Source organism: Streptomyces sp. NPDC046900, assembly GCF_040644975.1.
GTDB lineage: Bacteria > Actinomycetota > Actinomycetes > Streptomycetales > Streptomycetaceae > Streptomyces.
Window position 1 is genome coordinate 1 of sequence record NZ_JBEYXD010000018.1, and the last position, 114449, is coordinate 114449.

A 114449-nucleotide genomic window follows, 5' to 3' on the forward strand; every position below is an offset into this window, starting at 1 on the left:
GGCGACGTGGGCCGCGCCGGCGACGACGCCGCCGTCCATGCCGGCGACGACATGCCCACCGTGCACGCGGGCGGCGAGAACGTCCCGACCGTGCATGCGGGCGGCGACCTCCCCGGAAACGGTCTGGGCGACCACCTCCCCGGCGGTCACGCACCCGACAACCTGCCGACCAACAGCCTCGACACCCACGCCCCCGCGCACACCCCGGACAACGCGATACCCACCACCGCGGACGACCACCTGCCGGGCGGGCACGGCCACGAGCACGGTGCCGGCGGCACCGGACACGACCTGCCGGGCGGCGGCACCGACACCCTGCCGGGTCACACCCCAGAAGTGTGGGGTGGCGGCCCCCACGAGCCTCCGTCAACGCACGGCGCCCACCCGGGAGCTGACGACGCGACGCATCGAGCGGAGTACGAGTCCGCCCGCGAGAAGCCCGCCGATGAGCGGACTCCGGCCGAGCGGGCGGCCATCACCCATGAGCACGTCCGGCTCGCGAACGAGGACCCGGCCTGGCGCGCCGAGCACTACGACAAGTGGGGGCCGGGCAAGCGCAACAACGCCGAAGAACTGGTCGACGGCCAACTCCTGCCCAGGCTCGTCGAGAAGCCGGGCGGAGGGTGGATGGCCGCCCACGATCTGCCGTACGCGAACCCTGAGAAGTTTCACCTCGACCCCTTGGAGAGGGGCAGGGACACGGTCGCTCCGCACGACCTCCATCACCTCGACGACGTCTCGGCCAAGCGAGCGGCGGGCATGGATCTGTCCAATGCCGAGAAGGCCTTTCACGCCAACCCGACCGACGAGGCCGCGCATACGCTTGCCCAGGCGCAGGAGCACTTCGACCATACGGTCGGCGAGGGCGTGTCCAACAACAGCAAGCTCGGCGAGGCCCTCGGCGAGGAGTCCGCTCGTCGCCACATGCTCCTGCAGCAGGAGTTCGAGGGGGCACACGAGGTAACCGACCTTCCCGAGACGCCCAACGGTTCGAAGAGGTTCGACCAGCTCTGGCGTGACAAGGACGGCCACCTCATCATCGTCGAGGCGAAGGGCCCCAACGCGCGACTCGACTGGCGCCAGGGCAACGGTGCACAGGACAGCGGCACCATGGTGAAACAGGGAACCATCGAATACGTCCGCACGATCCTGGCCGACATGGACGAGCGAGCCGCCTTCTCACCGAACGACGCCAAGTACGCCAAGGAAATACGAACGGCCATCAAGAACAAGACGCTGCAGTACGTCCTCGTCCAGGCGACGGAGAACACCGGTAACTATGCTGGGGCCGAGCTCAAGCATTTCAAGATCTTCTAAGGAGAAGCGCGTTGGTCTCGATCATCAACCGCCCCCCCCTGCCCACGGGGAACGCGGAAGAAGGCCTCGCAGTGCTCCAGGAGAACGCACAGGAGCTGATCGACGGTCTGGAGGAGGACTCCACCGATCTGGGTGACGCCCAGCGCATCACGCTCACCCTGGCGCAGTCGCGCTGCCTGGTGGATCCGCGGGCGGCGAACTACCCCACCTGGGATGCCTGGGTCAACGCGATGCAGGTCGGCTCCGCCGTGTTCGCCGCCGCGACCACGACCGAGGATCATGTGCAGTGCCGTATCGCGCACAAGGACCGCAACCTTCGAGCCACCGGCCCGCAGTGGTACGTGAACCCGGGCTCCTGGCTCACGGCCTTCTATCTGGCCGTGGTGTGCCGGGAACGGGGTCGGATCACTGCTCTGTGCAATGTGCCCGTCTCCCTGCTGCGGGAGAACGGTTCGCGCTTCCAGGACTACCACTACGCGTGGATCGACACCCTCCAGACCTACTGGCTCGGCGGTCCCGACCTCGGCCCGAAGCTGGTGGCCGCGATCGACGGCACCGACCCGGAAGCCGTCGCCGATCCGGAGACGGTGGGCAAGCTGCTGTACCCGCCGATGGAGATGTTCCACCGTTTCATCCGCAAGGACCACGCGGGGTTCAACCGGGCCCTCGCCAACGCCCTCCAGTGGCACAAGGAGTACTGGAGCGAGGAGAGCCGAGCCCTCCAGGCCTCGGGTCTCGTCGCGCTCGCGCCGCTCGCCATCGTCTGCTTCGCCCACGACGCGGGCGTCCCCATCGAGGTCGAGTCCGAGTACCTGCCCGCCGTCCTCATCGGACGCAACTGGTGCGGCGAGTTCCCCACGTAAGGCATACGTGACACCTCTCGTCCGTCGGCCCGACGCGTAGCGACTGCACGGCGTACGACGTCGGCATGCCCGTCGAGGTCAGGTCCACGTACCTGTTCCGCGATCGCTCCCAGGGCACCCGCCCCGCGGCAGTTGCCGAGGCCCCGTACCGCAACGGTGGCGCGGAGGGAGGTAGGGTGCCCTCCCACGACCGGACCGGTACCGCGCGCCGCGACAGACCCGCTCAGAACAGGCTCAGCAACGCCTCCGCGGGGTCCGTGAGGCCGTTCTCGCCGTCGGGCAGCGGGAGTTCGAACCACACCGTCTTGCCACGCGGCGTGCGGCGAGAGCCCCAGGCCGCGGAGAGCAGGCCGACCAGCTGCAGCCCGCGGCCCCCCTCGTCGGTGTCCCGGGCGCGGCGGCGGCGCGGCTGGACCAGGCCCGAGTCCCACACCTCGCACACCAGCGTCCGGTCGAGCAGCAGCCGCAGTCTGATCTCGCCCTCGCCGTACCGCAGGGCGTTCGTGACCAGCTCGCTGACCAGCAGCTCGGTCGTGTCCACCAGCGGCTCAAGGTCCCATGCGAGCAGCTGGCCGCGTGCGTACTCCCGGGCCCGCCCCACACTGCGCGGCTCGCGCGGCAGCGTCCAGTCGCCGACGGACTCGGCCGGCAGCCCCTGTACACGTGCCATCAGCAACGCGATGTCGTCCTCGCCGTGATGGGTGTCCAGAGTGTTGAGGATCTGGTCGCAGACGTCCTCCAGCGGCTGCGTGGGGTCGGTGAGCGCACCCACGAACGCCTGCAGCCCCTCGTCCAGCGGATGGTCGCGGGATTCGACCAGGCCGTCCGTGTAGAGCGCGAGGAGCGCCCCCTCCGGCAGTTCGACCTCCACCTCCTCGAACGGCTCGCCGCCCACCCCCAGCGGCATCCCGGGCGGGACGTCCAGCATCAGCGCGGGCTCACCCGGCTCGACGAGCACCGGCGGCAGATGGCCCGCGTTGGCGAAGGTGCAGCGTCGTGTGACCGAGTCGTAGACCGCGTACACACAGGTCGCGAGGTAGACCTCGGACAGGTCCGCCTCCCGGGGCCTGCGGGCCGCGCGGGTGGCCTGCTGGACGCCTCCGGGGGCGCCGAGGCCGCGCGCGATCTCGTCCAGCTGGGCGAGTACCTCGGCCGGTTCGAGGTCCAGCTGCGCCAAGGTCCTCACGGCGGTGCGGAGTTCGCCCATGGCGACGGCGGCGCGCAGTCCCCTGCCCATGACATCGCCGACGACCAGCGCCGTACGGTGGCCGGGCAGTTCGATGACGTCGAACCAGTCGCCGCCGACCTCGCTCGGCCGCCCCGTGGCCGCGTTGCCCGGCAGATAGCGGCACGCGATGTCGAGACCTGAGGCCTCCGGGTCGCCCGGCGGCAGCAGCGACCTCTGCAGTATCAGCGCGCGTTCGTGCTCACGGCGGTACAGGCGCGCGTTGTCGATGCAGACCGCGGCGCGCGCGGCCAGCTCCACGGCGAGGGCGCGGTCGCGCTCGCCGAACGGCTCGCTGCCCTTGGTACGGGAGAACTGGGCGAGCCCGACCACGGTGTCGTGGGCGACCATCGGGACGGCGAGCGTGGACTGGATCAGGCCGCCGTCGTCGGCGGGGATGTGCCGGGGGCGGGCGGTGCGCAGGGCGTCCGCGCAGGGCGAGTTGAACGCGTAGTGGTGCACGGCGCCGACGTCCACGGGTTCGGGCCCGCCGACGAAGGGCGCGTCCGAGACGGCGCTGGCGAACGCCACGCGGCGCAACTCCGCACTGCCGTCGGCCAGTCCCGGCGGGGTCTCGTCGCCGACCAGGAGCCCCTGGTAGAGGTCGACCGTGGCGAGGTCGCAGAAGCCGGGGACGACCACGTCGAGGAGTTCGCGCGCGGTGGTCTCCAGGTCGAGGGAGTTGCCGATGCGGGCGCCCGCCTCGTTCAGCAGGGCGAGGTTGCGGCGGGCGGCGGCGGCCTCGCGGGCCGCGGCACGGCGGGAGGTGATGTCGGTCCCGAGCCAAGCGATGCCGATGGGACGGCCGCTGCCGCTGTGCACGCGGTAGAGGTTGACGGACCAGTGCTTGCGTTCGTCGGAGCCCGGGACGAAGCCCGTGATGTGCATGTCGGTGATCGACTCGCCGGTCTCCAGGACGCGCTGCAGCGTCGCGAAGACGCGTTCGGCCTCGGGCGACTGCAGATAGTCGTGGACCGAGTGACCGCGGTGGTCGTTCGGGGTGCCGCCGAACGTGGACGCGAACCGCTCGTTGGCGCGGCGTACCCGCAGGTCGGAGTCGATGAGCAGGAAACCGAAAGGAGATTGACCGAAAATCGCCTGCGAGGCGGCGAGGTCCGTCTCGATGCTGCGCAGGGTGCGGACGTCGACGATGATGCAGACGGCGCCGCGCTCGCCTTCCTGCGTCGTGGTGGGCATCACATAGACCTCGGCGAGCCCCTCGGTCCCCTGCCCGCCGGGCATCCGGAAGGGGACGACCCCGGTCCACTCGCGGCCGTCGAGGATCTCCGCCATCTTGCGCTGGCCGCGCTCGCGCAACGGAGGGCTGATGAACGCCTCGATGGGGTCCAAGCCGACGACTCGCTCGGCGGGGATGCCGAAGAGGTGCTCGGCCCGCAGGCTCCACTGCTCGACGAGCCCGTCAGGGCCGATGGAGAACGAGGCGACCTTGATGTAGTCGTAGATGGAGCCGGGCGGGCTGCTCTGCCACATCGCCCCGCTCGTCGTGTCGCGGCCCTCGGCGGCCAAAGCGGAATCGACCGCGGCCCCCTCCCCGGTGCCGCCCGACGGGTCGTCGGACTCCGTGGCCCTCGCTGGTATCTCGCTCACGCGAACCGTCCCCTCCAGCTCACCGCGTCCGGCACCGGTCACCGGGGGCGGCTGCCCGCAGTATCCAGCACTACGGTGCCGCACAACACGGTGTTCACGATCACAGCCCGGTCCCGATGGTTTTTGGACCGGCCCGGCAATACTCCCAGTCTTCTAACCAGGTGGTGCCTCCTCGAATCAAAGACTTCGGACTTCTGCCGTGGCCGGATTCCATCGGTCCATGCCCCGGGGCGCCCGCCACCCCTCTCTCGGGGCTCCGCCACGGGCTCCGCACGGTACCGAGGGCTCGAGGTCAGCCGGGCAGCGCGAGTTCGAACCAGACCGTCTTGCCGGGGTCGGCCGGCCGGGTGCCCCAGCGGCGCGAGGAGTGCGCGACCAACTGAAGTCCGCGGCCGTCCTCGTCCTCATGGCCGGCGGCGCGCTTGCGGGGCGGCTCGGGCAGCGGGTCGGACACCTCGACGAGCAGAGCGGGGTCGCCTTCGTCGGTACGGGCCAGCCGCACACCGATGGGGCCCTTGGCGTGCCGCAGCGCATTGGTGACCAGCTCGCTGACCAGCAACGCGGTCACGTCCCCCAGCACGTCGAGCCCCCAGGTGCGCAGCTGCCCCCGGACTACGGCGCGAGCGGTCCGTACCGCACCGGGGTCAGCGGGAAAAGTCCACTCGGCGCTTTCGCCATGAGTGTCGAGCACGCCGACCACTTCCCAGGCCCAAATTCCCATCCCTGTCCGGTTTCGGGGGGTTAATTGGCACATACCCGATATCGCGAGTGCCTTACCGCGCACCGGGGCGCGCTGTGGCACGAACGGCGCATGGGGCGCCGGCCCCTGGAGCACCACAAGCCCCGCCAGACCCAGGCCCATAGCTGCCCCGCATCCGGCCGCTCCAGGGCTCCGATCGCGCCCCCAGGCAGGCCGGAAGCGCGAATTCAGGCCTGTCGGCCGCGGGACCCCTCTCACGGCAACGCCACAGGCTTTACCGACTCCATACACAGGTGACGGGCCGCCGCCGCGCCCCGGCCGAGCCCAAAGGAGTCAGTACCGCTTCCAAACGGTCAGCACCGCCTTGACCGCCGCCACGTCCTGGTCGAGCCAGTCCACGTCCCAGACCTCGTCCGGCGTCAGCCAGCGCAGCTCGTCGTGGTCCTCCAGGGGCTCGGGCGCACCGGTCAGAAGGCGGGCGGTCCAGACCCGCAGGACGTATCCCGGCTTCAGGGGCCACTCCCCCGGTACGTGCTCGACGGGCTCCGCCGTGACGCCCAGTTCCTCGCGCAGTTCGCGGATCAAGGCCTGCTCGGGGGTCTCTCCGGGCTCGACCTTGCCGCCGGGCAGCTCCCAGCGTCCGGCGAGCTCGGCGGGCGCGCTGCGGCGGGCGGCGAGGAGGCGGCCGCCGTCGACCAGGGCGGCTCCCACCACCACGAGGGGTTGCGTCATGCGCCGGAGCCTACGGGAGCGCGCGACCGATCACACATCTGCGGCCGGCGCCCTCACTTGCCCCCCTTCTGCCCGATGCGCTCGACCCAGTAGAGCTGCTTGTGCCCGCGGGCGTCGAGGCTGTCCACGATCTTCTGCGCCTCGGCCCGGGTCGCGTACCTGCCCACGCGGTAGCGGTTGCCGTTGTCGTCCTGCCGTATGACGAGCCAGGGGAGAGTGACCGTGCCGTCGTTCATCGCACCCCTTCACTTCCCGTCCCCGGCTCTCGCCGTGCCCCGCCCACCAAGGAAACCGCACTGCGCATATGCCCGAGCCTACGCCTTACCTTTACGCAGCGAACACGGCTTTTCACAAAGAGGTATGCAACCAGCCATGTCGGATGGGGCGCGCGCCGTTGAATGCGCCGCCCAGCACGCCCCCGGTACGCCCGAAACGGCGTGCGGGCGCCAGGTAAGGCGCCGGGAGAAAAGCCGGATTGCAACCGCTGCCGAGGTCACGCCCGTTGAGGGGCAGCGCGGACCGACTCGGGGCAGGGAAGGGGAAGCTGAGGGCCCGGCGGATGCGCCGCGGCGGGCAGGGGTCCAGAGGGAGAGCGGGCGGGCGCCCGTCCCGCTACTTCACCGGCAGGTGGTACGCCACCCGGTAGCGGTCCGCCGGCACCACCACGTCCGCCGTCTCCACCGGGCGGCCCGACGCGTAGTAGGTGCGCTGGATGACCACCACGACGTGCCCGGGGACTCCGCCCAGGGCGAGCAGCTCCTCCGCGAGGCCGGGGCGGGCGCCGACCTCCTCGATGACGTTGTCCACGATCACGTCGATGGCCGCCATGCGCTCGACGACGCCCATGCCACCGAGCGGTCCTTCCTCGGGGAGCATGACGGGGGTGCGGCCGGTCAGGGTGAGCGGCTCCCACGAGGTGGAGAGCATCATCGCGTCACCCGCGTCCCGGAACACGTACTTCGTGCACATCACGCGGTCGCCCGGCGCAATGGCGAGCCGCTCCGCGATGGCGCCGCTCGCGTCCGTCTGCTCGCTGCGCGACTCCCAGGTGCCGCGCGCGGAGGCCTCCGCCTGCTCCTGGCGGAACGGGGTGGCACCGCTCTGCGGCCGGTACCCGGACCGGGCCACGCGGCGCGGCACCGGCCGCTCCCTGACATAGGTGCCCGAACCGGAACGGCCCTCCACCAGGCCCTCGGCCATCAGGACCTTGCGCGCCTCGAGGGCGACCGTGTCCGAGACCCCGTACTCCTCGCGGATCCGGGCCTGTGAGGGCAGGCGGGTGTGGGGTGGGAGCAGACCATCGACGATCTTCTTGCGGAGATCACCCGCAACACGCAGATACGCCGGCTGCTCACCGAAAGTCACTGGCCGCTCCCATCAGTTTGTACAGACAGCAACAGCCTGGCAACCGAGGGTTGTTCTATGCAAGCGCGGGCCAGAGAATCACCCGATGTGATTACCCGGCTCGGCCGAGGGCGCTACGCAGGCATTTTCTCCCCGCTCTGGCCGCCGTCACACCTGCTTTCCGCTGTCCGTGCCTCCGCCCCCGCTGCCGCCACCGTCCGCATCGTGCGACGGCGGCGTCACGGCGAGGCCCAGAGCCTTGCGGGCGGTCACTGCCGCACGGCCCTCGATCAGTGCGCTGCCCCGGTCGTAGTGGACGTAGAAGGTGTCGGCGTCGGACGCCGCCGCGGCCTTCCGCCATTCCTCACGGGCCCGATCCAGGGCGTCGGCCTGGCCGGCGACGGGCCGCCCCGCACCGTCCTGCCAGGTGCGGGCGCGCAGCTGACCGGTCTGGTCGGACAGCGCCGCGGCCACCCGGCCCGCCCACTGCTTGTGGCCGGGCAGGTCGTCCTCGACGTACTCGGCGTCGGGAGCGGTGTCCAGAGCCGCGTACAGGACGCGGTCGGCACGCAGATAGGCCATCTGGTCGCCGGTGAGGGTGGTGGCGTCGCGGCGCAGGCTGCCGGTGAGGGTGGCGTGCTCGTCGGTGTTGCCGAACATGCAGGTGACCTCGCGGTCGCCGAAGGCCCAGCTCTCACGGGTGGGCGTGAAGTAGTACACGTCGACGTCGTCCGGGATCGCCCAGACGTCCATGGCGTACGTGTCCTGGAGCGCGTAGCACCGGGAGTCGGCCTTCCTGCCGACCGCGGAGTCGCCGGGATAACCACCGTCCGGCAGCATGAAGTTCGCGAAGACCTCGGCCTGGTGCTCACCGGAGCAGGGCACCTTGTCGACGTCGTAGGCCTCGCCCTCCAGGGAACCGCCCGGCGCGTCGAAGCACTCGCCCTTCTTCACGGAGAAGGTCACACCGTTGCCGGGCGCGTTGCGCGCCCCGTCCTTGAAGCCGTCCCAGAAGTCGTGCACCCCGCCCGTCGCGAAGGCGAGGACGACGAGGACGAGCCCGATCGAGGACATCACGATGCCGCCGATCGCGAGCCCCCGGCCGCGCTCACCGCGCCGCTTGATCTGCGACAGCGCGATCAGCCCGAGAAGCAGCCCGACGCCGGGCAGGCAGCACAGGATGCCGAGCACGAGCGCCGTGACCGCGAGCGCGTTGATCGGCGCCGGACGGTTGTACGGGCTGTAGCCCTGCCCCCAGGGCTGGTACGGGAACCCGCCCCCGTACGGCTGCTGATGGGGACCCTGCGGGTAGGGGCTCCCGGGCTGCTGGGGCTCGCGGGGCGGGGGTATGGACACGGGACCGTGCTCCTCGTCCGGAGTGCGCAGAACTGATGTACGACGCGCATCGTAGGGGCGGAGGAGGCGGCGGCGGAACGCATGGTGTGCGCCGCACGAGCGCGGTCGTGCGGCACCCGGGGGCTGAGGGCTTGCGGGCGCAGCGCCACACGGGCGTCATGCACGGGTCACGGCGGATGCCGACCGGAAGGGCACCTACCCTGCAGGTATGACACCTTTGCCGGACCGTTACTGCCCAGTGGACGGCACGCGCGTCGCCGCAGAGTCGCTCGCCTGGTGCTGCCCCGTCTGTCACGGTCCGCTCGATCTGGACTTCGCGCCGACCCCCGCTCCGCTCAAGTCCCTCGGCGGACGGGTGAACTCACTGTGGCGGTACGCGGAGACGCTGCCGCTGTCCACCCCCTCGATCAGCCTGGGAGAGGGCCGTACTCCGCTGGTGGAGCTGACGGACGGGGTCTCCGCCAAGCTCGACTTCCTCATGCCGACGCTGTCCTTCAAGGACCGGGGCGCGGTGCTGCTGGCCGAGCTGGCCCTGCGGCTGCGGCCGGGGCGGGTGGTCGCGGACAGCAGCGGCAACGCGGGCACGTCGATCGCCGCGTACTGTGCCCGGGCCGCACTGCCCTGCACGGTGTACGTCCCCGCGGCCACCTCACCCAAGAAGCTGGAGCAGATCGGGGCGCACGGGGCGCGGGTGCATGTGGTCGACGGCGACCGGGAGGCCGCGGCGCAGGCGGCACGCGAGGCGGCGGACGAACCGGAGACGTTCTACGCGTCGCACGTCTTCAATCCGTACTTCCTGCACGGCACCAAGACCTACGTCCACGAACTGTGGGAGGACCTCGGCGGACGGCTCCCGGACGTACTCGTCCTGCCCGTCGGCAACGGCACCCTGCTGCTGGGCGCGGCCCTGGCCGTCGCCGAGCTGTACGGGGCGGGCCTGATCGGGCGCCGTCCTGCGCTGTACGCCGTACAGGCGGCCGCGGTCGCGCCGCTGGCGCACGCGTGGGAGGAGGGTGCCGACGACCTGACGGACGCCACACCCACGGCTCCCACGTCCGCCGAGGGCATCGCGATCCCCCGGCCGCCGCGGGCCCGGCAGATCCTGCGCGCGGTCCGCGACTCGGGTGGGCGGTTCCTCACCGTGACCGAGGATCAGATCCGGCACGCCCAGGCGGACCTTGCCACCCGGGGGCTCTATGTGGAGTCGACAGGGGTGGTGTGCTGGGCGGCGGTGCGGGAGGGGGTGCTGGGTGACCGCAGTGCGGCGGTACCGCTGTGCGGGGCCGGCCTGAAGACGGGGCTGGCGGTCGGCGGACCGCCCCCCGCCTGAGGAGCGGCCGGCTTCCGGGGAGCCGGGCCTGCGTACGCTGACCCGGAGAGCGGGCGCTATCCCTTGACGACACCGAGCGGCACCAGGCGGGCGACCCGCCGCGCCAGGCCCGCCCCTTCCGCGGCACGGACGACCGCGTCGACGTCCTTGTACGCGCCGGGGGCCTCTTCGGCGAGCCCGCGCCACGAGGACGGCCGGACGGAGACGCCCTGTGCCTCCAGTTCGTCGCGCAGCTCCTCGCCGCGGACCCGGCGCAGCGCCTGGTGGCGGCTCCACACCCGCCCGGCGCCGTGGGCGGCGGACGCGAACGCGTCGTTGTCGGGGGTGCCGACCAGGACGTAGGACGCTGTGCCCATCGTGCCGGGAACGAGCACGGGGTGTCCGAAGGCGGCGAGGTCCTCGGGCAGATCGGGGTGGCCCGGCGGAAGGGCGAGGGTGGCGCCCTTGCGGTGGACGCACAGCCGGCGGGGTACACCGTCCACGTCGTGGGTCTCGAGCTTGGCGGTGTTGTGGGAGACGTCGTAGACGAGGTCGAGCCCCGCCTGCGCGGCGGTGGCGAAGGCCCGGCGCGCGGCCTGGGTCAGCAACTGCCGGTTGGCCCTGCCGTAGTTGGCTGCGGCCGCCATCGCCCCCAGATAGGCGCGGCCCGGTGCCGAGACGACGGGTGCGCAGGCCAGCTGCCGGTCCGGGAGACTGAGGCCGAACGCGCGCAGGGACTGGTCCATGACGCGGACGTGGTCGCTGCACACCTGGTGGCCGAGACCGCGCGAGCCGCAGTGGATCATGACGCAGACCTGGCCGTCGTGCAGCCCGAAGGCGTCCGCGGTCGGGGCGTCGTACACCCGGTCCACCGCCTGGACCTCCAGGAAGTGGTTGCCCGAGCCCAGACTCCCCACCTGCTGGAGTCCGCGGTCCACGGCCCGCTGCCCCACCTGCGACGGATCGGCTCCGGTCAGCGCTCCTCGGTCCTCGCAGCGGTCCAGGTCGCGCGGCACCCCGTGGCCCTGTTCGACCGCGTATCCGGCGCCGGCGACCAGGAGCTTCTCCATCTGCGCCCGGCCAGACAGCTTCCACAGCCCGCCGCGCCCCGTGCCGCGCGGCACCGTGTCGCCGAGGATGTCCATCAGGCTGCGCATCCTCGGCGCCAGGGGCTCACGGTCGATGTCGGCGGCGAGCAGCCGGACACCGCAGGAGATGTCGAATCCCACACCGCCGGGCGAGACGACCCCGCCGGCGTCGATGTCCGTGGCGGCCACGCCGCCGATCGGGAAGCCGTACCCCCAGTGCACATCGGGCATGGCGAACGAGGCCCGCACGATGCCGGGCAGCGTGGCCACGTTCGCCACCTGCTCTAGCGCCTTGTCCCCGGCGGCCTGCGGCAGCAGCTCCCGCGTCGCGAAGACCACTCCGGGCACCCGCATCGGGTCGCACCGGTCCATGCGGAACCGGAACGGGCCCTCGGGCACCAGCGTGATGTCCATTCCGGATCACCGTCCGAAGAAGGGGCCGCCCCGGCACCGGGCAACGCCTGGCCGCGCCCCGGCCCCGGCGCCGTCAGGAGGCCGGCTGAAGGAGGAGACCCCGGATGTCGTGCGGCATCTGCTCCAGCGCCGACTCCAGGGTTCCCGGTGATACGTGGTCGCGTACGGCCACGGTGACCGCGGCGGTGATCCGGGGGACTTCCTCGGCGCTGACCTTGGCCTCGTGCGAGAAGCGGTTCAGATAGCCCTCGCGGTCGTACTTGATCGGCACGATGCTGGGGTCCCAGCCGTCGTAGTAGGCCCCTCGCATCAACTCGGGGAGCTGGGCGGCGAAGTGGGCGGCCACATCCACGGTGAGCCGGTCCCGGAGTGTGTGCATCCAGGTGCGCAGCACCCGGTGGGCGAGGTGGCGGTCCTCGGTCCCCAGCGCCTCGCACACCGATTTGAGCCAGATGTTCGCCGTATGGATCGTGCGCTCGAAGTCGGGTGGGTGGGTGACGGACATGAATCTTCCCTTCCGGTCTGCCGGTGGCGTCCCTGTGCTTCATGGAATGGAGCGCCTTGGCGCGGGCGGTGTGCGACACCGCGACGACCAGGTGAGGAGAAGTCGACGGGCAGGCGGAGCGCCTGCCGGTGACGGCCGGCGGGCCGTGCCGCGGGAGCGGAGGCGCCGCGCGCGGCTGCTTCTCTTCGTCCCTGTCCTCTGACGTCCATGGTATGGCGGGGGAAACCGGTCGGCAGCCGCGCCACGGGACCGGGCGGGCCCGGGCAGGTCGGGGCGGGCTCGCGCGGGATTCCGGGCCGGTGGAGGGGACATGGTCCGGTCCGGGACCCAGGCCGCTCAGACGTCGAGCGTCACCGAACACCTCCAGCCCCGCGGCCCACCCGCGATGTCCAGCTCGTGCAGCGTGACGGCCTTCGGGACCGCGCCCGTCCCCGGGAGCGACTCGGCGTCGGCCATGCGCAGGCCGGCGCGCAGGCCGTCGCCGTGCGGGGTCAGTTCCACGTCCAGCGGGATCTCGCCGTCGGTGTCGAGCCGGTACACGACCTCTTCCAGCAGGGCCACGAGCAGGTCCTCGTCGGTGCCGGCCCGCACCACCACGTCCCGGGTACGAAGAGCCACGGCTCCCGCCAGGTCGAGGAACGACTCGCACATACCGCGGACCGCCTGCGCCAGGCACTCCTCACGGGTGGGGCCCCAGGCCTCGACCCGCAGATCCGCGGTATGCGGAACACTGCGGTGACCGGCGCGCCCCGGGGGACCCTCCCGCGGCATCACACACCTGCCGCGGCCACACCGGAGCCGGCCCGGCGGCCTTCGGCGCTCAGGGCCGCCGCTCCTGACTGTGCTCCTGCGGAACGGTGGCGCCACCGCCGGCCCGCACGGCCTCCACCACCTCCTGGTGCAGATGCCGGCTGTCCTCCTCGGAAAGGCAGGGCACCGGACTTCCGGCGAGGGTGAACCACTGCGAGCCACCGCTGTACTGCACCGCCACATCGACCTGGCTGCCGTCCCAGGTGGTGTGCACGGTCAGGTCGCCGGTCATGATCCCTGCCTCGTCGGTACGGGCGCCTCCCCGTCCGGCGAACACCCCCGTCGTCGTCCATGATGCCCAGAGCATGACCATCACCCTTTCCCCATGAACGCGGGCGCTCGTTCCGGCGGCGCCGCATTGCCTGCTACTGGGTATGGTCCGCCCGCCGCGCCCGGAACGACAGCGGGCGCGATCCCCCGAACCGGGACAAAGGCACACTTGTTGTGGATTTCCGGTGCAAGGCGCAGGGTGGGTGACAACGCAGCACACCCGACTCGTCCCGGTTCGCGGGCAGCCATCACGGTAGGAGGGACCGCGCATGCCCGAACGCATGGTCGCACCTGCCGGGCCCGGGGCGCTGGGGCGGGCACAGGGACGGGCTGCCTTCGCTTTGCCCGGAGTCCGGGATGCCACGCCCGGTCCGCGCGCACAGGGCTCGCCGCCCACCGCGGAGTCGGGTGGCGGCCGGCTCCCCGGCCTTCCCGTGCTGTTGCGGACGGGCGCGGGCCGGAGTTGGAATCAGGCGTGAGGCTCTTCGGCAGTACCGTGTCCCCCAGCCGTCCCGCTCCGGGCTCGGGATCCGGCTGCAAGGGGCTCAAGAGCGGCGCCCTGGGGATGTTCTCCTCGGTCGTCATCGGCCTGGCCTCCACCGCCCCGGCCTACAGCCTCGCCGCCACACTGGGTCTCATCGTGGTCGCGGTCGGACTGCAGGCCCCGATCGTCACCATGCTGGCCTTCATCCCGATGCTGCTGATCGCGTACGCCTACCGGGAGCTCAACGCGAGCAACGCCGACTGCGGGACCACCTTCACCTGGGCGACCCGTGCCTTCGGACCGCGCACCGGCTGGATGGGCGGCTGGGGCATCATCGTCGCCGACATCCTCGTCCTGACGAACGTCGCCGAGATCGCCGGTATCTACAGCTTCCGGCTGCTGGGCTTCGACGGTCTTGCCGCGAACCGGATGTGGACCACCGTGGCCGGCATCGGCTGGATCACCGTGATGACCACGATCTGCTACATCGGCATCGAACTCTCGGCCGCCGTACAGCGCTGGCTGCTGTGCACCGAGGTCGCGGTGCTCTTCCTGCTGGCCGTCACGGCACTGGTCAGGGTCTACACCGACCCGCCCGCGACGGCGACGCATGTGTCCGCTTCCTGGTTCAACCCCTTCGAGATCCCCTCCGTCGGGGCGCTGGCCTCCGGGGTCCTCACCGCGGTCTTCATCTACTGGGGCTGGGACACCGCCGTGTCGGTCAACGAGGAAACGGCCGACAGCACGCGCATCCCGGGGCGCGCCGCGGTCCTGTCGACCGTGTTTCTCCTGGTCACCTACGGACTGGTGGCCACCTCGGCGCAGGCCTTCGCCGGTGTGAAGGGTTCGGGCATCGGGCTGGGCAACCCCGGCAACGTCGGCGATGTGCTCTCCGTCCTGGGCAGCGCCGTCTTCGGCAGCGGCGCCACGGGGCTGTTCCTGTCCAGGCTGCTGATCCTGATGGTGCTGACCTCCGCGTTGGCCTCCACGCAGACCACCATCCTGCCCCTGGCCCGGACCGTCTTCTCCATGGCGGTGCACAAGGCCGTACCCGCCCAGTTCGCCCGGGTCCACCGCAGGTTCCTCACCCCGACCTGGTCGACCATCGGCATGGGGGCGCTCTCGATCGTCGTGCTGATCCTGCTGAGCGTGTTCAGCCGGAACATCCTGTTCACGTCGGTCAACTCGGTCGGCCTCGCGGTCACGTTCTACTACGGGCTGACCGGCTTCGCCTGCGTCTGGTACCACCGCAAGGTCCTCACCCGCAGCAACAAGGACCTGGTGTTCAAGGGCGTGCTGCCGGGACTCGGCGGGCTCGGGATGCTCTCCCTGTTCCTCTACGGCACCTTCGACGTCTACGCGGTCCCCCGGTACGGCGCGACCATCGTCGACCTGCCGCTGATCGGGCCGACGAGCGGCGTGATGATCGTGGGTCTGGGCTCCCTGCTGATCGGCTTCGTGCTCATGCTGGTGATCACCCGTGGGCACACCGCGGCCCTCAAACTCCAGCGGAGCCTGCTTCCCCGCAGGCTGCCACCGCTGACCGGGCTCGAGTCCGCGAGCCGCTACCTCCCGGCCGACAGCGGGTCCGGGGTGGGCGGGGACTGGTTCGACGTCATCCCGCTGTCGGGTACCCGGGTCGGCCTGGTCGTCGGGGACGTGCTCGGCCACGGACTGCGCGCCGCCGCCACCATGGGCCGCCTGCGCACGGGCGTACGGGTCCTGGCCCGGCTGGACCTGGCTCCGGACGAGCTCCTGTCCCGTCTGGACGACCTGGTCGAGCAGACCCAGCACGAGGGAGAGGCGGGCCACGCCTCCGGCCACTCGAGAGCGCACGCGGACGAGGCCCTCGGAGTGAGATGCGTGTACGCGATCTACGACCCCGTCTCGGGCCAGTGCAGTCTGGCGCGGGCGGGAGAGGCGCTGCTGGCCGTCGTCGCCCCGCACGCGCGCGTCGTCGACTATCCGCAGTTGCCGCCCGGACCGCCGCTGGGCGTGGTCGGTCCGCCCTACGAGAGCACCGAGGTGCAGCTCCCGCCGGGCAGTCTCCTGGCCTTCTTCACGGGCGGCCTTCTGCAGGTGAACGAAAGCCGTGACGAGGGGCTCGCCCGGCTCGCCCAGGTCCTCGCCGACCACACCCGGCCCCTGAAGAACCTGTGCGACCAGGCGGTGGCGACCCTGCTGCCCGGGCCGGTGGACGAGGACGCCACGCTGCTCCTGGCCCGCACACGCATGCTCGACCGCGACAGGCTGGCCCAGTGGGAAACCGCCGCGGACCCCGCGGCGGTCGCCTCCCTGCGCACCAGCGTCAGCAAGCAACTCAGCGACTGGGGCCTCGACGACCTGGTCTTCACCACCGAACTCATCGTCAGCGAACTCGTCACCAACGCCATCCGCTACGTCGGCGGCCCCATCCAGGTACGGCTGATCCGCGACCGTAACCTGATCTGCGAGGTCTCCGACACCGGCCACACCACCCCCAACCTGCGCCACGCCGCGAGCGACGACGAAGGAGGCCGGGGCCTGTTCATCATCGCCCAGATGACCGCGCACTGGGGGACGCGCTACACCCCCACCGGCAAGACCATCTGGGCCGAACAGGCCATGCCGCCCGGGGACTCCGCGTAGGAGGAACGCGGCACGACCTACGGGACCCCGCGCCGGGCCGCCCGGCTAGACTCGCGGCCCGGATGCGGGAGGAGCGCAGACGTGGACGCAGCACCCGTACGTTTCGGCATCGTGGGCAGTGGCTGGCGGGCCGGGTTCTTCGCCCGGCTGGCGAGGGCTCTGCCCGGGCGGCTGACGGTGGCCGGCGTGGTGACGCGCTCGGCGGCACGCGCCGCCCAGGTGCGGGAGGAGTGGGGGGTGCCCGCCTTCCTGACCGTCGACGAACTGTGCGGCACCGCTCCGGAGTTCGTGATCGTCTCGGTGCCCTGGGAGGTCACGCCCCAGGCCGTACGGGACCTCGTCGACCGCGGGATCCCGGTTCTCGCGGAGACACCGCCGGCCCCCGATGTGCGCGGGCTGCGGGAGCTGTGGGCCGCCGTGGGCGGCGCGACGCGCGCCGACGGCGGCGGACTCGTCCAGGTCGCGGAGCAGTACACGCTGATGCCCGGCCACGCCGCTCGGATCGCGCTCGTCCGGGAGGGCGTGATCGGCGAGGCCACCTCGGTGCAGGTGTCCTCGACGCACATGTATCACGCGATGTCGCTGATCCGGCACACGCTGGGCGTCGGCTTCGGGCCCGCGACGGTGACGGCCCGCGCCTTCACCGCCCCGCTCGCCGACCCGCTGTCCCCCGGCGGCTGGTCCGACGACCTCACCCCCAAGGACGCCGTCACCACCCTCGCCCTCCTGGACTTCGGCGGGGCCCGTACGGCCCTGTACGACTTCACGGACAACCAGTGGTGGAACCCGCTGCGCGCCCGCCGGATGGTGGTGCGCGGCTCGCTCGGCGAGATCGTGGACGACACCGTGGTGCGGATGGCCGATCCGCGTACGCCCCTGGAGTCCCCGTTGGTGCGGCGCCGCACCGGAACCGACCTCAATCTGGAGGGGGCGGAGGTGCACCACATCTCCTTCGACGGACGGGTGGTGTGGCGCAACGACCACGTCGGGGCGAGCCTGTCCGAGGACGACCTCGCCGTGGTGGACCTGCTGTGCCGTACCGGCGCATGGGTGCGGGGCGCAGGGCCGGAACCGTATCCGCTGGCCGACGGCTGTCAGGACCATCTGCTGGCGCTGGCGGTCGAGGAGTCGGCGCGTACGGGGACACCGGTGACGACCGCGGTGGAGGCGTGGGCGGACCACTGATCCCGCCGGTCCCCGTCACGCCCCCCGTGATCCCGTCTCAGCCGCTCACCACCGCGAGCAGAAGCCCTACCGCCTCCGCGATCGCCTCCCGGCCGCGGGCCAGATACGGGCGGGGTCGGTCAGATCGGGCTGGGCCGCGAGCGCGTCGCGGATCGCTCGGGTGAAGGCGATGCCGAGTGCGGTGCCTAGGTTGACCTTCGCGATGCCGGCCCGGACGGCGCGCCGCAGTTCGTCGTCGCCGACGCCCGACGAGCCGTGCAGCACCAACGGTACGGGCACGGCCTCCCGGAGTCGCTCGATCAGTGCGTGGTCCAGCGACGCCGAGCGCTCGGTCATCGCGTGGCTGCTCCCGACGGCGACGGCCAGGGCGTCCACACCGGTCTCCGCGACATAGCGCGCCGCTTCCCCCGGGTCGGTGCGCTCCCCGGCCGCGTGGGCGCTCGCGGGGGCGCCGGGTTTGCCGCCCACACAGCCGAGTTCGGCCTCCAGCCACAGCCCCGCGCCGTGCGCCAACTGCGCCGCGGCGCGGGTCGCTTCGACATTCTCGGCGTACGGCTGTGCCCCGGGGCTCCGGCCCGCGGGCTCACCTCAGCCCGGTCAGGCTCTGCCCGACCACCGCGATCGCCCTGTTCGTCTCCCTCTCGTGATCGCTTTCCTTGGGCGGGTGGCACCTGCGCTCAGTCGCAGGCCGTCGTGGAGCGAGGTGTACGGAGCGGGACGGGCGCCGCGACATCGTGGGTGAGGTGGCCGGCCGGACCCGTCGAACCCTGGGTGGTGCCGGTGACCGGGACCGGCTGCGCGACCGAGGGGCTGGAACCGAGGGGCCGGGGCAGCGGGGCGGCGGGCCGCGTGGCGGAATCCGCCCGGTGCTCCGCGGTGACCCGGACGCGCCCTTCACGAGTGGCCGCCGAAGAACGGCGGTTGATCAGCACCACACCGCCGATGATCACGAGTCCGCCCACCGCCTCGAGCAGTCGTGGAACCTCGGACAGCCACACGAACGAGACGACGAGGGCGACCGGCGGCACCAGGTACAGGGCGGCCGTGGAGACGGCGAGCGGCAGCCGGGCCACGGCATGGCCCCAGAGGACGAACCCCACGGCGGAGGGCAGCAGACCGAGATACGCCACCGACACCAGCGACCCCTGCGGGGCACCGGATACGGCGCGCACAGTCGCCGGGAGCAACGGCAGCGCGAGAACGGTCCCCGCCACCATCGCGTACGTCGCGACCTCCAGGCCGCTGTAGTGGCGCAGGAGGGGCTTGGAGACGAAGTGGTAGACACCCTGCACGACAGCGGCCGCGAGCACTACGAGCGCACCGGTGGAGAACCCCGTGGATCCGCCAGCGAGCGCGACGATCACGGAGCCGCCGACGGCGACGGTACTGCCTGCCATGACATGGCGCGTCAGCGGCTCGGACAGGAACGCCCTGCCGAGCAGAACACTGAAGACGGGGGCAATGGCGATCAGCATGCTCGCGGTGCCCGCCGCGACATGCACCTCACCCCAGTTGAGCAGGACCTGATAGGCGGTCATGCCGGTCGCGCCGGCGAGCGCGATCAACGGCAGGTCGCGGGGCCGGGGGAGCCGCACCCCGAGGAACGGTGCGACCACGGCCAGGGCGACGGCGCCGACCGCCAGCCGCAGAAAGGACAGCGCCGCCACACCCAGGCCGTCGACCCCGACGCGGATGGCCGGAAATGCCGAGGCCCAGAGCACCACGACGCCTGCAAGGGCGAGGAAGCTGCGGGAGCCTGTGCGTGCGTTCACATCTCTTACGGTGCGCCGGGGCAAAGCAAAAGGTCCAGTTAGTTGTTATGCATCAAAGATAAAGGTTCACTGAATCAATGGGTGCGACCAGCGGACAACTAGGCTTGACGATCCAGGGACGATGCGTAAGGAAGTCTTCATGCTCGACGTGAGGCGGCTCCAGATCCTGCAGTACCTGGCCACCTACGGCACGGTCGCGGCGGCGGCGCAGGCGCTGCATCTGACGGCCCCCGCCGTCTCCCAGCAACTCGCCACGCTGGAACGGGAAGTGGGGCTGCCCGTCGTGGAGAAGCACGGGCGCACCCTGCGTCTGACCCCTGTCGGTGAGCTGCTGGTGTCCCACGCCGAGATCGTGCTCAGTGATCTGGCGTCCGCCGAGTCCGATCTGGAGGCCATCCGGGGCGGCGGCCGCGGCATCGTCCGCATCGCCGCCTTCGCCTCCGCCGCCCGGACCTTGATCGCTCCGGTGTGGAATCGCGTCCTCGGCGCGGGCGAAGAGGCCGAGGTCTCGTTGATGCTGGAACTCGTCGAGCAGGAGCCCGACGCGGCCTTGGAGTCGTTGCGCCGCCGGGACGTCGATCTGGCCGTCGTCCACGCGTACACGGTCCTGCCGCGGGACGTACCCCCCGGATGCGAGCAGACCAAGCTCCTCGAGGAACCCGTCCTCCTCGCGCTCCACCCCGATCACGCCACCCGCCTGGGAATCGGTCCGGGCGAGACCGTGGACCTGGGGCGCCTTTCCGGCAGTCCCTGGCTCACGCCGGGCCCGGAGACGTCCTGTTACGAGATGATCCAGCGTGCCTGCGGTGCCGCCGGATTCGTTCCGGCCGTCCGGTCCCGCAGCAGCGACTTCTCCGTACTGACGGCGCTGGTCGCCGCCGGGGCGGGAGCCGCCCTCCTGCCCCGGCTGACCCTCCCGGACGCGATACCGGGACCGATCAGCCTGCACCCCCTTCTGCACCCGGTGACCCGCACCGTCTACACGGTCAGCCGGAGCGGCACGTCCCGGCGCCCCGACATCCGCCACCTCGGCAAGCTCCTTCAGCAGGCGGCGACGGAATGCGCGGAGATTCTGCGGGAGGAGAACGGCTGAGGGTGCCGTCGCGGCGGTTGTGCGGAGGAACGGACGGCTCCCTGCCCGCGCAGCACGACCGTTGCCACCATGTCCGCGTGGACTTACGGGTGGACATTGCGGGCGAGCACGCCGCGGACGAGCTGCGTTCGCTGCGCGAGTGGCTGGTGGCCGAGGAACCACTGCGGGGACGGGTCCGGCTGGCGGCCGGGGCACCCGAGAAGGGCACGCTGGGCAGCGGGATGGACGCCCTGGCGGTCGCCCTCGGGAACGGCGGGGCCTTCACGGTGTTCCCGACGGTCGCCGTGACGTGGCTGAAGCGGTGGACGGGCCGGATGGCTGTGAAGATCACCCGGCCGGACGGCTCGACGGTGGAAATCAGTTCGGACCTGGTGCGCCCTCAGAACGCGGAGGAACTGCGGGAGACGGCCGAACGCCTGGTGCGCGCCCTCGCCCCCTCCCACGGGGAGACACAGGACGGATGACCTCCCCTGCTGCCTCACCGAACCGGCTGTGAAGCGCTGGGACCAGGCGGTGGGCAGCATCCACGCCTACCAACAAGCCGTGCGGCGGCTGACGAACGACGCGGCGCCGCACGCGAGTTGTCCACCGTGGCAACAAGCGGAGCGCGTCTCGCGAGCGGCCGACCGGCCCCCGAGTCGCCCTAGGTCTGACCGACCATGGCGGCCGGTTCGACGATGCGGTCGAAGTCATCGGCGCTGATGTAGCCCGACGCCAGTGCGGCCTCGCGCAGAGTCGTGTCCTCGTCGTCGGCCCGGTGGGCGATCGCGGACGCCTTGTCGTAGCCGATGACCGGTGAGAGGGCGGTGACCAGCATGAGGGACCGGTCGACGTAGCTGTCGATCTGGTCCCGGTTGAGCTCGATGCCCTCGATGCAGTACTCGCGCATCTTGGTGGCGGCATCGGCGAGGATGGTCGCCGCGTGCAGGAAGTTGTTGATGATGACCGGGCGCATGGCGTTGAGCTCGAAGTTGCCCTGGGAGCCGGCGAACGCGATGGCGGTGTCCTCGGACAGCACCTGGATGCAGACCATGACCATGGCCTCGCACTGCGTCGGGTTGACCTTGCCCGGCATGATCGACGAGCCGGGCTCGTTGGCCGGCAGGATGAGTTCGTCGAGGCCGCAGCGGGGTCCTGAGGCCAGCCAGCGGATGTCGTTGGCGATCTTCATCAGCGGCACGGCCAGGGCGCGCAGACCGGCCGAGGCGCCGACCATGGCGTCCAGGCCGCCCTGCGCGGCGAACTTGTTCTGCGCGGTGGTGAACGGATAGCCGGTCGCGGTGGCGATCTCGGCGGCGACCTGTTCGCCGAATCCCGGTGGCGCGTTGAGCCCGGTGCCGACCGCCGTGCCGCCCATCGCGAGCTCGTACAGGCCCTCGGAGGACCGGGTGACCCGGCCGACGGCCTGCTGCAGCTGATGGGCGTAGCCCGACCATTCCTGGCCCACGGTCAGCGGGACCGCGTCCTCCAGGTGGGTGCGGCCGATCTTGACCACGTCGTGCCACTGCCGTGCCTTCGCCTCGATGGCCTGCTGCAGCGCCTTCACGCTGGGCAGCAGGTGCTCATGGATCTCCTTGACCGCGGCGATGTGCATGGCGGTCGGGAAGGTGTCGTTGGAGGACTGCCCCATGTTGACGTGGTCGTTGGGGTGGACGGGCGTCTTGCTGCCCAGTTCTCCGCCGACCAGCTGGACGGCGCGGTTGCTGATCACCTCGTTGGTGTTCATGTTGGACTGGGTCCCGGACCCCGTCTGCCACACGTACAGCGGGAAGTGGTCGTCCAGCTCGCCCGCGATGACTTCGTCGGCCACCTGCTGGATCAGGCCGGACTTCCAGCCCGGCAGTCGTCCCGCGCGCCCGTTGACGAGAGCGGCGGCCTTCTTGACGTAGCCGTAGGCGTGGTAGACCGCTTTGGGCATCCGGTCGTCCCCGATGGAGAAGTGGATCAGGGACCGCTGCGTCTGGGCGCCCCAGTACCGGTCGGCGGGGACGTCGATGGCGCCCATGGAGTCGGTCTCCCTGCGCGTGCCCACCGCGTGCAGGCCGACAGGGATGTCGAGGATCCTCGGGGCCTGGTCCTGGCCGGCCGGCCCGCTCCGGTCCCCGCTGTGATGCCGGGTGGTCATGACGCCGCTCCGTCGGTGTAGACCGGCTGCCACATGGCCTCCCGGACGGCCTCGCCGATGTCGATCGGCTTGCAGGTGGCCACGCCGTCGTCGAGCGCGGCCTTGACCACCGCGATCGCGGTGATCGCCGAGGACTCGCGGAGCTTCTCGACCGGCGGCAGCAGGGAGGCGCCCGGCCCCGACGGGTCGACCTGGTCCGCGACCGCCTGTGCGGCCGCGCGCAGCATGCCCGGGGTGACCTGTGAGGCGCCGGAGACGATCGTGCCCAGGCCCAGACCGGGGTACAGGAGTGCGTTGTTGGCCTGCGCGATCTGGTAGGTCACGCCGTCGTGCCGCACGGGTGGGACGGGGATGCCGGTGGCGACGAGCGCCTTGCCCTTCGACCAGGCGATGACATCGGCGGGCATCGCCTCGATCCGGGAGGTGGGGTTGGAGATGGGGAAGACGATCGGCCGCTCGGTACCCGCGACCATGGCCTCGATGACCTCGCGGGTGAACGCCCCATGCACGGTGGACGTGCCCAGCAGGATCGTCGGCTTGGCCCGGCGTACCGTCTCCAGCAGCGTGATCGCCCCGCTGCCGTCCCGCTCCCAGTCCGCGACCTCGGCCGGATCGCGCGCGTAGGGCTGCTGGAAGTCGCGCAGGTCGTCCATGTCCCGGATGAGCAGCCCCTGTTTGTCGATCAGCCATATCCGGGCGGCGGACTGCTTCGGATCCGCACCGCTGCGGACCATCGCGCTGTGCAACTGGTCGGCGATGCCCACCCCGGCGGTCCCGGCGCCGAAGACGACCAGTTTCTGGTCCCGCATCGGCACACCGCTCACCTTGATGGCCGACAGTGCCGCGGCCAGCGTGATGGCTCCGGTGCCCTGCAGGTCGTCGTTGAAGATCCGGTAGCGGTCGCCGTACTGCTCCAGGATCCGCCGCGCGTTGCTGGGACCGAAGTCCTCGAAGTGCAGCAGCGCGTCCGGGAACATGGACGAGGCCGTTTCCAGGTACCTCTCGATGAACGCGTCGTAGTCCGCGCCGCGCACCCGGGAGTGCCTGTTGCCCAGATACAGCGGGTCCTCCAGCAGCGCCTTGCGGTCCGTGCCCACGTCCAGCGACACGGGCACCACGCGGCGCGGGTCGATGCCGGCGGCCGCGGTGTAGACCGCCAGCTTGCCGACCGAGATCTGGATACCGCCCACACCCCAGTCGCCGATGCCCAGGATCTGCTCGGCGTCCGTGCACACGATCAGCTGGACGTCCTCGGGCCCGAGCTGGAGCGTGGCGAAGGACTTCTCGATCTCGTCCGGCCGGTCGATGGACAGGAAGATGCCGCGCGGGCGCCGGTATTCATAGGAGTACTTCTCGATCGCCTCACCCACGGTGGGGTCGTAGACGACCGGCAGGAGCTCCGTCAGATGGTCGGTGAGGACCCTGAAGTACAGGGTCTCGTTACGGTCGTGCAGCTGCTCCAGGTAGACGTTCTTGGCCAGGTCGCTCCCCTGGGCCTCCATCTGCCGGTAGGCACGTTCGGCCTGCCGTTCCAGGGTCAGCACCGCGGAGGGCAGACGACCGGTCAGGCCGAGGGTCTCCCGCTCCTCCTGCGTGAAGGCCACGCCACGGTTCCGTAGCGGGTCCAGCAGGGCGGCGGGGGCGGCCGGGGTCCGCGCATGGCTCTCGGTCATGACAATCTCCCTCTGTGCGAATGCCGTGTCGGCGTGACCGGGTGACGTCGCGGCCACGCTCCGTGCCACGGCCGCCGGGCACGGAGGAAGGTGACGGGATGCACCCCTCCGGTGCCTGCCGAGCAGATGTGCGGCTCCGGACATCGCCGCACAGGTCGGCGGTCCTCGTGGAGCCGGAGCCCGAACGACACGCCGGCCAGGCGCGGAGCCGGCCTTGACCGGAACCCGTGGAGGCCTCTACGGACGGCCCTGAGCCCGGCGGAATATGAAGGTGTGGGGCCGGTATCCCCGTGGGGGACGTCGCTCGCCGAAGCACCGCGCGGCAGGCGCTCATCGTCCGTATCGCCGCGGGCACGGCTCATCGGTGCCACAGCATGACCTCAGGCTAACCACCGGCCCTCGGGCGGCGCGACCGCACGCGTCGGCCTCCCGGGACCTGCCCGGCGTCCAGCCGCCGACCGCGCTCGAACAGGCGGGGCGGCCGTGCCCACTCCATGGGCCGCAGGGTCGTCTTCCGATTCACACTGGAGGAACTCCCGCGTGCCTGCGCGCGGCCGGCCGCCGGACCCCGGCAACTGCGGCCCGGCGCTCCGGCCCGCCTTCGGGCGTCGCGTACTTGACGGAAGAACAGAACCCCGGCTGAAGGCAAGGCACACCACACATCGGGGGTCCGCACTGTCGGCGAACTGTCAGGAAACGTTTGCCGCACCGCGGGGTCGGCGCCTTGTACCGCACGGATCTACGCGCGTATTTTTACCCCGACTTGAAGAAGCATCACATACCCCCCACATCTCAGCCGCGCCATTGACATCTGCTCCCGTCAGAAAGAGACACCCAGTGTCCTCACGCATACCCCCGGCCCTGCGCGGTCGAGGTGCCAAGGTCCTCTTCGTAGCGCTCCCGGTCGGTCTCACCGGATCGCTCCTCGCGCTTCCCTTCACCGCGCAGGCGGCACCGTCGTCGGACGCCTCCGTCTCCGAGGTGTACGGCGGCGACGGCAACTCCGGCGCCTCCTACACCAACGACTTCATCGAGCTGGGCAACGGCGCCACCGCTCCGTTCGATCTCAGCGGCTGGTCGGTCCAGTACCTGCCCGGCTCGCCCACCGCCAGCAGCAAGTGGCAGGTCACCCCGCTCACCGGCGCCATCCCCGCGGGCGGCACCTACCTGGTCCAGGAGGCCAAGGGCACCGGCGGTGACACCCCCCTGCCCACGCCCGACGCCGTCGGCGCCATCCCGATGTCGGCGACCACCGGCACCGTGGCACTGGTCCACTCGACCACCGCCCTCACCTGCCTGACCGCGGCCGACTGCGCGGCGGACGGCACCATCAAGGACCTGGTCGGTTTCGGCACCGCCGTGGTCCGGGAGGGCTCCCCCGCCACCGGCGCGAGCAACACCGCCTCCGTCTCGCGCGACGCCAAGTTCAGCGACACCGACGACAACTCGGTGGACCTGACGGGGTCTGCGCCGAGCCCCCGCAACAGCAGCGGCGGCGGCACCGGCGACCCCTCGCCCACCCCCACTCCGACCCCGACCCCGACGCCCACCCCGGGCAGCCTCCGCATCCACGACATCCAGGGCACCAGCCGGACCTCGCCGCAGAACGGCAAGACCGTCACCAACGTGCCCGGCGTGGTGACCGGTGTGCGGAGCACCGGCTCGAAGGGCTACTGGATCCAGGACCCCGAGCCCGACGCGAACCCGGCCACCAGCGAGGGCCTCTTCGTCTACACCGGCTCCGCCACGCCCCTGGTCAAGGTCGGCGACTCGGTGCTCGTCTCGGGCAAGGTGAGCGAGTACTACCCGGGCGGCAAGAGCAGCGGCACGCAGTCCGTCACGGAACTGACCGGCCCGACGGCCGCCACGCTCTCCTCCGGCAACCCCCTGCCGGCGGCCCAGGTCATCGACGCGGCCACGCTGCCCGATGCCTACGCGCCGCAGGCGCAGGGAGCGAGCATCGAGTCCCTGGAGCTGCAGCCCGGCACCTACACGCTGGACTGGCTGGAGGCCCACGAGGGCATGCTGGCGCAGATCGGCGACTCCCGTGTGGTGGGCGCCACCAACGCCTACAACGAGACGTGGATCACCACCAAGCCGGACCAGAACCCGACCCCGCGGGGCGGCACGATCATCACCGGCTACGACAACCCCAACTCGGGTCGTCTCATGGTCACTTCGCTGAACGGTGACCAGCTCAAGGCCAATGTGGGCGACACCCTGTCCGGTACCACCGCGGGCCCCGTGGACTACTCCGACTTCGGCGGCTACAACATCCAGGCGACCGCGCTCGGCACGGTCCAGCCGGGCGGACTCACGCCGGAAGTGGCGACGAAGGGCAAGTCCAACGAACTGTCCGTGGCCACGTACAACGTCGAGAACCTCGACCCGACCGACCCGCAGAGCAAGTTCGACCGGCTGGCCGCGGGAGTCGTCACCAACCTGGCGTCCCCGGACATCGTGAGCCTGGAGGAGATCCAGGACAACAACGGCGCCAAGGACGACGGAACGGTCGCGGCCGACAAGACCATCACCCAGTTCATCGACGCCATCAAGGCGGCCGGCGGCCCGGCGTACGACTGGCGCGCCATCGACCCGGTGAACGACTCGGACGGCGGCGAGCCCGGCGGCAACATCCGCAACGTCTTCCTCTTCAACCCCGATCGCGTCAGGTTCGTGGACCGGCCCGGCGGCGACTCCACGACGGGAGTCACCGCCGTCCCCACCGGCAAGCACGACGTGCAGCTGTCCGTCTCCCCGGGCCGGATCGACCCGGCGTCGAGCGCCTGGACGAGCAGCCGCAAGCCGCTGGTCGGTGAGTTCCGGTTCCAGGGCGAGCAGGTCTTCGTCGTCGGCAACCACTTCAACTCCAAGGGCGGCGACCAGCCGGTGCACGGCGCCTTCCAGCCGCCGACGCTCGGTTCCGAGACCCAGCGCGTCGCCCAGGCGAAGGAGGTCAACGCCTTCGTCTCCGACCTGCTGGCCGCGGACCGCAAGGCCAAGGTCGTCGTCCTGGGTGACCTGAACGACTACCAGTTCTCCAAGCCCCTGGCCACCTTGACCTCGGGCGGTGTCCTCACGGACCTCATCAACACCCTCCCGGCCGACGAGCGGTACAGCTACGTGTACGACGGCAACTCCCAGACGCTGGACCACATCCTGGTCTCGCCTGGCATCAAGAAGTTCGAGTACCAGGTCGTCCACATCAACTCCGAGTTCTCCGACCAGACGAGCGACCACGACCCGCAGGTGGTCCGCTTCAAGTAGCCGGCAGACGGCCGGCTTCGAGTAGGCGGTGCCCTCCGCCTGCTGCCGTCCGGACACCCCGTGTGGCGTGTACGCGATCCGCGTGCACGCCACACGTGTTTGCGGGGGCCGTTCACCTCCGCCTCAGGGGCCGACGCCTCCGGGCCCGAGGCAGCCCGCGGCCACTCCGAGCCACCAGGACGACGGAGTCGGCATGTCCTCGGTGCGCGACTGCGCCCCGACCGGCTGGTCTTCGGCGTCCCCTCCGCGTGGGCCGAGGAGCGGCTACGCGCCGCCTTCGCCCCGGTCATCGAGCAGGGCACCCCGGTGGTGGTCACCGACCTGGCCACCGCGGAACTGGTGAAGGTGGCCGCCAACTCCTTCCTGGCCACCAAGATCTCCTACATCAACGCCATGGCCGAGGTGTGCGAGGCCACGGGCGCCGACGTCACCTCGCTGGCCGAGGCGCCGGCGTACGACGACCGGATCGGCGGCCGGTTCCTCAAGCCGGGCCTCGGCTTCGGCGGCGGCTGCCTGCCCAAGGACATCCGCGCCTTCGTGGCCCGCGCCGAGGAACTGGAGGTCAGCCAGGCGGTGGCCTTCCTCCGCGAGGTGGACGCGATCAACCAGCGCCGCCGCGCCCGCACCGTGGACCTGGTCAGGGAACTGGCCGAAGGCGACCTCCGGGGCCTGAAGGTGGCCTGCCTCGGCGCCACCTTCAAGCCCAACTCCGACGACATCCGCGACGCGCCCGCCCTGGACGTCGCCAACTCCCTGCAGCAGCAGGGTGCCGACGTACGGGTCTTCGACCCGGCCGGCCGGGACAACGCCCGCCGCGCCTACCCGCAGCTGTCCTACGGGGACAGTGCGCTGGATGTCGCCCGGGACGCGGACGTGACGGTGCTGCTCACCGAGTGGGCCGAGTTCCGCGAGATCGACCCGGAGGTCATGGGCTCGGTCGTGGCCCACCGGCGGATCGTCGACGGACGGCACGCCCTCGACCCGGCGCAGTGGCGGGCGGCGGGCTGGCAGTACCGGGCGCTTGGCCGCCCGTAGGCCCCGAACCGCGTGGCCCCGGCCCTGTGACGGGCCGGGGCCACGCCCGGACACAAGGTGTGGGCACACAGTGAGAAACGAGGTAGCACTCATGGCCGGGGAGCGTTCACCCAGGACATCCGGCGAGCGCCGGGCCGCACGAGCCACGAGGGCGCTGGCCGCTGTCCTCATGGTGGGTCTCGCGGCGGCCGGCTGCGCCACCGAACCCACCCAGCGGGTGGGCGCGGACCGGTCCAAGGTCGGGCCGCAGTCGGAGCCGCCGGAGGCCGCCTCGCTGCCCACGGCACGGTCGACCACCGTCTACGATCCGAACGCCGCGGCCGCCGCGGACGGCAGCGGCGCAGCGACGCCGAGCGCGAGCTCCGGGGAACTCGACCGGCTCATCGCTGTCCTGACCACGTCCCTCGAGGGTGACGGACACCCGCCGGCCCATCTCGACGTCCAGATGCAGCAGCCCAGCGCCGGCAACCAGATCGCCGTCACGTGGACCGTCGCCGACGACCCCACCGACAAGCGGGCCAGGGACCGGGCCCGTGTCGACGCCCTGAACGTGCTTCGGGCCGTCCATGAGTCCTCGCTGGACTACGACTCGGTGCTGCTGACCATCAACGCGTCCGTGCCGGACGAATACGGCGCCACGACCATCGGCGAGGTGGTGCGGGCCAAGCACTCCCGCTCCCTGGTGAGATCCACCTCCTTCACGCGACTGTCGTCGGAACAGGTCTTCCGGATCGCCGACGACAAGCCCGCCGAGATCCACCCGCTCTACCGCTGATTCCCTCCGGCTGACGGCACCCGGGGCCTGGGCCCACGGCGGGCCCAGGCCCCGGGCACGGCTCGTCGCCGGCGAACCCACGGCGTCGTCCGTCCCGTCCGAAAATTTACTGTCGCACACGAACATTTGGGTAAGTTCCCGAATAGGCGACCATATTCAGGTCATCACGGATGGGTGTGTAACGCGGCGGCGCTTACCGGACGCAGAAGAAGTCAGAAGCGGTACGCCGACCCGGACTGAAATTCGCAACTGCGGCGAGCGTGCCGACACGACAACGCGTCAGATCGGATTTACGTGAGCCACATCGACCCGGTTTCCGGATATCAGACGTACGACCGGTCCTCGGATCCCGACCGCGCGGTGCGCCGTCAGGCCGCCGCACGCCGCACGGCACTGACCATCTGCACGATCACCGACATCGCGGCGGGTCTCCTGGGCCTGTGGATCCTGCTGTTCCTGCTCCATGCGAATCGGACGAATGTATTCGTCGAGTTCGTGCACGGCGCGGCCGACTGGCTGGCCTGGTGGGCGCAGGACATTTTCACAATGGACACAGAGGGTCTACGGGTCATCCTTAATTATGGCCTTCCGGCTCTTCTTTATTTGCTGATCGGTCACGGAATCGCCGCACGGCTCAACCGAGCCTGACAATGCATCGGCCTTTACCGAGGCCACCACTGACCGCTGCAGCCGGCGCGTTCCCGACGTTCGCGGACGCGTAACGCCTGATGTCCGCGGGCCCAGGGCCCCTGACGGGAGCGCGGTTGCCGCGGCCGGCTTCCTCACCGCCGACCACGCCGAGAACACGCACGACAGCGGAAGGACCGAATGTGGCACGCACCACGTCTGGGCACGATCATCTGCCGATCTATGAGGACCTGGTACGCGAACGCGGTGACGCCGTCGCGGAGGCTCAGCTGGCGGCCCAGCACATGCAGCATCAGGCAGCGGTACTGCTGACCGCACACGATGCGGCCCGGCCCGCCCACCACTACCAGCACGGCAGCGTCGGAGGCACTGCGGGCGGTCCGCCGCAGTAGGCGAACTCGCCGGGGACGACTCCCCCCGGCCCTGCACGATCGACACGGCTCGACGAACAGGCCGCCGAGCCGATCACCATGGGGCCCGCACATGCCGATCGGCGCATGCGGGACCGCATGCGCCGATCGGATGGACACGCCGTACTCCGGCGCGGCCGGCTACTTGAGGTAGACGAGGCCGTCCGTGGTGATGGTGGGACGGCCGCTGGTGCCGACCACCACGATCTTCACGGTGTGCTTGGCGCTGCTGGACCAGGTCTTCGTCCAGATCGCCTGCCGGTACAGGGTGCTCGACGACTTCAGGTCCACGGTGGAGACCTTCGTGCCGTCTACGTAGACGTACACCTGACCGGAGGTGGAGGCGCGCGAGACCACCCACGCGGCGGAGCGGCCGGTGAAGGTCCAGCTGAGGGTCGCGCCCTTCGAACCGCTGGAGTACGACTTGCCGCCGAGGTAGCTGGTGGACGAGCGGGTGGTCCAGCTGCCGGACTTCGTCGCGGAGCTCTCCTGCAGGATCATCGGGGTGTACGCCGGGGACGACGTGCGGTAGTTGCCGGCGTAGTCGTAGGCACGCATCGACCAGGTGGTGGCGGTACCGGACTTGGCGGTGGTGCTCGAGCTGGTGACCGTCGGGCCGAAGGTGCCCGTGGTCGGGGCCAGCAGCTTCACGTACCGCAGGGCCTTGTCGTCGGTGGCCTTCCAGCCGAGCGTGACCGGGACGCCGGTGGTATTGACGGTGCCGCTGCGCAGGGAGAGCTTCGGGGCGGTGGTGAACGTCGGCGCCGTCGTCTCGGCCACGACGCTCAGCGCGCTGCTGGTCGCGGTCTTGCCGGACTGGTGTACGGCCCGCACGGCGACGGTGTGGCTGCCCAGGGCCAGGGTGGCCGCGGCGGAAGTCGCCGTACCGGAGGTGGTGGCGACGGTCTTGCCGTCGACCAGCAGCTGGTAGCTCTTGATGAGCGAGGACGGCGTGGTGGCCGTCCAGTGCACGGTGACGGCGCCCTTGGTGTAGTACGTCGAGCCCGAGAGGGCCGCGCCGTCGACCGAGGTGGCCTTCAGGCCCTGCACCGGGCCGGCCGCCCAGGTCCGGATGGTCGGCAGCTGGGCGTAGAGGGAGTTACCGGGGCACTGGGTGTTGTAGCCGTCGCGGTGGCCGGAGATCCGGTTGAAGGTGTACGAACTGCCCGCGGTGAAGCTCTTGGCGGAGTAGTTCGTCTGGGTGGCGCCCGCCTTGAGGCTCACGGTCGAGCTGGGATCGGCGCCGTACTGGCCGAGCTTCCAGGCCGCGATACGGGCGACCGAGGCCAGCGCGGCGTTGGAGGCGCCGGTGGTGGTGTAGTCACCGAGCACCGCGATGCCCGTGGACTCCCGGTTCCAGCCGTACGTGTGGGCGCCGAGCACCGGCTGGTCGACACCGCCCTTGCGGCCCTCGAAGATCGTGCCGCACTTGTCTACGAGGAAGTTGTAGCCGATGTCGTTCCAGCCGTTGCCCGGCGGGTTGGCGGTGGTGGCGGCCGTGTGGAACACGTAGATGCCCCGCACGATCGCCGCCGACTGGTCGCACGTGTAGGCGGCCCCGTCCGTGTGGTGGACGAACACGGCCTTCACATCGGCGTTGTACTCCGACGGGTCGGGGCTGCGCGACTCGTCGGCGCCCCAGCCGGCACGCGAGACGATCGGCGGTTCCGGCACCGTCGAGGGCCGCGCCGGCGGCGTGGTCGGTGCGGTGGGCGTGGTGGCCGACGGGCTCGCAGGCGTAGTCGCCGGAGCCGAAGGCGTTTCCGAGGCCGATGCCGGGGCCGAGACGGTTGCGGAGTCACTCGGAGACGCCGGCGCACTGTCCGTCGGCCCGGCGCCGGTGCTGTCGCTCGGGGAGACGGAGTCGGTGGGCGGCGCGCTCGTCTCGTCGACGGTCCCCGCCACGTACGCGGCCGGCTCGGCCTTCGTCTCGGCCTCCGTCACCACCCCGGGGTCGACGAGGTTGACCGTGAGCCCCTTGGGCAGACCGGAGCTGGTGGTGCCGTTCTTGCGGACGACCTGCACCTGGACGCCGTCGGACGGGCCGACCCACAGCGGCTCGGACGCGCCGCGTGCGGTGGCCTGTTCCTTCGGGTCCTCCAGCGGGTCGGTGTTCACCTCGAGGTTCTGCCAGGCGCTCCACTCGCCGGTCTTCAGGCTGCGGGTGCGCACCTGAGCCGTACCGTGGAGCTGCTTCGTGGCACCTGTCCAGGTGACACCGAGCAGCGAGAACTGCTTGGTGCCCGTTTGCGGCAGCTCCGCCTTGTCGGCCCCGTCGCCCTTCAGCGTCAGGCCGAAGACACTCGGCGATCGCTTGGCCTGGCCTTCGGCGTGACCGCCGGACGGGCTGGCGACGGCATAGGTCACCAGTCCCCCACCACCCAGGACCACCGCACCGAGCGTCAGCCACACCCGCCGCTTCAGACTTAGCGGTCTGTACGCATGCGAAGTACGACGACTCACGTCGTATCCACCCCCAGAGGCCCACCAAGGCCCATAGAAAAAGTCACATGAGGCACACCAGCCACACAGGCAGCCCGTCTTTCAAGCGCATGCCGACCGACGAACGTCACGGGATGACAGGCCACGGTGACGTAGATCACTACGAATGCTGCGGGTGCCGGCCGGCGCCCATGGCCGTGTGTGTTGCGCGGGCGAACCGGAGCAAGCAGCAAACCCGCACTTCCCGGGGTGCCTTGGGCCCCATGGCGGGCATGGTGGACGCACCGCGGCCCGACCGTACTTCCTGGCCGTCGGCGTGCCGCTGCTCCCGACCCTGACGCCGGTCATGGCCTCGGCGGCTGCCGTCGGCGTGCCGCTGCTCCCGACCCTGACGCCGGTCATGGCCTCGGCGGCTGCCGCCGGCCGTTACGGCGCCAGCACCTCGCCGAGACGGGCGCCGGCGGGGGTGCTCAGTGCGGTGCCGCGGAGCGAGACGGTCTGCGCAAGGCCGAAGCCGGTGCTGGTGATGGGCGTGTAGAGAAGGAGGCCGTCACCGGCGTCTTCACCTTCGGCTCCGAAGACGAGCCCTGCGTGACCCGATCCGGACAGGTCGGTGAGGGAGACGGAGGAGCCGAAGTGGTCGTCCTTCTCGATGGAGTCCAGGATGCCGGGGGTGTCCTGGTTGAGCGTGAAGGAGCCGCTCGTCGTCAAGCCGGAGGCGGAGCCCTGGAACAGGGTGGCCTGACCCGCGTCGGTGCGCTTGACGCCGTCGCTGGTGAGGTCTTCCCCGGGGGCGCCGACGAGGGCGTCCGCGTAGCCGTCGGCGTTGTAGTCGCCGGTCGAGACGGAGGCGCCGAAGGCGTCGCCGGGCCGGTCGGTGCTGGCGACGCCGACGCCGTCCTGATGGATGACCTTCGCGCCGGAGCCTGCGAGGCCGGCGGCCGTGCCGGGGACCACGGTGATCTGACCACCGGTCCTGCCGCCGGACTCGGACGCGTAGGGCTGGCCGATGACGAGGTCGTCATAGCCGTTGCCGCTGAAGTCGCCCGCGGCGACGGAACGGCCGCCCCGGACCGCGAGGATCCCTGCCCTGGTCAGACCGCTCGCGGACCCGGCGAACCACACCACACGTCCGGTGCCGCCGGTGTCGCGGTAGTTGAGGGCGACGTCCGCGAAGCCGTCCCGGTTGAAGTCGCCCGACGTGGCGTCCAGTTGGGCGACCGGACCCGTGGCGCCGGTGAGCGTGCCGGAGGTGGTGACGCCGGCGGCCGGCCGGAGGTTCCGGGTACTTCCGCCGGTCAGCCGGACGTTCCAGGTACCGCCGTTGCCGGTGCCGGCCGCGAACACGTCCGCCGTGCCGTCGCCGTTGAAGTCGCCGACGGTCACCGCGGAACCGAGCCTCGCTCCGGCCGCCGGAACACCCGAAGTGGTGTACGAGAAACCGGAGTCCAGGCCGGGCCCGTACAGGACGGTGACCAGACCGCGGTCGGCACGGCCGCTGATGTCGTCCTTGCCGGGAGCGCCGACGACGAGGTCGGTGCAGCCGTCGCCGTTGACATCGCCCCATGCGGTCGCGGCCCCGAAGTGGTCGCCCGGCTCGGAGGAGCCGGGGCCGCCAGGGCTGTTCTGGGTAAGTGTCAGCCGTGCCTCGGCCGAGGGGCCGTGAGGGCTGCCCGGAACCACGGTCACGCTGCCGGCGCCACCCGATGCCTTCGGTGTACCGGCGGCGAGGTCGCTGATGCCGTCGCCGTTGTAGTCAGAGGCGGCCCGGGCGTGCTTCGGCGCGTGCTTGTTCCGGGCCGGCAGCGCAGCGCTGTAGCGGCCCGTGCCCTGCTGCGGCAACCCCGTGCACCTCGCGGCCGCACCCCGGTCTGCCGGTCGGACCGTGCCCACGGCCGACTCGCGTCCGTGCCCCGGCGGCTGCGCCGGCTGAGGGTCGAGGGCGTGGGTGACGATCCCCGCCGCGCTCAGTACGACGACTCCCGCGGTCAGCCACGTCCGCCGTCCCAGGCTCAGTGGCATGTACGCACGGGCCGTACGGCAACTCAAATCTCCCACCCCTACAAGAACTGATAATCGCCTCGTCCGTCACGGTCCCGGCACTCCCCAAGCGCAACGGCCCCGCCGGGCGTCACCCGTACACGGCCGGACCGGCCCCGGCAGAGAACGCGCGGCCGGCCCCCGAGGAAACGGTCCCGGGGGGCGCACCCAGAGCGCGCAGTGGTGCAACGGCAGAGCGAATACCGCGCTGGAGCACGTGCTTTGGGCCCGCGCGCTCCGATGCTGTGACATTTCTGTGCTGTGCGACGCTGATGATCTTGTAGAGCTGGGCAGGGCCCGTGGCGGCACCATGTGGGTCCACGCCCGCGTGGTCGAGGAACGGTGCGGACGGGGACGGGTTTTGGGCCAGCGAGGCGAGTCCCGGAGCGACGGTGCACGGGACGCGGAGTTGGGTGCCGCGGTCATGCGGGCCCAGGACGGTGATGAGGCCGCCTTCGCGGTCGTGTACCGGATCGTGCAGCCCGGACTGCTGGGCTATCTGCGCGGGCTCGTCGCGGACGACGCCGAGGACGTGGCGTCCGAAGCCTGGCTGGAGATCGCCCGCGATCTGGGCCGGTTCAAGGGCGACGGGGCCGGCTTCCGCGGCTGGAGCGCGACCATTGCCCGCCACCGGGCGATGGACCATCTGCGCCGCCGCCGCAGCCGCCCCGTACCTGCCGCGCTCGACCTGGATCTCCTGGAGTTGCGCGGACCGGACACCACGGACGACCAGGCCCTGGAGGTCCTTTCGACCCGGCGCGCACTGGAACTGGTGCGCGGCCTGCCCCGCGATCAGGCCGAGGCGGTGCTGCTGCGCGTCGTCATCGGCCTCGACGGTCCGGCCGCCGCGCGCGTCCTGGGCAAGCGTCCTGGTGCGGTTCGCACCGCCGCCTACCGCGGTCTGAAACGCCTCGCCCGCCAACTCGGCGCTACGGATGTGACAGAGAAGGGGGCTCATACGCTGGGGCAGTCGAAATGAGCAACGACCGCGCCAAACGCGTAAGAAAAAAGAGCAACGATCACGCAAGGACGGACACAGGCATGAGCGACCGACACAGCGACGGCGGAGCGTTCGCCCGCCGAAGCCCCGGCGCGAACGGCCCGGTGCCCGACGCGGACAGCGGAATCACGTCCACAGGGCTGGAGTCGGCGCTCGGCCGCGCACTGCGCGTCCATACCTTCAGCCGGCCCGCCGAGGAGCAGGCCATCGCCGCTTTCCGTGCCGCTCGCGACGCAGGCGTTCACGCGGGATTGCGGACGCGGCGGCGGGACGACTGGCGGCCCCGGCGCACCTCGGTGCGACGCTCGGTGAAGACCACCTTGGCCGTGTTTCTCGCGAGCCTCACCCTGGGCGGGGCGGCGATGGCGGCGATCGGCTCCCCCGGATCGTCCGGGAAGCCGCACAACGACGGCCCTGGACACGGAAATCCGTCCGCCACCGTCGCACAGGCCCCGCCCGCGACCACATCCTCCAAGCCCGGCACCGCCCTGTCCAAGAGCCGCCCGCCGACGGCCAAGGACATCGAAGCCCACTGCCGTGCGTACCCGTCGGTGAAGGGGCGGGGCAACGCGCTGAGCTCGTCTGCCTGGCAGCGGTTCCTCGCTGCCGCCGGCGGCGCGGACAACGTCGCCGCCTACTGCGCCGACAGGTTGTCCGGGACCGAGGCGGGCGGCACGGGGAAGGCGAGCGGACAGCCGAACAGCAAGGCAGCCGACAAGAAGCCCGGACATCAGTCGCGCAAGGACGCGGGACGGCGGTAGCCACCCGGCTGACCTGCCGTGCGGCCCTGCACACGGCGCATGAGTGACGTCTGGGTGCTCCCGTGCGCTATAGACACTGGACCCGCCGGTCCCGGGCACTGCGCGCCTCCCCCCTTGTGCGCCAGTGCTCACGCGCCGGTGCGGGCAGATGTCACCCTCCGACGTCCGCCTGCGCCGGCGCGACCCCACCGGGGCGGCCTGTCGTCGACCTTCCGGCACGGGTAGCGTGAGCCCGCCGCGACGCAGAATCGTGACGAAACCAGAAAAACGCGTCGCAGTCGGTCAGTGTTGTCGGATTTCTGGTGGGGGTACGAGTGCTGCTGGCGGAGCGCTACCAGCTGGAGGAACTACTGGGACGCGGCGCGATGGGTGAGGTGTGGCGAGCCGCCGACCAGGTTCTCCATCGCACCGTCGCGGTGAAGGTCCTGCACGGTGACGACGCCACCGACTTCGAGCGGTTCCGCATGGAGGCGCAGACAGCGGGCCGCCTCAATCACCCCAACGTCGTGGGGGTGTACGACTTCGGCTCCCACCACGGTCAGCCCTACCTGGTCATGGAATACGTCGACGGCTGGAACCTGTCCCAGGAACGCTCCCTGCGTGGAGCGCTGCCCGCGCCCGAGGCCGCCGGTATCGCCGCCCAGATGGCCGCCGGGCTGGCCGCCGCCCACCGGCAGGGCGTGATCCACCGGGACATCAAGCCGGCCAACGTCATGCTCACCGACGACCGCACCGCGAAACTCACCGACTTCGGGATCGCCCGCTTCACCGACGACGCGGCCAGCACCCTGACCGCCACCGGAAAGATCATCGGCAGCGCCGCCTACCTCGCCCCCGAGCGCGCCCTGGGCCACCCCGCACAGCCCGCTTCCGACGTCTACTCACTGGGCTGCGTGCTGTACGAACTCCTCACCGGCCGACCGCCGTTCAGCGGTGCCACCTCGCTTGCCGTGGTGCAGCAGCACGTCGACGCCCAGCCGCCGCCCGTCACGCACCTGCGCCCCGACACACCGCAGCCGCTCGCCGACTGCCTCACGCACCTGCTCGCCAAGAACCCGGAACACCGCCCCTCTGCCGACCAGGCAGCCGCCTGGCTCCACACCCGGACGCCGGCCCCAGCAGAACCGGAACACCCGGGACCGGCCCCCCTCGCGGCCGCCCTGCCATCCCCTCCGGAACAGACCGCACCGGAGCATGCCAGCCGCGTACAGCCGCGCGGCCGCCGCAGGGTGCCGTCGAAAGCGGTACTGGGCGCCGTGGGGGTCGCCCTCTTCGCAGGAGCCGTCGCACTCGGCGCCTCCTGGAACGAGGACTCCGGCCCCAACACCCCCACCCAGCCGGTGTCCACGACGCCGGCGCCGTCTCCCGACGAGACACCCACGGCGGAGCCCTCCCCCATCACGCCGTCCACCACGGCTGCACCGCAGGACGACAACGACGACCAGGGCGGGCACCACGGGAGGAAACACAAGGGCAAGGGATCGGACGACTGACCCGACGCCGGACCCGCACGATCCCGCCGGGTACATGGTCAGGCCGTATACGGCTTGTGACGGAGACACGTGCCGGACCACACACAAATGGTGACCTCGCAACGATGCACCGGCACCCGTGACACCTGATGCCGACGGTGCGCTGGAGAAAGTGACCCCGGGCGGGGTCGCCGCCTGCTCTCCGGGGGGAGGTACGTGGGCGGCTCATACAGGGGCAGACCCGTTTACCCCCCGTGGCGGGTCTGCCTCTGTCATGTTGGTCTCGTTGAAGTCCCCCACCTGTCTTCGCGCGCCCCAGGACGACTGCGCATGAGAGACTCGGCGGTCAACTCGCCGCGCCAGAAGGGTCGCCTGCCGTGCCGGACGCCGCACCGCCGCCGGTCCACCTCGACAAGGTGATGCAAGGACTGGCCGGGAACCCCGCGCTGCCGCCCGAACTCGTCCGCCGCTTCTTCGCCTACCGCAAGGGCCTTGGCGCCGTCGCCAAGCGCCCGGACCTGACCGACGACATGATCGCCGACATCGTCGCCGACGACGACTACTGGCTCGTGCACTCGCTCGCCCTCAACCACAGCCTCCCGCATGTCTTCCGGATGACGCTCGCCCGGCATCCGGATCCGTCGATACGCGCGGCCGTAGCGGTCGGCGCGGAGGACGCACCGCGCGAGTTGTTCGAGCGGCTGCTGAGCGACGCCGACCCACAGGTGCGCGAATACCTGGCGGAAAACGATCACGTGCCGACAGATCTGCGCGCCCGACTGGCGGCCGACCCGAACCCGAAGATCCGGGCGACGCTTGCCCAATGGTGGACGCAGGCCCCGGAGCCGGTGCGTCGGCTCCTGCTGACGGATCCCGAGGACTCGGTGCGCGCAGGAGCCTGCGCGACCTACTACCGACGGCTTCCCCACCCCGGCCCGCCTGCCGACCTGCTCCCGGCACTGCTGGCAGACCCGGTCACGCGTGCCGGGGCGGTGCGCCACTGCACACTGGATGCCGACACGGCCCGTCGGCTGGCCGACGACCCGGACGAAAAGGTACGCAAGGAACTCGCTGAGCACCCCGACCTCCCACCGCCGCTGCGCGACATGCTTGCCGAGGATCCCAGCCCGTCGGTCACGCTCCGCATCTTCGCCCGTCGGGACACCCCCGAGCCGACCCGCTCCGCGATCCACGCACAGATCCTGTCCGACGTGCCCCCGGTGGACTGGCTCACCGACCTCCAACGCCTGGACGACGACGCGCTTGAACGGCAGCTCAGGGGCGAGATGGCGCGTCTGAAGCTCCGAACACTGCGTCTGCCGTGGGTGACCGCCGACCCCTTGCCGTACGTGGACTCGCCCTACGCGTGCTTCCGCGCCTCCGCCGCGATGTCCGACTGCCTCCCTGCGCCGGTCGTGGCCCGGCTGCTGGACGACGAGGAGAGCCGCGTCCGCACGACGATGGCTCTGCACGCCCGTGACCGGATAGACCCCGCCACCGCCGAACGCATCGATCGCAGCTACCGCGCGGAGAAAAAGACCAGGTGGCGTCCGGCCGATGACTTCCCCCTCCCCGCGGACGTCCTTCGGCGTCTGGCCACCGATCCCGACCCGAGGATGCGGCAACTGGCTCCGCGCGACCTCGACCTGCCGGTGGATCTCGTCCGTCGCTTGGCCGCCGATCCCGATCACACGGTGCGCTGCGCGATCGCAACCCATCCGCGGCTTCCCACCCGAGACCTGACGCAGTTGTTGGCCGACTCATCGGAATCAGTCGCGACCGTCGCAGCCGGCAATCCCAACCTGCCGACCCAACACATGCACCAACTCCTCGCCCTGGCAGGCCTGTGACGCCAGCGTGCGCGCTGCGAGTGGACGCAGCCACGTTCATTACCGGCACCCCGGGAAGGGCCCCGGCGAAGGGCGTTGCCAGGCAAGGGGTCATACCCACTCCCTTCGCCCCCTCCCCCAGCGCAGCCGGCGCCTCTACGATCCGGCGCATGATCAAGCTGACCTGGGCCCTCGTGGCCGACCGCATGGACGAGTGGACCGGTGAAGACATCACGGAGGGCGCGGCCGTGCTCGAGGCGAAGGTGGGTGCAGTCGTCGCCGCAAGCGGGATGCAGGAGCAAGCCATACGGCACTGGCGTACGGATTTCCTCTCGCCCGTCGTCGAGTCACTGCGTACGGAGGGAGCGGCCGCACTCGCGCGGGGCGAGTCCTGGAGCAAGGCGGCCGGGCCCTTCCTGGCGTGCGCGTCGCCCGTCGCCTGACCTGGGCCCATCCGACCGAACTCGACCCAGGGTCTGTGCCCCTGCGGCCTTGTGCTGCCCTGCAAGGGGACGGTCAGGGGGCGGACGGCTCCGCCGGCAGCACAACCCGATCTCTCTCGACGTCAAACCCCCGTACGGGACGACTGCCGTCGCCGCCCCAGGCATCCATCAGCACCGCACTGCGGCGGTCCCGACGGAGCGCGCCCACGCCCTGAGCGACGTCGAGACGAGGGTTCAAGAACTGCTCCTCAGCTGTCGAAGTCGACGGTCAGGGTGTCGGAGACAGGGAAGGTCTGGCAGGTCAGCACATACCCGGCGTCGACCTCGGCGGGTTCCAGTGCGTAGTTGCGCCGCATGTCCGCCTCGCCCTCGGTGACCCGAGCACGGCAGGTGCCGCAGACGCCACCCTTGCAGGCGAAGGGCAGGTCGGGGCGTACGCGGGAGGCAGAGTCGAGAAGGGAGGTCTCGCGGGAGAGTGCGGAGGTGGTGGAGCGGCCGTCCAGGACGACGGTGACCTGGCTGACCGGTCCGTCGGCCCGGGGCTCCTCGTGGCGTACGGTGACGGGCTCCTCGCCCGCGAAGAAGAGTTCCTGGTGGACCCGGTCACCGGGCACTCCCAGCTCGGCGAGCACCTTCTGGGCGTCCAGGACCATGCCGTGGGGGCCGCACAGCCACCAGTGGTCGGCTTCGGAGACGTCGACCAGTCCGTCGATGAGCGCGGCCAGCCGATCGGCGTCGAGACGGCCACTCAGCAGTTCGGCCTCGCGCGGTTCGCGGGACAGGACGTGCGCGAGCTGGAACCGGGCGGGGTAGAGATCCTTCAGGTCGGCCAGTTCGTCGGCGAACATCACCGAGTCGGTACGCCGGTTGCCGTAGAAGAGGGTGACGCGGGACCGGTCGTCCGCGGCAAGGACGGACTCGGCGATGGAGAGCATCGGTGTGACGCCCGAGCCGGCCGCGATGAGCACATGGTGTCCGGGCGTGGACAGATCAGGGGTGAAGGCGCCGGTCGGGGCCATCACCTCGATGGTGTCGCCCGGCCTCACCTCGTTCACCAGCCAGGACGAGAACAGTCCACCGGGCACCACCCGCACTCCGATGCGGGGCCGGGCGCCCGCCGGGGAGCAGATGGAGTACGAGCGCCGCTCGTCCCGCCCGTCGACTTCGCGCCGCAGCGTGAGCGACTGGCCGGGTGCGAAGGCGAACTCCTCGGCCAGCTCAGCGGGGATGTCGAGACTCACCGCGGCGGCGTCGTCGCACAGCCGCTGCACTGCCGCCACTTTCACGGCGTGGAAGGCCGGGCGGCGGCGCGCCCGCCGCATCGGGGAGGGGGCGGCGTTCGGAGCCAACAGGTCCTCCATCAGATCTCCTTGACGTACTCGAACGGTTCCTGGCAGGCGAGGCAGCGCCACAGCGCCTTGCAGGAGGTGGCGCCGAAGCGGGAGGTCTCCTGCGTGTCGGTGGCGCCGCAACGCGGGCAGGGCACCGCCCGGCGGGTGCCGGACAGGCTCAGCGGCACGGGACCCGGCGACGGGCGAGGTGCGGGGCCGGGGGGCGCGATGCCGTGTTCGGCGAGCTTGCGGCGCCCCTCCGCGGTGATCCAGTCGGTGGTCCACGGGGGGTCGAGGACCGTGCGGACCTCCACACGCTCATAGCCGGCGTCCTTCAGCCGCGCCGCCACGCCGGCCCGCATCTCTGCCATGGCCGGGCAGCCGGAATAGGTCGGCGTGAGTGCGGCGACGACCGTGCCGTCGTCAGCCACCGTCACGTCCCGCAGCACGCCGAGGTCGGCGAGGGTGAGCATGGGCAGTTCGGGGTCGGGCACCTGTTCGGCGATGCGCCGGGCGTCCGTGAGCACGGTCACCATGTCGCCTCCGGGTGGGCGCGGGCCACGCTCTGCAGCTCGGTCAGCAGCGGGGCAAGGTGTTCGGTGTGATCGCCTGCGCGGCCGGAGCCGGCCGTCTGCGGCGCTACATCCGGCAGGGGCAGCCCTGCTGCTTCCGTGACCTGCCGCAGCACGGCGAGGACCTCGGTCCGCGCGTCGTGGGCCTCGAACAACTCCCCCAGGTGAGCGGCCACGGCGTCGAGGCCGGCACGCATCCTGCGATGGGACTCCGCGGTGCCGTCACCGAGCCGGACGACCCACTCCGCCGCGTACTGCCGGTGGTAGGTCAGTTCCTTCACGCCCTTGGCCGCGATGGCGGCGAGTACCGGGTCGGCCGAGGCGGCGAGCCGCTCGAAGTGGGCCAGGCGCCAGCTGGCGAGCACCAGCAGCCGGGCGATGCTGAACGCGAAGTCGCCGTTGGGCAGTTCTGCCAGGCGCACGTTGTGGAAGTCGTCCGCGTCACGGAAGTAGGCGTAGGCGTCCTCGCCGCGTCCCGTGCCGTCGACCTGACCGCAGCGGGCGTAGAGGAGTCGGGCCTGGCCGAGCAGGTCGAGCCCGATGTTCGCCAGTGCCACCTCCTCCTCCAGCTCGGGTGCGCGGGTGGTCCACTCGGCGAGGCGCTGGGCACTGACCAGGGCGTCGTCGGCCAACGCCAGGCAAACCTCCGTCAGTTCGGCCCGGTCGACCCCGTCCGGCACATCGGAGCTCACGCCGTGCAGCGGATCCTCGAAGCCGGTGCCGTAGGCCCAGCGGGCGTCGTCCTCGTGTCCCTCGGCGAGGGCCATGTAGACGTGGTCGTCACTCATGCCCTGCTCCTAGATGTGGGGGACGTCGTCGGGGATGTCGTAGAAGGTCGGGTGCCGATAGACCTTGTCGGCGCTGGGCGCGAAGAACGGATCCTTCTCGTCGCGCGTGGAGGCCGCGATGTGCTCGCTGCGCACCACCCAGATGCTGACGCCCTCGTTGCGGCGCGTGTACAGGTCGCGCGCGTGCGTGAGCGCCATCGCATCGTCGGCCGCGTGCAGCGAGCCGACATGGACATGGTTGAGTCCGCGCTTGCCGCGTACGAACACCTCGTACAAAGGCCAACCCTGCTTGTCGGAGGTCATGCCGTGGCTCCCTTCCTGGCGCCGGCTGCCTGCTTGGCCGCGTGTACGGTCGCCGCTTCGCGCACCCAGGCGCCTTCTTCGTGAGCGATCCGCCGCCGCTCCACCCGCTCGGCGTTGCACGGTCCGTCGCCCGTGATGACGCGCTTCAACTCGTCCCAGTCCGGGGTGCCGAAGTCGTGATGGCCACGCTCCTCGTTCCAGCGCAGCTCAGGGTCGGGCAGAGTCACGCCGAGCTTCTCGGCCTGCGGGACGGTCATGTCGACGAACCGCTGGCGCAGCTCGTCGTTGCTGTGCCGCTTGATCTTCCAGGCCATCGACTGCGCGGAGTTCGGAGAGTTCTCGTCCGGCGGGCCGAACATCATCAGCGACGGCCACCACCAGCGGTTGACCGCGTCCTGCACCATCTCCCGCTGGGCCTCGGTGCCGCGCATCATCGTCATCAGCAGCTCGTAGCCCTGCCGCTGGTGGAACGACTCCTCCTTGCAGATCCGCACCATCGCCCGCGCGTACGGCCCGTACGAGGAGCGGCACAGCGGCACCTGGTTGCAGATCGCCGCCCCGTCCACGAACCAGCCGATCACCCCGACGTCGGCAAAGCTCAGCGTCGGGTAGTTGAAGATCGACGAGTACTTCTGGCGCCCCTCGATCAGTCGCTCGGTGAGGTCCGCACGGTCGGCGCCGAGCGTCTCGGCCGCCGAGTACAGGTACAGGCCGTGCCCGGCCTCGTCCTGCACCTTGGCGAACAGGATCGCCTTGCGTCGCAGTGACGGCGCGCGCGTGATCCACTCGCCCTCCGGCTGCATGCCGATGATTTCCGAGTGCGCGTGCTGCGCCACCTGCCGGATCAGCGTCTTCCGGTAGCCGTCGGGCATCCAGTCACGCGGCTCGATCCGCTGATCCCGCGCGATGGTCGACTCGAAGTGCTCCTGCAGTGCGGGGGGAGCTTCAGGTGCGGCCGCCGAGCCGGCCTGCTGTGCAGTCATCCGTACCACCAATCCCAACCGACCGTTCGTTCGGTAAATGATATGACAAGGTTCCGGGGGTCCGGCAAGTGCCGGAGTGCGGTCAGTTCACTGCCATGCGTAGAACCCTTGTCCGCTCTTGCGGCCGAGTTCTCCCCGGGCAACCTTCTCGCGCAGCAGCCGCGGCGGGGCGAACCGTTCACCCAGCGTGGCGTGCAGGTGTTCCGCGATGGCCAGGCGCACGTCCAGGCCGACCAGGTCGGTCAGGCGGAGGGGACCCATCGGGTGCCGGTAGCCGAGTCGCATCGCGTCGTCGATGGCCTCGGGTTCCGCCACGCCCTCCTCGACCATGCGGATGGCCTCCAGTCCCAGGGCGACGCCGAGGCGGCTGCTGGCAAAGCCGGGCGAGTCCTTGACGACGACGTCCTTCTTGCCGAGGCAACGCGTCCACTGCAGGGCCGCCTCGACCGTGGCGTCGTCCGTGCCCGGCGCCACCACGATCTCGACCAGGTCCGAGGCGGGCACCGGGTTGAAGAAGTGCATGCCCAGGAAGCGGCTGGGCCGGCTGAGGACGGCGGCCAGCTCGGTGACGGACAGGGAGCTGGTGTTACTGGCGAGGACCGTATTCGTGCTCACCGCCTGCTCGGCGGCGGCGAGGACGCGGGCCTTGAGCGCGGAGTCCTCGGGGACGGCCTCCACGACCAGGTCGGCTTCGGCGGGCAGCGCGTCCACCGACTGCACGGTGGACACCCGGGCGAGAATCTCGTCCACGGGTTCGGTGAGCCGGTCGCGTTCCGCGGCCCGCTTCAGTCCCATGGCCACCCGGTCCAAAGCGGCCGCCGCGGCCTCGGCGCCGTTCTCGACCACGGTGACGGTCGACCCGGCGGTCGCGTAGGACTGGGCGATGCCGGCGCCCATGCGGCCGCCGCCGATCACTCCGACGACAGCCGGTGCGGCTGCGGTGGTGGTCATGCTCGGCTCCTCTTCTCCAGGAAGCGGGTCATACGGTCCTTCTTGTCCTCGCCCTCGAACAGCACGGCCTGTGCCAGGTCGTCGGCCACCGGGTGGGCGCCGGGCGAGTCCACGACGAGCTTGGTCAGGCGCAGGGCCGTGGCCGAGGACCGGGCCATGCGGTCGAGCAGCGCATGCGCCTCGTCCAGGAGCTTCTCCGCCGGTACGACGTCGATGACGAGTCCAGCCGCCAGGGCCGCCTGCGCGTCGAGGTTGCGTCCGGCGAGCAGTACCTGCTTGGCGACCGACTCGCCGACGAGCTCGGGCAGCCGCCAGCAGGCTCCCGCCGCGGCGAGGATGCCGAGCCCCGGCTCGGGGTTGCCGAACACGGCGTCCGGTCCGGCGATGCGCAGGTCGCAGGCGTAGGCCAGCTCGGCGCCGCCGCCCAGGGCCCACCCGTCGACCGCGGCGACGGTGGGCATGGGCAGCCGGCGCACCCGCTCGAACAGGCGGCTGTTGATGCCCTGCAGTGCCTCGTCCCGGCCGCGCCTCAGCAGTTCGGCGATGTCGGCGCCGCCCGCGAAGACCCGGCCGTGGCCGGTGAGCAGCAGCAGCTTCGGCCGACGCTCCAGCTCGTCGCACACGTCGTGCAGTTCGGCGATCATCCGCCCGCTGATGGCGTTGCGGGCCTCGGGCCGGTGCAGCGTGACGACGACCCGGTCGTCGCGCTCCTCGACCAGGACGGTCTCGTGGGTCATGGCGCTCACACCCGCTCCACCAGCATCGCGACGCCCTGTCCGACGCCGACGCACAGAGTCGCCAGGCCCCTGCGGGCGTCCTCCCGCTCCAGCCGCCCCAGCAGGGTCAGCAGGATGCGGGCGCCGGAGCAGCCCAGAGGATGGCCCAGGGCGATGGCCCCTCCGTCGGCGTTGACCTTGTCCTCGTCCAGCTTCAGGCGGCGCATCACGGCGAGGGCCTGGGCGGCGAACGCCTCGTTCAGCTCGACGGCGTCCAGGTCCGCGGTCTGCCAGCCCGCCTGGACAAGGGCCTTCTGGGTGGCGGGGACCGGTCCGAGGCCCATGATGTGGGGCTGGACACCGGCCGAGGCGGAGGTGACGATCCGGGCCCGCGGGGTGAGCCCGTACCGCTCCACGGCGGCGGCGCTCGCCACGACGAGGGCGGCCGCGCCGTCGGACAGCGGCGAGGAGGAACCGGCGGTGACGATGCCGTCCTCGCGGAAGATGGTGCGGAGCGTGCCGAGCTTCTCCAGCGTGGTCGAGGGACGGGGGCCCTCGTCCCGGGTGACCTCCCCGTCCTTCACAGGGACGGGGACGATCTCGCGGTCGAAGCGGCCCGCCTCCTGGGCGGCGACGGCACGCTGGTGGCTGCGCAGCGCGAAGGCGTCGGAGTCGGCGCGGGTGATGCCGTCGAGCACGGCGACCTCTTCGGCGGTCTCGCCCATCGACAGGGTGAGCTTCACCGTCTCGGGTCCGGCGCCGGCGGGCACGGCCCGGTCGGCGGCCTTGAAGCGGGGGTTGGTGAACCGCCAGCCCAGCGATGTGTCGTGCACCTCGCCCGGCTTGGCCCAGGGGGTTCCCGGCTTCTGCATCACCCACGGGGCGCGCGTCATGGACTCCGCGCCGCCGGCCACGACCAGGTCGGCCTCGCCGGCGCGGATCGCCTGGGCGGCCGAGGCGACGGCGGTCAAGCCCGAGGCGCACAGCCGGTTGACGGTGTAGCCGGGCACGGTGTGCGGCAGCCCGGCCAGCAGGACCGCCATGCGGGCCACGTCCCGGTTGTCCTCGCCGGCCTGGTTGGCCGCGCCGAGGATGACCTCGTCCACGGCCTCGGACGGGATGCCGGAGCGGCGCACGGCCTCACCGACCACGAGGGCGGCCAGGTCGTCGGGGCGTACGGAGGCCAGGGCGCCGCCGTAGCGGCCCTGCGGGGTGCGCGCTCCGTCGATCAGGTAGACCTCTTCGGGCATCAGGCGGACTCCTCGGCGGCGTGGACGGGGCGGCGGGACTGCAGGACGGCGAAACGGCCGGTGACGAAGGCCGCGTCGGACAGGGTGGCGCTGGCCGCGGGGTTGGCGGCGCTGCCGTGGAAGTCGCTGAAGGCGGAGGACTGGTTGACGAAGACCTGCCCGGTGAGGTTCTCGGAGAGGTGGACACCGGCGTCCAGGGCGGCTTCCTCGGCGGCGGCCAGCACCTCCTCGTCGGAGGAGTGGACGGCGGCGGTCAGCGCCCCGTGCGCGCGTACCGTCTCGCGGAGCAGCTCCAGGCTGTGCCGGGTGGAGTCGGTGCCGATCACGAAGGACACCGGCCCGAACCACTCCCGGGTGTAGACCTCCCGGTCGGCCTCCGCGTCCAGCCGCGCCACGAGCGGCGTCCGCACGTCGGCTTCCGCGTACTCCGGGTGTGCGACGGACGTCGACGCGCGCACCGTACGGCCGACGCCGGCGGCTTCCTTCAGCCGGGCCCGCACGCCGTCGTTGACGATCGCGCCCAGCGTGCCGGCGGCACGGGCGGGGTCGCCGAGCAGCTTGTCCAGGGCGGCGGCGAGGTCGGCGGCGAACTCGTCGGCCGTCCGCGGGCCCTGGTCGGTGGCGATTCCCTCGCGGGGGATCAGCAGGTTCTGCGGGGTGGTGCACATCTGCCCGCTGTACAGCGAGAGCGAGAAGGCGAGGTTGCCGAGCAGACCGCGGTAGTCGTCGGTCGAGTCCAGCACGACGGTGTTGAGGCCGGCCTTCTCGGTGTAGACGGCGGCCTGGCGTGCGTTGGTCTCCAGCCAGTCGCCGAACTCGGTGGAACCGGTGAAGTCGACGATCCGCACATCCGGGTCCAGGGCGAGCGTGGCGGCGTCCCGGCCACCGGGCGCCTCGGTGACCAGCAGGACGAGGTCGGGGCTGAAGCCCGCCTCGGCCAGCACCTCACGGGCGATGCGGACGGTGATCGCCAGCGGCAGCACGGCACCCGGGTGCGGCTTGACCACGACCGGGTTGCCGGTGACAAGCGAGGCGAACAGGCCCGGATAGCCGTTCCAGGTCGGGAAGGTGTTGCAGGCGACGAGCAGGGAGACACCGCGGCCGACGGGGCTGAACTTCTTGTCCAGCACCAGGGCGCCGCCCTTGCGCTGCGGCTTGCTCCAGCGGGCGGCGGCCGGGTGCTTCTTCTGCGCCGCCCACGCGTAGGCGACGGCCTCCAGCCCGCGGTCCTGGGCGTGCGGGCCACCCGCCTGGAAGGCCATGACGAAGGCCTGGCCCGTGGTGTGCTGCACGGCGTGGGCGATCTCGAAGCTCGCCGCGTTCAGCCGGGCGAGGATCTCCGCGGCGACCCCGGCGCGGGTGTCCGGGCCCGCCCCGCGCCAGGCTGCCGTGGCGTCCTTGGCGGCGGCCACGGCCGCGGCCGGCGAGAGACGGGGGTAGCTGATGCCCAGCGGGAAGCCGTAAGGGGAGTGCTCCTCGGGCGCCACGCGCCCCTCGCCCGGATGCCCGGGCAGGTCGAAGGGCCTGCCGATCTGCTCCCGGAAGACCGCCTCACCGAGCTTGGCAGCATCCTCGCCGTACACCGACTTGCTGGGCGACTCCGGATAGGGCGTCCAGTGCTCCCGGCTCTCCGTCGCCGCCACCGCCTGCTCCAGCAGGGTGCGATGGCGTGCGAAGAAGTCGGGCACCTCGGTGACTGCGTGCTGCATGTGACTCATCCCCTTGACAGGCACTGGCATGGCTTGAATTACTTGGCCCCGCCGCACGCTAACCGAATGTTCGGTCGGGACACAAGGTGGTGTATACCGTGACAAGAGCAACGTCCGCGACCTCAGGGCCGGCAGCGCGCATGTTCGCCGCCGACCGGGCCTCCGCGCTTCTCGGTATCGAGCTGTTGGAGCAGGGCGAAGGGACTGCCGTCCTCCGCATGACCGTGACCTCTTCGATGGTCAACGGTCACGGGATCGCTCACGGCGGATATCTGTTCCTCTTCGCCGACACCGCCTTCGCCTGTGCCTGCAACAGCCACGGCCCGGTCACGGTCGCCGCCGGAGCGGATGTCACGTTCGTGGCACCCGCCCGCGAGGGGGACGTGCTGACCGCCACCGCACGGGAGATCACCCGTTTCGGTCGCAGCGGCATCTACGACGTGAGCGTCGTACGAGGCGAGACGGTGATCGCGGAGTTCCGCGGCCGCAGCCGCAGCATCCGGAACACCGAGGACTAGGAAGCCCGCAATGATCAACGAACCGACCATACCTGCGACTGTCCGGGCCCGCCGCGGTGAGCCCCTTCCGGCGCACCTGCTGGACGACGCCGAGCGGATGCCGCGCGAGGAGGTGGAGGCGCTCCAGCTGCGCCGCCTGCGTCGGACACTGCGGCATGCGTACGAGAACGTCGAGCTGTATCGCAAGAAGTTCGACCAGGCCGGCGTCACGCCCGAGGACTGCCGGACGCTGAAGGATCTGGGCCGGTTCCCCTTCACGACCAAGGCCGACCTGCGGGACACGTACCCCTTCGGCATGTTCGCGGTCCCCATGTCCGAGGTGCGGCGCGTCCACGCCTCCAGCGGCACGACCGGTCGCCCCACGGTGGTCGGTTACACCGAGAAGGACCTTTCGACCTGGGCGGACGTGGTCGCCCGCTCGATTCGCGCCGCCGGCGGCCGTCCCGGGCACAAGGTCCACATCTCCTACGGGTACGGCCTGTTCACCGGCGGCCTCGGCGCCCACTACGGCGCCGAACGCGCCGGATGCACCGTGATCCCCGCCTCCGGTGGCATGACGGCCCGCCAGGTGCAGATCATCCAGGACTTCAAGCCCGAGATCATCATGGTCACGCCCTCCTACATGCTGACCCTCCTCGACGAGTTCGAGCGCCAGGGCGTGGACCCGCGCACCACCTCCCTGAAGGTGGGCGTCTTCGGCGCCGAGCCGTGGACGGAGGAGATGCGCCGCGAGATCGAGGAGCGCCTGGACATCCACGCCGTCGACATCTACGGCCTCTCCGAGTTGATGGGCCCCGGTGTGGCTCAGGAGTGCGTCGAGACCAAGGACGGCCTGCATGTGTGGGAGGACCACTTCCTCCCCGAGATCGTCGACCCGATCACGGACGACGTCCTCGCCGACGGCGAGAGCGGTGAACTCGTCTTCACGTCGCTCACCAAGGAGGCGCTCCCGGTCATCCGCTACCGCACCCGGGACCTGACCCGGCTGCTGCCCGGCACCGCCCGTCCCGGCTTCCGTCGTATCGAGAAGATCACGGGCCGCTGCGACGACATGATCATCCTGCGCGGGGTCAACGTCTTCCCGACCCAGATCGAAGAAGTGGTTCTGCGCACACCAGGCGTCGCCCCGCACTTCCAGCTCCAGCTGAGCACACGGGGACGGATGGACCACATGACCGTCCGTGTGGAGGCCGGGCCCGGCGCGGGACCGGAGCAGCGCGAGACGGCTGCCCGCGCGATCGCCAAGGGCGTGAAGGACGGCGTCGGCGTGACGGTGGACGTGGTGATCGTGGAGCCGGAGACCCTGGAGCGCTCCCTCGGCAAGCTCCGGCGGATCAAGGACGAGCGTGGGGCGTGATCAGTCTCCCTGCGACAATGACCGGGTGAGCAACACCCCCATCGCACGGCGCGCGGAGCGGCCCGCCTATGACCGTGCCTCCCTCCTGGAGGTCGCGGTCGCGGTCTTCAACGAGCGCGGCTACGACGGCACCAGCATGGAGGACCTGGCCCGGCGGCTCGGACTGAGCAAGTCCAGCATCTACCACCACGTCGCCGGCAAGGAGGAGCTGCTGTCCCTCGCCGCCACCCGTGCTCTGGACGCGTTGTTCGCCGTACTGGACCAAAGCCCGGCACCGGACGCTTCGGCAACCGACCGGTTGCGGCACGTGGTGCGGCGCAGCGTCGAGGTACTCGCGGCCGAGCTGCCGTACGTCACCCTGCTGCTGCGGATCCATGGCAACAGCGACACCGAGCAGCGGGCCCTCGAGCGGCGGCGCGAGTTCGACCACCGGGTCGCCGACCTGGTCATACGCGCCGCAGCCGAGGGAGGTGTACGCGACGACATCGATCCCCACCTGGCAAGTCGCCTGCTGTTCGGCACCGTGAATTCCCTCATCGAGTGGTACAGACCCGACGGGGACCTCCCGGTCACGACTCTGGCCGACTCCCTCACGACCGTACTGTTCGACGGTCTGCGCCATGAGGGGGCCATCGGCGCCGGCCCAGGACGCCGCTTGGGACCGCTGCCGGACTGACGACTCAGCACCAACTCCGTGCCTCGCCTGCGATCCGCCGCTCACAGCGGCCAAGCGGTCAGCAGATCGCCGGGGCCGTAGGCGGCATCGAGTCCCGGACAGTCGACTCCGCTGCGCGAGACCGCCACGACTGGAACAGGTTCGCCGGTGAGGGCGGCCCGGTGTCGATGGAGAGCTGCCAGGTCATGCCGGTCGAAGGGCGACTGCTCCAGCCACTTGATGGAGCCGACGAAGAGCAGCTCCTTGGCAATGGGGGCGCGGTCCGCCCCGACGATGTCGATCTCGACGTCGTTGGTGCGGGTCCAGTAGCCGCCAACTGCGGGCGCCGCGGGGAGCCGGTCGTCGGGCAGTTTCCGGGCGAGCGCCTCGCGGACGAGCGGCTCGATCGCCCGGCCTCGCCAGCTGGTCCACTTCTCCCGGATCCGCGCCAAGGTCAGATCGCCCCGCCCCCGTTCGATCTCCTCCATGGACGGGCCGAGCAGGTGCAGCCAAAAACGCAGGTAGGGATCTGTCACCCGGTAGCGGCGATCCTTCGACGTACGCAGCGATACGGGCAGCTCCGCAGCGACGATCCGCTTGTCCGTAAGCAGCTCCAGCGCTCGCTGCAGCGGCGTGGCCCCGATCCCGCCGGCCGCACGGGCGATATTGGTGAAGGTCCGCTCGCCACTGCCGATGGCCGCCAGCACCGTACGCGCCTGAGCCTGCGGGGGGAATTCGGCAGCCAACGACCGCTCGGCCGACACCAGCAGAGCCGAGACCGGGTCATTCAGGGCCTCGCCGAGGAAGTTCCACAGCCCCGCGCCGTGCGGCCACTCCGCGCAGATCAGCGGCAGCCCGCCGGTGACAAGCGCGGCATCGAAGGCTTCCGCCGGTTCCAGCCCGAGCATCCTCCCCACCTCGGCGGGGTTCAGCGGCCCGAGCACCATCTCCCGGCCGCGCTGGTGGAACGGTCGCCCGTAGCTGTTCAGAGCTTCCATCATCGACAGATCGGAGCCGATGAGGACCAGCAGTACTGGCTTGGTCTCCAGCACCCGGTCCCAGGCCCGCTGCAGCATCCCCTCAAAGGCGCCATCGGCATCCATCAGGTACGGCACCTCGTCGATGACCAGCACACTCGCCCGGTCGCCGGGCAGCGCCGCGGCCAGCACATCGAACGCGGCATCCCAACTCTCCGGCCGCGCGGCGGCCACCAGCCGCGCCAGCGGAAGCGTCGATGCCTGGGCGTCCCGGGCCAGCCGTGCCAGATCGTCCCCAGGGGACGCACCAGTCGCCGTGTAGAACAAGAACGGGGCTCCGGAGCGCTCCGCAAACCGCTCGACCAGTCGCGACTTGCCCACCCGGCGCCGCCCGCGCAGCATCACGCACCGACCGGGCCGCTCCCCGCCGACCCCTGCCGCCACCTTCTGCAGCTCTCGCCCCAACGTCGCCAGCTCCTGCCGACGACCTACAAAATCCACCAACGTCCGCCGACCTCCACCGCGAGACTAACGCCTATGTTAGTAACGCGAATGTTAGCAACATACTCGCTTAGCGTCTCACTGGTTGTCGCTCACAGTCACGACTCTGCCGCATCCCGGCGCAGTAAGGACGACCAGGGGTGATGACAGGTGACGACGGGTCAGGCATCCCAGCACCAATCCCGGCACGGAAAAGGACCAGGGGCCCGCCCCGAAGGAACGGACCCCTTCTGAACTGCGAATTCGCCAGTATCAGCGATCGCGCGCCAGGTCACCTGCTAGACGTTGAACCGGAACTCCACCACGTCGCCGTCCTGCATCACGTAGTCCTTGCCCTCCATGCGGGCCTTGCCCGCGGCGCGGGCGTCGGCGACCGAGCCGGTGGCGACCAGCTCCTCGAAGGAGATGACCTCCGCCTTGATGAAGCCCTTCTGGAAGTCGGTGTGGATGACACCGGCGGCCTCGGGGGCGGTGGCGCCCTTCTTGATGGTCCACGCGCGGGACTCCTTCGGGCCCGCCGTGAGGTAGGTCTGCAGGCCCAGGGTGTCGAAACCGACGCGGGCAAGGGTCGCGAGGCCCGGCTCGTGCTGGCCGACCGACTCGAGGAGCTCGAGGGCCTCGTCCTCGTCGAGCTCGGCGAGGTCCGCCTCCAGCTTGGCGTTGAGGAAGATCGCCTCGGCGGGGGCGACCAGGGCGCGCTGGTCGTCCTTGAAGGTGTCGTCCATCAGCTCGTCCTCGTCGACGTTGAAGACGTAGAGGAACGGCTTGGTGGTGAGCAGATGCAGGTCGTGGAGCAGTTCGGCGCGCTCGCTGCCCTGGACGATCCCGTGCGCGAAGAGTGTGTCGCCCCTCTCCAGGATCTCCTTCGCCTCCTCGACGGCCGTGACCTTCGGGGCGACGTCCTTCTTGATCCGGGACTCCTTCTGGAGCCTCGGGAGGACTTTCTCGATCGTCTGGAGGTCCGCGAGGATCAGCTCGGTGTTGATCGTCTCGATGTCGTCCTTCGGCGAGACCTTGCCGTCCACATGCACGACGTTCTCGTCCTTGAAGGCGCGGATGACCTGGCAGATCGCGTCCGATTCGCGGATGTTCGCGAGGAACTTGTTACCCAGGCCCTCGCCCTCGCTGGCGCCGCGCACGATGCCCGCGATGTCGACGAAGTCCACGGTGGCCGGGAGGACCCGCTCCGACTTGAAGATCCCGGCCAGCTTGGCGAGCCGCGCGTCGGGGACGCCGACGACACCGACGTTCGGCTCGATCGTGGCGAACGGGTAGTTGGCCGCGAGCACGTCGTTCTTGGTCAGGGCGTTGAACAGGGTCGACTTGCCGACGTTGGGCAGACCGACGATTCCGATCGTGAGCGACACGTTGCGACTTCCCGTACGTGAGGTGGAGGACTGGACTGGGGCTGTCCGGGCCCGGGTCCGTAGGAGCGTGTGCGGGCCGATCCACCAGTCTACGGTGTGCCCGACCTCGGACCGGCGACGTATCGAACGCTTGGCCAAGGTCTCGCCAACGGCGTGTCTGTGGGGTCATTTCACACATAAACCGACCTAAGTTGGTCCAGTGGAGCAACACAGGACGCGACCTGCGCAACACGGACCGCGACGCGGCGCCCCCCTGCCCCCTCAGGGTCGGAGGGGTGCGGCCACGCCCGTACGTCCCGAGACGACGGCCCGGCCCACCCGGCCCGGCACCCCCGGCCGGCCCGAGACACGCGGTGCCACCGCCGGGGCACGGCCGGCGAACCAAGGCAACGGCGGCCCCCAGCGCCGCCCCGCGGCGGAGCGACGGAGTGCCGCAGCGCTGGTCCAGAGAGGCAGGCGGCTGCCCGCCCCCCGGCTCACGGGCCTGGGCGGTGGGCTGTTCTGCGGTGCCGTGATGCTCGCTGCCGGATTTCTCGACCAGCTGCTGTTCGACTCGTCCCTGACGGTCTACGGCGCGCTGTTCCTGCCCGTGTGCCTGCTGACCGCGCTGTGGGTGCGGCCCGGTGACCTGGTGGTCGCGCCCGTCGCGGTGCCGATCGCTTTCGCCGCCGGCCTGCTGACCATGACCGACGGCGGTGAGGGGCTCGGCGGGCGTCTGGTCGGGCTGGTCACCGCGCTGGCGACCCAGGCGGGCTGGTTGTACGGCGGCACACTCATCGCAGGCGTCATCGCGACCGTACGCAGGGTGCGGGTGATTCGACGCCGGACGGCACAGCGCCGCCGCACCACCACCTGAGCTCTTCGGCCGTCCTTACGCCTCGGCGGCCCTCATCGCCGCGCCCACGATCCCGGCGTTGTTCTGCAGCTGGGCCGGGACGATCTCGGCTCTGACGTCCTGGATCAGGGGCAGGAACTTCTCAGACTTGCGGCTCACGCCCCCGCCGACGATGAACAGCTCCGGGGAGAACAGCATCTCCACATGGGCGAGGTACTTCTGCACCCGGCGGGCCCAGTGCTCCCACGTCAGGCCGTTGTCCTCCTTGGCCTTGGTGGACGCGCGCTTCTCCGCGTCGTGGCCGCCGAGCTCCAGGTGGCCCAGCTCCGTGTTCGGGACGAGAGTGCCGTCGACGAACAGGGCGCTGCCGATGCCCGTGCCGAACGTCAGCATGATGACCGTGCCCCGGCGGTCACGGCCGGCGCCGAACTGCATCTCGGCGACGCCCGCCGCGTCCGCGTCGTTCAGCAGGGTGACCGGGAGCCCGTCCAGCCGCCCGCTGAGCAGGGCGCGCGCGTCCGTGCCGATCCAGCCCTTGTCGACGTTGGCCGCCGTAAGGATCGTGGAACCGTCGCTGACGACGCCGGGGAACGTTATGCCGACGGGGCCGCTCCAGCCGAAGTGGCCGACGACCTCCTTCACGCCGTCGGCCACGAGGTCGGGCGTCGCGGGATGGGGAGTGAGCACCTTGAAGCGCTCCTCCGTCAGATCGCCCCGCTCCAGGTCCACGGGTGCGCCCTTGATACCGGATCCGCCGATGTCCACGCCGAAGATCTTCATGGTCACCACGGTACGGCGTCGGACCGGCAGCCCTCTTGCCGAAGCCGTGACGGAGGCGGACCCGTCAGCTCTCCGAAGTACGCTCCGCGAGCAGCGTCGCCGCCTCCTCGCGCAGGTCGCGGCGCAGTTCCTTGGGCAGCGAGAAGGTGATGGACTCCTCGGCGGCCTTGACGATCTCGACGTCCTCGAAGCCGCGCCCCGCGAGCCACTCCAGGACCTGCTCGACCAGGACCTCCGGGACGGAGGCGCCCGAGGTCACGCCGACGGTCGTCACACCCTCCAGCCAGGCCTCGTCGATCTCGTCGGCGAAGTCCACGAGGTAGGCCTCGCGCGCGCCGGCGAGCTTGGCGACCTCCACCAGCCGCTTGGAGTTCGAGGAGTTCCGGGAGCCGACCACGATGACCAGGTCCGCCTCGGCGCCCATCTGCTTCACCGCGAGCTGGCGGTTCTGCGTCGCGTAGCAGATGTCGTCGCTGGGCGGGGAGATCAGCTGGGGGAACTTCTCCTTGAGGGCGTCGACGGTCTCCATCGTCTCGTCGACCGAGAGGGTCGTCTGGGAGAGCCACACGACCTTCGACGGGTCGCGGACCTCGACCTCGTCGACGTCCCCGGGGCCGTCGACGAGCTGGATGTGGTCGGGGGCCTCACCGGACGTGCCGATGACCTCCTCGTGGCCCTCGTGCCCGATCAGGAGGATGTCGAAGTCCTCATTGGCGAAGCGGACGGCTTCCTTGTGGACCTTGGTGACCAGCGGGCAGGTCGCGTCGATGGTGGCGAGCCGGCCCTGCTTGGCCTCTTCGTGGACCGTGGGCGCGACGCCGTGCGCGGAGAACATGACGATGTTCCCCGGCGGGACCTCCTCCGTCCGCTCGACGAAGATGGCGCCCTTCTTCTCCAGGGTCTGTACGACGTACTTGTTGTGGACGATCTCGTGGCGCACGTAGATCGGGGCCCCGTACTGCTCCAGGGCCTTCTCGACGGCGATGACGGCACGGTCGACACCCGCGCAGTAGCCCCTGGGGGCGGCGAGCAGAACACGGCGGCCAGGCGAAGCAGTCATGCGAACCATCGTAAGGCCGTGTCCCGGGTCGTAGATCGCCTCCCAGGGGGAGAGCAGGTGACGATCCGGAACAGTCGTGGGGCTCATCGGGGGCCGCGAGGCGCTTGGGACGCGCGGGGCGCGCAAGGGGGCAGGGGGCCGGTCGCGCGGAGCGGCGATGTCGGTCCCGGCCGTTACGCTCGGCGCATGGCTGTCAACACGTCCGCGGAGTCACCGATGCCCGTCGGTGAGGTGTCGCGGCTCATCGGCGGATGGATCGACCGGCTCGGGGCCGTGTGGGTCGAGGGGCAGATCACGCAGCTGTCGCGGCGCCCCGGCGCCGGCGTCGTCTTTCTGACGCTGCGCGATCCGTCGTACGACATCTCCGTCGGGGTCACCTGCTACCGCCAGGTGTTCGACGCCGTCGCCGACGTCGTGAGCGAGGGCGCCCGGGTCGTCGTCCATGCCAAGCCCGAGTGGTACGCCCCGCGCGGGCAGCTCTCCCTGCGCGCCGCCGAGATACGGCCCGTGGGCGTCGGCGAGCTGCTCGCGCGGCTCGAACAGCTGAAGAAGTCGCTCGCGGCCGAGGGGCTGTTCGCCGCCGACCGCAAGAAACCACTGCCCTTCCTGCCGCAGCTCGTCGGGCTCGTCTGCGGCCGGGCCTCGGCGGCCGAGCGCGACGTGCTGGAGAACGCGCGCCACCGCTGGCCCGCCGTCCGCTTCGAGGTGCGCAACGTCGCCGTGCAGGGCGTGCACGCGGTGCCTCAGGTCGTGCAGGCCGTGAAGGAACTGGACGCGCTGGACGACGTGGACGTGATCATCGTGGCGCGCGGCGGCGGCAGCGTGGAGGACCTGCTGCCGTTCTCCGACGAGCAGCTCGTACGGGCGGTGGCGGGATGCCGTACGCCCGTCGTCTCGGCCATCGGGCACGAACCGGACAATCCGCTGCTCGACTACGTCGCCGACCTGCGGGCCTCAACCCCGACCGACGCGGCCAAGAAGGTCGTGCCGGACGTCGGCGAGGAGTTGCAGCGTGTCCAGATGCTGCGGGACCGGGCCCGGCGGTGTGTGCTGTCGCTCGTCGAGCGCGAGGAGCGGGGGCTCGCGCACGCGCTGGCGCGGCCCTGTATCGAGGATCCGCACCGCATGGTCGACGAGCGGGCCGAGCAGATCACCTCGCTGGTCGACCGCAGCCGCCGTACGCTGCGCCATCTGCTCGACCGTGCCGAGTCGGAGCTCACCCACACGCACGCGCGGGTGGTGGCCCTCTCGCCGGCCGCGACGCTGCAGCGGGGGTATGCCGTGCTGCAGAAGGCCGACGGGCACGTGGTGCGGGGGCCGGAGGAGGTGACGCCGGGTGAGGCGTTGCGGGCGCGGGTCGCCGAGGGCGAGTTCACGGTACGGGCCGACAACCAGGGATCTTAGGGTGGGCGCATGACCAGCAAGACGGACGAGGCGCTCGGGTACGAGCAGGCGCGGGACGAGTTGATCGAGGTCGTACGGCGTCTGGAGGCCGGGGGCACGACCCTCGAGGAGTCCCTCGCGCTGTGGGAACGCGGTGAGCGGCTGGCCAAGGTGTGCCGGACGTGGCTGGAGGGGGCCCGCAAGCGGCTCGACGCCGCGCTCGCCGAGGAGCGGGAGGACGAGGAGGGCACGGGCGCCGCGGGTTCCGACTGATCCGGCGGCGGGCGTCGGCATCCGACGCGCTTGAGCCGTGGCGGACGCCGGTGGCGGGCCTCCGCACTCGACGCGCGTGAGCCGGAGGCGGGCCTCTGTGGCGGGCGCCGCCGGTGGGCTGTCGTCCGCGTGGTCTCGCACCCTTGAGACGGGGAAGCCGATGCCGCTTCGCCATCCCTTCCGACTGTGAAGTCGATCACCACGAGCCCGTTTTAGTTGAAGCTTGAACCTCTTGGGCCTAGTGTCGATGCCGTCGGCCGAACCAGCCGGATCACGGCGGGCCTCGCGGCTCAGGACGTCGTCTTCGGCATCGGCTCGGCGAGGGTGGGCAGCGTGCCCCTCGTTGCCGCCCTCAAGGCCGCGCCAGGGATCTGGGTCCATCTGGCGCGCCCCATGGGAAAGGCCCCCGCCAATGACGCCGGGGGCCTTTCCCATGGACCGGTCGGCTCTCCTGAGCCGGCCTTCGCTTCCGAGCCGATCGGCTCACGTGATCCGGGTCGTCGCACGGCACGTCCAGGACGGCCGGCCTGGGCCCGTGTCACTTCGTCCGCAGGGCCTCCGCCATCTTCGCCAGCTGGGCGAACGACGCCGTGCCGGCCACCACGGTCGTGGACCCCTTGTCCTTGAGCACGAGCGCGTCGTAACGGCCACCCGTGTAGCGCTGCCAGACACGGCCGCCGATCTCCTGGGTGGCCTTCGTCTCGTGCGCGCCCTGGCTCGCCTCGTCGATGAACGCGGACGGCTTCTGAGTCGACTGCTCGATCGCCACGTACTGTCCGGCGGGGTCCTGGAAGCCGAGGTGCCACGCATCGGACTCGTCACCCTGGAAGCGCACTGAGGTGGCCTTCCAGGTGTCGGGCAGGCCTTCGGGCGCCGCCACCGGATAGCTTGCGGCCCGGCGCGCCGTGAGCAGCTCGACGCGGTAATCCACCCGCTTGAGATCGGGAGCGTGGTCGTCGTGCGGGATGAACAGGTAGATCACGCCCGCCATCAGACCGATCAGGCCCAGGGAGAGGATCATGTCCCGGACCGTCTTCTGCTTGCCTTTCGTACCTGCCACCCCGCTATCGTCGCAGGTGCAGACCTCCGCTCATCCGTGGGGCCCCCTGCTCATTTTGTCTGCTCGGCGATAGAGTCTTGGGCACCACCCTCATCCGGCCGTCGTCGTATCAGAAAGGTGCGCTCCGATGACCGAGAATCATCATCTGCCGTCCGAACTCGAAGTTCCCTCCGAGGCACCGGACCGGAACCTCGCCCTGGAACTCGTCCGGGTCACCGAAGCCGCCGCCATGGCCGCGGGCCGCTGGGTCGGCCGCGGTGACAAGAACGGCGCCGACGGTGCCGCCGTACGCGCCATGCGAAGCCTCGTCTCCACCGTGTCGATGAACGGCGTCGTCGTCATCGGCGAAGGAGAGAAGGACGAGGCGCCGATGCTCTTCAACGGAGAGCGGATCGGCGACGGGACCGGGCCCGAGTGCGACATCGCCGTGGACCCGATCGACGGCACCACGCTCACCGCCAAGGGCATGCCGAACGCCATCGCCGTACTGGCCGCCGCCGACCGCGGCACGATGTTCGACCCGTCCGCCGTCTTCTACATGGACAAGCTGGTCACCGGCCCCGAGGCGGCCGACTTCGTCGACATCGACGCGCCCGTCTCGGTCAACATCCGCCGGGTCGCCAAGGCCAAGCGGTCCACGCCCGAGGACGTCACTGTCGTCATCCTCGACCGGCCGCGCCACGAGGGCCTCATCAACGAGGTCCGGGAGACCGGCGCGCGCATCAAACTGATCTCGGACGGCGACGTGGCCGGTTCGATCCTGGCACTGAGCGAGAACACCGGCATCGATCTGCTGCTCGGCGTCGGCGGCACGCCCGAGGGCATCATCTCCGCCTGCGCCGTGAAGTGCCTCGGCGGCACCATCCAGGGCAAGCTGTGGCCCAAGGACGACGAGGAGCGGCAGCGGGCCATCGACGCGGGCCACGACCTCGACCGGGTGCTGACCACGGACGACCTCGTCTCCGGCGAGAACGTCTTCTTCGTCGCCACCGGCATCACCGACGGCGAGCTGCTGCGCGGGGTGCGCTATCGCTCCGAGACCGCCACCACGGCCTCGATCGTGATGCGCTCCAAGTCCGGCACCGTCCGCCGGATCGAGTCCGTGCACCGGCTGAGCAAGCTGCGCGCATACAGCGCGATCGACTTCGACCGAGCCAAGTAGCCGGAGACCGGTCCGCCTCGGGGCGTCAGCCCCCTCGGCCCGGTCACCGGAACCCCGGGGCGCCCTCTGTGCGGAGAGGGCGCCCTTCTCGTGGGTCCCGTCAGCCGGCCGCGGCTATCGTCCCCCGCGCGGCCTTCTTGAGCTCCATCTCCCGGCGCCGGCGCCGGGCGAGCACCACACGGCGCTCGGCGGCCGTGAGGCCGCCCCAGACCCCGTACGGCTCGGGCTGGAGCAGCGCGTGCTCCCGGCACTCCACCATCACCGGGCAGCGCCCGCAGACCCGCTTCGCCGCCTCCTCACGGGACAGCCGGGCCGCGGTGGGTTCCTTGGAGGGCGCGAAGAACAGGCCGGCCTCGTCGCGCCGGCACACCGCCTCCGTGTGCCACGGGGCGTCCTGATCCCTGTCGCGCACTGGCACCCGCTGGTGCGGAACGTCAGCGACCTGCAGGGACGAATGCGGCGGTTGCAGCACGGTCTACTCCTGACGACGGCTTCGCGAGCGAGAGACGATGCAGCAAGGCCTACCCGCTGTGCGCGCGCCTATGCACTGCGTCCCCGGCCGCCGGGCGCCCAGGGAGTGCCGGTGTCGCTCCAACCGGACCCTTTCGCTTCGGATACGACCGGATTCACAAGCGTCAACGGTCCAGATGTTTGCGCAGAGCGCGGTCCACCTTGTCCGAGACACGATCGAGGATGTCGGCCACCCGCTTGCCCCGCTTCGGCCGGGCTTCGACGTTCCCGAGGACGGCCAGGCCGTCCACGTAGACGACGGGCGCTTCCTGGTCCGCCGAATCCAGCGGGCTCACCTCGAAGTTGCCGAGCACACCGCCGCCGGTGCCGCGCAGCGAGACGTTCTCCGGGACGCGGATCTGGACGTCGCCGAAGACCGAGACCGCTTTGATCACGATCTGCTGGTACTCGAAAATGGCCTCGCTCAGGTCGATCTCGACGCTGCCGAAGATCGCGTACGCGTGCGTACGGCGGCCGGGGCGCCAGCGGCCCCTGCGCATGGCGGAGCTGAAGACCGCCACCACGTTCTCGTCGGGCTCGGCCGGGATCGCGCCCGGGGTGGGGCGGCCCGGTGCCGGGGAGTCCGCCGCGGCGACACGGTGCGCATGGGCCGCGGGCAGATCCCGGACGAATCGGTCCAGCTCGCCGGCCGTCTTGGCGTTGAGCACGCCCTCGACGCGCTCGGCGTGCTCCTCCGCCGTGAGACGACCCTCGGCCAGGGCGTCGCGCAGAATGTCGGCGATGCGGTCACGGTCGGCGTCGGAGCAGCGCAGCTCGGCCGGAGGCACGGGCTGCCGGTTCGTCAGAACGGGGCTCTTGTGAAGGTCCACGGCAGCAGCGTACCGAAACGCGATAGATCGCGACTACCCCCCGGATCCGGACTGTGGAAAACCGCGCGCCGGGACAAGGTGCTCGAGCGCGCCCGACTGAGCCCTACCTCACAGGCTCGCCGTCGGCGCCAGGTTCTACGCTGGTGGACGCTGCCAACGGAGGCCAGCCCCGGCGAGTGAGCCGAAGGGGCGCGCCTGTGCGGGGAGACCGAGCACGATCGGCCCCTGGCACAGCATGTCGCGCCCCGGAGGTCGACGAGCCAGGAAATGACGGCCTGTCTAGTGAGGAATGGGCGAGATGCCTGAGTTCGCGTACACCGATCTGCTCCCGACAGGAGAGGACACCACCCCCTACCGGCTGGTGACCTCCGAGGGTGTCTCCACCTTCGAGGCCGACGGGCGTACGTTCCTCAAGGTCGAGCCGGAGGCGCTGCGCAAGCTCGCCGAAGAGGCGATCCACGACATCCAGCACTACCTCCGTCCCGCGCACCTCGCCCAGCTGCGGCGCATCATCGACGACCCGGAGGCCTCGGCGAACGACAAGTTCGTCGCGCTGGACCTGCTGAAGAACGCGAACATCGCGGCGGCGGGCGTGCTCCCCATGTGCCAGGACACCGGTACGGCGATCGTCATGGGCAAGCGCGGCCAGAACGTCCTCACCGAGGGCGGGGACGAGAAGGCGCTCTCCCACGGCATCTACGACGCGTACACCAAGCTGAACCTGCGCTACTCACAGATGGCCCCGCTCACCATGTGGGAGGAGAAGAACACCGGCTCGAACCTGCCGGCGCAGATCGAGCTCTACGCGACGGACGGCGGCGCCTACAAGTTCCTGTTCATGGCGAAGGGCGGCGGCAGCGCCAACAAGTCCTTCCTCTACCAGGAGACGAAGGCCGTCCTGAACGAGGCCTCCATGATGAAGTTCCTGGAGGAGAAGATCCGCTCGCTCGGCACGGCCGCCTGCCCGCCGTACCACCTGGCGATCGTCGTCGGCGGCACGAGCGCCGAGTACGCGCTCAAGACCGCCAAGTACGCCTCCGCGCACTACCTGGACGAGCTGCCGGCGGAGGGCTCCGAGCTGGGCCACGGCTTCCGGGACAAGGAGCTGGAGGAGAAGGTCTTCGAGCTGACGCAGAAGATCGGGATCGGGGCGCAGTTCGGCGGCAAGTACTTCTGCCACGACGTCCGCGTGGTCCGCCTCCCCCGGCACGGGGCGTCCTGCCCGGTCGCCATCGCGGTCTCCTGCTCGGCCGACCGCCAGGCCGTGGCGAAGATCACCGCCGAGGGCGTGTTCCTGGAGCAGTTGGAGACGGACCCGGCGCGGTTCCTGCCGGAGACGACGGACGAGCACCTGGAGCAGGACGGCGACGTCGTGCGCGTCGACCTGAACCAGCCCATGGACGACATCCTCGCGGAGCTGACCAAGTACCCGGTGAAGACGCGGCTTTCGCTGTCCGGTCCGCTGGTCGTGGCGCGCGACATCGCGCACGCCAAGATCAAGGAGCGGCTGGACCGCGGCGAGGAGATGCCGCAGTACCTCAAGGACCACCCGGTCTACTACGCCGGCCCGGCCAAGACGCCCGAGGGCTACGCGTCCGGCTCCTTCGGCCCGACGACGGCGGGCCGCATGGACTCCTACGTGGAGCAGTTCCAGGCGGCGGGCGGCTCCAAGGTGATGCTGGCGAAGGGCAACCGGAGCAAGCAGGTCACGGACGCGTGCGCGTCGCACGGCGGCTTCTACCTCGGCTCGATCGGCGGCCCGGCCGCCCGTCTCGCCCAGGACTGCATCAAGAAGGTCGAGGTCGTCGAGTACGAGGAGCTCGGGATGGAGGCGGTCTGGAAGATCGAGGTCGAGGACTTCCCGGCGTTCATCGTGGTGGACGACAAGGGCAACGACTTCTTCAAAGACCCGGCACCGCAGCCGACGTTCACGTCGATTCCGGTGCGGGGGCCGGGGCTGGCGTAGCGCCTTCGGGGCGGCGGGTAGGCATCGCGCCCCCGCCGCCCCCGCCGCAGGGGATGCGCCCCTGCACCCTGCCGGGGCTCCCGCCCCGGACCCCCTTGCGGCCCGACGGCCTCGTCCTCGAACGCCGGACGGGCTTCGTTATCGCCGTCGGACCGATGACTCGAACCTCGGACGAATGGGTCGAACGTCAGACGAATGGGTCGAACGACCACTTCAAAAATCCCCCGCCGATCCGGCGCCTCAGCCGACGTTCCAGGGACCGCTTCCCCGGCCCGGGAGCCGTCCCCCATTCGGCCCATCCCCCGGAACAACCGCACCCGCCCCCGCGCTGTACCCGGTATGAGCGAATACCGCATCGAGCACGACTCCATGGGCGAAGTGAAGGTACCCGTCGACGCCAAATGGCGGGCGCAGACGCAGCGCGCCGTGGAGAACTTCCCCGTCTCCGGACAGCGCATCGAACGTGCGCACATCGAGGCGCTGGCGCGGATCAAGGGCGCCGCCGCCAAGGTCAACGCGGAGCTGGGGGTGCTCGACAAGGACGTCGCCCAGGCCATCCAGGAGGCCGCCGACGAGGTCGCCGAGGGACGGTGGGACGAGCACTTCCCCGTGGACGTCTTCCAGACCGGGTCCGGCACCTCGTCCAACATGAACACCAACGAGGTCATCGCCACTCTCGCCAGTGAGCGGCTCGGCCGGAACGTGCACCCCAACGACCATGTGAACGCCTCCCAGTCGTCCAACGACGTCTTCCCCTCCTCCCTCCACATCGCCGCCACCGGCGCCGTCAGCCGCGACCTGATCCCCGCCCTCGAGCACCTCGCGGCCTCTCTCGAACGCAAGGCCGACGAGTTCGCGGATGTCGTGAAGGCGGGGCGGACCCACCTCATGGACGCCACGCCCGTGACCCTGGGTCAGGAGTTCGGCGGCTACGCCGCCCAGGTGCGGTACGGCGTCGAGCGGCTGAACGCCTCGCTGCCGCGGCTCGCCGAGCTGCCGCTGGGCGGTACCGCGGTCGGTACCGGCATCAACACGCCGGCAGGCTTCTCCGCCGCCGTCATCGCAGAGGTCGCGCGCGCCACCGGGCTGCCGCTCACCGAGGCCCGCAACCACTTCGAGGCCCAGGGCGCCCGGGACGGCATCGTCGAGACCAGCGGGCAGCTGAGGACCATCGCCGTCGGCCTGACGAAGATCGCCAACGATCTGCGGTGGATGGCCTCGGGGCCGAGGACCGGGCTCGCCGAGATCGCCCTTCCCGATCTGCAGCCGGGATCCTCGATCATGCCCGGCAAGGTCAACCCCGTCATCCCCGAGGCCGTCCTCATGGTCGCCGCGCAGGTCGTCGGGAACGACGCGACCGTCACCACCGCCGGCGCGGCCGGCAACTTCGAGCTCAACGTCATGATGCCGGTCCTCGCGAAGAACGTGCTGGAGTCGGTCCGGCTGCTCGCCAACGTCTCCCGGCTGCTCGCCGACCGGACCGTGGACGGCATCGTCGCCCACCCCGAACGCGCCCGCGAGTACGCCGAGTCGTCGCCCTCCGTCGTCACCCCGCTCAACAAGTACATCGGGTACGAAGAGGCCGCGAAGGTCGCCAAGAAGGCGCTCGCCGAGCGCAAGACGATCCGTCAGGTCGTCCTGGAAGCGGGCTACGTGGAGCGCGGCGACCTCACGCTGGAGCAGCTCGACGAGGCACTCGACGTCCTGCGGATGACCCACCCGTGAGGACCGCCCCTCATGTCACCCGCTCGTGGCGAACCATGACGGGCGCCACGGCGTCGTATGCCTGGGGCACCTAATATCTGTGCATGGCAGACGGTGGAGCGGTGAGACGAGTGGAAGCGAGCACGCCGACGACATACTGGGCGCCGGGAGAGCACATCCTCTGGCGGTACCGGGAGAACGCCGGTGAACGCTTCCACATCGTGCGCCCCGTCACCGTGGTCAGGGACGACGACCAACTGCTCGCGGTGTGGATGGCCCCCGGCACCCAGTGCGTGCGGCCCGTCCTCGCCGACGGCACGCCGCTGCACGCCGAGCCGCTGGAGTCCCGCTACACCAAGCCGCGGACGGTGCGGCTCGACCGCTGGTTCGGTGCCGGGGTGCTCAAGCTGGCACAGCCCGGTCAGCCCTGGTCGGTGTGGCTGTTCTGGGAGCCGGGCTGGCGGTTCAAGAACTGGTACGTGAACCTGGAGGAGCCGCTGGTCCGCTGGGCCGGCGGCGTCGACTCGGAGGACTACTTCCTGGACATCTGCGTCTACCCGGACCGCAGCTGGGGCTGGCGCGACGAGGACGAGTTCGCGCAGGCCCAGCGGGACGGTCTGATGAATCCTCGGCTGGCCCAACGGGTGCGGGAGGCGGGGCTGTCGGCGGTGGAGGCGATCCGCACCTGGCAGGCGCCGTTCTCGGACGGCTGGCAGCACTGGCGGCCCGATCCGTCCTGGTCCGTTCCGTCGCTGCCTGAGAACTGGGACCGTACTCCTGCGTATGTGACCTCATGAGACCCTTGTTGCGCCCCCGCGGTGCAACCGTAGGATCGTCCTCCGCAAGGGCACACCACAGCAACTCCCGCAATATGTGCTGAGCTTGACCGAACGTCATCGAGGGGCGGCAGGACGTGAGCGAGGGGTACGAGGACCGGACCGGGACGGCGCGTCCGACCCGTGGGTCATGCACGGCGGGTGACAGCGCCGGAATTCTGTTCCTGGGACACGTATTCCGGGTATCGGCATTTCTGCGGGACGAACTGCACGGACGGCGCGCAGCCCCGGACGGATGGATTCGACACGCGTGACGGAGCACCCGACCTCCCACGAGCGCCCGCAGCAGGGCGTCGGCCCCGCGGACCCCCGCGGGGCGCTCCTGCGTACCCCGGAGCCGCTGCCCGTGTCCCCCGCCCCGGCCTTGCCCGCACAGACCCGGGCCGGCGAGCCGTCCGCGTCCCCCGCCGGTCCGCTGCCGGGCGCGAAGCACGGACCGTCGGGTCCGCAGGGCGGCGCGTCCTCCGCCATGCCCGCGACGGGCGGCGGTGAGCACTCCCAGCCGGCCGCCGACGAGCCCGGCACGCACCGGCCGCGACCCGCTCCCGAGGGCATCCCGGTCCAGCCCGGCGGCGAACAGGACCGTGCCGCAGGCCTGCCCGGCGGCAAGGAGCGGCGTACCGGCCAGGCCCCGCCGCCGCACGGCCCGATGCCCATGCGCCGCGACGGGGACCGGCTGCGTTTCGTGGGCGCCGCGACCCGGCGGATCGCCCGCGGTATCGATCTCGACGAGATCGTGATGGGTCTGTGCCGGGCCACTGTGCCGACGTTCTCGGACGCGATCCTGGTCTATCTGCGCGACCCGCTGCCGGTGGGTGACGAGCGGCCGACCGGGCCGCTCGTGCTGCGGCTGAGGCGCACCGACCGGATCCCGCAGGAGCGGGACCTGGAGGACGGGATCCTGCCGGTTCCCGTGCCGGAGAGCCCTGGCCTCGTGGCACTGAGCAGGGAGCTGTGCGAGGTGCGGCCCGGAGGTGCGCTCGCCGAGGTGCTGCGCGGGGTGCGGCCGGTGTTCGCGGACGCGCCGTCCGCCCGCGCCGCGCTGCCCGAACTGCTGGGCGAGGACCTCACGGTTCCCCCCGGCCAGCGGGCGATCCTCGCCCCGCTGCGCGGCCGGCGCCGGGTCATCGGCGCCGTGCTGTTCCTGCGCCGCGCGGAGCGTCTGGCGTTCGAGGCGGACGACCTGCTGGTCGCCGCGCAGCTGGCCACGCACAGCGCGCTCGGCATCGACAAGGCGGTGCTGTACGGCCGTGAGGCGTACATCGCCGACGAGCTACAGCGCACGATGCTGCCGGAGACCCTGCCGAACCCGACGGGCGTCCGGCTCGCGTCCCGCTATCTGCCGGCCGCCGAGACGGCCCGTGTGGGTGGCGACTGGTACGACGCCATTCCGCTGCCCGGCAGCCGGGTGGCCCTGGTCGTGGGCGACGTCATGGGCCACTCCATGACGTCCGCGGCGATCATGGGGCAGCTGCGGACCACGGCCCAGACGCTCGCCGGACTCGACCTGCCGCCGCAGGAGGTGCTGCACCACCTCGACGAGCAGGCCCAGCGACTGGGCACCGACCGCATGGCGACCTGTCTGTACGCGGTGTACGACCCGGTCGCGCACCGGATCACCATCGCCAACGCCGGCCACCCTCCGCCGGTCCTGCTGCATCTGGGCGGCCGGGCCGAGGTGCTGCGGGTGCCCGCGGGCGCGCCCATCGGCGTGGGCGGAGTGGACTTCGAGGCGGTCGAGCTGGACGCCCCGGCCGGGGCGACCCTTCTGCTGTACACCGACGGTCTCGTCGAGTCGCGGCTGCGTGACGTGTGGACGGGCATAGAACAGCTGCGGGAGAAGCTCGCCGCCACCGCCCAGCTCACCGGCGCGGATCATCCGCCGCCGCTCGAGGCGCTGTGCGACGAGGTGCTCGACATGCTCGGCCCCGGCGACCGGGACGACGACATCGCCCTGCTCGCCGCCCGTTTCGACGGGATCGCGCCAAGTGATGTCGCCTACTGGTACCTGGAACCGGAGGACGCGGCCCCGAGCCGGGCCCGGCGCCTGGCCCGCCGTGCGCTGGCGCGCTGGGGCATGGAGGAGCTGACGGACTCGGTGGAGCTGCTGGTGAGCGAGGTCGTGACCAATGCCGTGCGCTATGCGTCACGGCCGGTCACGCTGCGTCTGCTGCGCACCGATGTGCTGCGCTGCGAGGTCGGCGACGATGTGCCGCAGCTGCCGCGGCTGAGGCAGGCGCGGGCCACGGACGAGGGCGGCCGGGGGCTCTACCTGGTGAACCGGCTGGCCCGGCGGTGGGGCGCGACCCGGCTGAGCACCGGGAAGGTGGTCTGGTTCGAGCTGAACCGGGGCTGAGCGGCCGGCGCACCCGTACGGCAATCAGAACCGGACCGAAACTGGACCCCGTCCAAAAGTTGCCGGCATCCCATCGGCGGAGTTGACTGCTGAGGTGAGCGAAGCGACCTGACCGACCCCTCTGTACGACGGGAGGACGCTCGTGACGCAGGCACCCCAGTCGGTTCCTTTCACCACCAGCAACTCGGGCATCCCGGTGGAGAGCGACGAGCACTCGCTCACCATCGGCCCCGACGGCCCGATCCTGCTCCAGGACCACTACCTCATCGAGAAGATGGCCCAGTTCAACCGGGAGCGGGTTCCGGAGCGGGTGGTACACGCCAAGGGCAGCGGCGCGTACGGAACCTTCGAAGTCACCAACGATGTCAGCCAGTTCACCAAGGCCGACCTGCTCCAGCCGGGGAAGCGCACCGAGATGCTCGCACGTTTCTCCACTGTCGCGGGTGAGCTCGGCTCCCCGGACACCTGGCGCGACCCGCGCGGTTTCGCGCTGAAGTTCTACACCCAGCATGGCAACTACGACCTGGTCGGCAACAACACGCCGATCTTCTTCGTCCGTGACTCACAGAAGTTCCAGGACTTCATCCGCTCCCAGAAGCGCCACCCGGTGACCGGGCTGCGCAACAACGACATGCAGTGGGACTTCTGGACCCTGTCCCCCGAGTCCGCGCACATGGTGACGTGGCTCATGGGCGACCGGGGCATCCCGAAGACGTACCGCAACATGAACGGGTACTCCTCCCACACCTACATGTGGATCAACGGCGGCGGCGAGAAGTTCTGGGTCAAGTACCACATGAAGACCGACCAGGGCATCGACTTCCTCACCCAGGAGGCGGCCGACGAACTGGCGGGCAAGGACGCCGACGTCCACCGCCGCGATCTGTACGAGGCGATCGAGCGCGGCGACCACCCGTCCTGGACGATGTACGTCCAGGTGATGCCCTTCGACGACGCGCCGGACTACCGGTTCAACCCGTTCGACCTGACCAAGGTGTGGCCGCACGGCGACTACCCGCTGATCGAGGTCGGCCGGATGACGCTGAACAAGAACCCGGAGGACTACTTCATCCACATCGAGCAGGCCGCGTTCGAGCCGTCCAACATGGTGCCGGGCATCGGCCCGTCGCCGGACAAGATGCTGCTCGGCCGGCTCTTCTCGTACCCGGACACGCACCGCTACCGCATCGGCCCCAACTACGCCCAGCTGCCGCCCAACCGGCCGCGCGTGGACGTGCACTCCTACGCCAAGGACGGCCCGATGCGCTACGAGCCCGCGCGCACCGCGCGGCCGTACGCACCCAACTCCTACGGCGGACCGGCCGCGGACGTCCAGCAGTTCGGCGACCCGGCCGGCTGGCACACGGCGGGCGAGATGGTGCGGGAGGCCTATCGGCTGCACCGTGAGGACGACGACTTCGGCCAGGCCCACACGATGGTCCGCCAGGTCCTGGACGAGGCGGCCCGCGACCGGCTGGTCTCCAATGTCACCAAGCACCTGCTGCAGGGCGTGAGCCGTCCGGTGCTGGACCGCGCGCTGCAGTACTGGCGCAACATCGACAAGGAGATCGGCGACCGCATCGCCCACAACGTCAACGGCGGCTGACAGCACAACGCGAAGGGCGTCCGGTGGCCGGTCCACCGGGCGCCCTTCGCCACTGCCGTTTGTCCGGCTTCCGCTACCCGTTCGGATTCAGCGGGAGCTGCGGCGTCGTCGGCGGTGTCGTGGCCGGAGCCGTCGGCTGGTTCGTCGTCGGCGTCTGGGTGGGCGTCTGCGTCGGGCTCGCAGGAGCCGTGGTCGTCGGCGGCTGCGTCGTCGGCGGCTGCGTGGTCGGCGTGGAGGACGGGGTCGACGTCGGCGACTGCGTGAGGCTGGGCGTCTCGCTCGGCTGGACCGCCGCGCCCTGCGTGGTGTCCAGGTCGAACTTGCTGACCGTGCCCATCGCCTGGAAGGTGTACGCGGCCCAGATCTGCGCCGGGTAGCCGCCACCGTTGATACGGCCGGGGGCCGGGAGGAGACCGGTGGCGCCCGAAAGGGTGACCTGGGCGCCGTTCTTGGCGTTCTCGCCGAACAGGCCGACGGAGGTGACCAGATCCGGCGTGTACCCGGTGAACCAGGCCGACTTGTTGTTGTCGGACGTACCCGTCTTGCCCGCGACCTGCTGGCCGTCACGCGACGGGTTGTCCCGGACGGACGTCTTGGCTGTACCGTCGTCGACCACACCGGTGAGCACCGAGGTGACCGTGTCGGCGGCCGTACGGTCGATGACCTGGTCGCCGATCGGGTCCGGCAGGGTGACCGTGCGGTCCTTGTGCTGCACCGACTTGATGATCGCCGGGGTGACCTTCTTGCCGTGGTTGTCGAGGGTCGCGTAGGCGCCGGCCATCTCGAGCGGGCTCGCGCCCATGGAGCCGAGTGTCTGCGCGGGCACCGCCTGCAGGCCCTTGGTGTCCAGGCCGAGCTGGCCCGCCACCTTCAGCACGTCCTCCATCCCGACGTCGACGCCCATCTGTGCGAAGACCGAGTTGACGGACTTGTTCATCGCCGTCTGAACGGTGATGTTGCCGTAGTTCTGGTCGTCCTCGTTCGGCGGGGCGAAGCCGATCGCGCTGCCCTTGACCGGCCGGCGGCTGGTGCCGTCGTAGATCGTGTTCGCGGTGATCGCCCGGCCGTCCTGCGTCTTGGCCTGCTCCTCCAGGGCGGCCGCGAGGATCAGCGGCTTGAAGGTGGAGGCCGGCTGGTAGTCACGGCGCGTGGCGTTGTTGCGGAAGTGCTTGAAGTAGTCGACGCCGCCGTACATCGCGAGCACGCGGCCCGTCTTCGGGTCGACCGACACGGCACCTGGCTGGACGTCGCCGTCCACGGAGCGCTTCTTCGCGTCGAGCTTGCTCGTCAGCTGCGCCTTGATGGCCTGCTCCAGCTGGGACTGCTTCTTCTTGTCGATGTTGACCGTGACGGTCCAGCCACCGGCCTTCACCATGGCCTCGGCGTCACCGAGCGAGGAGGCCGTGCCCTGGTCGACGAGCTGCTTCTCCAGCTCCGCGTTGGCCGCGTCCACCAGATAACCGGTCTGTCCCTGCATACCGGGCGCCCCCTTGGGCGCCCTCGGTACCTGGAACTTCATGGACTGGCGCTTGCCCGCGTCAAGCCAGTGCATCTGGACCATGTTGTTCAGGACGTAGTTCCAGCGCGCCTGCACCAGCTTCTTGCCGGTGTCGCTCGCGATCGCCCAGTCGTACTGGTTCGGCGCCTGGAGCAGGGAGGCCAGGTACGCGCCCTCCTCGACCGTGAGGTCCTTGGCGTCCTTGCGGTAGTACGCCTGCGCGGCGGCCTGGATGCCGTAGGCGCCGCGGCCGTAGTAGCTGGTGTTGATGTAGCCCGCCAGGATGTAGTCCTTGGACTTCTGGCGGTCCAGCTTCAGCGAGATGACCAGTTCCTTCAGCTTCCGCGTGACGGTCTGGTTCTGGTTCAGGTAGTAGTTCTTGACGTACTGCTGGGTGATCGTCGAACCACCCTGCGCGCCCTTGCCGGAGACGGTGTTGAGCAGGCCGCGGGCCGTGCCCTTCAGGTCGACGCCGGCGTCCTGGTAGAAGGTCTTGTTCTCGGCGGCCACGAAGGTGTGCTGGACGTCCTTGGGCACCTCGGCCAGATCGACGTTCTCGCGGTTGATGTCACCGGTGCGGGCGAGGATCGAGCCGTCGCTGTACTTGTAGATGTTGCTCTGCAGCTTGGCGGCGGCGTTCCCCGCGGGGATGGGCGTCATCATGTACAGCAGGGCGAACGCACCCATGGCCAGCAGCACGAAGCCGAACAGCGAGCCGAGCAGGGTCTTCCAGGTGAAGAGCCTGCGTATGCCGCTCTTTTTCTTACCCGCCCTGCCACGCGCGGCGGCCCTGCCCGCGGTCGGCGCACCGCCCATACCGACCGACGCGGAGCTGGTCGCCCTGATCGAGCGCTGGGGCGCCGCGCGGCGGCCACCGCGCTGCCGCGCTCGTCTCTCTTCCGCTCGTCCCATCGGTCGATGCGCTCCGCTTCCTTCTCGGCTGTCACACAGGTGCTTGGCTCAGGTCAGCTCAGAAAACTAACACCGCCCGGTAAGACAAAGGGGCGGCGATCCCCCCTTTTACGGACGTGACAATCAGCACCCGTCCCAATGGAACCGACGTTCGACAGGCATGGAAGGTTGTCGCGTCGGGTAATGTGATATCACTTAGCTAGACAATGGCTATGATTCGAAACGGGGGACACCACCCATGTCGCCACAAGACGCTTCCTCCGCCGGCGACATACCGGAGATGCCCGCGCCCCGGGTCCGGGAGTTCTCCGCGCACAGCATCGGCGGCGGTCTGGCGCTGGCGCTCGGACTGGCCGGACTCGCGCTCGGCGCCTGCCTGGTCGCGGCCGGCTCGACGGTCACCGCGGACGGCGCGAAGGCGGCACTGATCGTCGTCGGCGTCCCCGTCGGCCTCGCCGCGCTCATCGCCATGTCCGGCCTGAACACGGTGGCACCGGGCGAGGCCCGGGTCGTCCAGCTCTTCGGGCGCTACCGCGGCACGATCCGGCAGGACGGCCTGCGCTGGGTGAACCCCTTCACCTCCCGTACGAAGATCTCGACACGGGTCCGCAACCACGAGACCGCCATCCTCAAGGTCAACGACGCCTACGGCAACCCGATCGAACTGGCCGCTGTGGTGGTCTGGCGGGTCGAGGACACCGCGCAGGCCACCTTCGAGGTCGACGACTTCCTGGAGTTCGTCGCCACGCAGACCGAGGCGGCCGTGCGGCACATCGCCATCGGGTACCCGTACGACGCGCACGAGGAGGGCGGGCTCTCGCTGCGCGGCAACGCCGAGGAGATCACCGAGAACCTCGCCGCCGAGCTGCACGTGCGCGTGGACGCCGCCGGGGTGCAGATCATCGAGTCACGCTTCACGCATCTCGCATACGCTCCGGAGATCGCGTCCGCGATGCTCCAGCGGCAGCAGGCGGGCGCGGTGGTCGCGGCACGGCGGCAGATCGTGGACGGCGCGGTCGGGATGGTCGAGGCGGCACTGGCCCGCATCGCCGAGCGCGACATCGTGGAGCTGGACGACGAGCGGAAGGCGGCGATGGTGTCGAACCTGATGGTGGTGCTCTGCGGAGACCGGGCGCCGCAGCCCATCCTCAACACGGGGTCCCTCTACCAGTGACGGCACCTTCCGGGGGGCCGACCCCCCAGCGTCGGCCGCAGCAGCGCAAGCAGGTGCTGCTGCGGCTGGATCCGCTGGTCTACGACGCGCTGGCCAGGTGGGCCTCGGACGAGCTGCGCTCGGCCAACGCGCAGATCGAGTTCGTGCTGCGGCGTGCCCTCGCGGAGGCCGGCCGCCTGCCCCGCGGGACCGGACCGATCCCCCGCAGGGGCCGGCCGCCCGCTTCCGAGGAGCCCGAGGCGTGAGCGCCCGCCGCGTAGCAGAACCGTGACAAACGACCCTCACCTGCACTGACACCCTCTGGACCAAGATCTATACGCACTGTGTATACGTCATGTGTATACGCGCTATGTACAGTGCTCCCATGTCCATCGGTCACACCCTCCTGGGACTCCTGGAGTCCGGGCCCCGCCACGGCTACGACCTGAAGCGGGCCTTCGACGAGAAGTTCGGTCACGACCGGCCGCTGCACTACGGCCAGGTCTACTCGACGATGTCCCGCCTGCTGAAGAACGGGCTCGTCGAAGTCGACGGCATCGAGGCCGGCGGCGGGCCCGAGCGCAAGCGGTACGCCATCACCGACGCCGGGGTCACCGACGTACAGCAGTGGCTCGCGACCCCCGAGAAGCCCGAGCCGTATCTGCAGTCGACGCTCTACACGAAGGTCGTCCTCGCGCTGCTCACGCACCGCGACGCGGCCGACATACTCGACACGCAGCGCTCCGAGCACCTGCGCATGATGCGGATCCTGACCGACCGCAAGCGCAAGGGCGATCTGGCCGACCAGCTGATCTGCGATCACGCCCTGTTCCACCTCGAGGCCGACCTGCGCTGGCTGGAGCTGACCGCCGCACGTCTCGACCGGCTCGCCGAGGCGGTGGCCAAGTGACTCCTCCTCCCGGTTCCCTGCTGGCTGCCGAAAACCTGCGCAAGGCCTACGGCCCGACCGTCGCCCTCGACGGCGCCGACTTCTCCGTCCACCCCGGCGAGATCGTCGCCGTGATGGGTCCCTCCGGTTCCGGCAAGTCGACCCTGCTGCACTGTCTCGCCGGGATCGTGCCGCCCGACTCCGGCTCCATCCTGTACGACGGCCGCGAGATGGCCGGCATGAGCGACGCCCAGCGCAGCCGCCTCAGGCGTTCGGAGTTCGGGTTCGTGTTCCAGTTCGGACAGCTCGTACCCGAACTGACCTGCGTCGAGAACGTGGCCCTTCCGCTCCGGCTGAGCGGCGCCTCGCGCAAGGCGGCCGAGCGCACCGCCCGGTCATGGATGGAGCGCCTGGAGGTCGACGACCTCGCGGGCAAGCGGCCCGGGGAGATATCCGGCGGTCAGGGACAGCGCGTCGCCGTCGCCCGCGCCCTGGTCACCAGCCCGCGCGTGCTGTTCGCCGACGAGCCCACCGGCGCGCTCGACTCCCTCAACGGCGAGCGCGTGATGGAGCTGCTCACCGAGGCTGCCCGGTCCACCAACGCGGCCGTCGTGCTGGTCACGCACGAGGCGCGGGTGGCCGCCTACTCCGATCGCGAGATCGTCGTGCGGGACGGTAAGTCCAGGGACATGGAGCGCGTCGTATGAGCCAGTGGGCCCGGGATCTGGCCATGGGCGTCCGGTTCGCCTTCACCGGCGGGCGCGAGGGGTGGGCCCGGCTCCTGCTGACGGCTGTCGGTGTCGGTCTCGGGGTGGCCCTGCTGCTGCTCACCACCGCGCTGCCGAACACGCTGGTGGTACGGCACGAGCGTGAGGAGGCGCGCCTGGACTACACGTACAGCCAGACGACCATGCCCAGGTCCGACCGCACCCTCGTGATCGCGGACATCGACACGACGTTCCACGAGAAGGACGTACGCGGGCGGCTGATGGAGCCCGAGGGGGCGCGGGCGCCGCTTCCCCCGGGGCTGGACACGTTCCCGGCCGTCGGGGACATGGTCGTCTCCCCCGCGCTGAAGGAACTCCTCGGCTCCGACGGCGGGAAGCTGCTGCGGGAGCGGCTGCCGTACCGGATCGTCGGGACCATCGGGGAGAGCGGACTGATCGGCTCGCACGAACTCGCCTACTACGCGGGGGCGAACGGCCTCGCGGCGAAGATCAACGGTTCCTCGGTGGCCCGTATCGACCGCTTCGGGCACCCGACCGCGACCTCCGAGAAGTCGGACCCGGTACTGGTCCTGCTGGCGCTCGTCGTCTTCGTGGTGCTGCTGATGCCGGTCGCCGTGTTCATCGCCGCGGCCGTGCGGTTCGGCGGCGAGCGGCGCGACCGCAGGCTGGCGGCGCTCAGGCTGGTCGGCTCCGACGGCGGGATGACCCGGCGGATCGCCGCGGGCGAGGCGCTCGCGGGAGCCCTGGCGGGGCTCGTCCTCGGCACCCTGTTCTTCTTCGTCGGACGTCAGGTCGCGGGCACCGCGGAGATCCTCGACGTCAGCGTGTTCCCCAGCTATCTCAACCCCTCTCCGGTCCTCGCCGTGCTCGTCTCGGTGGCGGTGCCGGCGGCCGCGGTGCTGGTGACGCTGTTCGCCCTGCGCCAGGTCGTCATCGAGCCGCTCGGCGTGGTCCGTGCGGCGCGGCCCAGACGGCGCCGGCTGTGGTGGCGGCTGCTGATGCCGCTGGGCGGGCTCGCGATGCTCTACCCGATGGTCGGCCAGGGCCACGACAACGGGAACTTCAACCAGTACCTCGTCACCGGCGGCGTCATCCTGCTGCTCGTCGGGGTGACCGCGCTGCTGCCGTGGATCGTGGAGACGGTCGTGGCCCGGCTCGGACGGGGCGGCGTCGCCTGGCAACTGGCCGTGCGCAGGCTGCAGCTGAGCAGCGGCACAGCGGCCCGTATGGTGAACGGCATCGCGGTGGCGGTGGCCGGGGCGATCGCACTGCAGATGCTGTTCGCCGGGGTCGAGAGCGATTACACCAAGGCGAGCCAGAACGACCTCTCGCGGGCGCAGATGCAGGTGAACCTGCCGAAGGGGGTGCCGCTCGACCCGGCCGCCCGGCAGTTCGCCGCCACCAAGGGCGTCCGCAAGGTCACGGCGCTCTCCTCCGCCAGCATCGGTGACCGGCGCAAGGACCCCGAGGCGAGCATGGAGCTCAATGTCGGCGACTGCGCCGCCCTGCGCGAGCTGGCGTCGCTGCCCTCGTGCCACGACGGGGACGTGTTCGCCCTGACCGGTGCCGAATGGGACACCGACACGCCGAAGCTGGCCAAGCCGGGCCGGACCCTCTACATCGACCCGTCCTACGCCACCGAGCGCCACAGCGAGGTCGTCTGGAAGGTCCCGGCGCAGCTGAAGCAGGCTCGGACGATCAAGGACCCGACGGGTTCGCAGCGCGGCGGCATCCTGATGACACCGGGCGCGCTGCCCGACCGGGCCGCGGAGCCGGTCACCGGTGAGATCTACCTGTCGATCGACCAGTCCGTACCGGACGTGCGCGAGTACGTGCGGAACACGGCGGCGCGGGTCGATGTGCAGGCGGACGCCATGACGTGGGCGGCCTCGGAGCAGTCCAACAGGTTCACCTCCATCCGCACGGGGCTGTTCGTCGGCGCCGCCTGTGTGCTGGCGCTGATCGGCGCGAGCCTTCTGGTGTCCCAGTTGGAGCAGCTGCGCGAGCGCAAGAAGCTGCTGTCGTCGCTGGTCGCCTTCGGCACCCGGCGCCGCACGCTGAGCCTGTCGGTGCTGTGGCAGACGGCGATCCCGATCGGGCTGGGGCTGGGGCTGGCGTCGACGGTCGGTCTGGTCCTGGGTGCGGTGCTGCTGAAGATGACCGGCCAGACCGTCCGCGTGGACTGGCCGAGCGTGCTGTCGATGACCGGCTTCGGCGCCGCGGTCGTCTTCCTGGTGACGCTGCTCAGCCTGCCGCCGCTGCTGCGGCTGATGCGGCCGGACGGGTTGCGCACGGAGTAGCCGGCGGACCGTCGTGCGGACCCCTCCCCTGACCGGGAGGGGCCCGCACGCGTTCACAGGGCGTATTCCCCGGCGCGCCACCGAGGCGACCTCCCGTGGCGCCCTGCGCGGCACGGTGGCCTTCCCGCTGAGGGGTTGTGTGTATCAGCCAAGGCGTATATTCCTGCGAAATCCGCACTACCTGACGGAAGTTGAATTCTCTCGCCGTTCCGGGTGCGTCATCGACATCTGAGTGATCGAGTATGTGTGCGCGGCTGCGCGGAGATTCTTCAGGCCCCCGGCCCAAGTACCCGTACGGGCAAGGGTCGCAGTGCCTCGCGCATGGCCTCGGCCAGCTGTTCGTACTCGGCGCCCCGGGCGGCACCCGCACGCATCGCGAAGGCGACGCGCCGGGTCGGCGCCGGGTCGGCGAAGTAGCCGGTGAGGAGCTGGTTGTTGCGGGTGGTCTCCACCTTGAGCGCGGTGCGCGGCAGCAGGGTGACACCGAGGCCGCCGGCGACGAGCTGGACGAGGGTGGACAGTCCGGCGGCGGTCGTGGTCACGGGCGCGCCCTCCCGCCCATCGGCCGAGGGCCTCCGCCCCGCCCCGCTGATCTCACGGCCGGCCTCCCGGCAGATGTCGAGGGCCTGGTCGCGCAGGCAGTGGCCCTCGTCGAGCAGCAGCAGGTTCAGCTCGCGCAGCGCCTGACGGGGGATGCCCTCCCGTCCCCCGAGCCAGTGGTCGAGCGGGGTGACGAGCACGAAGTCCTCGTCGAAGAGGGGGAGTTCGACGACGCCGGGCACGCCGAGGGGGACGGCGAGCAGCAACAGGTCGAGGCGGCCGGTGGTGAGTCCGTCGATCAGGTTGGCGGTCTGCTCCTCGTGGACCTGCAGGTCGAGGTGCGGATAGCGGTCGTGGACGAGATTGAGGACGGTCGGCAGCAGGTACGGTGCGACCGTCGGGATCGCCCCGAGCCGCAGCACCCCGGTGAAGGGCGCCCGGACGGCTTCGGCCTCCTCCATGAGGGCGCCGACCTCCACCAGCACCGCCTTGGCCCGTACGGCGAGGCGCTCACCGGCGGGCGACAGGAGCACCTTGCGGGTGGTCCGCTCCAGCAGCGTCACCCCGAGGACCTCCTCCAGCGCGGAGACGGCGCCGGACAGCGCGGGCTGGCTCATGCCGATCGCGGCGGCCGCGTCCCGGAAGTGGAGATGCTCGGCGACGGCGGCGAAGGCGCGCAGCTGGGCGAGACTGGGCTGACGACGCCCGTTGCTCCTGATCCCACCCATCCGTCGCACTCCTCACCGTCACTGATAAGCGATGCCGATCAACCTGACCGAGTATAGCTATTACTCATATCAATGCACCCTGTGCCAGGATCGGCATTGTCCAACCCCTGAGAAGCACCTTGTGTACGCGGTGCTTCTGTGCTGCAAGGAGAGCGCGTGCTCACTGTCGGTGACAAGTTCCCCGAGTTCGAACTGACCGCCTGCGTCTCGCTGGAGAAGGGCCAGGAGTTCGAGCAGATCAACCACAAGACCTACGAGGGCAAGTGGAAGATCGTCTTCGCATGGCCCAAGGACTTCACCTTCGTGTGCCCGACCGAGATCGCGGCCTTCGGCAAGCTGAACGACGAGTTCGCCGACCGTGACGCCCAGATCCTCGGCTTCTCCGGTGACTCCGAGTTCGTCCACCACGCCTGGCGCAAGGACCACCCGGACCTGCGCGACCTGCCGTTCCCGATGATGGCCGACTCGAAGCACGAGCTGATGCGCGACCTGGGCATCGAGGGCGAGGACGGCTTCGCGCAGCGCGCCGTCTTCATCGTGGACCAGAACAACGAGATCCAGTTCACCATGGTGACCGCGGGTTCCGTCGGCCGTAACCCCAAGGAGGTCCTGCGGGTCCTGGACGCCCTGCAGACCGACGAGCTGTGCCCGTGCAACTGGAGCAAGGGCGAGGACACCCTCGACCCGGTGAAGCTCCTGGCCGGTGAGTGAGCGATGTCCCTCGACTCCCTCAAGTCCGCCATCCCGGACTACGCCAAGGACCTGAAGCTCAACCTCGGTTCGGTGATCGGCAACTCCGACCTGCCGGCCCAGCAGCTGTGGGGCACGGTGCTTGCCACGGCGATCGCGTCCCGGTCGGCGATCGTGCTGCGCGAGCTGGAGCCCGAGGCGAAGGCGAACCTGACGCCCGAGGCGTACACCGCGGCCAAGTCCGCGGCCGCCGTCATGGCGATGAACAACGTGTTCTACCGGACCCGGCATCTGCTCTCGGACCACGAGTACGGCACGCTGCGCGCGGGTCTGCGGATGAACGTCATCGGCAACCCCGGTGTCGAGAAGGTCGACTTCGAGCTGTGGTCGTTCGCGGTGTCGGCGATCAACGGCTGCGGGATGTGCCTGGACTCGCACGAGCAGGTGCTCCGCAAGGCGGGAGTGGACCGTGAGGTCGTCCAGGAAGCCTTCAAGATCGCTTCGGTGATCCAGGCGGTCGGCGTGACGCTGGACGCGGAGGCCGTGCTCTCCGAGTGAGCGAACGGCGAAGAGGGTCTCTCCCACTTCGGTGGGAGAGACCCTCTTCGCGTTCGTTCTATCCCGGCCCGGGGCCCTCCCGGCTCGTTCCCGGTCAGGCGTCGGACGGGCCGCTTCCTGACACCGACGTCTCCCGCTGCCGCGCGGCCGCCGGCTGGAGGGTCTGGTGTGTCGCTCCCGAGCTCGCGTATGAGCGCAGATAGCCCACCACCGTGTTCGTCACCGCCACCAGCGGCACCGCCACCACCGCGCCACCGATCCCCGCGACGATCCCGCCGGCCGTCACCGACAGGACGACCGCCAGCGGGTGGACCCGCACCGCCCGGCCCAGGATGAACGGCTGCAGGATGTGGCCCTCGATCTGCTGCACGGCCAGGACCACGACCAGCGTCATGATGGCCGTGAAGACCCCCTGCGTCACCAGCGCCACCACCACCGCCAGCGCACCCGACGCGACCGCGCCCACCAGGGGGATGAAGGAGAACAGGAAGATGAAGACGGCGAGCGGCACGGCCATGGGCACGTTCAGGATGTAGATGCCCAGGCCGATGAAGATCGCGTCGATCAGGGCCACTATCACCGTGCCGCGGACGTAGGCCGTCAGCGTGCGCCAGGCCCGGGGACCGGCGCCCGCCACACCCGGCCGCGCCGCGGCCGGCACCAGCTTGAGCGTCCACTCCCAGATGCGCCGGCCGTCGTACAGCAGGAAGAGGGTCGAGAAGACCGTCAGCAGAATGCCGGTCAGGGCCTCGACGATGACCTGCACGCCCTCCAGGCCGGTCGAGGTGATCTGGTCGGCGTTCGCGCCGATCGCCTCGCGCAGATTCTTGGCTATCTGGTTGATCTGCTTGTCCGTCACGTGGAAGGGGCTGTTGAGCAGCCACTTGCGCAACTCGTCGATGCCGTCCTGGATCTGGTTGGAGAGCGAGTCGATGTTCTCCATGACCTGCCAGGTCACGAACCAGCCGATGAGGCCCATGATGACGAAGCCGAGGATCGCGGTCAGCGCGGTCGCCGGGCCCCGCGGCACACCGTGACGCCTCAGCCGCGCCACGGTCGGCTGCAGCAGCGCCGTGATGAGCAGCGCGCACACGAACGCCAGCACCACCAACTGGACGGCACTGATGACCCGCATCAGCACCCAGAGGGTGCCGGCCAGGGCGAGCACCCGCCAGCCGGCTTCGGCGGCGACCCGTACTCCCCACGGCACCGCCTCGACGGGATTCGGACGCGCCTGGACCGTGGGCGCGTACGCCGGAGGCGGGGGTACGCCGTCCGGCATCGGGGGCGGCGCGGGCTCGGCGTGTTCCTTCTCGACCTCGGCGCGGCGCTCGTCCAGCCGCTCGCCCACCTGGCTCAGCCCGGCGCCCAGCCGGGAGAGCCACCCTGGCACTTGCGACATGATCCGCCCTCTTCCCCCGTGTCCCCGGGTGCTCCCCACCACTCCCCCCTGGAGTCGTCGGTTCCGACCGTACATGGCAGGACCCCACGGCCGTAAACGGCCTGAGCCCCTCACCCAAAGACGGTGAGGGGCTCCTCAAGGTTGAGCGACCGCGCGTGCGCGGACAAGCGGCTCAGTACCAGTGGTTGGCCTGCCAGAACGACCATGCCCCACAGGGGCTGCCGTACCGGCCGTTCATGTAGTTGAGGCCCCACTTGATCTGCGTGGCCGGGTTGGTCTGCCAGTCGGCGCCGACAGACGACATCTTGGAGCCGGGCAGGGCCTGGAAGAGACCGTAGGCACCGGAGGAGGCGTTGACCGCACGGTAGTTCCAGCTGGACTCGTGGTCCACGATGTTGCTGAAGCACTGGAACTGGTCGGCTGCCACCAGCTGACGTGCCATCGCCTGGATCTGCGCGACGGAGTAGGAGCTCTGGACCGGGAAGCTGGAGGCGTCACGGCTCGCGCGGCTGGCCGCGGCTGCGGCCTCCTTGCGTGCCTTGGCATCCTCTTCGGCCTTCTGCGCGGCCTTCTGCTTGGCGATCGCGTCCGCGGCCGCCTGCTTACGGGCCGTCTCCTCGGCGTCCTTCTTGGCGCTGACGTCCGCGGCGATGGCCTGGACGTCAGCCTGCTGCGTCAGGGACGCGGTCTGCACCTGTGCCTGCTGACCCGCGGGTATATCCGCCAGGAGGGTCGTCTCGTTGGCCGTCGCCTCGGCGTCGCTCGACGAGGGCTGCCCAGTGCTGCCCGAGGCAACACCGGTGACGGCGCCGACAGCGGTGACCGCCGTGGCCGAAGCCACTGCGAATCCCCGGACCGAAATCCGGCTCACACGGTTTCCTTCCAGCATCGCCCGCTTCGGTGACCCTGGCGGACGCAATCGTGCCCCTGACGCTGGCCTCCCAACTGCGGGGTCACGGGAGGCGCGGGCCCGGTGGGCAACTTCCTGACGGAAGCGGCCGCGTGGTGCTCGGGCGGCATACGACGGCGCTATGAAGTTCTGATGTTGCTGTGTTGCCGTACCGCTGGGGGTACAGGTGTGTCGTATGCGGGGCCTGACAGGAGTGAGACTCTGCCGTAACCGGACGCCGGGTGGCAATTCTGCGTTGAGTGTGAAAGCTCACATCCCGTTTGGCCCAGCGGATTAGCGGAACTCCCACACGCGAAGGCGCCGCCCGGCTAGGCTCTGGAGCCTTTGCCGAACGGCGCCAACCGACGGGTAACCACCTCAGGTTGAGCACTCGGGTCAGATCTGCCCGTCCTCGAGCATTTCGGTCACAAGGGCCGCGATCTGGGACCTCTCGGACCGCGTGAGCGTGACGTGGGCGAAGAGCGGATGCCCCTTCAGCTTCTCCACGACGGCGACGACTCCGTCGTACCGGCCCACCCGGAGGTTGTCCCGCTGGGCCACGTCGTGGGTCAGAACCACCCGTGAATTCGAGCCGATCCGGGACAGAACGGTCAGCAGGACGTTCCGTTCCAGCGACTGCGCCTCGTCCACGATGACGAAGGCGTCGTGCAGCGAGCGGCCGCGGATGTGGGTGAGTGGGAGGACCTCCAGCATCCCGCGCGCGGTGACCTCTTCGATGACCTCGCGGCTGGTGACCGCGGACAGGGTGTCGAAGACCGCCTGCGCCCAGGGGCTCATCTTCTCGGCCTCGGTGCCCGGCAGGTATCCGAGTTCCTGCCCGCCGACCGCGTACAGCGGCCTGAACACCATCACCTTCTGGTGCTGCCGGCGCTCGAGCACCGCCTCCAGGCCCGCGCACAGCGCCAGCGCCGACTTTCCGGTGCCGGCCCGGCCGCCCATCGACACGATCCCGACGTCCGGGTCGAGCAGCAGGTCGAGCGCGATCCGCTGCTCCGCGCTGCGGCCCTTGATGCCGAACGCCTCCCGGTCCCCGCGCACCAGCCGGACGTTGCCCTCCGACGTGACACGCCCGAGCGCCTTGCCCCGCTCCGACTGGATCGTCAGACCCGTGTGCACCGGCAGGTCGGCGGCCTCGGGGACATAGACGTGGCCCTCTTCGAACAGGATGTCCACCTGCTCGCCGGAAAGGGTCAGTTCGGACATTCCGGTCCAGCCGGTGGAGTCCGTGATGGCCAGCTCCGCGCGGTACTCCTCAGCGAGAAGACCGACGGAGGATGCCTTGATGCGCAGCGGCAGGTCCTTCGACACGACCGTGACGTCGAATCCCTCGGCCTGCAGATTGCGGGCGACCGCGAGGATGCGGGAGTCGTTGTCCCCCAGGCGGTAGCCCATGGGGAGCACGCTCGGGTCCGAGTGGTTGAGCTCGACCCGGACGGTTCCGCCGAGGTCCCCGATCGGGATCGGGGCGTCCAGACGGCCGTACCGGACCCGGTAGTCGTCGAGCAGGCGCAGGGCCTGGCGGGCGAAGTAACCGAGTTCCGGATGGTGCCGCTTGGCCTCGAGTTCCGTGACCACGACGATGGGGAGCACGACTTCGTGCTCGTCGAAGCGGGTCACGGCGTTCGGGTCGGCCAGCAGGACGCTGGTGTCGAGAACATAGGTGCGCCGGTCTGGCTTGGGGCGCTTTGTGCTGGTCACCACGGAAGGACGTACCCCCTCGGATGAGGTCGGGGAGCGACGGAGTGGAATGCCGGGTCGGGCTGGGCGGGAGAAATCCCGACCGGTCGACGGCCGCGATGCACGGGCCGAGAACCGGCCCTCCACTGCTTCTTCCGTGCCGTGACCGCACGGTGGGGCTGGTGCAAAGGGCCTCCCGGGCGGACGGCCCCGAGCCGTCCGCTGAGATCCGACACCCGTGGTTCGGGTGTCGACCTGTCTGGCTTATGCCCTCGAACATGCGCTGCCATGCCACGGCATATGACGGCGCCCCAATGAACTCCTTGTTACTTTTACGCCCTGACGGGTGAAGGCCTCTTCCGTCGCCCAGGGGCGAGTCGGCGCCCTGACGAGGAGGTTGTTCAGCCGCCGTAACGGCGGTGTCGCGCCGCGTAGTCACGGAGCGCGCGCAGGAAGTCCACCTTGCGGAAGGCCGGCCAGAACACTTCGCAGAAGTAGTACTCCGAATGCGCTGTCTGCCAGAGCATGAATCCGGACAGCCGCTGTTCACCGCTCGTACGAATCACCAGATCGGGGTCGGGCTGGTCACTCGTATAGAGGTGCCTGCCGATCAGGTCGACGTCCACGGAGTCGGCAAGGGCCTCCATCGAGGTGCCCTTCTCCCGGGCGTCGAGGAGCATCGAGCGGACGGCGTCGGCGATCTCCTGGCGCCCGCCGTAGCCGATGGCGACGTTGACGAGTATCCCCTCGACATGCGCGGTGGCCTCTTCGGCCTCCTTCAGGACGCCCTGCATCCGCCCGGGCAGCAGATCGCGGGCGCCCACGTGGTGCACCCGCCAGCGGCCGTCGGCGGCAAGGGAGCGGACGACGTCCTCGATGATCCCGAGGAGCGGGACGAGCTCCTCCTTCGGCCGGTCGAAGTTGTCCGTCGACAGCAGCCAGAGGGTGACGACCTCGACGTCCGTCTCAGCGCACCAGCCGAGGAACTCCTCGATCTTGTCGGCCCCCGCCCGGTGGCCCTGCGCGGTGGTCGAACCCGCGGCCTTCGCCCAGCGCCGGTTGCCGTCCATGATGACGCCGATGTGCTTGGGCACCTGAGCGTGGTCCAGGTGACCCTCCACCCGGCGTGCGTACAGCCTGACCAGCAGGCCGCGCAGCTTGTCGCGCAGGTTCACGTGATTGTCAGCCCCTCCGTGCGGATCAGACAGGTTCGGGCGTGCGCGATCCCCGTCAGATGGCGGTCCCCGGGGGCGAAGCCTACCCCTGGAAATCCATGGCCCCACCAAGGGGTGTCAGTGCTCCGTCCTGGGTGCGTACCCCCGAACAGGGGCCGTATGGCCCCCAATTCCGGGCCGGAGCACCCGCTACCGGCCGCGCCGGGAACCGGTGCGCACGGCGGGCGGGTCGGACGCCCATGGGGCCCGCGACGGGGGAAAGGAAAACGGGCCGGTCCGTGGGGGGGGAGACGGACCGGCCCGAGGGGGGGTTTCCACCATAACCCTTCGTAAGTGCTGCTGGCTGCATCGGCGTGCCACAACTACTCTCCGGATTCGCCCGGCGACGCCGCGATGCCCCCGGAATCGCTCCCTCACAGCGTGATCATGGCCGGAACACAGCGGATTCCAAGGGAATCCGGCCGAATCCAGAGGTATCCGAAGGATGTGTCCTGCCCTTTGGGGCACATGGATGACGCGTCCGGGCATACTCCGGCCGGGTGACTCGCGGCGCGAGCGCCCACTTGACGCCATCGATAGCTTCGCGGCCATGGCCATGCTCACGACGGCCGGCCTGTCCGGCCCGGTGCCCCTGGAGGTCGCCCGCTCGACCCGGTCCCGGCGGCGCGGGCTGCTCGGGCGCGACGGGATCGAGGGGGCTCTGCTGCTGAGCCCGGCGAGCGCGGTGCACACCCTGGGGATGCGGTTCCCGATCGACGTCGCCTACCTGGACCAGGAGTTGCGGGTGGTGGCGGTACGGACCATGCCGCCGGGGCGGATCGGCCTGCCCCGCCTGCGTGCGCGCCATGTCCTGGAGGCCGAGGCCGGGGCGATGGAACGGTGGGGCATACGGCGCGGGGCGCAGGTGACGGTGTACGACGCCTGACGGCACGCGGACGCAGGGTACGGCGCCGCGCAGCCCCCTCCCACTGCACGGTGCCGTGCCGCGCAGCTTTGCTGACGCGAATTGCCTTGGTCTGAACTTACGTGAGCGGCGGACCCGGTTCGAAGCGGATCCGATAACGATGTGACAACCTCAGGTGAACGGTCCCGGTATGTGGACATCCGTCTCACCCTCAGGACGCCCAAGTCCCGTCTGCTCGGACGGCCCCCGGTCTCACCCGCCCGGCTTGCGGGCCTCTATCAGGAATCGCGTGCTGTACGCGACGAAGGGCCCCTCGGACTCGATCCGTGCGTGCAGGGACCTCAGTTGGGGCTCGTACCGGTCCACGGTGAAGTCCGGGACCATCCAGATCACCTTGCGCAGGAAGTGGACCACGGCCCCGATGTCATGGAACTCCATGCGCAGCCGGGCCTCCTGAAGGCCGGTGACCTCGAGACCGGCCTCTTCGGCCCGGGCCCGTGCCCGCTCGGGGTCGCGCGCGTCGCGGACCTCCGGCGGCTGCGGCCCGAGGAAGTACTCGACGACCTCGACGGCGCTCGCCGGGCCGACCTGCTGGGAGAAGTACGTACCGCCGGGACGCAGCACACGGGCGATCTCGGGCCAGTACGTGCGTACCGGGTGCCGGCTGGTGACGAGGTCGAAGGCGCCTTCGGCGAAAGGCAGCGACGCGTCCTCGGGCGAGGCGACGACCACGGCGCCGCGCGGATGGAGCAGAGCGGTGGCCCTGGCGACGTTGGGCGGCCATCCCTCGGTGGCCGCGGTCAGCGGCGGCAGCGAAGGGGCGGAGGCCAGGACCTCGCCGCCTCCGGTCTGAACGTCGAGCGCGGCCGACGCCACGGCGAGCCGCTCCGCCATCGAACGCGCGTACCCCCACGGAGGCCGCTCCTCCGTGGCCCGGCCCTCGAACCAGGAGAAGTCCCAGCCGTCGACGGACGCGTCGACGGCTTCCTTGACGAGGTCTTCGTAGGTACGGCTGGTCGTCATGCGGCGATCGTCCCAGCGCCCGGGAAGGAACCGCGACCGAATTTCCCGGGCCGGCCGACCGCACGGACGGACAACCGGCCCCGGCCCACGGGCCCGCGGTCACGACACCAGCGGGCGCACCTCGTGGGCCGCGAACCGAATGAACGCCTCCGGGTCCGGCTCGTCCGCGGTCGGCTGGAGGACGACGGTGTCGGCGCCCGCGTCGGCGAGTCGCCGGACGGCCTCGGCGACCGCGGCCGCGTCCCCGGCCACCCCGTGCTCCGGTACCGGGTCCTCCCCGTCCGCCTCGATCTCGGCGCGCAGCCGGGCGGCGGCGTCCGGGCCGGTGGCGGTGCGCAGGTAGACGACGATGTGGTGGGGGTCGGTGCGGCCCGCGGACTCGCGCCCCTCGTCGATGAGCTGACGGGCCCTCCGTACGCCCTCGGGTGCCGTGGAAGCGGTGAGGACGGTCCCGTCGGCCGCCGCGCCGGACAGGCGCAGGGTGCGCGGTCCTGTGGCACCGGCGAGGACGCGGACCGCCTGCGCGGGCGGCCAGTCCAGCGCCACGCCGTCCAGTCTCACGTACCGCCCGTCGGTGGTGACACTCTCACCGCGCAGCAGGGCCCGCAGCGCGTCGAGATACTCGCCCAGCAGCGTCACCGGCGACTCGGCGCGGGCCCCGACCTGCTCCATCCAGCTCTGCACGCCGTGCCCCACACCGACGATCGCCCGCCCGGGGAACATCCGTTCAAGGGTGGCCGCCTCCATCGCGGTCACCGCGACGTTCCGCAGCGGCACCGGCAGCAGTCCGATGCCGACCCGCAGCCGCTCGGTCCAGGCGAGCGCGGCGGACGCGGCGGAGATCCCTCCCTCCAGGAAGCAGTCCTCCCACAGCCACAGCTCCTCAAGGCCCGCCTCGTCCGCGAGCCGCGCGATCCCGCGCAGCCGCTCGGGCGGCAGTTGGGGCCGGAACACAGCACCGATTCCAGTCATGCGGTCTTCCTATCGAGCGGACCCGGGCGGGACAACAGGTTTACCGTTCGTCCGGCTGCGGGCGCTCGTAGTGCAGGAGCACGACACCGTTGCCGAACCGGCGCGAGTCGATCAGGCGCAGGGCCGTCAGCGCGTCGGTCTCGGGGAAGAGACGCTGACCGCGGCCGACGAGGATCGGGTGGACGTAGATCCGGAACTCGTCCACCAGGTCGTGCCGCAGGAACTCGGCGGCGAGGGCGGCGCCGCCGAGCGCGAGGTCGCCTCCGTCCTGCGCCTTGAGCGCGAGGATGTCGTCCACGACGACGTCCCGGACGACGGTGGTGTGCCAGGCGGCGTGCTCGAGGGTCCGGGAGAACACGATCTTCGGCATGTTCCGCCAGATCCGGGCGTACTCGACCATGGGCCCCGAGCGGTGCGGATCGGAGTCGGCGGTGGGCCAGAAGTCGGCCATGAGCTGGTAGGTCACGCGGCCGTTGAGAAAGGCCCCCATGTCCTTGAGCACATCGTTGAAGTGCTGGTGCAGCTCGTCGTCGACCAGGTGCCAGTCGATCTCGCGGTTCGGGCCCTCGATATAGCCGTCCAGGGACACGGACATCATCAGGACGATCTTTCGCATGGGCAACTCCCGGTTCCGACGGCCACCGACTGGACGGCACGAGCATCGCGCAGCAGCGCCGCGTGGGCGCGGAGGCTGCTCCGGCGGAATCCGCGCACGCCTACGAAGCCGTGTCCCCCCTTGGGAACGACACTTCCACGCGACGGTTCTTGCGCCTGCCCTCCTCGGAGGAGTTGTCGGCGATCGGGTAGTCCTCGCTGTAGCCGCGCACCTCGAAGGTGACGTCGCCGCCGAGGCTCGCGGCCAGCCGGTCGTGCACCGCCTCCGCGCGCTGCTTGGAGAGGACCAGGCCGTGGGCGTAGCTGCCGAGGTTGTCGGTGAAACCGAAGACACGGACGTTCGTCGCGTTCTGCTTCTTGACCTCGTCCGCGATGGCGTCGATGCGGGAGCGGGCCTCCGGGTTCAGCTTGGCGCTGTCCTTGGGGAACAGCACCTCGGCCTGCAGCGCGAAGGTGACGTTCTCATTGGTGTCCTCCCGCCGCTCCTCGCCGCCGAGGTCCTCCACGACGGACTTGATGTCCAGCACCTTGGCGGGCGCGAGCGTGGCCCCGTCGGCGAGCTTCAGCCCCGGGCTGGTGGGGTCGACGGAGGGGGGCGGGGAGGTGGTGACGCTGCCGGGGGGTGCGCTGGGGTTGTCGTCGGCGGTGGCCGGGGGGGCTCCGGTCAGGGTGAGGAGCGTGAGAGCGGCCGCGAGGACGGCCGCGGCGGAGCGCGGGGCGGGGGCCACGGCAGGTCACCCCTCGGAGATCTGGATGGAGGCGGGGGGCATGGCACCGACCTGGAAGTCGACGTCGGTGGTGCCTTCGGGCGGAGCGGGGAACTGGGCGAACCAGTCCGCCGACTGCCCCGCGTTCACGCCTCCGCCGTCGAACTTGGTGCAGAGACAGCGACCTTGGGTGTCACGCAGAACCAGATACTTCTTCTTGCCCTTGCTGTCGACGAGGGACGCACCAGCCAGTGAGGCGCCGTTCCTGCTCAGCTCGCGCTCGTCGCCGCGCCAGTTCGACGCGATCCAGAACTGTCCGCCGTTGTTGGTGACCGTCCCGCTCACGGTCACGAAGCCGCCCTGGTCACGCTCCGCGGAGGTGACGGTGAGCGTGATGTCACCGCTCTTCACCTCAGCGAGCACGTTGTCCGCGGCCTGCGTGGAGGACTGCTTGCTCTGGCCGCCGCCCTTCGCCGTGGACTCGGCCGACGGCGAGGACGCGCCGGGCTTGTCGTCGCCCCCGCTACCGCAGCCGACCATCGTGAGGAGCAGCCCGGTCGTGATCGCCACCGTGGACAGCGCCCTGCGGCCCGTCATGGTGTGCCGGATATCCATCGGTGCGGCTTCCTCTCACTCGGCCAGATGCACAGAGAACAGCACGGACGCGTCGGGGAGGTCGTCCGAACGGAAATCTTGGGGGTCGATGTCGACAAACCGGCCGTCACAGTCCAGCTCCACGGCCTTCTTGGGGTCGGCGTCCGACGCGAACGTGCAGCGCGGCTCGATCACCGCAGTGGCTTCAGCCCTGGCGTGCTGCGTCTCCGTGCCCGGAATGATGGACTCACCGACCGTGTAGCGCGTCTCGATCGCCACCCGGTATCCGGGATAGCCGTTCACTGTGGTCGGTACGGCACCGCCCTGGACCGTCGAGTCGTTCGCAGCGGCCAGCCGCTCGGCCGCTGCCGTCGCTCCCGCCCCCTGGAAGCCGTTGCCATGGAGCCAGTCCAGCCAGTCGTCGTCATGGCCGATCGCTTCTTGCAGGCCGGTCATCAGTTCGTCGCGGGAGTCCTGCGCGGCTGCCAATGCGGCAGCGTCCGCCGCAGATTGAGCACCGTTGCGGGCGGACGCTGCCTGAGCAAAGACGAAGAATGCGAACGCGACGAACAGCAGGATCCCCGTCAGCCAGATGTAGAGGGGGAGCGTCTGCCCTCGGTCGCCGCAGGGGTTCGGCCGCGTCAGCCGCCACCCGTCACCGACGTGACGGCGGTCCTGATCGCCCCGGAGATCATTCCATCCAGGCCGATCTGGTCGATCAGCGTGAAGATCCCCGCAATGATGATCATCAGCCCGGCGTACTCCACGAACCCCGCCCCGGCATCCCCCCGCATCCGGGATGCCACGGTCCGCCCCCACGCGCCGATCCTGTGTCTGGCTCTGGTCATCACGGTCCGTCCCCTCCCGCCCGATGCGGATGCCGTCAACCAACGCACCGTACGTGAAAGAGCCCTCACTCCGAGTGGGTCCAGGGGCCCAACTTCCCCGTCTCCTGCCGGTCATCGGGCCCACCCCTCCCCCGCCGTCCCCAGCCACCGGGCGATCGCCTGGCTGCGCGACGTACTGTGCAGCTTTGCGAAGATGCGATTGATGTGGTTCTTGACCGTCTTCTCACTGATGAAGCAAGTGGCGGCGATCTGCCGGTTGTTCATTCCGGACGCGATGAGATCCATGACCTCCACCTCCCTCGCGCTCAGACCGAAGTCCAGCCACCCCGCGGCCCGGCGCCGCAGGCTCGCCCTGCGGACGGGCCGGGCCTTCGAAGACTGTGCCACAACTGGTTGCATCTGCGAAGAAGTTTCCCCCGGTTGGTACGAAGCGCCGAGCGAAGACGAGACAGGGCAGCGACGGCCCTCCCTCAGCCCCCGTACCGCCTCGATCAGTTCGGCCGCCGTGAACTCGCCGTGCACCAGATAGCCGGAGGTCCCGCGGCGCAGCGCCTCGGCCACCACCTCCGGCTCCGTGCTGTACGTCAGCATCATCACGGGGGCCAGACGGGCCAGTTCGGGCAGTGCCGTCAGGCCGTCCGTGCCGGGCATGCGGACGTCCAGGAGGACGACCTCGGGGCGGTGGCGGCCGGCGAGCGCGAGGGCCTGTTCACCGTCCGCCGCCTCCGCGACCACCTCGATGTCGGGATGGACGGACAGCAGTGCGGTCAGTCCCGCGCGGACGACCGGGTTGTCGTCGGCCACGAGGACACGCAGGGGCGGGCCGGGAAGCGCCTGGTCAGGCATGTGCGGCCTCCTCTTGGGGGGTGGCGCAGAGGGGGACGTGCAGATGGATCTCGGCGCCCCCGAGCGGGGAACGGCCCAGGCAGAGGCGGCCGCCCAGGGACGTGGCGCGCTCCGACATGCCGAGCAGACCGAAGTGGCCGGTTTTCGCCAGGTCCTCGGGTGCGGTCGCCGGAGGCGGGCCGACGCCGTCGTCCTGCACGCGGAGGTCCAGGGCCTCGTCGTCGGCGGTGGTGAGCTCGACCCGTACGCGGGTCGCGTGGGCATGGCGGTGCGTGTTCTCGAGCGCCTCCGAGACGATCGCCAGCACGTGGTGCGCCGTCGCGTACGGGAGCGGGATCGGGGACTGGGGTGCCGACAGTTCGACTTCGGTCGTCGTACGTGCGGTGAACTCCGCGATGGCGCAATTGAGTTCGACTGTCAGGTCCGGACGCGTCGTCGTGAGGTCCGTACGGCGCCGCAGGTCCGACAGCAGGTCCCGGGACTCCGCCGCCGCCCTGCGTGCCGCGCCCGCCACCAGGTTCGCCTGGCGCTTGAGCGTGCCGGGGTCGCAGTGGTCGGCGGAGGCCGCGAGGGCGTCCGCCGCCAGCGCCAGGCCGTGCAGGGTCTTCGCCACCGAGTCGTGCATCTCCCGGGCGAGCCGGGCCCTCTCGGACTCGACGGCCTCCGCCGCCGCCAGCCGCGCGTCCGCCTCGGACAGCGCCTCGCCGGCCGCGCCGAAGCGGAACAGCAGATTGCGCAGGGTCACACCGATGATGCCCGCGGCCACGCAGAATCCGGCGACGAGGAGGGTGCTGACACCGGCGCCGGGACGGTGCTCCCAGGCGCGGAACGTGGAGAGCACCACGACCAGTTGGAGGCCGGTGAAGACGCCCGCGCCGCGCCAGCCGTACAGCAGGCCGGACAGGAGCGGAGTGCAGACGGTGGCGTACGCGAGCGGCGAGGCTGGAGAGGCGGTCACCAGGAGCGTGGCGACGAAGAGGAGGTCCAGCGCCATCAGCGTCGGGTGGGCCAGCAGGCGCGGGCCCACCCTCTCCCAGTCGCGCAGCAGGGCGTAGGAGGTCATGACGCCGAGGACGGCGGAGGCGAGGACGGCATATCGCGGCACACCGTCGGGGGTGTTGGCCAGGGCGAAGGGGGTGCCGATCACGACCATGGCGAGACGTACCGCCACGGTCTGGCGGCACAGGGACTGCAGCGCGTTCAGCTGGAGGCGGACGCTGGCCGGGGGCGGGGCGTCGTCCTCCAGGTACCCGGGTGTGGGGCGCGGGGTGCGGCTGCTCATCATCGGCCCAGAATCGATCCGAAGTCCGTGCCGGAGCCCAGGAACATGCCTGTGGCGATGAGGATCATCGTCGCAGGGAGCATGAAGACCAGGGTGACCAACGTGGCCTTGGGGATCGTCTTCGCGGCGCGGCGGCGGGCGTTCTGGGCGTCCGTGCGCCGCATGTCCGTGGCCAGCTGGATCAGGGTCTCCGCGATCGGGGAGCCGAGCTCCTCCCCTTGTTGCAGGGCCGACACGAACTGGGCGACCTGCTCGGAGGAGTTGCGCCGGCGCAGTTCGTCGAAGGCCTGGCGGCGGCTGACCCCCATGTCCATCTGGCGCAGGGTGATGCGCAGTTCGTCCGCCCATGGCCCCTCGTACTTCTCCGCCACCCGGTCCAGGGCCTGGCGGAAGCCGAGTCCCGCCGAGACGACGACCGCGAGGACGTCCAGGAAGTCAGGCAGCGTGCGGTCGATGACGTCCTTGCGCTCGCGGACGGCCTGCCGGATCAGCGCGTCGGCGGCGAGCAGCCCGAAGGCGAAGGTGCCGACGGCGAGCAGCGGATGGCCGTTGGTGAGGAAGATCAGGCCCATCAGGAGGCCGAAGATGCCGTACACCGCCCGTCGGGCGGCGTACCGGTGCAGGGTGAGGCCGCCGGGATTGCCGGCCATGTCGATGCGCCGGCGTTTCTCGTCGATGCGGCGCGGGCCCATCAGCCGTAGGACGAGAGGGGCGAAGCGCATCCCGAGCCGGTCGACCGCCGATCCCGCCCGGGACACACGGGTGGCACCCACTTCAAGGGCCAGCGAGAGATCGCTGGGCAGTTTGGCGTCGGCGCGGATCATACGGACGCCGAGGAGGATCCCGGCGACCGAGACGGCCATCAGCAGGGCGAGAAACAGCGGCAGCATGGTGACCTCCCCTCACACTTCGATCTTGCCGAGGCGGCGGATGACGAAGAAGCCGACCGTGTAGAGGCCGAGCGCCAGCAGGACCAGGCCCTGGCCGATGGGGGAGCCGGTGACACGGGCGAGGGCGCCCTCGTTCGAGGAGTTGACCAGGACGAGCGAGCCGAGGCCCAGCAGCGGGACCGTGAACGCCGTGGCGTTGACCTCGGAGAGCATCGTGCGGACCTCGCGCCGGGTCTCCTTGCGGTCCTCCAGGGTCTGGGTGAGGTTGCGCAGCGAGTTCACCACCGAGCCGCCCGCCTTGTTGGCCAGGACGAGCGTGGTCACGAGGACGATCAGCTCCCGGGAGGGGAGTCGCTCGGCCAGTTCGTTCAGGGCGTCGTCGACCGAGCGGCCCAGCGTCAGCTGGTCGGCGACCCGGGCGAGTTCCTCGCCGGCGGGGGCCTCGAGTTCCTCGGCCGCCATGGCGAGGGCCGTGCGCAGGGCGAGTCCGGCGGCCGTGGCGTTGGCCAGGAGGCGCGCCACGTCCGGGAGCTGGTTGATGAAGGCCTCGATGCGTTTCTGCCGCTGCCAGTTGAGGAAGACGGCCGCGCTCCACACCCCTACCAGAGCGGCGATCGGGCCGAAGAAGGGGGCCAGGGTCGTCGCGGCGATCAGCCAGAGCGCGACGACGACGGCGGTGACGTAGGTGACGAACTCCCCCGCCGTCAGGTCGAGCCCCGTCGAAGAGAGGCGCAGGTGGACGGCGCGGCCGAGACGGGTGCGGCGCAGCCTGCGGTCGATGGCCGTGAACCGCCGTACCCGGCCGCCCGCCGTGCGCAGGGGGCCCGCCGTGTCGCCGGAGAGCCGGTCGACGAGCGCCTGGCGCTGGGCGCGGCCGGAGGCGTACGCGTGCACGCCGGCCGCGGCGAGCGTCCCGGTGAGGACGGTGGCGCCGAGGGCGAGGAGAGCGGGGTCGGTCATGGCTCGCTCCTGAGGTGGACGGGGTTCATCCGATGGCCTGCCTCGTGTTCCGTGCGTCGATGGCCTCCGCCACGCCGAAGGCCGGCGGGAGCGGCTCGTTGGCGACGTACAACTTCTCCGCGACCGCCCGGGGCAGCGGCAGATGCTCGAAGCGGCCGCGGACGATCCGGTCGGCGGCGAGGGGCTGGGGCACGAAACGGGACACGGTGGCCACCCGGAACTGCTCGCGGCCGTGGGAGACGACGAGCGCGATCTCCACGACCTTGCGGGAGCCGTCGGCGTACCTCGCGAGCTGCACGATCACGTCGACCGCCGCGTTGATCTGGTCCTTGAGCGCCTCGAAGGGGATCAGCACCTCGGACATCGAGCCGAGGGTCTGCAACCGCATCAGCGCGTCCTCCGCCGAGTTGGCGTGGACCGTGGCCAGCGACCCGTCGTGGCCCGTGGACATCGCCTGGAGCATGTCGAGCGTCTCGCCGCCGCGGACCTCACCGACGATGATCCGGTCGGGGCGCATCCGGAGGCTGTTGCGGACCAGGTCGCGGATGGTGATCCGGCCCTTGCCCTCGACGTTCGGGGGGCGGGACTCCAGGCGGATCACATGCTCCTGCTGGAGCTGGAGTTCGGCCGAGTCCTCGATGGTGATGATGCGCTCGTGGGCCGGGATCAGCCCGGACAGGGCGTTGAGCAGGGTGGTCTTCCCGGTGCCCGTACCGCCGCTGACGATGAGGTTGAAGCGGGCGCGGACGAAGGCGGCGAGCAGCATCAGCATCTGCTCGTCGAGGGAGCCGAGGCCGATGAGTTCGGGGAGCGTGTAGGCGCGCGGGAAGCGGCGGATGGTGAGAGTGGGTCCGGTCAGGGCGAGCGGCGGGATGATGACGTTGACGCGTTCACCGGTGGGCAGGCGGGCGTCGACCATCGGGTTGGACTCGTCGACCCGGCGGTTGACCGTGGAGACGATGCGCTCGATCGTCTGCATCAGCTGCTCGGTGGAGGCGAAGCGCAGCGGGAGCTGCTCGACACGGCCGGCCCGCTCCACGAAGATCGAGTCCGGGCCGTTGACCATGATCTCGGTGATGGACGCGTCGGCGAGGAGCGGTTCGAGGACGCCCAGGCCGAGGGCCTCGTCGACGACCCGCCGGATCAGCTGGGAGCGCTCGGCGGAGGAGAGGACCGGCCCCTCCCGGCTGATGATGTGCCCGAGGACGCGCTCCAGGCGGACCCTGCGTTCGGCCGCCGCGAGGCCCGACATCTCGGCGAGGTCGATCTCTTCGAGGAGTTTGGCGCGGTAGACCGCGACGAGGTGTCCGTCCTCGCGGTCGGCCCCGCCGTCGTCGGGGGCGGCGATACGGGAGCGCAGGCTCATGTCCGTCGTCAGCTCCTCTCCGGGGTACCGGGGTCGGGGTCGTTGGGCATGGTGGCGTGGCGGGTCACGGTCCAGCCGCCGAAGAGGGGGATGACGGCGGGCACGCGGACAGTGACGGTGGCGGTGGTGGTGCCGGCGCCTTTGGGGGCGTCCACGCGGGGACTGAGCCAGCCGCTGACGGCCGCCGTGCCCGCCGTTTGACCGTCGCCGTTCTGCGAGGCGACACGGGCCGCGGCCCGTGCGGCGGTGCCGGCCTGGCTGATGCCGTAGCCGATGAGCCCGAGCTGGACGGCGGCCATGCCGATGACGAGGAGGATGGGCAGGTATCCGGCGAACTCCAGCATCGAGACGCCCCGGTCGTCGCGGAGACGAGCCCTCGGCGGCACTCTCATGGCCGGTTCCCCTCGAGCGCCGCGCCCGCGCTGCCGTCCACCCGCCAGCCCGGGTCGACGCCCGGGAAGAACAGGGGGACGTCCGCCTCGACCGTCGCCCTCATCACCGGGCCGCCCGGGTCCGGCGTGCAGCGGATCTGTGCCCCGCTCCACGCGCCCGGCAGATGTCTGGCGCCCGCCGACGCGCACGCCCCGGTCCAGTCGCCGTCCACCGCGTACGCCGCCGTGGCCGCCCGTGCCGCCTCGTCCGCCGCGTTGCCCGCGAGCGAGTACGTGTAGCCGTACAGGGCGCACTCCCACAGGAGCGCCATCACGACCAGGACGAGCGGGAACATGCCGGCGAACTCCAGGGTCACCGAGCCCCGGTCGCCGCCTTTGCGCCACAGGCTCAGCGCTCCCCGGTCCAAGGACACCTTGCGCCTCCGGCCGCCTCCGCCCTCGTGCGCCGTGACCAGGTCCAGCTCTCCCGCCAGCGACCACAGCGCCTGCTTCACGGCGGAGCGGGCGTCGAGGTCCTGGAGCCGTCCGGCGTCGACGACGGGCTGGAGTTCCTTGAAGGACGCCGGGACCGAGGCGCGGGCCACCTTCGTGCCGGTGACGCGTTCGACGAGGGCGGGCTGGATCTCCGTACCGCGTGAGTGGCGGTTGACGACGGTGACGGTCTCCTCGGCCTTGCGGATCTGGAGCCGGTCCCACAGGCGCACCATCCGTTTAGCGGCGCGGACCGCGATCACGTCCGGGGTCACGAGCAGCAGCGCCTGGTCGGCGACCTCGACGGCCGCGGCGGTGGCGGAGTTCATCTGGGAGCCGCAGTCGACGACCACGACGTCGTGGCGGGAGCGCAGGGTGCCGAGGATCTGGCGGGTCACCCGGTCCGTGACCTCCTCGCCTCGCTCCCCCTCGGCGGGGGCGAGGAGGAGCCCGATGCCGCTGTCGTGGGTGTAGAGCGCGTCCTGGAGGACCCGGGGGTTGATGTCCGTGATCCCGGCGAGGTCCGCCACCGAGCGGCGGAACTGGACGTCCAGGTAGGAGGCGACGTCCCCGGACTGCAGGTCGAGGTCGACCAGCGCGACCGTGCGGCCCGAGGCGCGTGCGGCGAGCGCCAGCTGGACGGCGGTGACCGTCGCTCCCACACCGCCCTTGGCCCCGGTCACCGTGACCACCGTCCCGCCCGCGCCGGCGTACAGCTCCGGTGTGCCGCTGCCCAGGTGGCGCCGCATGCCCACCGACCAGGCGGCGGCGGCTTGGACGCGTTCGGCGAGGGCGTCGTAGCCGAGGGGCAGGGTGACGATGCCGCGGGCGCCGGAGTCCATCGCGGCGGTGAGCACGCCCGTGCTCGTGTCGGCGGTGATGAGAACGACCCCGACCGCGGGGAACCGCAGCACCAGATCGCGGATGAGTTCGAGCGCGGGGACCGGACCGATCCGCTCGTGCACGAGCACGACCTCGGGCAGTTCGTCGAGGGACTCGCCGGCCAGCCGGGCCAGAGTGTCGAGCAGGGCCGTGGAGTCGTGGACCGGCGGTGCGGGTTCGGCGTCGTCGAGCCGGCTCAGCAGGGTGGTGAGCGAGCGGGCCGTGTCCAGGTCGCCGACGGCGGAGAGGATACGGATGGTCATCGGCGGCACCTCAGGGGGACAGGCCCGCTGGGCACGGGGACGGACCTCATGCGCGGCCTCCTACTTGTCCTGGTCGAGGGTGTAGGTGCGGTCTCCCGGGGCGACCGCGGTCTGGGTACCGCCCGCGACCAGGGCGAGCCGTACGTGTTCGGCGAACGACTCGGCGTAGGCCACCCGCTGGGCGTCGGCCGTGTCGAGCGCGAAGGTGATGGGGACGGCCTCGGTGGCGTTGCGGCGCCGTTCGTCGCTGGACTGGCCCGGGTCGAGCGCGGTGAGCTTGCCGACGTCGAGGACACGGGCGTTGGTCACGATGACCTTGGACTCGTCCTTGCTCTTCTCGTTGGCGGCCTTGAAGGTGGCGTAGATGTTGACCCGGGAGCCGGGGTCGATCTTGCCGGCCACACCGGTCGAGGCGTCGATCATGATGGCGATCTCCTGCTGTCCGGGCTGGAGTTCGGGCCGGTCGACGATCATGTCGGTCTGGAGCAGGGAGCCCTTCTCCAGCCGGGTCACCGCGATCTTGCCGCGGATCTGCGTGAGGCTGGTGACGGCGGTCGCGGACAGCCAGCGTCCGGGCATGGCTATCCGCTCGAACTGGTCGGCCGTGAGCTCCTTGTACGGCGCGATGTCGCTCTTGAGGCGGTACGCCGTGACCTCGGGGCCGACCTTCGAGTTCACGTCGCGGATCACCGACAGCACTCCGGCGAAGGCGCCGACGGCGGCGAGGGCCGAGAGGACCAGCAGGATGACGCCACGGCGCTGGCGTGAGTTCATGACGCGGACAACCTCGATCGGAGCGGTGGGGGACGGGCGGTCGAGCGGTCGTGCGGTCGTGCTGTGGAGTTGTGCCTTCGGGGTTACGTGCCGCCCCGTGGCAGGGCGCGGGCAGCGGTGACCGGCTGCTGTGCGGGCGGCGGGGGCAGGGGCGCCGCGCAGAACCCGCAGCGGTCGCCGATGAGCTCCAGCCCGCACCAGTGGCAGACCTCGCGTCGTACCGACGAGACGAGGTGGTAGAGCACGGACACGTCGTGCAGGCCCGCCGCGAACTCGACGAGCCGGCCGGTCCCCCACCACCGCCCGGACATCTCCGGCAGCGGCACGGTCGCGACACCCTGGACGCGCCAGGCGGGCGCGAGGCGGGCGGTGACCCAGTCCGAGGGCGGCTGACCGGCGGCGACCAACATCCGGGTACCGAACTCGGGGCCGGGCAACTCCTCCTGCCCGGCCCGTACGAGCAGCGGCCGGGGATGGGCGAGCACGCCGAACTGGGCGCCCGGCACCCATGACTTGGCGTGTGAGGCCAGCGGGACGGGGACGTGGTCGAGCTTGGCGACCGAACCGAGGAGGGCGCCCGCGTAGATGTAGTGGGCGAGCAGCCGCGCGGACGAGGCCAGCACCCCAGGACTGAAGTCGCAGACGGACAGCTGCCGCAGCTGCTGGGCGAGCAGGGCCAGTCCGAGGGGAGGCAGGTCCACTCCGAGGACGGCGATGCGGTCGCTCTCCAGGACGGAGCGCACCGTACGCAGCCGCTGCACAGCCTGAGTGTCGCCGGAGGCGGGGTGCAGGGCGATCACATAGCCATGCTGCTCGACCAGTGCGTGCATACCGGTCAGGGACTGTTCGAGGGTGGGCTGAGGCTGGACCGCGGCGGGCGGCGTCCGCCGGTCGAGCGGCGGCAGCACCAGGTCGGAACTGGTGACGGCTATCGCGGTCGGCACGGCTGCACACCACCCCGTTCACTGCGGCGGGGTGGTCGACCACCGCCTCAGATCGCCCCTGTGACGTCCCATTGCATCGTCCTGCACCAGCACCATATCCACGGCATGCCCCGCTCAACACCGAATCCGGAAGATCATCTCACCGAAGGTGCGAGCGTGATCAACGCAGAGTAGGCGTGCAGACGTCAACTCGACCCTCGTTCCGGGCCGTTGCCATCACCAGAGGCCTTGACAACCCAATTGGTCTGGACCAAATTCTTTCGTCAGGCGGTGGCCACCGTTCCGCAATGCCCTCCTGCCCCCCATACCCCCCTCGGAGGCCCAAGTGGACCGCATATCAGGCATGCCCCGCCCCAGACGAACCCTCGCCGGGGCCGCCGTCGCAGCGCTCGCCCTCTCCTTCCTGGCCGCCGGTCCCGCGGCCGCCGCGGACGTGAACAACGCCAGGAACGCCGGGTTCGAGTCGGGCCTCGCCAACTGGACCTGTGCGGCGGGCAGCGGCACGACGGTGTCGTCGCCGGCGCACGGCGGGTCTGCCGCGCTGAAGGCCACACCCTCGGGCCAGGACTACGCGCAGTGCTCGCAGACGGTCGCGGTCAAGCCCAACTCGACGTACACGCTGAGCGCCTGGGTCCAGGGCGGGTACACGTTCCTGGGAACCACGGGCACCGGCACCACGGACGTGTCGACCTGGACACCGGACTCGACGAGCTGGAAACAGCTCTCGACGACCTTCACCACCGGCGCCTCGACCTCGTCGGTGACGGTGTATCTGCACGGCTGGTACGGACAGGCGGCGTACTACGCGGACGACGTGTCGGTGTTCGGCCCGGACGGGGGCGGCGGCGGTGACCCGGCCCCGACCGTGCCCGCGACCCCCACGGGCCTCGCGGTCTCTTCCACCACCTCCTCGTCGGTCTCCCTGGCCTGGAACGCGGTGTCGGGCGCGACGGGCTACAACGTGTACCGCAGCGGCACGAAGGTGGCCGCCGTCACCGGCACCTCCGCGACCGTGACGGGACTGTCACCGTCGACCTCGTACTCGTTCCAGGTGACGGCGGCCAACGCGGCGGGCGAGTCGGCCAAGTCGACGCCGGTGACCGCCACGACCGCGGCCACCGGCGGGGGTGGCGGCGGGACACTCCCCAAGCACGCGGTCACGGGCTACTGGCAGAACTTCAACAACGGCGCGACGGTCCAGAAGATCTCGGACGTCCCGTCGCAGTACGACATCATCGCGGTGGCCTTCGCCGACGCCACGGGCACACCGGGCGCCGTGACCTTCAACCTGGACTCGGCCGGCCTCGGCGGCTACACCGTGGACCAGTTCAAGGCGGACATCAGGGCGAAGCAGGCGGCCGGCAAGAAGGTAATCGTCTCGGTGGGCGGCCAGAACGGCACGGTGTCGGTGAGCGACTCCACCTCCGCGGCGAACTTCGCCAACTCGCTCTACTCCCTGATGCAGACCTACGGCTTCGACGGCGTGGACATCGACCTGGAGAACGGCCTGAACGCGACCTACATGTCGCAGGCCCTGCGGCAGCTGTCCTCGGAGGCGGGCTCCTCGCTGGTCATCACGATGGCCCCGCAGACGATCGACATGCAGTCGACGTCGAACGGGTACTTCCAGACGGCGCTGAACATCAAGGACATCCTGACCGTCGTCAACACCCAGTACTACAACAGCGGTTCGATGCTGGGCTGCGACGGCAAGGTCTACAGCCAGGGCTCGGTGGACTTCGTGACCGCCCTGGCCTGCATCCAGCTCGAGGGGGGTCTGTCCCCGTCGCAGGTGGGCCTCGGCGTCCCGGCCTCACCGAGCGGGGCGGGCAGCGGCTATGTCTCCCCCACGGTGGTGAACAACGCCCTGGACTGCCTGACGAAGACCACGAACTGCGGTTCCTTCCGGCCGTCGAAGACGTACCCCGACCTGCGGGGCGCGATGACATGGTCGACAAACTGGGACGCGGCCTCCGGCAACGCCTGGTCGAACGCGGTGGGACCGCACGTGCACGCGCTGCCGTGACGGTGGAATGACAGACGCCTCAGGGGCGGGACGGCTTGCCGTGAGCAGGCCGTCCCGCCCCTTTCGTCTGCGCCGGCAGATCGCCCCATGGCGGCCGCGAGGCGGACGGATCACGGGGCCGGTGTCCCCTCCCGCACAGGTCTGTTGAAACATTTCTCCGGGTCCACCGCATCAATGAGATGAAGGCGGTCGGAAGAAACCGAGAGACCGGGGGAACAGATGCGGCAGGGCCGGAGCGAGGGATACCCGGAGTTCGCGGCGGCACGTGCCGGCCATCTGTACCGGTCCGCCTGCCTCCTCACCGGCGGCGACACCCATCTCGCCGAGGACCTCGTCCAGGAGACCCTCGGCCGGGTGTACCTCCGCTGGGGCCGGATCTCCCGCGTCGACAACCCCGCCGGCTACGCCCAGACCATCCTCACCCGTACCTTCCTCGCCCACCAGCGGCGGCACAGCAGCCGCAAGGAACGCGCCACCGACGTGCTCCCCGACGTCCCCGTGCAGGACACGCCCGGTGACATGCCGCTGCGGCTCACCCTGCTCGAGGCGCTCGGCCGGCTGCCCGCCAAGGACCGGGCCGTAATCGTCCTGCGCTACTGGGAGGACCGCAGCATCGAGGAGACCGCGGCCGCGATGAACACCAGCTCGGCCGCCGTGCGCACACGCTGCGTCCGCGCACTCGCCCGGCTGCGCTCCCTCCTCGGCGGCGCCATCAGCGAGTACGCAACCCCCTGACCACCCCGCCCCGCCCCTGCCCCACAACCCTCACCCGCAGAAAAGGCGGTTCGCCATGCCCGTAGAAGACCACGACCTCTTCGAGGACCAGCTCGCCTCGGCCCTGCGGCAGGCCGGCGACACCTTCGAGCCCGACCGGCACGCCCTCGTCGTCGGCGGCGAGGAGCGCGGCCGGCGGATCCGGCGCGGCCGGGCCGCCGTCGTGGGCGGCGCGACCGGCGTCGCGCTCGTGGGGCTCGGCGCGGCCATGCTCCTGCCCGCCGGTCACGGCGCGGACGGACAGCAGCGGTCCGTGGCCGCCGGTCCGTCCACTCACGCCGTCTCGGCCGCGCCGCGGACCACCGTGTCGGGCGGCCAACTGGTCCGCACCCTCCAGAAGCTGCTGCCCGAGGGGCGGTTCAGCCAGGAGGCGGGGAACGGTACGGACGGCCGGCTGCCGCCGTTCGCCCGGCTCGTGTACGACGACGGCAAGGGCAAGGCCGGCATCGCCGTCGGCCTCACCCGAGTCCAGCCCGGCGGCCAGGAGGCCGTTCAGAGCACCCAGTGCCCCGACAAGGTGTTCATCGCGTACGACGCCTGCACCAGCACCACGCTGTCCGACGGATCCCGGCTCATGGTCCTGCAGGGGTACGAGTACCCGGACCGCCGCGTCGACACGAAGCTGTGGAACGCGGAACTCGTCACGCCGTCCGGGCAGCACATCAGCGTGCAGGAGTGGAACTCCCCCGCCGAGAAGGACGCGCCCATCACCCGGGACGAGCCGCCGCTGTCGCCCTCCCAGCTCAGGACGCTCGTCACCGCACCCGAGTGGCGCGCGGCCGCCGACACCATCCCCGTGAGCACCGGGAAGCCGTCGGCCGAGCCGAGCACCACACAGGGCGTCCCCCACGGCTCCGTCTCCAAGACGCTGGTCTCGCTGCTGCCCAAGGGGCTCGAGGCCGTCTCGAAGAGCCGTGCGGACGCGGAGTTCGGATATGTGGTCCTCGACGACGGAAAGGGCGCGAGCCTCGTCCAGGTCAACGTTCAGCCCGACATGTCGGACGTGGAGGGCCAGCTCTTCGGCGACGGCGCCACGACCCTGCCCGACGGCACCAAGGTCGCCACGCGCCAGGGGCCCGGTGAGAAGGGCGGCCAGGGGGTCGTCATGTGGACCGTGGACACCATTCGTCCCGGCGGCTTCCGGGTGGTGATCAGTGCCTTCAACTCCGGCGCCCAGTACACGTCCGCGACGCGTACGGCCCCGGTGCTCACCATGAAGCAGCTGGAAGCCATCGCCACCAGCGCGAAGTGGCGCACGCTGGGCTGACGTACGGCAGCCGAAAGGGCCCCGGCGGGTGAACGCCGGGGCCCTTTCGCCGTCCGACGAACCGGGACGCGTCTCCAACTACTGGAGAACGCGAACTGCATGTACCGCTCCATCGGGAAAGCGGCGCAGTACTGCGGTTGACGGCCCGGATCAGTCCTCTGCCTTCTCGAGGACGGCGGCCTTGTCCTCGCCGTCCTCGAAATAGGTGTCCAGGACCTCGTCGAGCCGTGCCTCCCACTCCTGGAAACGCGAGCGGGAATCGGCCTCGATCTCGATCGGGTACCAGCGGCGCTCCGGCGTGTGCACGGTCACCGTGAACCGCTTGCCGAAGCGCGAGGTCTCCGTCTCCACGGCGCCGATCTCGTCCCACCGGAACTCGCACTCCTGGTCGTCCAGGCGGAGTTGTACGCCGCTGTGGTCCGCGACGATCCGGGCGCGGCGGTCGGAGGCCTCGAAGACGGGGCGCTCCGGTTCCGACTCCGTCGGGGACTCCTCCTCGGGCTCCTCGACGGGCTCTTTCTCCCCGGCCGGATTCTCCTCGGCGGCCGGCGCGTCGGAGACCGCGCCGTCGGAGGCGGTCTCCTGGGTCACGACCCCGGACTCCGGGTCCTCCGGCTTGGCGTCCCCGGGTTCGCCGGACACGGGTGAGATGAGCCCGGGAATGAAGGCCGGGTCCATACCGGCGCCGTCCAGGGGCTGGCTGCTCGAACCAATGCGCTGCTCCACAGCGGGCAGTATGGTCGAAGATCCTGTGCCGGACACAGCCAGCCCCGGCATCGTTATACGAATCTTCGCTATACGAAGACACTCACCACGGCGGCCGCCGCGAATCCGGCCACCGACAGCACCGACTCCAGCACCGTCCATGTCCGCAGCGTGTCGCGCTCGCTGATGCCGAAGTACTTCGCCACCATCCAGAAGCCCCCGTCGTTGACGTGCGAAGCGAAGATGGAACCGGCCGAGATGGCCATGATGACCAGGGCGACGAAGGCCTGGGAGTGGTGGCCCTCCGACAGCAGCGGGGCGACGATGCCCGCTGTCGTGACGATCGCCACCGTCGCCGAGCCCTGGGCCACGCGCAGGACGAGCGAGATCAGGTACGCGAGGACGAGCACCGGCAGGCCGACGTCGTGGAAGGTGTCGGAGAGGGCCTGTGCGACCCCGCTGCCCTTGAGGACCGAGCCGAAGATGCCGCCCGCGCCGACCACCAGCAGGATGTTGCCGACCGGCTTGAGGGAGGCGGTGGACACCGCCTCCAGGGACTTGCGGGACCAGCCTCGGCGGATGCCCAGCAGGTAGTACGCCAGCAGCAGCGCGATCGTCAGCGCCACGAACGGGTGGCCGAAGAACTCGATCACGGACCGTCCGGTCGACGGGTCGAAGGCGATCGAGGAGAACGTCGCGAGGAGGATGAGGATCAGGGGCGTACCGATGATCGCGAAGACGGTGGCGAGCGGCACCGGCTTCTCCGACGGGGTGACGCCGGCCGCCCGCTGTTCCAGCGCGAGAGCGGTCTTCGCCTCCTCCGCCGCCTCGACCATGTCCTGCGGAACGGGCACGAAGATCCGCCTGCCGATCCAGGCCGACCACGCCCACGCGGCCAGCACCGCCGGGATGCCGCAGACGATGCCCATCAGGATGACCATGCCCAGGTCGACCTTCAGCAGACCGGCGGCGGCCACCGGGCCGGGGTGCGGCGGCAGGAACGCGTGGGTCATCGACAGGCCGGCCAGCAGCGGCAGGCAGTAGAGCAGGATCGACTTGCCCCCGCGCTTGGCGGCCGCGTACACGATCGGCGCGAGCACGAAGATGCCGACGTCGAAGAAGACCGGGATACCGAAGATCAGACCGGTCAGGCCCATGGCGAGGGGGGCTCGCTGCTCGCCGAACAGGCCCAGCAGCCGGGACGCCAGCACCTCGGCGCCGCCGCTGACTTCGAGGACCGCGCCGAGCATCGTGCCCAGGCCGATGATGATGGCGACATGGCCGAGGGTGCCGCCCATGCCCGACTCGATGAGGGAGACGGCGTCCGAGCGCTGGACCGTGCCGAAGAGTTCGGTGACCGACAGGCCCGCGCCGAGGCCGACGGCTATGGAGACCGCCAGCAGCGCCACGAAGGGCTGGAGCCGCAGCTTGATGATCAGGACGAGCAGCAGCGCGATACCGAGTGCGGCGACCGTGAGCAGACCGGCGGTGCCGTGGACGAGGAGGAGCAGGCCGCCGGTGTGGGGCGGGGGCGGAGGGGTTCCGGTGGCGGCCAGGAAAGACATGTACATGACAGAAGGACTCTGGCTTCTCGTAAGGCCGTGGAGCTTTCGGGCAAGGGGGATCGCGGCACGGCACCCCGGGGATGGGGGGCGCCGCACCGTGACGACGTACGGAGGTGCGGGGGGCGGCCGCCGCGTCAGCCGAGGACGGCCAGCGCGTCGATCTCGATGAGGAGGCCGGCCGGGAGACCCACGTAGACGGTGGTCCGGGCGGCGGGCGGCTGGGTGGGGCCCTGCTCCTCGAAGTAGGAGTTGTAGATCTCGTTCATCTCGGCGAAGTGGTCCACGTCGGTCAGATAGACGCGGATCATCATCACGTCGTCCCAGGAGGCTCCGCCCTCCTGAAGGATCGACTTGACGTTGGCGAGGGTCTGGAGGGTCTGCTCGCGCAGCGTCGGGCCCGCGGGCGTGGGGGGCCTGCCCTCCTCGGCGGGCAGGAAGCCGACCTGGCCGGCGACCTGGAGGATGTTCCCCTTCTTCACGCCGTGCGAGAACCTGGCGGGCGGCGTGGTGTGGGTCTTCGGCGTCAGGGCGATCTTGTCCGTCATACGGCGTCCTTTGCTGGTGTGTTGCCGGAGTACTCCCGGGTGATGGCGGCCGCGGTACGGCGCACCAGCGGAAGCAGGGTGAGGAGTTCGTCGGCGGTGACGACGACATTGGGCGCGGAGACCGACATGGCCGCGACGGCCCGCCCGTCGGCGCCGCGGATGGGGGCGGCGACGCAGTTGATGGACTCCTCGTGGCCGCCGAGGTCGGTGGCCCAGCCCTGTTCGCGCACGATCGCCAGTTCCTTCAGGAAGGCGGCCGGGTTCGGCGTCGAACGGGCCGTGTACAGGGGGTAGTCGAGCTTCTCCACGACCGCGCGGCGCTCGGGCTCGGGCAGATCGGCGAGCAGCAGCTTGGCGACGGCCGCGACCGTGATCGCCACCGGCTTCCCGATCCGCGAGTACATCCGCACGGGGTAGCGGCTCTCCACCTTGTCGATGTAGAGGACCTCGTTCTCCTCGTAGACGGCGAGGTGGACGGTGTGCCCGCACTCCTCGTTCAGGCGGACGAGGTGGGGATGGGCGATCTCGCGGACGTCGAGGTTCTCCACTGCCTCCTGGGCGAGGGCGAAGAGGCGGGCGCCGAGGCGGTAGCGCTGGTCGGACTGGCGGTACACCAGGCCGTGCTCGTGCAGGGTGCGCAGGAGCCGCAGGGCGGTGGACTTGTGCACCCCGAGCCGGTCCGCGACCTGTCCGAGATCGGCGGGTCCCTCGGCGAGCAGCGGCAGAATGCTCAGCGCCCGGTCGACGGTCTGGCTCATGGTGTCCGTACCTCCTCCTCGGCCCGTGCGTCGGCTTCGGTCCAGCCGGGGCCGAGTCGAAGTGTCCCCCACCCGGCGTCGTCGAGTGCGGCCAGACGGTCGGCGTGGTCGCGCGCGGGAGGGGCGGCGAGATCACCGGGGACGGTGAGGGCTGCGGCGGCCATGAGATGGCCGTGGCGGAGGCGGTCGCGGACGGGCAGGCCGCGCAGGGCGGCGGAGAGGAAACCGGCGGCGAAGGCGTCCCCGGCACCGACGGCGGCCACGACGTCGACGTTCAGGGCGGGTACGAAGGTGGCGGTACCCGTGGCGTCCTCGCACAGGCCGTCGGTGTCCTTGTCGAGCGCCGTCGCCCCGCCCCTGCCCTGCTTGACGACCACGATCTCCGGTTCGGGGAGCGCCTCCCGGATCGCGCGGGCGCCGTGCAGCCCCCACGCCCGCCGGGCCTCGTCGTCCCCGACGAACACGATGTCGGCTCCGCGGGCCAGTTCCAGCAGCACCCGGGGCCCGTCGGTGTCACGCCACAGCCCGGGGCGGTGGTTGACGTCGAAGGAGACGAGCGGACGCCCCGCCCGGGGCGCCGTCAGCTCCCGCAGCAGATCCAGGCAGCCACCGGAGAGCGCGGCCGTGATCCCGGACAGGTGCAGCACCCGGCCGGAGCGTGCCGCGTCCAGGTCGACGTTCTCCACCGTCATCGCCGAGGCCGCCGATCCCGCCCGGTAGTACGCCACCTCGTGTGCGTCGGTCGCCCGGTCCCCCGCCGTGCGGAAGTAGATGCCGGTGCGCCGCGCCGGATCACGCCGTACGGACGCGACGTCGACGCCGTACGCCCCGATGGCCTCGACCAGGTGGTCTCCGAAGCCGTCCGCCCCGACCCGGCCGACCCACCGCGCCGAGTGCCCGGCGGCCGCCAGCACACAGGCGACGTTGGACTCCGCGCCGCCGATCCCCCGCTCGAAGGACGGCACGTCGGCGAGGCGCCCCGGCCGGGACGGCAGGAACGTGACCATGGACTCGCCGAGCGCGACGACGTCCACGGTGTCCATGGTGTCCGGGGCGGTGGGCAGGCCGTTGGCGGTCACGATGGTGGTGGCTCCTCGTCGGACGGGGGTGCCCCTGCTCGAGCGTGGGCACAAGCTCGGGAACGGTCGCGGCGACTCCGTTGACCGCGTGTTGGCCGGGATGTTAGACAGCAGCAAGCGAGATACGCAACGACCGTTGCGCATACTGCAACGGTTGACCTCAAGGAGGCCCCATGGACGCAGCCACCGCCGCAGAACGCCTCGCCGCCCTCGGAGCGGAACGCGTCGACCACCGCTTCAAGGGCCTCCCGCCGGACGCCCAGGGCCTGACACTCGCCGAACTGGCGGCCGAGCGCCGCAATCTCTTCACCGGCGGCTTCACCACTCCGGTCCTCGCCCTGTCCGCCGAGCGGCTGGACCACAACGTCCGCCTCATGGAGACGTACGCCGCCCGTCACGGCCTCGCCTTCGCCCCGCACGGCAAGACGTCCATGGCGCCCCAGCTCTTCCACCGCCAGATCGAGCACGGCGCCTGGGGCATCACCCTCGCGGTCCCCCACCAGGTGCGTGTGGCACGGGAGTTCGGCATCCAGCGGGTCTTCCTCGCCAATGAGCTCGTGGACCCGGCGGCCCTTCGCGGGCTGGCCGCGGACCTCGCCGCGGACGAGGAGTTCCACTTCGTCTGCTACGTCGACTCGGTACGCGGCGTGGAGCTGATGGACGCGGCACTGCACGGGACGGCGCGCCGGGTCGACGTGGTCGTGGAGCTGGCGGCCGGTGAGGGTGCCCGGACCGGCGTGCGCACGGAGGAGGAGTGCGCGGCGGTCGCGGACGCCGTGGCGGCGACGCGGACCCTGCGGCTGGTGGGCGTGGCGGGGTACGAGGGCGAGGTGCCGCAGGCGGACCCGGACCGGGTACGCGCCTGGCTGCGCCGGCTCACCGCGCTGGCCGTGGAGTTCGACAAGGCGGGCCGCTTCGCCGGTCTCGGCGAGATCGTGGTGAGCGCCGGCGGCAGCGCGTGGTTCGACGCGGTGGCGGACGTCTTCGCGGACATCCCGGAACTCTCCGCACCGGTGCTGAAGCTGCTGCGCTCGGGCGCCTATGTGTCGCACGACGACGGTCACTACCGCAAGCTCACCCCGTTCACCCGCGTCCCGCAGGAGGGCGGGCTGGAGCCGGCGTTCTGCCTGTGGGCCCAGGTGGTCTCCCGCCCCTCCCCGGAGCAGGCCTTCGCCAACGCGGGCAAGCGGGACGCGGCCTACGACCTGGACCTGCCCTTCGCCCAAGTGGTGCGCCGGGACGGCGAGGAGCGGCCGGCCACGGGCGTCTCGGTGACCGCCCTCTCCGACCAGCACGCCTGGCTCCGTACGGCCCCCGAAGCGGACGTCGAGGTCGGCGACTGGATCGGGCTCGGCCTGTCCCATCCGTGCACGTCGTTCGACAAGTGGCAACTGATCCCGGTGGCCGAGGCGGACGGCACGGTCGTCGACTACATCCGTACGTTCTTCTAGGAGATCCGGCGTGGAAGAGCTCGTCATCCGGGACGCCGACGTCGTGGACGGCAGCGGGGAACCCGCCTACCGCGCCGACGTGGTCGTCGACAACGGCAGGATCGTCTCCATCGTCAAGGAGGCCGCGGCGGCCGGCTGCCAGCGCCCGGAGGCCCGCCGCGAGCTGGACGCAGAGGGCCTGGTCCTCTCCCCCGGCTTCATCGACATGCACGCGCACAGCGACCTGGCCCTGCTGCGCGACCCGGACCACAGCGCCAAGGTCGCTCAGGGCGTGACGCTCGAGGTCGTCGGGCAGGACGGGCTGTCGTACGCCCCGGTCGACGACCGTACGCTCGCCGAGGTGCGCCGCGCGATCACCGGCTGGAACGGGTACGGCGACGACATCGACTTCACCTGGCGGTCCGTCGGCGAGTACCTGGACCGTCTGGACGAGGGCATCGCGGTCAACGCCGCGTATCTGATCCCGCAGGGCACGGTCCGGATGCTGGCCGTCGGCTGGGAGGACCGGGAGGCGACGCCCGAGGAGCTCGACCGGATGCGGCGACTGGTCGCGGAGGGGATGGAGCAGGGCGCCGTCGGCATGTCGTCCGGGCTCACCTACACGCCCGGCATGTACGCCCCGGACACCGAACTGGCCGAGTTGTGCCGGGTGGTGGCCTCCTACGGCGGCTACTACTGCCCGCACCACCGCTCGTACGGGGCGGGCGCCCTCGAGGCCTACGAGGAGATGGTGGCCCTGACCCGCGAGGCCGGCTGTGCGCTGCACCTCGCCCACGCCACCATGAACTTCGGCGTGAACGAGGGCCGCGCCCCCGAACTGCTGTCCCTGCTGGACAAGGCACTCGCGGCGGGCGCGGACATCACGCTGGACACCTATCCCTACACTCCGGGCTCGACGACGCTGGCCGCGATGCTGCCCAGTTGGGCGAGCGAGGGCGGCCCCGAGGAGATCCTCGCGCGGCTCGCCGACGACGCGGTGGCCGAGCGGATCCGGCACGACATGGAGGTCACGGGCGCCGACGGCTGCCACGGCGTCCCCATCGAGTGGGACACGATCGAGATCTCCGGGGTGAGCGGGGCCGGGCTCGCCTCCTACATCGGCCGGACCGTCCAGGAGTCGGCGGACCTGCGCGGCGAGGCCCCGTGGACGACGGCCCGGCGGCTGCTGGTCGAGGACCGGCTCGGCCCCACGATCCTGCAGCACGTGGGCCATGAGGAGAACGTGCGGGCGATCATGCGCCACCGGGTCCACACCGGCGGTTCGGACGGCATCCTCCAGGGGGCGAAACCGCACCCGCGCGCCTACGGCACGTTCCCGCACATTCTCGGCCGGTATGTGAGGGAGTTGGGCGTGCTGTCGCTGGAGGAGTGCGTCGCCCATCTCACCTCGCGGCCGGCGGCCCGGCTGCGGCTGCCGGACCGCGGACTGGTCCGCGAGGGACACCGCGCGGACCTGGTCCTCTTCGACCCGGCCACGGTCGCCGCGGGCGCCACCTTCGAGCGGCCGCGCACGCTGCCCACGGGCATCCCGTACGTCCTGGTCGACGGCCGTTTCGCGGTCGAGGACGGACGCAGGACGGATGTCCTCGCCGGGCGGGCGGTCCGCCGGACTCCGGTGTGACCGCCCGCCCCGCGCCTTCGGCGCCGGATGCTACGGCTTGGGCAGGACGCAGCCGCTCGCGTTCAGGCTCAGCTTGTTGCCGGTGCCGAAGCAGGCGGGGATCTGGTACGTCTCCTCGGCGTAGTTGATCCCCTGACGGACGGTCACGTTGCCGCTCGCGTCGACCTCGCAGGGGTTGTCCACCGTGCAGGTCTGGCCGTCCTCGTTGCCGGTGTTGTTGACCGCGACGACCTTGCCGGTGGAGGTGTCGACGACGGGCGATCCCGAGGTGCCGCCGATGGTGTTGCAGGCGGAGGTGTAGCGGACCGAGTCCTTCCAGGTCCAGCCGCCCTCCTTCAGGCGGTAGACGAACCCGTCGATGGTGCAGCTGTAGATCCGCTTCCAGTACCCGGAGACGACCTTGATCGCGCTGCCGGCGACCGGGTGGGTGTCGGCGACGGTGAGCGCACCGATGCCGTACGAGCTCTTGATCTGGGCGTAGGTGCGGGTCAGCTGGTAGATCGTCACATCCGTGTCGGTCATGGTCGAGTAGGCGACCTTGCTCGCACGGAGGGTGGCGACCTTGGTGCCGGAGGAGTTGAGCAGGCCGAAGCTGCGGCTGGAGGCCTGGTCGACGATGACCTCACCGGGGTTCGGGAATCCGGTCTCCAGGCAGTGGCCGTTGGTGAGCACGAGCGCCGGGTCGCTGTCCGCGGAGTTCGGGAAGCGGATGACGGAGCCGGAGCAGTTGCTGAGCGAGACGGTGCCGGCGAAGTCGACGGCCTGGACGGTGGCCGTCCCGGGCGCCGTGGCCACCGTGCCGGACGTCGCCGCGGACTGGGGTTCCGCGACCGCCGGCGCCGCGCCCGCCCCGGCGATGACCAGAGCGAAGAGCGCGGCGACGAGAGGCTTTCTCATGTGGGGGGTCCCCTCTGGATGAGGTTGCGATGACGGGGAGGACCGGAGGTCTTCCTGCCCTCCTGGTTTGTCATGCGCATTGTCAACAGTGGGGCGTACGGGGGCAAGGAGCGGTTTTCGGCCGTTTCAAGCGGCTGCCGGGACCGCCGCGGTGCCCACGCATACGGGACGGACCGGCGGCACCTTCACGGCAGCCGTCGGCCGCCTTTCGGCACGATCGGCTACCTGGGCCTCTTGGTGGGCCTGTGCCCATGGCCCTGCCCGCCTTGCCAGTCACCGTCACCCCAGCCGCCGCCCGCGGTGGCGGAGGGGCTCTGACTGGTGGGCGCCGGAGAGGAGGGGGCGGGCGCGGAACTGGTCGCCGGGGAGGCGGCGGCCGTCGGCGACACCGTGGCGGCCGCCGACGATGCGCGGGTACTGGACGGCTGTGCGGCGACGGACGGGGAGGCGGAGGCGGCGGCGGACCCGTCCGTGTCGGACGCGGACGGAGTGGCCGGTGACGAGGACGGCGCGGCCTTCGGCCGTATGGACTCGCCTGCATCACCCGGCGCGCCCGAGGAGCCGGAACCGAAGCCGGCCACGAGCGCGACGGCGATGCCCACCACGCCCAGCGCACCGACGGCGACGGCCGCCCGCCGGGGCATCCCGGAGCGGCGCTGCGCGAGCCGCGCCTCCCGGCGCGAGCCGGCCTCCGGCCGGGGCGCCACAGGGATCGGCGCATCGGGGACTGTGGCATCGGGGACCGGCGCATCGGGGACCGCGGGCAGCTTCTGCGTCTCGTCGTAGGCGTTCTGCCAGCCATGGGCGGCCGCGGGGTCGTTGTACTGCTCGTACTCGGGCGCCGTCGCGGCATTCGGGTGGTACACGTTCGGGGGACCCTGTGGGCCGCCGTTCGCCGGGTGCGCC

General features: G+C 70.7%; 100 protein-coding genes and 3 pseudogenes (1 of these 103 running past the window's edge). 42 read left to right on the top strand and 61 right to left on the bottom strand.

What is annotated here, in order from left to right; all coding sequences use genetic code 11:
* Both ABZ904_RS19745 and ABZ904_RS19750 read left to right on the top strand, forming a co-directional pair.
* Window positions 1–1317 (top strand): annotated as a pseudogene (locus ABZ904_RS19745) (hypothetical protein); the annotation flags it as partial.
* 11 nt (window positions 1318–1328) lie between these two features.
* A complete protein-coding gene (locus ABZ904_RS19750) occupies window positions 1329–2180 on the top strand; it encodes an immunity 49 family protein (RefSeq protein WP_361824719.1) in 852 nt (283 codons plus the stop codon).
* Between the two features lie 223 nt (window positions 2181–2403).
* On the opposite strand, the gene ABZ904_RS19755 is transcribed toward ABZ904_RS19750, so the two are convergent.
* The 6 genes from ABZ904_RS19755 to ABZ904_RS19780 all read right to left on the bottom strand — a co-directional run bounded on the left by ABZ904_RS19755 (window position 2404) and on the right by ABZ904_RS19780 (window position 9145).
* Window positions 2404–5013, bottom strand: a complete 2610-nt coding sequence (locus ABZ904_RS19755; RefSeq protein ID WP_359392082.1) for a SpoIIE family protein phosphatase — start codon at window positions 5011–5013, stop codon at window positions 2404–2406.
* A gap of 292 nt (window positions 5014–5305) precedes the next feature.
* Complete coding sequence (locus ABZ904_RS19760; RefSeq protein WP_359392083.1) at window positions 5306–5734, bottom strand: ATP-binding protein; 429 nt, start codon at window positions 5732–5734, stop codon at window positions 5306–5308.
* 312 nt (window positions 5735–6046) lie between these two features.
* Window positions 6047–6445 carry a (deoxy)nucleoside triphosphate pyrophosphohydrolase gene (locus ABZ904_RS19765; protein ID WP_359392084.1) on the bottom strand — a complete coding sequence of 133 codons (399 nt, stop codon included), beginning with the start codon at window positions 6443–6445 and terminating at the stop codon, window positions 6047–6049.
* A gap of 53 nt (window positions 6446–6498) precedes the next feature.
* Window positions 6499–6681: an SPOR domain-containing protein gene (locus ABZ904_RS19770; RefSeq protein ID WP_359392085.1), complete on the bottom strand. Its 183-nt coding sequence runs from the start codon at window positions 6679–6681 to the stop codon at window positions 6499–6501.
* Between the two features lie 376 nt (window positions 6682–7057).
* Window positions 7058–7810: a GntR family transcriptional regulator gene (locus tag ABZ904_RS19775; protein ID WP_359392086.1), complete on the bottom strand. Its 753-nt coding sequence runs from the start codon at window positions 7808–7810 to the stop codon at window positions 7058–7060.
* A gap of 147 nt (window positions 7811–7957) precedes the next feature.
* Entirely contained in the window at window positions 7958–9145 is a 1188-nt protein-coding gene (locus tag ABZ904_RS19780) for a DUF4190 domain-containing protein (protein WP_359392087.1), read from the bottom strand.
* Between the two features lie 208 nt (window positions 9146–9353).
* Here ABZ904_RS19780 and ABZ904_RS19785 point away from each other — a divergent pair, with 208 nt between their 5' ends.
* Window positions 9354–10475, top strand: coding sequence for a pyridoxal-phosphate dependent enzyme (locus ABZ904_RS19785; RefSeq protein ID WP_359392088.1), 1122 nt, complete (start codon window positions 9354–9356; stop codon window positions 10473–10475).
* Window positions 10476–10531: 56 nt separating this feature from the next.
* On the opposite strand, the gene ABZ904_RS19790 is transcribed toward ABZ904_RS19785, so the two are convergent.
* The 4 genes from ABZ904_RS19790 to ABZ904_RS19805 form a co-directional block, all read right to left on the bottom strand.
* Entirely contained in the window at window positions 10532–11956 is a 1425-nt protein-coding gene (locus tag ABZ904_RS19790; protein ID WP_361824725.1) for an RtcB family protein, read from the bottom strand.
* A gap of 73 nt (window positions 11957–12029) precedes the next feature.
* Window positions 12030–12461 carry a DUF2267 domain-containing protein gene (locus ABZ904_RS19795; protein ID WP_361824728.1) on the bottom strand — a complete coding sequence of 144 codons (432 nt, stop codon included), beginning with the start codon at window positions 12459–12461 and terminating at the stop codon, window positions 12030–12032.
* 336 nt (window positions 12462–12797) lie between these two features.
* Complete coding sequence (locus ABZ904_RS19800) at window positions 12798–13232, bottom strand: archease (RefSeq protein ID WP_359392091.1); 435 nt, start codon at window positions 13230–13232, stop codon at window positions 12798–12800.
* Window positions 13233–13281: 49 nt separating this feature from the next.
* Window positions 13282–13578, bottom strand: a complete 297-nt coding sequence (locus ABZ904_RS19805; protein WP_359392092.1) for a hypothetical protein — start codon at window positions 13576–13578, stop codon at window positions 13282–13284.
* A gap of 438 nt (window positions 13579–14016) precedes the next feature.
* Here ABZ904_RS19805 and ABZ904_RS19810 point away from each other — a divergent pair, with 438 nt between their 5' ends.
* Both ABZ904_RS19810 and ABZ904_RS19815 read left to right on the top strand, forming a co-directional pair.
* Window positions 14017–16653, top strand: a complete 2637-nt coding sequence (locus ABZ904_RS19810; protein WP_360995933.1) for an amino acid permease — start codon at window positions 14017–14019, stop codon at window positions 16651–16653.
* Window positions 16654–16734: 81 nt separating this feature from the next.
* Window positions 16735–17838 carry a Gfo/Idh/MocA family oxidoreductase gene (locus ABZ904_RS19815; RefSeq protein WP_361824732.1) on the top strand — a complete coding sequence of 368 codons (1104 nt, stop codon included), beginning with the start codon at window positions 16735–16737 and terminating at the stop codon, window positions 17836–17838.
* A 37-nt stretch (window positions 17839–17875) separates the two neighbouring features.
* Here ABZ904_RS19815 and ABZ904_RS19820 read toward each other — a convergent pair.
* Both ABZ904_RS19820 and ABZ904_RS19825 read right to left on the bottom strand, forming a co-directional pair.
* Window positions 17876–18402 (bottom strand): annotated as a pseudogene (locus tag ABZ904_RS19820) (class II fructose-bisphosphate aldolase); the annotation flags it as partial.
* Between the two features lie 113 nt (window positions 18403–18515).
* Entirely contained in the window at window positions 18516–19610 is a 1095-nt protein-coding gene (locus ABZ904_RS19825; protein ID WP_361824735.1) for a DMT family transporter, read from the bottom strand.
* Between the two features lie 139 nt (window positions 19611–19749).
* Here ABZ904_RS19825 and ABZ904_RS19830 point away from each other — a divergent pair, with 139 nt between their 5' ends.
* Window positions 19750–20703 (top strand): LysR family transcriptional regulator, encoded by a 954-nt coding sequence (locus ABZ904_RS19830; protein WP_361824738.1) that lies wholly within the window; start codon window positions 19750–19752, stop codon window positions 20701–20703.
* Window positions 20704–20780: 77 nt separating this feature from the next.
* The gene (locus ABZ904_RS19835) at window positions 20781–21167 is read left to right on the top strand and encodes a hypothetical protein (RefSeq protein WP_361824741.1); all 387 of its coding nucleotides are present in this window, start codon (window positions 20781–20783) and stop codon (window positions 21165–21167) included.
* Window positions 21168–21346: 179 nt separating this feature from the next.
* Here ABZ904_RS19835 and fumC read toward each other — a convergent pair whose 3' ends face one another.
* Window positions 21347–22828 (bottom strand): class II fumarate hydratase, encoded by a 1482-nt coding sequence (gene fumC / locus ABZ904_RS19840; protein WP_361824744.1) that lies wholly within the window; start codon window positions 22826–22828, stop codon window positions 21347–21349.
* Entirely contained in the window at window positions 22825–24501 is a 1677-nt protein-coding gene (locus ABZ904_RS19845) for an NAD-dependent malic enzyme (RefSeq protein WP_360995916.1), read from the bottom strand. Before ABZ904_RS19845 ends, fumC begins: the two co-directional genes overlap by 4 nt.
* Window positions 24502–25338: 837 nt before the next feature.
* Between ABZ904_RS19845 and ABZ904_RS19850 the strand changes: the two genes are divergently transcribed.
* From ABZ904_RS19850 to ABZ904_RS19870, 5 genes and pseudogenes are all read left to right on the top strand, one after another.
* Window positions 25339–27768: an endonuclease/exonuclease/phosphatase family protein gene (locus tag ABZ904_RS19850; RefSeq protein ID WP_361824748.1), complete on the top strand. Its 2430-nt coding sequence runs from the start codon at window positions 25339–25341 to the stop codon at window positions 27766–27768.
* A gap of 210 nt (window positions 27769–27978) precedes the next feature.
* Window positions 27979–28803, top strand: a pseudogene (locus tag ABZ904_RS19855) (nucleotide sugar dehydrogenase); the annotation flags it as partial.
* Between the two features lie 70 nt (window positions 28804–28873).
* Window positions 28874–29578, top strand: coding sequence for a hypothetical protein (locus ABZ904_RS19860; RefSeq protein WP_361824751.1), 705 nt, complete (start codon window positions 28874–28876; stop codon window positions 29576–29578).
* 294 nt (window positions 29579–29872) lie between these two features.
* On the top strand, window positions 29873–30226 hold the full coding sequence (locus tag ABZ904_RS19865; protein ID WP_359392102.1) for a hypothetical protein: 354 nt from the start codon (window positions 29873–29875) through the stop codon (window positions 30224–30226).
* A gap of 182 nt (window positions 30227–30408) precedes the next feature.
* Complete coding sequence (locus tag ABZ904_RS19870; RefSeq protein WP_359392103.1) at window positions 30409–30618, top strand: hypothetical protein; 210 nt, start codon at window positions 30409–30411, stop codon at window positions 30616–30618.
* Window positions 30619–30777: 159 nt separating this feature from the next.
* On the opposite strand, the gene ABZ904_RS19875 is transcribed toward ABZ904_RS19870, so the two are convergent.
* Entirely contained in the window at window positions 30778–33060 is a 2283-nt protein-coding gene (locus ABZ904_RS19875; protein ID WP_360995963.1) for a peptidoglycan recognition protein, read from the bottom strand.
* Between the two features lie 444 nt (window positions 33061–33504).
* On the bottom strand, window positions 33505–35100 hold the full coding sequence (locus tag ABZ904_RS19880) for an FG-GAP-like repeat-containing protein (RefSeq protein ID WP_359392104.1): 1596 nt from the start codon (window positions 35098–35100) through the stop codon (window positions 33505–33507).
* A gap of 442 nt (window positions 35101–35542) precedes the next feature.
* Between ABZ904_RS19880 and ABZ904_RS19885 the strand changes: the two genes are divergently transcribed.
* From ABZ904_RS19885 to ABZ904_RS19905, 5 genes are all read left to right on the top strand, one after another.
* The gene (locus ABZ904_RS19885; RefSeq protein WP_359392105.1) at window positions 35543–36097 is read left to right on the top strand and encodes an RNA polymerase sigma factor; all 555 of its coding nucleotides are present in this window, start codon (window positions 35543–35545) and stop codon (window positions 36095–36097) included.
* A gap of 62 nt (window positions 36098–36159) precedes the next feature.
* Window positions 36160–36879 carry a hypothetical protein gene (locus ABZ904_RS19890; protein WP_360995905.1) on the top strand — a complete coding sequence of 240 codons (720 nt, stop codon included), beginning with the start codon at window positions 36160–36162 and terminating at the stop codon, window positions 36877–36879.
* A 302-nt stretch (window positions 36880–37181) separates the two neighbouring features.
* Window positions 37182–38372: a protein kinase gene (locus ABZ904_RS19895; protein ID WP_359392107.1), complete on the top strand. Its 1191-nt coding sequence runs from the start codon at window positions 37182–37184 to the stop codon at window positions 38370–38372.
* Between the two features lie 356 nt (window positions 38373–38728).
* Window positions 38729–40201, top strand: a complete 1473-nt coding sequence (locus ABZ904_RS19900; protein WP_360995901.1) for a hypothetical protein — start codon at window positions 38729–38731, stop codon at window positions 40199–40201.
* 149 nt (window positions 40202–40350) lie between these two features.
* Window positions 40351–40623, top strand: a complete 273-nt coding sequence (locus ABZ904_RS19905) for a hypothetical protein (RefSeq protein ID WP_359392109.1) — start codon at window positions 40351–40353, stop codon at window positions 40621–40623.
* 248 nt (window positions 40624–40871) lie between these two features.
* Here the strand turns inward: ABZ904_RS19905 and paaE are convergent, their stop codons facing one another.
* The 9 genes from paaE to paaN form a co-directional block, all read right to left on the bottom strand.
* Window positions 40872–41984 carry a 1,2-phenylacetyl-CoA epoxidase subunit PaaE gene (gene paaE, locus ABZ904_RS19910; RefSeq protein WP_359392110.1) on the bottom strand — a complete coding sequence of 371 codons (1113 nt, stop codon included), beginning with the start codon at window positions 41982–41984 and terminating at the stop codon, window positions 40872–40874.
* On the bottom strand, window positions 41984–42490 hold the full coding sequence (paaD, locus tag ABZ904_RS19915) for a 1,2-phenylacetyl-CoA epoxidase subunit PaaD (RefSeq protein WP_360995896.1): 507 nt from the start codon (window positions 42488–42490) through the stop codon (window positions 41984–41986). Before paaD ends, paaE begins: the two co-directional genes overlap by 1 nt.
* Entirely contained in the window at window positions 42484–43314 is an 831-nt protein-coding gene (gene paaC, locus ABZ904_RS19920) for a 1,2-phenylacetyl-CoA epoxidase subunit PaaC (protein ID WP_359392112.1), read from the bottom strand. The genes paaD and paaC overlap by 7 nt, the downstream gene beginning before the upstream one ends.
* 9 nt (window positions 43315–43323) lie before the next feature.
* A complete protein-coding gene (gene paaB / locus ABZ904_RS19925; protein ID WP_100044009.1) occupies window positions 43324–43617 on the bottom strand; it encodes a 1,2-phenylacetyl-CoA epoxidase subunit PaaB in 294 nt (97 codons plus the stop codon).
* Complete coding sequence (gene paaA / locus ABZ904_RS19930) at window positions 43614–44600, bottom strand: 1,2-phenylacetyl-CoA epoxidase subunit PaaA (protein WP_359392113.1); 987 nt, start codon at window positions 44598–44600, stop codon at window positions 43614–43616. Before paaA ends, paaB begins: the two co-directional genes overlap by 4 nt.
* Before the next feature lie 87 nt (window positions 44601–44687).
* On the bottom strand, window positions 44688–45551 hold the full coding sequence (locus ABZ904_RS19935) for a 3-hydroxyacyl-CoA dehydrogenase family protein (protein WP_360995891.1): 864 nt from the start codon (window positions 45549–45551) through the stop codon (window positions 44688–44690).
* On the bottom strand, window positions 45548–46288 hold the full coding sequence (locus tag ABZ904_RS19940; protein ID WP_359392292.1) for an enoyl-CoA hydratase/isomerase family protein: 741 nt from the start codon (window positions 46286–46288) through the stop codon (window positions 45548–45550). Before ABZ904_RS19940 ends, ABZ904_RS19935 begins: the two co-directional genes overlap by 4 nt.
* 5 nt (window positions 46289–46293) lie before the next feature.
* Window positions 46294–47517, bottom strand: coding sequence for an acetyl-CoA C-acyltransferase (locus ABZ904_RS19945; RefSeq protein WP_360995888.1), 1224 nt, complete (start codon window positions 47515–47517; stop codon window positions 46294–46296).
* Window positions 47517–49226, bottom strand: coding sequence for a phenylacetic acid degradation protein PaaN (gene paaN / locus ABZ904_RS19950; RefSeq protein WP_361824762.1), 1710 nt, complete (start codon window positions 49224–49226; stop codon window positions 47517–47519). Before paaN ends, ABZ904_RS19945 begins: the two co-directional genes overlap by 1 nt.
* A 98-nt stretch (window positions 49227–49324) precedes the next feature.
* Here paaN and paaI point away from each other — a divergent pair, with 98 nt between their 5' ends.
* The 3 genes from paaI to ABZ904_RS19965 are packed head-to-tail and all read left to right on the top strand — an operon-like array spanning window position 49325 to window position 51777.
* Entirely contained in the window at window positions 49325–49744 is a 420-nt protein-coding gene (paaI, locus tag ABZ904_RS19955; RefSeq protein ID WP_359392117.1) for a hydroxyphenylacetyl-CoA thioesterase PaaI, read from the top strand.
* A 10-nt stretch (window positions 49745–49754) separates the two neighbouring features.
* Window positions 49755–51101 (top strand): phenylacetate--CoA ligase PaaK, encoded by a 1347-nt coding sequence (paaK, locus tag ABZ904_RS19960; RefSeq protein ID WP_359392118.1) that lies wholly within the window; start codon window positions 49755–49757, stop codon window positions 51099–51101.
* A 25-nt stretch (window positions 51102–51126) separates the two neighbouring features.
* Entirely contained in the window at window positions 51127–51777 is a 651-nt protein-coding gene (locus tag ABZ904_RS19965; RefSeq protein WP_361824767.1) for a TetR/AcrR family transcriptional regulator, read from the top strand.
* A 41-nt stretch (window positions 51778–51818) separates the two neighbouring features.
* On the opposite strand, the gene ABZ904_RS19970 is transcribed toward ABZ904_RS19965, so the two are convergent.
* On the bottom strand, window positions 51819–53237 hold the full coding sequence (locus ABZ904_RS19970; protein WP_359392120.1) for an ATP-binding protein: 1419 nt from the start codon (window positions 53235–53237) through the stop codon (window positions 51819–51821).
* Window positions 53238–53512: 275 nt separating this feature from the next.
* The gene (ychF, locus tag ABZ904_RS19975; protein ID WP_360995879.1) at window positions 53513–54601 is read right to left on the bottom strand and encodes a redox-regulated ATPase YchF; all 1089 of its coding nucleotides are present in this window, start codon (window positions 54599–54601) and stop codon (window positions 53513–53515) included.
* 199 nt (window positions 54602–54800) lie between these two features.
* Between ychF and ABZ904_RS19980 the strand changes: the two genes are divergently transcribed.
* The gene (locus tag ABZ904_RS19980) at window positions 54801–55457 is read left to right on the top strand and encodes a DUF6542 domain-containing protein (protein WP_361824770.1); all 657 of its coding nucleotides are present in this window, start codon (window positions 54801–54803) and stop codon (window positions 55455–55457) included.
* 15 nt (window positions 55458–55472) lie between these two features.
* Here ABZ904_RS19980 and ppgK read toward each other — a convergent pair whose 3' ends face one another.
* Both ppgK and ABZ904_RS19990 read right to left on the bottom strand, forming a co-directional pair.
* Complete coding sequence (gene ppgK / locus ABZ904_RS19985; RefSeq protein ID WP_359392123.1) at window positions 55473–56216, bottom strand: polyphosphate--glucose phosphotransferase; 744 nt, start codon at window positions 56214–56216, stop codon at window positions 55473–55475.
* Between the two features lie 64 nt (window positions 56217–56280).
* The gene (locus ABZ904_RS19990) at window positions 56281–57285 is read right to left on the bottom strand and encodes a 4-hydroxy-3-methylbut-2-enyl diphosphate reductase (RefSeq protein ID WP_359392124.1); all 1005 of its coding nucleotides are present in this window, start codon (window positions 57283–57285) and stop codon (window positions 56281–56283) included.
* Between the two features lie 177 nt (window positions 57286–57462).
* Between ABZ904_RS19990 and xseA the strand changes: the two genes are divergently transcribed.
* Window positions 57463–58680 (top strand): exodeoxyribonuclease VII large subunit, encoded by a 1218-nt coding sequence (gene xseA / locus ABZ904_RS19995; protein ID WP_359392125.1) that lies wholly within the window; start codon window positions 57463–57465, stop codon window positions 58678–58680.
* 9 nt (window positions 58681–58689) lie between these two features.
* Entirely contained in the window at window positions 58690–58932 is a 243-nt protein-coding gene (locus ABZ904_RS20000) for an exodeoxyribonuclease VII small subunit (protein WP_359392126.1), read from the top strand.
* 538 nt (window positions 58933–59470) lie between these two features.
* On the opposite strand, the gene ABZ904_RS20005 is transcribed toward ABZ904_RS20000, so the two are convergent.
* Entirely contained in the window at window positions 59471–59992 is a 522-nt protein-coding gene (locus ABZ904_RS20005) for a DUF4245 domain-containing protein (RefSeq protein ID WP_359392127.1), read from the bottom strand.
* Between the two features lie 127 nt (window positions 59993–60119).
* On the opposite strand from ABZ904_RS20005, the gene glpX reads away from it, so the two are divergent.
* Window positions 60120–61154: a class II fructose-bisphosphatase gene (glpX, locus tag ABZ904_RS20010; RefSeq protein WP_359392128.1), complete on the top strand. Its 1035-nt coding sequence runs from the start codon at window positions 60120–60122 to the stop codon at window positions 61152–61154.
* 100 nt (window positions 61155–61254) lie between these two features.
* On the opposite strand, the gene ABZ904_RS20015 is transcribed toward glpX, so the two are convergent.
* Both ABZ904_RS20015 and ABZ904_RS20020 read right to left on the bottom strand, forming a co-directional pair.
* Window positions 61255–61626, bottom strand: coding sequence for a WhiB family transcriptional regulator (locus tag ABZ904_RS20015; protein ID WP_359392129.1), 372 nt, complete (start codon window positions 61624–61626; stop codon window positions 61255–61257).
* A gap of 163 nt (window positions 61627–61789) precedes the next feature.
* Window positions 61790–62494, bottom strand: coding sequence for a DUF1707 domain-containing protein (locus tag ABZ904_RS20020; RefSeq protein ID WP_361824777.1), 705 nt, complete (start codon window positions 62492–62494; stop codon window positions 61790–61792).
* Between the two features lie 298 nt (window positions 62495–62792).
* Between ABZ904_RS20020 and ABZ904_RS20025 the strand changes: the two genes are divergently transcribed.
* The 5 genes from ABZ904_RS20025 to ABZ904_RS20045 all read left to right on the top strand — a co-directional run bounded on the left by ABZ904_RS20025 (window position 62793) and on the right by ABZ904_RS20045 (window position 70962).
* The gene (locus ABZ904_RS20025) at window positions 62793–64460 is read left to right on the top strand and encodes a fumarate hydratase (RefSeq protein WP_360995864.1); all 1668 of its coding nucleotides are present in this window, start codon (window positions 62793–62795) and stop codon (window positions 64458–64460) included.
* A 339-nt stretch (window positions 64461–64799) separates the two neighbouring features.
* Window positions 64800–66185, top strand: coding sequence for a class II fumarate hydratase (locus ABZ904_RS20030; protein WP_359392132.1), 1386 nt, complete (start codon window positions 64800–64802; stop codon window positions 66183–66185).
* An 83-nt stretch (window positions 66186–66268) separates the two neighbouring features.
* Window positions 66269–66961 carry a DUF402 domain-containing protein gene (locus ABZ904_RS20035; protein WP_359392133.1) on the top strand — a complete coding sequence of 231 codons (693 nt, stop codon included), beginning with the start codon at window positions 66269–66271 and terminating at the stop codon, window positions 66959–66961.
* Between the two features lie 274 nt (window positions 66962–67235).
* Window positions 67236–69356: a SpoIIE family protein phosphatase gene (locus ABZ904_RS20040; RefSeq protein ID WP_360995860.1), complete on the top strand. Its 2121-nt coding sequence runs from the start codon at window positions 67236–67238 to the stop codon at window positions 69354–69356.
* Window positions 69357–69498: 142 nt separating this feature from the next.
* Window positions 69499–70962, top strand: a complete 1464-nt coding sequence (locus ABZ904_RS20045) for a catalase (protein ID WP_359392136.1) — start codon at window positions 69499–69501, stop codon at window positions 70960–70962.
* Between the two features lie 73 nt (window positions 70963–71035).
* Here ABZ904_RS20045 and ABZ904_RS20050 read toward each other — a convergent pair whose 3' ends face one another.
* Window positions 71036–73372, bottom strand: coding sequence for a transglycosylase domain-containing protein (locus ABZ904_RS20050; protein ID WP_360995857.1), 2337 nt, complete (start codon window positions 73370–73372; stop codon window positions 71036–71038).
* Window positions 73373–73610: 238 nt separating this feature from the next.
* Between ABZ904_RS20050 and ABZ904_RS20055 the strand changes: the two genes are divergently transcribed.
* From ABZ904_RS20055 to ABZ904_RS20075, 5 genes are all read left to right on the top strand, one after another.
* Window positions 73611–74546 carry an SPFH domain-containing protein gene (locus ABZ904_RS20055; protein ID WP_361824782.1) on the top strand — a complete coding sequence of 312 codons (936 nt, stop codon included), beginning with the start codon at window positions 73611–73613 and terminating at the stop codon, window positions 74544–74546.
* Complete coding sequence (locus ABZ904_RS20060) at window positions 74543–74791, top strand: hypothetical protein (protein ID WP_360995851.1); 249 nt, start codon at window positions 74543–74545, stop codon at window positions 74789–74791. The genes ABZ904_RS20055 and ABZ904_RS20060 overlap by 4 nt, the downstream gene beginning before the upstream one ends.
* Before the next feature lie 119 nt (window positions 74792–74910).
* Complete coding sequence (locus ABZ904_RS20065; RefSeq protein ID WP_359392144.1) at window positions 74911–75435, top strand: PadR family transcriptional regulator; 525 nt, start codon at window positions 74911–74913, stop codon at window positions 75433–75435.
* Window positions 75432–76121 carry an ABC transporter ATP-binding protein gene (locus ABZ904_RS20070; protein WP_359392146.1) on the top strand — a complete coding sequence of 230 codons (690 nt, stop codon included), beginning with the start codon at window positions 75432–75434 and terminating at the stop codon, window positions 76119–76121. Before ABZ904_RS20065 ends, ABZ904_RS20070 begins: the two co-directional genes overlap by 4 nt.
* Window positions 76118–78442 carry an FtsX-like permease family protein gene (locus ABZ904_RS20075; protein WP_361824785.1) on the top strand — a complete coding sequence of 775 codons (2325 nt, stop codon included), beginning with the start codon at window positions 76118–76120 and terminating at the stop codon, window positions 78440–78442. Before ABZ904_RS20070 ends, ABZ904_RS20075 begins: the two co-directional genes overlap by 4 nt.
* 269 nt (window positions 78443–78711) lie before the next feature.
* Here the strand turns inward: ABZ904_RS20075 and ABZ904_RS20080 are convergent, their stop codons facing one another.
* Window positions 78712–79710 (bottom strand): LysR substrate-binding domain-containing protein, encoded by a 999-nt coding sequence (locus ABZ904_RS20080; RefSeq protein ID WP_361824788.1) that lies wholly within the window; start codon window positions 79708–79710, stop codon window positions 78712–78714.
* Between the two features lie 156 nt (window positions 79711–79866).
* On the opposite strand from ABZ904_RS20080, the gene ABZ904_RS20085 reads away from it, so the two are divergent.
* Both ABZ904_RS20085 and ABZ904_RS20090 read left to right on the top strand, forming a co-directional pair.
* Window positions 79867–80421, top strand: a complete 555-nt coding sequence (locus tag ABZ904_RS20085) for a peroxiredoxin (RefSeq protein WP_359392152.1) — start codon at window positions 79867–79869, stop codon at window positions 80419–80421.
* A 3-nt stretch (window positions 80422–80424) separates the two neighbouring features.
* The gene (locus ABZ904_RS20090) at window positions 80425–80958 is read left to right on the top strand and encodes an alkyl hydroperoxide reductase (protein WP_359392154.1); all 534 of its coding nucleotides are present in this window, start codon (window positions 80425–80427) and stop codon (window positions 80956–80958) included.
* A 94-nt stretch (window positions 80959–81052) separates the two neighbouring features.
* Here the strand turns inward: ABZ904_RS20090 and ABZ904_RS20095 are convergent, their stop codons facing one another.
* From ABZ904_RS20095 to ABZ904_RS20110, 4 genes are all read right to left on the bottom strand, one after another.
* A complete protein-coding gene (locus tag ABZ904_RS20095) occupies window positions 81053–82360 on the bottom strand; it encodes an AI-2E family transporter (RefSeq protein ID WP_359392156.1) in 1308 nt (435 codons plus the stop codon).
* Between the two features lie 172 nt (window positions 82361–82532).
* The gene (locus tag ABZ904_RS20100; protein ID WP_359392158.1) at window positions 82533–83249 is read right to left on the bottom strand and encodes a transglycosylase SLT domain-containing protein; all 717 of its coding nucleotides are present in this window, start codon (window positions 83247–83249) and stop codon (window positions 82533–82535) included.
* Window positions 83250–83645: 396 nt separating this feature from the next.
* Window positions 83646–84971: a PhoH family protein gene (locus ABZ904_RS20105; RefSeq protein ID WP_360995839.1), complete on the bottom strand. Its 1326-nt coding sequence runs from the start codon at window positions 84969–84971 to the stop codon at window positions 83646–83648.
* Between the two features lie 377 nt (window positions 84972–85348).
* On the bottom strand, window positions 85349–86122 hold the full coding sequence (locus ABZ904_RS20110; protein ID WP_359392162.1) for an isoprenyl transferase: 774 nt from the start codon (window positions 86120–86122) through the stop codon (window positions 85349–85351).
* A gap of 589 nt (window positions 86123–86711) precedes the next feature.
* Here ABZ904_RS20110 and ABZ904_RS20115 point away from each other — a divergent pair.
* Entirely contained in the window at window positions 86712–87047 is a 336-nt protein-coding gene (locus tag ABZ904_RS20115) for a DUF192 domain-containing protein (RefSeq protein ID WP_361824792.1), read from the top strand.
* A 231-nt stretch (window positions 87048–87278) separates the two neighbouring features.
* Here ABZ904_RS20115 and ABZ904_RS20120 read toward each other — a convergent pair whose 3' ends face one another.
* The 16 genes from ABZ904_RS20120 to ABZ904_RS20195 all read right to left on the bottom strand — a co-directional run bounded on the left by ABZ904_RS20120 (window position 87279) and on the right by ABZ904_RS20195 (window position 100855).
* Window positions 87279–88049, bottom strand: a complete 771-nt coding sequence (locus tag ABZ904_RS20120) for a class I SAM-dependent methyltransferase (RefSeq protein ID WP_360995833.1) — start codon at window positions 88047–88049, stop codon at window positions 87279–87281.
* 99 nt (window positions 88050–88148) lie between these two features.
* Entirely contained in the window at window positions 88149–89021 is an 873-nt protein-coding gene (locus ABZ904_RS20125) for an LLM class flavin-dependent oxidoreductase (protein WP_359392168.1), read from the bottom strand.
* Between the two features lie 40 nt (window positions 89022–89061).
* Window positions 89062–89637, bottom strand: coding sequence for a dihydrofolate reductase family protein (locus tag ABZ904_RS20130; protein ID WP_359392170.1), 576 nt, complete (start codon window positions 89635–89637; stop codon window positions 89062–89064).
* 100 nt (window positions 89638–89737) lie between these two features.
* On the bottom strand, window positions 89738–90364 hold the full coding sequence (locus ABZ904_RS20135) for an OmpA family protein (protein WP_361824796.1): 627 nt from the start codon (window positions 90362–90364) through the stop codon (window positions 89738–89740).
* 6 nt (window positions 90365–90370) lie between these two features.
* Window positions 90371–90958 carry a hypothetical protein gene (locus ABZ904_RS20140; protein ID WP_361824797.1) on the bottom strand — a complete coding sequence of 196 codons (588 nt, stop codon included), beginning with the start codon at window positions 90956–90958 and terminating at the stop codon, window positions 90371–90373.
* Window positions 90959–90973: 15 nt separating this feature from the next.
* Complete coding sequence (locus ABZ904_RS20145; RefSeq protein ID WP_361824857.1) at window positions 90974–91582, bottom strand: pilus assembly protein TadG-related protein; 609 nt, start codon at window positions 91580–91582, stop codon at window positions 90974–90976.
* On the bottom strand, window positions 91579–91785 hold the full coding sequence (locus ABZ904_RS20150; protein ID WP_361824800.1) for a hypothetical protein: 207 nt from the start codon (window positions 91783–91785) through the stop codon (window positions 91579–91581). Before ABZ904_RS20150 ends, ABZ904_RS20145 begins: the two co-directional genes overlap by 4 nt.
* A gap of 111 nt (window positions 91786–91896) precedes the next feature.
* A complete protein-coding gene (locus tag ABZ904_RS20155; protein WP_360995825.1) occupies window positions 91897–92631 on the bottom strand; it encodes a response regulator transcription factor in 735 nt (244 codons plus the stop codon).
* On the bottom strand, window positions 92624–93916 hold the full coding sequence (locus ABZ904_RS20160; RefSeq protein ID WP_361824802.1) for a histidine kinase: 1293 nt from the start codon (window positions 93914–93916) through the stop codon (window positions 92624–92626). The genes ABZ904_RS20155 and ABZ904_RS20160 overlap by 8 nt, the downstream gene beginning before the upstream one ends.
* Window positions 93913–94803, bottom strand: coding sequence for a DUF5936 domain-containing protein (locus tag ABZ904_RS20165; protein ID WP_359392182.1), 891 nt, complete (start codon window positions 94801–94803; stop codon window positions 93913–93915). The genes ABZ904_RS20160 and ABZ904_RS20165 overlap by 4 nt, the downstream gene beginning before the upstream one ends.
* A 12-nt stretch (window positions 94804–94815) precedes the next feature.
* Window positions 94816–95763, bottom strand: coding sequence for a type II secretion system F family protein (locus ABZ904_RS20170; protein WP_359392184.1), 948 nt, complete (start codon window positions 95761–95763; stop codon window positions 94816–94818).
* 25 nt (window positions 95764–95788) lie between these two features.
* Window positions 95789–97129, bottom strand: coding sequence for a CpaF family protein (locus ABZ904_RS20175; protein ID WP_359392186.1), 1341 nt, complete (start codon window positions 97127–97129; stop codon window positions 95789–95791).
* A gap of 8 nt (window positions 97130–97137) precedes the next feature.
* Complete coding sequence (locus ABZ904_RS20180; RefSeq protein ID WP_359392188.1) at window positions 97138–97521, bottom strand: TadE/TadG family type IV pilus assembly protein; 384 nt, start codon at window positions 97519–97521, stop codon at window positions 97138–97140.
* Window positions 97518–99137: an AAA family ATPase gene (locus ABZ904_RS20185; protein ID WP_361824806.1), complete on the bottom strand. Its 1620-nt coding sequence runs from the start codon at window positions 99135–99137 to the stop codon at window positions 97518–97520. The genes ABZ904_RS20180 and ABZ904_RS20185 overlap by 4 nt, the downstream gene beginning before the upstream one ends.
* Window positions 99138–99197: 60 nt before the next feature.
* Entirely contained in the window at window positions 99198–99911 is a 714-nt protein-coding gene (gene cpaB / locus ABZ904_RS20190; protein WP_359392192.1) for a Flp pilus assembly protein CpaB, read from the bottom strand.
* Window positions 99912–99994: 83 nt separating this feature from the next.
* Window positions 99995–100855 carry a hypothetical protein gene (locus ABZ904_RS20195; protein WP_360995813.1) on the bottom strand — a complete coding sequence of 287 codons (861 nt, stop codon included), beginning with the start codon at window positions 100853–100855 and terminating at the stop codon, window positions 99995–99997.
* Window positions 100856–101198: 343 nt separating this feature from the next.
* Here ABZ904_RS20195 and ABZ904_RS20200 point away from each other — a divergent pair, with 343 nt between their 5' ends.
* The 3 genes from ABZ904_RS20200 (at window position 101199) to ABZ904_RS20210 (ending at window position 104922) form a co-directional block, all read left to right on the top strand.
* Window positions 101199–102881 (top strand): glycoside hydrolase family 18 protein, encoded by a 1683-nt coding sequence (locus tag ABZ904_RS20200; RefSeq protein ID WP_361824860.1) that lies wholly within the window; start codon window positions 101199–101201, stop codon window positions 102879–102881.
* 219 nt (window positions 102882–103100) lie between these two features.
* On the top strand, window positions 103101–103616 hold the full coding sequence (locus ABZ904_RS20205; RefSeq protein WP_359392198.1) for a SigE family RNA polymerase sigma factor: 516 nt from the start codon (window positions 103101–103103) through the stop codon (window positions 103614–103616).
* 55 nt (window positions 103617–103671) lie between these two features.
* Entirely contained in the window at window positions 103672–104922 is a 1251-nt protein-coding gene (locus ABZ904_RS20210; RefSeq protein ID WP_359392200.1) for a hypothetical protein, read from the top strand.
* Between the two features lie 150 nt (window positions 104923–105072).
* On the opposite strand, the gene ABZ904_RS20215 is transcribed toward ABZ904_RS20210, so the two are convergent.
* From ABZ904_RS20215 to ABZ904_RS20235, 5 genes are all read right to left on the bottom strand, one after another.
* Window positions 105073–105648, bottom strand: coding sequence for a hypothetical protein (locus ABZ904_RS20215; protein WP_360995801.1), 576 nt, complete (start codon window positions 105646–105648; stop codon window positions 105073–105075).
* A 68-nt stretch (window positions 105649–105716) separates the two neighbouring features.
* A complete protein-coding gene (locus ABZ904_RS20220; RefSeq protein ID WP_361824810.1) occupies window positions 105717–107192 on the bottom strand; it encodes a gluconate:H+ symporter in 1476 nt (491 codons plus the stop codon).
* Window positions 107193–107326: 134 nt separating this feature from the next.
* Window positions 107327–107737, bottom strand: a complete 411-nt coding sequence (locus ABZ904_RS20225) for a RidA family protein (protein ID WP_360995799.1) — start codon at window positions 107735–107737, stop codon at window positions 107327–107329.
* A complete protein-coding gene (locus ABZ904_RS20230) occupies window positions 107734–108495 on the bottom strand; it encodes an IclR family transcriptional regulator (RefSeq protein ID WP_360995796.1) in 762 nt (253 codons plus the stop codon). The genes ABZ904_RS20225 and ABZ904_RS20230 overlap by 4 nt, the downstream gene beginning before the upstream one ends.
* Entirely contained in the window at window positions 108492–109538 is a 1047-nt protein-coding gene (locus ABZ904_RS20235; protein WP_361824862.1) for a sugar kinase, read from the bottom strand. The genes ABZ904_RS20230 and ABZ904_RS20235 overlap by 4 nt, the downstream gene beginning before the upstream one ends.
* A gap of 209 nt (window positions 109539–109747) precedes the next feature.
* Here ABZ904_RS20235 and ABZ904_RS20240 point away from each other — a divergent pair, with 209 nt between their 5' ends.
* Both ABZ904_RS20240 and ABZ904_RS20245 read left to right on the top strand, forming a co-directional pair.
* Entirely contained in the window at window positions 109748–111025 is a 1278-nt protein-coding gene (locus ABZ904_RS20240; protein ID WP_361824813.1) for an amino acid deaminase, read from the top strand.
* A 10-nt stretch (window positions 111026–111035) separates the two neighbouring features.
* Window positions 111036–112646 carry a D-aminoacylase gene (locus tag ABZ904_RS20245; protein WP_361824816.1) on the top strand — a complete coding sequence of 537 codons (1611 nt, stop codon included), beginning with the start codon at window positions 111036–111038 and terminating at the stop codon, window positions 112644–112646.
* Between the two features lie 30 nt (window positions 112647–112676).
* Here ABZ904_RS20245 and ABZ904_RS20250 read toward each other — a convergent pair whose 3' ends face one another.
* Both ABZ904_RS20250 and ABZ904_RS20255 read right to left on the bottom strand, forming a co-directional pair.
* Window positions 112677–113543 (bottom strand): serine protease, encoded by an 867-nt coding sequence (locus tag ABZ904_RS20250; protein WP_361824818.1) that lies wholly within the window; start codon window positions 113541–113543, stop codon window positions 112677–112679.
* Between the two features lie 221 nt (window positions 113544–113764).
* On the bottom strand, window positions 113765–114449 hold the 3' portion of the coding sequence (locus tag ABZ904_RS20255) for a hypothetical protein (RefSeq protein WP_361824821.1). 83 nt of this gene lie beyond the right edge of the window; the window shows 685 of its 768 coding nt (coding positions 84–768); the start codon falls outside the window, past its right edge — the gene reads right to left on this strand; it ends in the stop codon at window positions 113765–113767.

What these genes read in the sequence shown, in the direction of transcription:
- ABZ904_RS19760 (WP_359392083.1), bottom strand. Translation starts at nt 5,734, where the DNA reads ATGGGAATTTGGGCCTGGGAAGTGGTCGGCGTGCTCGACACTCATGGC.
- ABZ904_RS19765 (WP_359392084.1), bottom strand. Translation starts at nt 6,445, where the DNA reads ATGACGCAACCCCTCGTGGTGGTGGGAGCCGCCCTGGTCGACGGCGGC.
- ABZ904_RS19770 (WP_359392085.1), bottom strand. Translation starts at nt 6,681, where the DNA reads ATGAACGACGGCACGGTCACTCTCCCCTGGCTCGTCATACGGCAGGAC.
- ABZ904_RS19785 (WP_359392088.1), top strand. Translation starts at nt 9,354, where the DNA reads ATGACACCTTTGCCGGACCGTTACTGCCCAGTGGACGGCACGCGCGTC.
- ABZ904_RS19790 (WP_361824725.1), bottom strand. Translation starts at nt 11,956, where the DNA reads ATGGACATCACGCTGGTGCCCGAGGGCCCGTTCCGGTTCCGCATGGAC.
- ABZ904_RS19795 (WP_361824728.1), bottom strand. Translation starts at nt 12,461, where the DNA reads ATGTCCGTCACCCACCCACCCGACTTCGAGCGCACGATCCATACGGCG.
- ABZ904_RS19800 (WP_359392091.1), bottom strand. Translation starts at nt 13,232, where the DNA reads ATGCCGCGGGAGGGTCCCCCGGGGCGCGCCGGTCACCGCAGTGTTCCG.
- ABZ904_RS19805 (WP_359392092.1), bottom strand. Translation starts at nt 13,578, where the DNA reads ATGCTCTGGGCATCATGGACGACGACGGGGGTGTTCGCCGGACGGGGA.
- ABZ904_RS19830 (WP_361824738.1), top strand. Translation starts at nt 19,750, where the DNA reads ATGCTCGACGTGAGGCGGCTCCAGATCCTGCAGTACCTGGCCACCTAC.
- fumC (WP_361824744.1), bottom strand. Translation starts at nt 22,828, where the DNA reads ATGACCACCCGGCATCACAGCGGGGACCGGAGCGGGCCGGCCGGCCAG.
- ABZ904_RS19845 (WP_360995916.1), bottom strand. Translation starts at nt 24,501, where the DNA reads ATGACCGAGAGCCATGCGCGGACCCCGGCCGCCCCCGCCGCCCTGCTG.
- ABZ904_RS19880 (WP_359392104.1), bottom strand. Translation starts at nt 35,100, where the DNA reads ATGCCACTGAGCCTGGGACGGCGGACGTGGCTGACCGCGGGAGTCGTC.
- ABZ904_RS19885 (WP_359392105.1), top strand. Translation starts at nt 35,543, where the DNA reads ATGCGGGCCCAGGACGGTGATGAGGCCGCCTTCGCGGTCGTGTACCGG.
- ABZ904_RS19890 (WP_360995905.1), top strand. Translation starts at nt 36,160, where the DNA reads ATGAGCGACCGACACAGCGACGGCGGAGCGTTCGCCCGCCGAAGCCCC.
- ABZ904_RS19905 (WP_359392109.1), top strand. Translation starts at nt 40,351, where the DNA reads ATGATCAAGCTGACCTGGGCCCTCGTGGCCGACCGCATGGACGAGTGG.
- paaE (WP_359392110.1), bottom strand. Translation starts at nt 41,984, where the DNA reads ATGGAGGACCTGTTGGCTCCGAACGCCGCCCCCTCCCCGATGCGGCGG.
- paaD (WP_360995896.1), bottom strand. Translation starts at nt 42,490, where the DNA reads ATGGTGACCGTGCTCACGGACGCCCGGCGCATCGCCGAACAGGTGCCC.
- paaC (WP_359392112.1), bottom strand. Translation starts at nt 43,314, where the DNA reads ATGAGTGACGACCACGTCTACATGGCCCTCGCCGAGGGACACGAGGAC.
- paaB (WP_100044009.1), bottom strand. Translation starts at nt 43,617, where the DNA reads ATGACCTCCGACAAGCAGGGTTGGCCTTTGTACGAGGTGTTCGTACGC.
- paaA (WP_359392113.1), bottom strand. Translation starts at nt 44,600, where the DNA reads ATGACTGCACAGCAGGCCGGCTCGGCGGCCGCACCTGAAGCTCCCCCC.
- ABZ904_RS19935 (WP_360995891.1), bottom strand. Translation starts at nt 45,551, where the DNA reads ATGACCACCACCGCAGCCGCACCGGCTGTCGTCGGAGTGATCGGCGGC.
- ABZ904_RS19940 (WP_359392292.1), bottom strand. Translation starts at nt 46,288, where the DNA reads ATGACCCACGAGACCGTCCTGGTCGAGGAGCGCGACGACCGGGTCGTC.
- ABZ904_RS19945 (WP_360995888.1), bottom strand. Translation starts at nt 47,517, where the DNA reads ATGCCCGAAGAGGTCTACCTGATCGACGGAGCGCGCACCCCGCAGGGC.
- paaN (WP_361824762.1), bottom strand. Translation starts at nt 49,226, where the DNA reads ATGCAGCACGCAGTCACCGAGGTGCCCGACTTCTTCGCACGCCATCGC.
- paaK (WP_359392118.1), top strand. Translation starts at nt 49,755, where the DNA reads ATGATCAACGAACCGACCATACCTGCGACTGTCCGGGCCCGCCGCGGT.
- ppgK (WP_359392123.1), bottom strand. Translation starts at nt 56,216, where the DNA reads ATGAAGATCTTCGGCGTGGACATCGGCGGATCCGGTATCAAGGGCGCA.
- ABZ904_RS19990 (WP_359392124.1), bottom strand. Translation starts at nt 57,285, where the DNA reads ATGGTTCGCATGACTGCTTCGCCTGGCCGCCGTGTTCTGCTCGCCGCC.
- xseA (WP_359392125.1), top strand. Translation starts at nt 57,463, where the DNA reads ATGGCTGTCAACACGTCCGCGGAGTCACCGATGCCCGTCGGTGAGGTG.
- ABZ904_RS20000 (WP_359392126.1), top strand. Translation starts at nt 58,690, where the DNA reads ATGACCAGCAAGACGGACGAGGCGCTCGGGTACGAGCAGGCGCGGGAC.
- glpX (WP_359392128.1), top strand. Translation starts at nt 60,120, where the DNA reads ATGACCGAGAATCATCATCTGCCGTCCGAACTCGAAGTTCCCTCCGAG.
- ABZ904_RS20025 (WP_360995864.1), top strand. Translation starts at nt 62,793, where the DNA reads ATGCCTGAGTTCGCGTACACCGATCTGCTCCCGACAGGAGAGGACACC.
- ABZ904_RS20030 (WP_359392132.1), top strand. Translation starts at nt 64,800, where the DNA reads ATGAGCGAATACCGCATCGAGCACGACTCCATGGGCGAAGTGAAGGTA.
- ABZ904_RS20035 (WP_359392133.1), top strand. Translation starts at nt 66,269, where the DNA reads ATGGCAGACGGTGGAGCGGTGAGACGAGTGGAAGCGAGCACGCCGACG.
- ABZ904_RS20040 (WP_360995860.1), top strand. Translation starts at nt 67,236, where the DNA reads ATGGATTCGACACGCGTGACGGAGCACCCGACCTCCCACGAGCGCCCG.
- ABZ904_RS20050 (WP_360995857.1), bottom strand. Translation starts at nt 73,372, where the DNA reads ATGGGACGAGCGGAAGAGAGACGAGCGCGGCAGCGCGGTGGCCGCCGC.
- ABZ904_RS20055 (WP_361824782.1), top strand. Translation starts at nt 73,611, where the DNA reads ATGTCGCCACAAGACGCTTCCTCCGCCGGCGACATACCGGAGATGCCC.
- ABZ904_RS20065 (WP_359392144.1), top strand. Translation starts at nt 74,911, where the DNA reads ATGTCCATCGGTCACACCCTCCTGGGACTCCTGGAGTCCGGGCCCCGC.
- ABZ904_RS20075 (WP_361824785.1), top strand. Translation starts at nt 76,118, where the DNA reads ATGAGCCAGTGGGCCCGGGATCTGGCCATGGGCGTCCGGTTCGCCTTC.
- ABZ904_RS20080 (WP_361824788.1), bottom strand. Translation starts at nt 79,710, where the DNA reads ATGGGTGGGATCAGGAGCAACGGGCGTCGTCAGCCCAGTCTCGCCCAG.
- ABZ904_RS20090 (WP_359392154.1), top strand. Translation starts at nt 80,425, where the DNA reads ATGTCCCTCGACTCCCTCAAGTCCGCCATCCCGGACTACGCCAAGGAC.
- ABZ904_RS20095 (WP_359392156.1), bottom strand. Translation starts at nt 82,360, where the DNA reads ATGTCGCAAGTGCCAGGGTGGCTCTCCCGGCTGGGCGCCGGGCTGAGC.
- ABZ904_RS20100 (WP_359392158.1), bottom strand. Translation starts at nt 83,249, where the DNA reads ATGCTGGAAGGAAACCGTGTGAGCCGGATTTCGGTCCGGGGATTCGCA.
- ABZ904_RS20115 (WP_361824792.1), top strand. Translation starts at nt 86,712, where the DNA reads ATGGCCATGCTCACGACGGCCGGCCTGTCCGGCCCGGTGCCCCTGGAG.
- ABZ904_RS20120 (WP_360995833.1), bottom strand. Translation starts at nt 88,049, where the DNA reads ATGACGACCAGCCGTACCTACGAAGACCTCGTCAAGGAAGCCGTCGAC.
- ABZ904_RS20125 (WP_359392168.1), bottom strand. Translation starts at nt 89,021, where the DNA reads ATGACTGGAATCGGTGCTGTGTTCCGGCCCCAACTGCCGCCCGAGCGG.
- ABZ904_RS20130 (WP_359392170.1), bottom strand. Translation starts at nt 89,637, where the DNA reads ATGCGAAAGATCGTCCTGATGATGTCCGTGTCCCTGGACGGCTATATC.
- ABZ904_RS20140 (WP_361824797.1), bottom strand. Translation starts at nt 90,958, where the DNA reads ATGGATATCCGGCACACCATGACGGGCCGCAGGGCGCTGTCCACGGTG.
- ABZ904_RS20150 (WP_361824800.1), bottom strand. Translation starts at nt 91,785, where the DNA reads ATGACCAGAGCCAGACACAGGATCGGCGCGTGGGGGCGGACCGTGGCA.
- ABZ904_RS20155 (WP_360995825.1), bottom strand. Translation starts at nt 92,631, where the DNA reads ATGCCTGACCAGGCGCTTCCCGGCCCGCCCCTGCGTGTCCTCGTGGCC.
- ABZ904_RS20160 (WP_361824802.1), bottom strand. Translation starts at nt 93,916, where the DNA reads ATGATGAGCAGCCGCACCCCGCGCCCCACACCCGGGTACCTGGAGGAC.
- ABZ904_RS20165 (WP_359392182.1), bottom strand. Translation starts at nt 94,803, where the DNA reads ATGCTGCCGCTGTTTCTCGCCCTGCTGATGGCCGTCTCGGTCGCCGGG.
- ABZ904_RS20170 (WP_359392184.1), bottom strand. Translation starts at nt 95,763, where the DNA reads ATGACCGACCCCGCTCTCCTCGCCCTCGGCGCCACCGTCCTCACCGGG.
- ABZ904_RS20175 (WP_359392186.1), bottom strand. Translation starts at nt 97,129, where the DNA reads ATGAGCCTGCGCTCCCGTATCGCCGCCCCCGACGACGGCGGGGCCGAC.
- ABZ904_RS20180 (WP_359392188.1), bottom strand. Translation starts at nt 97,521, where the DNA reads ATGAGAGTGCCGCCGAGGGCTCGTCTCCGCGACGACCGGGGCGTCTCG.
- ABZ904_RS20185 (WP_361824806.1), bottom strand. Translation starts at nt 99,137, where the DNA reads ATGACCATCCGTATCCTCTCCGCCGTCGGCGACCTGGACACGGCCCGC.
- cpaB (WP_359392192.1), bottom strand. Translation starts at nt 99,911, where the DNA reads ATGAACTCACGCCAGCGCCGTGGCGTCATCCTGCTGGTCCTCTCGGCC.
- ABZ904_RS20200 (WP_361824860.1), top strand. Translation starts at nt 101,199, where the DNA reads ATGCCCCGCCCCAGACGAACCCTCGCCGGGGCCGCCGTCGCAGCGCTC.
- ABZ904_RS20205 (WP_359392198.1), top strand. Translation starts at nt 103,101, where the DNA reads ATGCGGCAGGGCCGGAGCGAGGGATACCCGGAGTTCGCGGCGGCACGT.
- ABZ904_RS20210 (WP_359392200.1), top strand. Translation starts at nt 103,672, where the DNA reads ATGCCCGTAGAAGACCACGACCTCTTCGAGGACCAGCTCGCCTCGGCC.
- ABZ904_RS20220 (WP_361824810.1), bottom strand. Translation starts at nt 107,192, where the DNA reads ATGTCTTTCCTGGCCGCCACCGGAACCCCTCCGCCCCCGCCCCACACC.
- ABZ904_RS20225 (WP_360995799.1), bottom strand. Translation starts at nt 107,737, where the DNA reads ATGACGGACAAGATCGCCCTGACGCCGAAGACCCACACCACGCCGCCC.
- ABZ904_RS20230 (WP_360995796.1), bottom strand. Translation starts at nt 108,495, where the DNA reads ATGAGCCAGACCGTCGACCGGGCGCTGAGCATTCTGCCGCTGCTCGCC.
- ABZ904_RS20235 (WP_361824862.1), bottom strand. Translation starts at nt 109,538, where the DNA reads ATGGACACCGTGGACGTCGTCGCGCTCGGCGAGTCCATGGTCACGTTC.
- ABZ904_RS20240 (WP_361824813.1), top strand. Translation starts at nt 109,748, where the DNA reads ATGGACGCAGCCACCGCCGCAGAACGCCTCGCCGCCCTCGGAGCGGAA.
- ABZ904_RS20250 (WP_361824818.1), bottom strand. Translation starts at nt 113,543, where the DNA reads ATGAGAAAGCCTCTCGTCGCCGCGCTCTTCGCTCTGGTCATCGCCGGG.